The 110361-nt window shown below is 68.9% G+C and carries 117 protein-coding genes, 2 tRNA genes and 1 pseudogene (2 of these 120 cut by a window edge); 69 read left to right on the forward strand and 51 right to left on the reverse strand.

Annotated features, from left to right (window positions below):
* The 4 genes from AB0O28_RS01640 to AB0O28_RS01655 all read right to left on the reverse strand — a co-directional run.
* On the reverse strand, positions 1-200 hold the 5' end (the start) of the coding sequence (locus AB0O28_RS01640) for an SPFH domain-containing protein (RefSeq protein ID WP_363635130.1). Its footprint begins 1309 nt before the window's first position; the window shows 200 of its 1509 coding nt (coding positions 1-200); the start codon lies at positions 198-200; the stop codon falls past the left edge of the window.
* Positions 201-241: 41 nt separating this feature from the next.
* Positions 242-442, reverse strand: coding sequence for a hypothetical protein (locus AB0O28_RS01645; protein WP_285782462.1), 201 nt, complete (start codon positions 440-442; stop codon positions 242-244).
* Between the two features lie 121 nt (positions 443-563).
* Positions 564-1631 (reverse strand): acyltransferase family protein, encoded by a 1068-nt coding sequence (locus tag AB0O28_RS01650; RefSeq protein ID WP_363635133.1) that lies wholly within the window; start codon positions 1629-1631, stop codon positions 564-566.
* A 213-nt stretch (positions 1632-1844) separates the two neighbouring features.
* Positions 1845-2657 carry an SDR family NAD(P)-dependent oxidoreductase gene (locus tag AB0O28_RS01655; RefSeq protein ID WP_363635135.1) on the reverse strand — a complete coding sequence of 271 codons (813 nt, stop codon included), beginning with the start codon at positions 2655-2657 and terminating at the stop codon, positions 1845-1847.
* 186 nt (positions 2658-2843) lie between these two features.
* Here AB0O28_RS01655 and AB0O28_RS01660 point away from each other — a divergent pair, with 186 nt between their 5' ends.
* From AB0O28_RS01660 to AB0O28_RS01675, 4 genes are read left to right on the forward strand one after another with little or no spacing between them, the layout of a single operon-like run.
* Entirely contained in the window at positions 2844-5399 is a 2556-nt protein-coding gene (locus AB0O28_RS01660; RefSeq protein ID WP_363635137.1) for a nitrate- and nitrite sensing domain-containing protein, read from the forward strand.
* Entirely contained in the window at positions 5396-5803 is a 408-nt protein-coding gene (locus tag AB0O28_RS01665; protein WP_363635139.1) for a roadblock/LC7 domain-containing protein, read from the forward strand. The genes AB0O28_RS01660 and AB0O28_RS01665 overlap by 4 nt, the downstream gene beginning before the upstream one ends.
* Before the next feature lie 13 nt (positions 5804-5816).
* Complete coding sequence (locus AB0O28_RS01670; RefSeq protein ID WP_363635141.1) at positions 5817-6182, forward strand: DUF742 domain-containing protein; 366 nt, start codon at positions 5817-5819, stop codon at positions 6180-6182.
* Positions 6163-6738 (forward strand): ATP/GTP-binding protein, encoded by a 576-nt coding sequence (locus AB0O28_RS01675; protein WP_363635143.1) that lies wholly within the window; start codon positions 6163-6165, stop codon positions 6736-6738. Before AB0O28_RS01670 ends, AB0O28_RS01675 begins: the two co-directional genes overlap by 20 nt.
* 70 nt (positions 6739-6808) lie before the next feature.
* Here the strand turns inward: AB0O28_RS01675 and AB0O28_RS01680 are convergent, their stop codons facing one another.
* Positions 6809-7021, reverse strand: a complete 213-nt coding sequence (locus AB0O28_RS01680; RefSeq protein ID WP_363635145.1) for a DUF4287 domain-containing protein — start codon at positions 7019-7021, stop codon at positions 6809-6811.
* Positions 7022-7164: 143 nt separating this feature from the next.
* Here AB0O28_RS01680 and AB0O28_RS01685 point away from each other — a divergent pair, with 143 nt between their 5' ends.
* On the forward strand, positions 7165-8190 hold the full coding sequence (locus AB0O28_RS01685) for a pyridoxal-phosphate dependent enzyme (protein ID WP_363635147.1): 1026 nt from the start codon (positions 7165-7167) through the stop codon (positions 8188-8190).
* A gap of 264 nt (positions 8191-8454) precedes the next feature.
* Entirely contained in the window at positions 8455-8739 is a 285-nt protein-coding gene (locus AB0O28_RS01690) for a hypothetical protein (RefSeq protein ID WP_363635149.1), read from the forward strand.
* Between the two features lie 194 nt (positions 8740-8933).
* On the opposite strand, the gene AB0O28_RS01695 is transcribed toward AB0O28_RS01690, so the two are convergent.
* The 3 genes from AB0O28_RS01695 to xylA all read right to left on the reverse strand — a co-directional run bounded on the left by AB0O28_RS01695 (position 8934) and on the right by xylA (position 12252).
* Positions 8934-9581, reverse strand: coding sequence for a DUF998 domain-containing protein (locus AB0O28_RS01695; protein ID WP_363635151.1), 648 nt, complete (start codon positions 9579-9581; stop codon positions 8934-8936).
* 126 nt (positions 9582-9707) lie between these two features.
* Complete coding sequence (xylB, locus tag AB0O28_RS01700; protein WP_363635153.1) at positions 9708-11078, reverse strand: xylulokinase; 1371 nt, start codon at positions 11076-11078, stop codon at positions 9708-9710.
* A 28-nt stretch (positions 11079-11106) separates the two neighbouring features.
* Positions 11107-12252 (reverse strand): xylose isomerase, encoded by a 1146-nt coding sequence (gene xylA / locus AB0O28_RS01705; protein ID WP_363635155.1) that lies wholly within the window; start codon positions 12250-12252, stop codon positions 11107-11109.
* 200 nt (positions 12253-12452) lie between these two features.
* Here xylA and AB0O28_RS01710 point away from each other — a divergent pair, with 200 nt between their 5' ends.
* Positions 12453-13742 (forward strand): ROK family transcriptional regulator, encoded by a 1290-nt coding sequence (locus AB0O28_RS01710; RefSeq protein ID WP_363635157.1) that lies wholly within the window; start codon positions 12453-12455, stop codon positions 13740-13742.
* Positions 13743-13843: 101 nt separating this feature from the next.
* Here AB0O28_RS01710 and AB0O28_RS01715 read toward each other — a convergent pair whose 3' ends face one another.
* Positions 13844-15082, reverse strand: a complete 1239-nt coding sequence (locus AB0O28_RS01715; RefSeq protein WP_363635159.1) for an MFS transporter — start codon at positions 15080-15082, stop codon at positions 13844-13846.
* A gap of 75 nt (positions 15083-15157) precedes the next feature.
* Here AB0O28_RS01715 and AB0O28_RS01720 point away from each other — a divergent pair, with 75 nt between their 5' ends.
* Entirely contained in the window at positions 15158-15805 is a 648-nt protein-coding gene (locus AB0O28_RS01720) for an FCD domain-containing protein (protein ID WP_363635161.1), read from the forward strand.
* 158 nt (positions 15806-15963) lie between these two features.
* On the opposite strand, the gene AB0O28_RS01725 is transcribed toward AB0O28_RS01720, so the two are convergent.
* On the reverse strand, positions 15964-16176 hold the full coding sequence (locus tag AB0O28_RS01725) for a hypothetical protein (RefSeq protein WP_204048993.1): 213 nt from the start codon (positions 16174-16176) through the stop codon (positions 15964-15966).
* Positions 16177-16373: 197 nt separating this feature from the next.
* Between AB0O28_RS01725 and AB0O28_RS01730 the strand changes: the two genes are divergently transcribed.
* The 4 genes from AB0O28_RS01730 (at position 16374) to AB0O28_RS01745 (ending at position 23254) form a co-directional block, all read left to right on the forward strand.
* A complete protein-coding gene (locus AB0O28_RS01730) occupies positions 16374-16877 on the forward strand; it encodes a VOC family protein (RefSeq protein ID WP_363635164.1) in 504 nt (167 codons plus the stop codon).
* Between the two features lie 149 nt (positions 16878-17026).
* On the forward strand, positions 17027-17884 hold the full coding sequence (locus tag AB0O28_RS01735; protein ID WP_363635166.1) for an SAM-dependent methyltransferase: 858 nt from the start codon (positions 17027-17029) through the stop codon (positions 17882-17884).
* A gap of 167 nt (positions 17885-18051) precedes the next feature.
* Positions 18052-18435 carry an STAS domain-containing protein gene (locus tag AB0O28_RS01740; RefSeq protein WP_363635168.1) on the forward strand — a complete coding sequence of 128 codons (384 nt, stop codon included), beginning with the start codon at positions 18052-18054 and terminating at the stop codon, positions 18433-18435.
* A 394-nt stretch (positions 18436-18829) separates the two neighbouring features.
* Positions 18830-23254, forward strand: a complete 4425-nt coding sequence (locus AB0O28_RS01745; protein WP_363635170.1) for an HAD-IC family P-type ATPase — start codon at positions 18830-18832, stop codon at positions 23252-23254.
* A gap of 96 nt (positions 23255-23350) precedes the next feature.
* Here AB0O28_RS01745 and AB0O28_RS01750 read toward each other — a convergent pair whose 3' ends face one another.
* Positions 23351-24067, reverse strand: coding sequence for an SDR family oxidoreductase (locus AB0O28_RS01750; RefSeq protein WP_363635172.1), 717 nt, complete (start codon positions 24065-24067; stop codon positions 23351-23353).
* Positions 24068-24153: 86 nt separating this feature from the next.
* On the opposite strand from AB0O28_RS01750, the gene AB0O28_RS01755 reads away from it, so the two are divergent.
* A complete protein-coding gene (locus tag AB0O28_RS01755; RefSeq protein WP_363635174.1) occupies positions 24154-24948 on the forward strand; it encodes a helix-turn-helix transcriptional regulator in 795 nt (264 codons plus the stop codon).
* Positions 24949-25016: 68 nt separating this feature from the next.
* Here AB0O28_RS01755 and AB0O28_RS01760 read toward each other — a convergent pair whose 3' ends face one another.
* From AB0O28_RS01760 to AB0O28_RS01770, 3 genes are all read right to left on the reverse strand, one after another.
* The gene (locus AB0O28_RS01760; RefSeq protein WP_363635176.1) at positions 25017-25538 is read right to left on the reverse strand and encodes a hypothetical protein; all 522 of its coding nucleotides are present in this window, start codon (positions 25536-25538) and stop codon (positions 25017-25019) included.
* Positions 25539-25773: 235 nt separating this feature from the next.
* Entirely contained in the window at positions 25774-27204 is a 1431-nt protein-coding gene (locus tag AB0O28_RS01765) for an aldehyde dehydrogenase family protein (RefSeq protein WP_363635178.1), read from the reverse strand.
* A gap of 105 nt (positions 27205-27309) precedes the next feature.
* Positions 27310-27708 carry a MarR family transcriptional regulator gene (locus AB0O28_RS01770; protein WP_363635180.1) on the reverse strand — a complete coding sequence of 133 codons (399 nt, stop codon included), beginning with the start codon at positions 27706-27708 and terminating at the stop codon, positions 27310-27312.
* Positions 27709-27788: 80 nt separating this feature from the next.
* On the opposite strand from AB0O28_RS01770, the pseudogene AB0O28_RS01775 reads away from it, so the two are divergent.
* Together AB0O28_RS01775 and AB0O28_RS01780 are read left to right on the forward strand one after the other, a co-directional pair.
* Positions 27789-28734, forward strand: a pseudogene (locus tag AB0O28_RS01775) (FAD-dependent monooxygenase); the annotation flags it as partial.
* A gap of 281 nt (positions 28735-29015) precedes the next feature.
* The gene (locus tag AB0O28_RS01780) at positions 29016-29087 is read left to right on the forward strand and encodes a hypothetical protein (protein ID WP_363636139.1); all 72 of its coding nucleotides are present in this window, start codon (positions 29016-29018) and stop codon (positions 29085-29087) included.
* 45 nt (positions 29088-29132) lie between these two features.
* On the opposite strand, the gene AB0O28_RS01785 is transcribed toward AB0O28_RS01780, so the two are convergent.
* The gene (locus AB0O28_RS01785; RefSeq protein ID WP_363636141.1) at positions 29133-29741 is read right to left on the reverse strand and encodes a cupin domain-containing protein; all 609 of its coding nucleotides are present in this window, start codon (positions 29739-29741) and stop codon (positions 29133-29135) included.
* A 213-nt stretch (positions 29742-29954) separates the two neighbouring features.
* On the opposite strand from AB0O28_RS01785, the gene AB0O28_RS01790 reads away from it, so the two are divergent.
* Positions 29955-31043: a L,D-transpeptidase gene (locus AB0O28_RS01790; protein ID WP_363635182.1), complete on the forward strand. Its 1089-nt coding sequence runs from the start codon at positions 29955-29957 to the stop codon at positions 31041-31043.
* A gap of 94 nt (positions 31044-31137) precedes the next feature.
* Here the strand turns inward: AB0O28_RS01790 and AB0O28_RS01795 are convergent, their stop codons facing one another.
* Positions 31138-31626, reverse strand: coding sequence for a DUF5946 family protein (locus AB0O28_RS01795; RefSeq protein ID WP_363635184.1), 489 nt, complete (start codon positions 31624-31626; stop codon positions 31138-31140).
* 139 nt (positions 31627-31765) lie between these two features.
* On the opposite strand from AB0O28_RS01795, the gene AB0O28_RS01800 reads away from it, so the two are divergent.
* From AB0O28_RS01800 to AB0O28_RS01810, 3 genes are all read left to right on the forward strand, one after another.
* A complete protein-coding gene (locus tag AB0O28_RS01800) occupies positions 31766-32251 on the forward strand; it encodes an SRPBCC domain-containing protein (protein ID WP_363635186.1) in 486 nt (161 codons plus the stop codon).
* A gap of 453 nt (positions 32252-32704) precedes the next feature.
* A complete protein-coding gene (locus AB0O28_RS01805) occupies positions 32705-33544 on the forward strand; it encodes a CDP-alcohol phosphatidyltransferase family protein (RefSeq protein WP_363635188.1) in 840 nt (279 codons plus the stop codon).
* Between the two features lie 53 nt (positions 33545-33597).
* On the forward strand, positions 33598-34044 hold the full coding sequence (locus tag AB0O28_RS01810) for a hypothetical protein (RefSeq protein WP_363635190.1): 447 nt from the start codon (positions 33598-33600) through the stop codon (positions 34042-34044).
* A 55-nt stretch (positions 34045-34099) separates the two neighbouring features.
* Here the strand turns inward: AB0O28_RS01810 and AB0O28_RS01815 are convergent, their stop codons facing one another.
* Positions 34100-34441, reverse strand: a complete 342-nt coding sequence (locus AB0O28_RS01815; RefSeq protein WP_363635192.1) for a helix-turn-helix domain-containing protein — start codon at positions 34439-34441, stop codon at positions 34100-34102.
* 97 nt (positions 34442-34538) lie between these two features.
* Here AB0O28_RS01815 and AB0O28_RS01820 point away from each other — a divergent pair, with 97 nt between their 5' ends.
* From AB0O28_RS01820 to AB0O28_RS01835, 4 genes are all read left to right on the forward strand, one after another.
* Complete coding sequence (locus tag AB0O28_RS01820; RefSeq protein WP_363635194.1) at positions 34539-35417, forward strand: NAD(P)-binding domain-containing protein; 879 nt, start codon at positions 34539-34541, stop codon at positions 35415-35417.
* A gap of 67 nt (positions 35418-35484) precedes the next feature.
* Complete coding sequence (locus AB0O28_RS01825) at positions 35485-35967, forward strand: DUF1992 domain-containing protein (RefSeq protein WP_363635196.1); 483 nt, start codon at positions 35485-35487, stop codon at positions 35965-35967.
* Between the two features lie 229 nt (positions 35968-36196).
* Entirely contained in the window at positions 36197-36847 is a 651-nt protein-coding gene (locus tag AB0O28_RS01830) for a DUF6461 domain-containing protein (protein WP_363635198.1), read from the forward strand.
* Between the two features lie 83 nt (positions 36848-36930).
* Positions 36931-37326 carry an ACT domain-containing protein gene (locus tag AB0O28_RS01835; RefSeq protein ID WP_363635200.1) on the forward strand — a complete coding sequence of 132 codons (396 nt, stop codon included), beginning with the start codon at positions 36931-36933 and terminating at the stop codon, positions 37324-37326.
* Positions 37327-37352: 26 nt separating this feature from the next.
* Here AB0O28_RS01835 and AB0O28_RS01840 read toward each other — a convergent pair whose 3' ends face one another.
* Positions 37353-37838 (reverse strand): DUF2000 domain-containing protein, encoded by a 486-nt coding sequence (locus AB0O28_RS01840; RefSeq protein WP_363635202.1) that lies wholly within the window; start codon positions 37836-37838, stop codon positions 37353-37355.
* Between the two features lie 111 nt (positions 37839-37949).
* Here AB0O28_RS01840 and AB0O28_RS01845 point away from each other — a divergent pair, with 111 nt between their 5' ends.
* On the forward strand, positions 37950-38402 hold the full coding sequence (locus AB0O28_RS01845; RefSeq protein ID WP_363635204.1) for an Lrp/AsnC family transcriptional regulator: 453 nt from the start codon (positions 37950-37952) through the stop codon (positions 38400-38402).
* A 67-nt stretch (positions 38403-38469) separates the two neighbouring features.
* On the opposite strand, the gene AB0O28_RS01850 is transcribed toward AB0O28_RS01845, so the two are convergent.
* Positions 38470-39633: a sigma-70 family RNA polymerase sigma factor gene (locus AB0O28_RS01850; RefSeq protein WP_363635206.1), complete on the reverse strand. Its 1164-nt coding sequence runs from the start codon at positions 39631-39633 to the stop codon at positions 38470-38472.
* A gap of 149 nt (positions 39634-39782) precedes the next feature.
* The gene (locus tag AB0O28_RS01855) at positions 39783-40121 is read right to left on the reverse strand and encodes a YciI family protein (protein WP_363635208.1); all 339 of its coding nucleotides are present in this window, start codon (positions 40119-40121) and stop codon (positions 39783-39785) included.
* Positions 40122-40358: 237 nt separating this feature from the next.
* Between AB0O28_RS01855 and AB0O28_RS01860 the strand changes: the two genes are divergently transcribed.
* Positions 40359-41054 (forward strand): AraC family transcriptional regulator, encoded by a 696-nt coding sequence (locus AB0O28_RS01860; RefSeq protein WP_363635210.1) that lies wholly within the window; start codon positions 40359-40361, stop codon positions 41052-41054.
* A 17-nt stretch (positions 41055-41071) separates the two neighbouring features.
* Here AB0O28_RS01860 and AB0O28_RS01865 read toward each other — a convergent pair whose 3' ends face one another.
* Complete coding sequence (locus AB0O28_RS01865; protein WP_363635212.1) at positions 41072-41593, reverse strand: hypothetical protein; 522 nt, start codon at positions 41591-41593, stop codon at positions 41072-41074.
* 61 nt (positions 41594-41654) lie between these two features.
* Positions 41655-42734 carry a LacI family DNA-binding transcriptional regulator gene (locus AB0O28_RS01870; RefSeq protein WP_363635214.1) on the reverse strand — a complete coding sequence of 360 codons (1080 nt, stop codon included), beginning with the start codon at positions 42732-42734 and terminating at the stop codon, positions 41655-41657.
* A 395-nt stretch (positions 42735-43129) separates the two neighbouring features.
* Here AB0O28_RS01870 and AB0O28_RS01875 point away from each other — a divergent pair, with 395 nt between their 5' ends.
* Complete coding sequence (locus tag AB0O28_RS01875) at positions 43130-45352, forward strand: cellulase family glycosylhydrolase (RefSeq protein ID WP_363635216.1); 2223 nt, start codon at positions 43130-43132, stop codon at positions 45350-45352.
* A gap of 136 nt (positions 45353-45488) precedes the next feature.
* Here the strand turns inward: AB0O28_RS01875 and AB0O28_RS01880 are convergent, their stop codons facing one another.
* On the reverse strand, positions 45489-45947 hold the full coding sequence (locus tag AB0O28_RS01880; RefSeq protein ID WP_363635218.1) for a nuclear transport factor 2 family protein: 459 nt from the start codon (positions 45945-45947) through the stop codon (positions 45489-45491).
* A 175-nt stretch (positions 45948-46122) separates the two neighbouring features.
* Here AB0O28_RS01880 and AB0O28_RS01885 point away from each other — a divergent pair, with 175 nt between their 5' ends.
* On the forward strand, positions 46123-47169 hold the full coding sequence (locus tag AB0O28_RS01885) for an NBR1-Ig-like domain-containing protein (RefSeq protein ID WP_363636143.1): 1047 nt from the start codon (positions 46123-46125) through the stop codon (positions 47167-47169).
* Positions 47170-47229: 60 nt separating this feature from the next.
* Here the strand turns inward: AB0O28_RS01885 and AB0O28_RS01890 are convergent, their stop codons facing one another.
* The 3 genes from AB0O28_RS01890 to AB0O28_RS01900 are packed head-to-tail and all read right to left on the reverse strand — an operon-like array spanning position 47230 to position 50001.
* Complete coding sequence (locus AB0O28_RS01890) at positions 47230-48180, reverse strand: SpoIID/LytB domain-containing protein (protein ID WP_363635220.1); 951 nt, start codon at positions 48178-48180, stop codon at positions 47230-47232.
* A gap of 34 nt (positions 48181-48214) precedes the next feature.
* Positions 48215-49114, reverse strand: a complete 900-nt coding sequence (locus AB0O28_RS01895; RefSeq protein ID WP_363635222.1) for a peptidase inhibitor family I36 protein — start codon at positions 49112-49114, stop codon at positions 48215-48217.
* A 41-nt stretch (positions 49115-49155) separates the two neighbouring features.
* Positions 49156-50001 (reverse strand): peptidoglycan-binding protein, encoded by an 846-nt coding sequence (locus AB0O28_RS01900; RefSeq protein WP_363635224.1) that lies wholly within the window; start codon positions 49999-50001, stop codon positions 49156-49158.
* A 338-nt stretch (positions 50002-50339) separates the two neighbouring features.
* On the opposite strand from AB0O28_RS01900, the gene AB0O28_RS01905 reads away from it, so the two are divergent.
* Positions 50340-50846: a MarR family transcriptional regulator gene (locus AB0O28_RS01905; protein WP_363635226.1), complete on the forward strand. Its 507-nt coding sequence runs from the start codon at positions 50340-50342 to the stop codon at positions 50844-50846.
* A gap of 136 nt (positions 50847-50982) precedes the next feature.
* Here AB0O28_RS01905 and AB0O28_RS01910 read toward each other — a convergent pair whose 3' ends face one another.
* Complete coding sequence (locus AB0O28_RS01910) at positions 50983-51927, reverse strand: NADP-dependent oxidoreductase (RefSeq protein WP_363635228.1); 945 nt, start codon at positions 51925-51927, stop codon at positions 50983-50985.
* Between the two features lie 615 nt (positions 51928-52542).
* Here AB0O28_RS01910 and AB0O28_RS01915 point away from each other — a divergent pair.
* Positions 52543-54723 (forward strand): SpoIIE family protein phosphatase, encoded by a 2181-nt coding sequence (locus AB0O28_RS01915; RefSeq protein ID WP_363635230.1) that lies wholly within the window; start codon positions 52543-52545, stop codon positions 54721-54723.
* A 301-nt stretch (positions 54724-55024) separates the two neighbouring features.
* Here AB0O28_RS01915 and AB0O28_RS01920 read toward each other — a convergent pair.
* Together AB0O28_RS01920 and AB0O28_RS01925 are read right to left on the reverse strand one after the other, a co-directional pair.
* Positions 55025-55097, reverse strand: a tRNA-Arg gene (locus tag AB0O28_RS01920).
* 168 nt (positions 55098-55265) lie between these two features.
* Positions 55266-55724: a MaoC family dehydratase gene (locus tag AB0O28_RS01925; protein ID WP_363635232.1), complete on the reverse strand. Its 459-nt coding sequence runs from the start codon at positions 55722-55724 to the stop codon at positions 55266-55268.
* Positions 55725-55932: 208 nt separating this feature from the next.
* On the opposite strand from AB0O28_RS01925, the gene AB0O28_RS01930 reads away from it, so the two are divergent.
* Positions 55933-56055 (forward strand): hypothetical protein, encoded by a 123-nt coding sequence (locus AB0O28_RS01930; RefSeq protein ID WP_363635234.1) that lies wholly within the window; start codon positions 55933-55935, stop codon positions 56053-56055.
* A gap of 52 nt (positions 56056-56107) precedes the next feature.
* Here AB0O28_RS01930 and AB0O28_RS01935 read toward each other — a convergent pair whose 3' ends face one another.
* The gene (locus tag AB0O28_RS01935; protein WP_363635236.1) at positions 56108-56647 is read right to left on the reverse strand and encodes a DUF4142 domain-containing protein; all 540 of its coding nucleotides are present in this window, start codon (positions 56645-56647) and stop codon (positions 56108-56110) included.
* Positions 56648-56757: 110 nt separating this feature from the next.
* The gene (locus AB0O28_RS01940; RefSeq protein WP_363635238.1) at positions 56758-57579 is read right to left on the reverse strand and encodes a glycoside hydrolase family 16 protein; all 822 of its coding nucleotides are present in this window, start codon (positions 57577-57579) and stop codon (positions 56758-56760) included.
* Positions 57580-57714: 135 nt separating this feature from the next.
* On the opposite strand from AB0O28_RS01940, the gene AB0O28_RS01945 reads away from it, so the two are divergent.
* The 11 genes from AB0O28_RS01945 to AB0O28_RS01995 all read left to right on the forward strand — a co-directional run bounded on the left by AB0O28_RS01945 (position 57715) and on the right by AB0O28_RS01995 (position 66123).
* Positions 57715-58116 carry a ribonuclease domain-containing protein gene (locus AB0O28_RS01945; RefSeq protein ID WP_363635240.1) on the forward strand — a complete coding sequence of 134 codons (402 nt, stop codon included), beginning with the start codon at positions 57715-57717 and terminating at the stop codon, positions 58114-58116.
* Between the two features lie 8 nt (positions 58117-58124).
* On the forward strand, positions 58125-58493 hold the full coding sequence (locus AB0O28_RS01950; protein ID WP_363635242.1) for a barstar family protein: 369 nt from the start codon (positions 58125-58127) through the stop codon (positions 58491-58493).
* Positions 58494-58833: 340 nt separating this feature from the next.
* Complete coding sequence (gene lanKC, locus AB0O28_RS01955; RefSeq protein WP_363635244.1) at positions 58834-61473, forward strand: class III lanthionine synthetase LanKC; 2640 nt, start codon at positions 58834-58836, stop codon at positions 61471-61473.
* Positions 61474-61516: 43 nt separating this feature from the next.
* Positions 61517-61645, forward strand: a complete 129-nt coding sequence (locus tag AB0O28_RS01960) for a hypothetical protein (protein WP_363635246.1) — start codon at positions 61517-61519, stop codon at positions 61643-61645.
* A gap of 37 nt (positions 61646-61682) precedes the next feature.
* Complete coding sequence (locus AB0O28_RS01965) at positions 61683-61805, forward strand: SapB/AmfS family lanthipeptide (protein ID WP_363635248.1); 123 nt, start codon at positions 61683-61685, stop codon at positions 61803-61805.
* Positions 61806-61953: 148 nt separating this feature from the next.
* On the forward strand, positions 61954-62085 hold the full coding sequence (locus AB0O28_RS01970; RefSeq protein WP_363635250.1) for a hypothetical protein: 132 nt from the start codon (positions 61954-61956) through the stop codon (positions 62083-62085).
* A gap of 16 nt (positions 62086-62101) precedes the next feature.
* The gene (locus tag AB0O28_RS01975; protein ID WP_363635252.1) at positions 62102-62245 is read left to right on the forward strand and encodes a hypothetical protein; all 144 of its coding nucleotides are present in this window, start codon (positions 62102-62104) and stop codon (positions 62243-62245) included.
* Between the two features lie 16 nt (positions 62246-62261).
* The gene (locus tag AB0O28_RS01980) at positions 62262-62384 is read left to right on the forward strand and encodes a SapB/AmfS family lanthipeptide (protein WP_363635254.1); all 123 of its coding nucleotides are present in this window, start codon (positions 62262-62264) and stop codon (positions 62382-62384) included.
* 53 nt (positions 62385-62437) lie between these two features.
* Positions 62438-62605, forward strand: a complete 168-nt coding sequence (locus AB0O28_RS01985) for a hypothetical protein (protein WP_363635256.1) — start codon at positions 62438-62440, stop codon at positions 62603-62605.
* A gap of 73 nt (positions 62606-62678) precedes the next feature.
* Positions 62679-64409, forward strand: coding sequence for an ABC transporter ATP-binding protein (locus AB0O28_RS01990; protein ID WP_363635258.1), 1731 nt, complete (start codon positions 62679-62681; stop codon positions 64407-64409).
* Positions 64402-66123 (forward strand): ABC transporter ATP-binding protein, encoded by a 1722-nt coding sequence (locus tag AB0O28_RS01995; protein WP_363635260.1) that lies wholly within the window; start codon positions 64402-64404, stop codon positions 66121-66123. Before AB0O28_RS01990 ends, AB0O28_RS01995 begins: the two co-directional genes overlap by 8 nt.
* Positions 66124-66176: 53 nt before the next feature.
* Here AB0O28_RS01995 and AB0O28_RS02000 read toward each other — a convergent pair whose 3' ends face one another.
* Together AB0O28_RS02000 and AB0O28_RS02005 are read right to left on the reverse strand one after the other, a co-directional pair.
* Complete coding sequence (locus AB0O28_RS02000; protein WP_363635262.1) at positions 66177-66881, reverse strand: hypothetical protein; 705 nt, start codon at positions 66879-66881, stop codon at positions 66177-66179.
* A complete protein-coding gene (locus AB0O28_RS02005) occupies positions 66878-67255 on the reverse strand; it encodes a metalloregulator ArsR/SmtB family transcription factor (protein ID WP_363635264.1) in 378 nt (125 codons plus the stop codon). Before AB0O28_RS02005 ends, AB0O28_RS02000 begins: the two co-directional genes overlap by 4 nt.
* A gap of 264 nt (positions 67256-67519) precedes the next feature.
* On the opposite strand from AB0O28_RS02005, the gene AB0O28_RS02010 reads away from it, so the two are divergent.
* Together AB0O28_RS02010 and AB0O28_RS02015 are read left to right on the forward strand one after the other, a co-directional pair.
* Positions 67520-68785: a sensor histidine kinase gene (locus tag AB0O28_RS02010; RefSeq protein WP_363635266.1), complete on the forward strand. Its 1266-nt coding sequence runs from the start codon at positions 67520-67522 to the stop codon at positions 68783-68785.
* Positions 68782-69546 carry a response regulator transcription factor gene (locus tag AB0O28_RS02015; RefSeq protein ID WP_363635268.1) on the forward strand — a complete coding sequence of 255 codons (765 nt, stop codon included), beginning with the start codon at positions 68782-68784 and terminating at the stop codon, positions 69544-69546. Before AB0O28_RS02010 ends, AB0O28_RS02015 begins: the two co-directional genes overlap by 4 nt.
* Before the next feature lie 33 nt (positions 69547-69579).
* On the opposite strand, the gene AB0O28_RS02020 is transcribed toward AB0O28_RS02015, so the two are convergent.
* Complete coding sequence (locus tag AB0O28_RS02020) at positions 69580-70275, reverse strand: SDR family NAD(P)-dependent oxidoreductase (protein WP_363635270.1); 696 nt, start codon at positions 70273-70275, stop codon at positions 69580-69582.
* 102 nt (positions 70276-70377) lie between these two features.
* On the opposite strand from AB0O28_RS02020, the gene AB0O28_RS02025 reads away from it, so the two are divergent.
* Positions 70378-71238: a helix-turn-helix transcriptional regulator gene (locus AB0O28_RS02025; RefSeq protein WP_363635271.1), complete on the forward strand. Its 861-nt coding sequence runs from the start codon at positions 70378-70380 to the stop codon at positions 71236-71238.
* An 11-nt stretch (positions 71239-71249) separates the two neighbouring features.
* On the opposite strand, the gene AB0O28_RS02030 is transcribed toward AB0O28_RS02025, so the two are convergent.
* Positions 71250-71879, reverse strand: coding sequence for a hypothetical protein (locus tag AB0O28_RS02030; protein ID WP_363635273.1), 630 nt, complete (start codon positions 71877-71879; stop codon positions 71250-71252).
* Positions 71880-72163: 284 nt separating this feature from the next.
* Here AB0O28_RS02030 and AB0O28_RS02035 point away from each other — a divergent pair, with 284 nt between their 5' ends.
* On the forward strand, positions 72164-74230 hold the full coding sequence (locus AB0O28_RS02035; protein ID WP_363635275.1) for a histidine kinase: 2067 nt from the start codon (positions 72164-72166) through the stop codon (positions 74228-74230).
* Positions 74220-74876 carry a response regulator transcription factor gene (locus AB0O28_RS02040; protein WP_363635278.1) on the forward strand — a complete coding sequence of 219 codons (657 nt, stop codon included), beginning with the start codon at positions 74220-74222 and terminating at the stop codon, positions 74874-74876. The genes AB0O28_RS02035 and AB0O28_RS02040 overlap by 11 nt, the downstream gene beginning before the upstream one ends.
* Before the next feature lie 8 nt (positions 74877-74884).
* Here AB0O28_RS02040 and AB0O28_RS02045 read toward each other — a convergent pair whose 3' ends face one another.
* The gene (locus AB0O28_RS02045; protein WP_363635280.1) at positions 74885-75658 is read right to left on the reverse strand and encodes an SDR family oxidoreductase; all 774 of its coding nucleotides are present in this window, start codon (positions 75656-75658) and stop codon (positions 74885-74887) included.
* Positions 75659-75747: 89 nt separating this feature from the next.
* On the opposite strand from AB0O28_RS02045, the gene AB0O28_RS02050 reads away from it, so the two are divergent.
* Positions 75748-76338, forward strand: coding sequence for a hypothetical protein (locus tag AB0O28_RS02050; protein ID WP_363635282.1), 591 nt, complete (start codon positions 75748-75750; stop codon positions 76336-76338).
* A 173-nt stretch (positions 76339-76511) separates the two neighbouring features.
* On the opposite strand, the gene AB0O28_RS02055 is transcribed toward AB0O28_RS02050, so the two are convergent.
* A complete protein-coding gene (locus tag AB0O28_RS02055; protein WP_363635284.1) occupies positions 76512-77210 on the reverse strand; it encodes a GntR family transcriptional regulator in 699 nt (232 codons plus the stop codon).
* A gap of 140 nt (positions 77211-77350) precedes the next feature.
* On the opposite strand from AB0O28_RS02055, the gene AB0O28_RS02060 reads away from it, so the two are divergent.
* Both AB0O28_RS02060 and AB0O28_RS02065 read left to right on the forward strand, forming a co-directional pair.
* Positions 77351-77884 carry a YbhB/YbcL family Raf kinase inhibitor-like protein gene (locus tag AB0O28_RS02060; protein WP_363635286.1) on the forward strand — a complete coding sequence of 178 codons (534 nt, stop codon included), beginning with the start codon at positions 77351-77353 and terminating at the stop codon, positions 77882-77884.
* Positions 77885-77892: 8 nt separating this feature from the next.
* The gene (locus tag AB0O28_RS02065) at positions 77893-78585 is read left to right on the forward strand and encodes a metal-dependent transcriptional regulator (RefSeq protein ID WP_363635288.1); all 693 of its coding nucleotides are present in this window, start codon (positions 77893-77895) and stop codon (positions 78583-78585) included.
* 55 nt (positions 78586-78640) lie between these two features.
* Here AB0O28_RS02065 and AB0O28_RS02070 read toward each other — a convergent pair whose 3' ends face one another.
* The gene (locus AB0O28_RS02070) at positions 78641-79657 is read right to left on the reverse strand and encodes a helix-turn-helix domain-containing protein (protein ID WP_363635290.1); all 1017 of its coding nucleotides are present in this window, start codon (positions 79655-79657) and stop codon (positions 78641-78643) included.
* Positions 79658-79759: 102 nt separating this feature from the next.
* On the opposite strand from AB0O28_RS02070, the gene AB0O28_RS02075 reads away from it, so the two are divergent.
* Positions 79760-80791, forward strand: coding sequence for a saccharopine dehydrogenase NADP-binding domain-containing protein (locus AB0O28_RS02075; protein ID WP_363635292.1), 1032 nt, complete (start codon positions 79760-79762; stop codon positions 80789-80791).
* A gap of 20 nt (positions 80792-80811) precedes the next feature.
* Here AB0O28_RS02075 and AB0O28_RS02080 read toward each other — a convergent pair whose 3' ends face one another.
* From AB0O28_RS02080 to AB0O28_RS02100, 5 genes are all read right to left on the reverse strand, one after another.
* Positions 80812-81606 (reverse strand): methyltransferase domain-containing protein, encoded by a 795-nt coding sequence (locus AB0O28_RS02080; protein WP_363635294.1) that lies wholly within the window; start codon positions 81604-81606, stop codon positions 80812-80814.
* 77 nt (positions 81607-81683) lie between these two features.
* Positions 81684-81902, reverse strand: coding sequence for a hypothetical protein (locus AB0O28_RS02085; RefSeq protein WP_363635296.1), 219 nt, complete (start codon positions 81900-81902; stop codon positions 81684-81686).
* A 31-nt stretch (positions 81903-81933) separates the two neighbouring features.
* Positions 81934-82392, reverse strand: coding sequence for a hypothetical protein (locus AB0O28_RS02090; protein ID WP_363635298.1), 459 nt, complete (start codon positions 82390-82392; stop codon positions 81934-81936).
* 461 nt (positions 82393-82853) lie between these two features.
* Positions 82854-83558: a hypothetical protein gene (locus AB0O28_RS02095; protein WP_363635300.1), complete on the reverse strand. Its 705-nt coding sequence runs from the start codon at positions 83556-83558 to the stop codon at positions 82854-82856.
* A 440-nt stretch (positions 83559-83998) separates the two neighbouring features.
* Positions 83999-84472, reverse strand: a complete 474-nt coding sequence (locus AB0O28_RS02100; RefSeq protein ID WP_363635302.1) for a hypothetical protein — start codon at positions 84470-84472, stop codon at positions 83999-84001.
* A gap of 183 nt (positions 84473-84655) precedes the next feature.
* Between AB0O28_RS02100 and AB0O28_RS02105 the strand changes: the two genes are divergently transcribed.
* On the forward strand, positions 84656-85105 hold the full coding sequence (locus tag AB0O28_RS02105) for a hypothetical protein (RefSeq protein WP_363635304.1): 450 nt from the start codon (positions 84656-84658) through the stop codon (positions 85103-85105).
* On the opposite strand, the gene AB0O28_RS02110 is transcribed toward AB0O28_RS02105, so the two are convergent.
* Together AB0O28_RS02110 and AB0O28_RS02115 are read right to left on the reverse strand one after the other, a co-directional pair.
* Positions 85106-85828 (reverse strand): hypothetical protein, encoded by a 723-nt coding sequence (locus tag AB0O28_RS02110; protein WP_363635306.1) that lies wholly within the window; start codon positions 85826-85828, stop codon positions 85106-85108. It lies immediately after the preceding gene.
* A 551-nt stretch (positions 85829-86379) separates the two neighbouring features.
* The gene (locus AB0O28_RS02115; protein WP_363635308.1) at positions 86380-86622 is read right to left on the reverse strand and encodes a hypothetical protein; all 243 of its coding nucleotides are present in this window, start codon (positions 86620-86622) and stop codon (positions 86380-86382) included.
* Between the two features lie 302 nt (positions 86623-86924).
* Here AB0O28_RS02115 and AB0O28_RS02120 point away from each other — a divergent pair, with 302 nt between their 5' ends.
* The 8 genes from AB0O28_RS02120 (at position 86925) to AB0O28_RS02155 (ending at position 95240) form a co-directional block, all read left to right on the forward strand.
* Positions 86925-87584, forward strand: coding sequence for a hypothetical protein (locus tag AB0O28_RS02120; protein ID WP_363635310.1), 660 nt, complete (start codon positions 86925-86927; stop codon positions 87582-87584).
* Positions 87581-89608 carry a hypothetical protein gene (locus tag AB0O28_RS02125; RefSeq protein ID WP_363635312.1) on the forward strand — a complete coding sequence of 676 codons (2028 nt, stop codon included), beginning with the start codon at positions 87581-87583 and terminating at the stop codon, positions 89606-89608. Before AB0O28_RS02120 ends, AB0O28_RS02125 begins: the two co-directional genes overlap by 4 nt.
* A 97-nt stretch (positions 89609-89705) precedes the next feature.
* A complete protein-coding gene (locus AB0O28_RS02130; protein WP_363635314.1) occupies positions 89706-91730 on the forward strand; it encodes a hypothetical protein in 2025 nt (674 codons plus the stop codon).
* A 60-nt stretch (positions 91731-91790) separates the two neighbouring features.
* Positions 91791-92633 carry a Scr1 family TA system antitoxin-like transcriptional regulator gene (locus tag AB0O28_RS02135; protein WP_363635316.1) on the forward strand — a complete coding sequence of 281 codons (843 nt, stop codon included), beginning with the start codon at positions 91791-91793 and terminating at the stop codon, positions 92631-92633.
* 96 nt (positions 92634-92729) lie between these two features.
* Positions 92730-93149, forward strand: coding sequence for an ATP-binding protein (locus AB0O28_RS02140; protein WP_363635318.1), 420 nt, complete (start codon positions 92730-92732; stop codon positions 93147-93149).
* An 83-nt stretch (positions 93150-93232) separates the two neighbouring features.
* Positions 93233-93421, forward strand: a complete 189-nt coding sequence (locus tag AB0O28_RS02145; protein ID WP_363635320.1) for a hypothetical protein — start codon at positions 93233-93235, stop codon at positions 93419-93421.
* Between the two features lie 146 nt (positions 93422-93567).
* The gene (locus tag AB0O28_RS02150) at positions 93568-94410 is read left to right on the forward strand and encodes a sigma factor-like helix-turn-helix DNA-binding protein (RefSeq protein WP_363635322.1); all 843 of its coding nucleotides are present in this window, start codon (positions 93568-93570) and stop codon (positions 94408-94410) included.
* Positions 94410-95240, forward strand: a complete 831-nt coding sequence (locus AB0O28_RS02155; protein WP_363635324.1) for an integrase — start codon at positions 94410-94412, stop codon at positions 95238-95240. The genes AB0O28_RS02150 and AB0O28_RS02155 overlap by 1 nt, the downstream gene beginning before the upstream one ends.
* A 239-nt stretch (positions 95241-95479) precedes the next feature.
* Here AB0O28_RS02155 and AB0O28_RS02160 read toward each other — a convergent pair whose 3' ends face one another.
* From AB0O28_RS02160 to AB0O28_RS02175, 4 genes are read right to left on the reverse strand one after another with little or no spacing between them, the layout of a single operon-like run.
* Positions 95480-98704 carry an SAV_2336 N-terminal domain-related protein gene (locus AB0O28_RS02160; protein WP_363635326.1) on the reverse strand — a complete coding sequence of 1075 codons (3225 nt, stop codon included), beginning with the start codon at positions 98702-98704 and terminating at the stop codon, positions 95480-95482.
* Entirely contained in the window at positions 98670-99677 is a 1008-nt protein-coding gene (locus tag AB0O28_RS02165) for a MoxR family ATPase (protein ID WP_363635328.1), read from the reverse strand. Before AB0O28_RS02165 ends, AB0O28_RS02160 begins: the two co-directional genes overlap by 35 nt.
* Positions 99678-99689: 12 nt before the next feature.
* Complete coding sequence (locus tag AB0O28_RS02170; protein WP_363635330.1) at positions 99690-101357, reverse strand: trypsin-like peptidase domain-containing protein; 1668 nt, start codon at positions 101355-101357, stop codon at positions 99690-99692.
* Entirely contained in the window at positions 101357-101680 is a 324-nt protein-coding gene (locus AB0O28_RS02175) for a CU044_2847 family protein (protein WP_363635332.1), read from the reverse strand. The genes AB0O28_RS02170 and AB0O28_RS02175 overlap by 1 nt, the downstream gene beginning before the upstream one ends.
* 628 nt (positions 101681-102308) lie before the next feature.
* On the opposite strand from AB0O28_RS02175, the gene AB0O28_RS02180 reads away from it, so the two are divergent.
* The 8 genes from AB0O28_RS02180 to AB0O28_RS02215 all read left to right on the forward strand — a co-directional run bounded on the left by AB0O28_RS02180 (position 102309) and on the right by AB0O28_RS02215 (position 108137).
* Entirely contained in the window at positions 102309-102719 is a 411-nt protein-coding gene (locus AB0O28_RS02180; protein ID WP_363635334.1) for a plasmid replication, integration and excision activator, read from the forward strand.
* Positions 102719-102988 carry a hypothetical protein gene (locus AB0O28_RS02185; RefSeq protein ID WP_363635336.1) on the forward strand — a complete coding sequence of 90 codons (270 nt, stop codon included), beginning with the start codon at positions 102719-102721 and terminating at the stop codon, positions 102986-102988. The genes AB0O28_RS02180 and AB0O28_RS02185 overlap by 1 nt, the downstream gene beginning before the upstream one ends.
* Positions 102988-103293, forward strand: coding sequence for a hypothetical protein (locus AB0O28_RS02190; RefSeq protein ID WP_363635338.1), 306 nt, complete (start codon positions 102988-102990; stop codon positions 103291-103293). The genes AB0O28_RS02185 and AB0O28_RS02190 overlap by 1 nt, the downstream gene beginning before the upstream one ends.
* Before the next feature lie 87 nt (positions 103294-103380).
* Positions 103381-104805, forward strand: coding sequence for an FtsK/SpoIIIE domain-containing protein (locus AB0O28_RS02195; protein ID WP_363635340.1), 1425 nt, complete (start codon positions 103381-103383; stop codon positions 104803-104805).
* Positions 104802-104957, forward strand: coding sequence for a hypothetical protein (locus AB0O28_RS02200; RefSeq protein ID WP_363635342.1), 156 nt, complete (start codon positions 104802-104804; stop codon positions 104955-104957). Before AB0O28_RS02195 ends, AB0O28_RS02200 begins: the two co-directional genes overlap by 4 nt.
* Positions 104958-105037: 80 nt before the next feature.
* Positions 105038-106612: a replication initiator gene (locus tag AB0O28_RS02205; protein WP_363636145.1), complete on the forward strand. Its 1575-nt coding sequence runs from the start codon at positions 105038-105040 to the stop codon at positions 106610-106612.
* Positions 106612-106788, forward strand: a complete 177-nt coding sequence (locus tag AB0O28_RS02210; protein WP_346228680.1) for a helix-turn-helix domain-containing protein — start codon at positions 106612-106614, stop codon at positions 106786-106788. The genes AB0O28_RS02205 and AB0O28_RS02210 overlap by 1 nt, the downstream gene beginning before the upstream one ends.
* Entirely contained in the window at positions 106788-108137 is a 1350-nt protein-coding gene (locus tag AB0O28_RS02215; protein ID WP_363635344.1) for a site-specific integrase, read from the forward strand. Before AB0O28_RS02210 ends, AB0O28_RS02215 begins: the two co-directional genes overlap by 1 nt.
* 102 nt (positions 108138-108239) lie before the next feature.
* On the opposite strand, the gene AB0O28_RS02220 is transcribed toward AB0O28_RS02215, so the two are convergent.
* Both AB0O28_RS02220 and AB0O28_RS02225 read right to left on the reverse strand, forming a co-directional pair.
* Positions 108240-108329 (reverse strand) — tRNA-Ser (locus tag AB0O28_RS02220).
* A 189-nt stretch (positions 108330-108518) separates the two neighbouring features.
* Positions 108519-109082, reverse strand: a complete 564-nt coding sequence (locus tag AB0O28_RS02225) for a YceI family protein (RefSeq protein WP_363635346.1) — start codon at positions 109080-109082, stop codon at positions 108519-108521.
* A 98-nt stretch (positions 109083-109180) separates the two neighbouring features.
* On the opposite strand from AB0O28_RS02225, the gene AB0O28_RS02230 reads away from it, so the two are divergent.
* Both AB0O28_RS02230 and AB0O28_RS02235 read left to right on the forward strand, forming a co-directional pair.
* On the forward strand, positions 109181-109678 hold the full coding sequence (locus AB0O28_RS02230; RefSeq protein ID WP_363635348.1) for a MarR family transcriptional regulator: 498 nt from the start codon (positions 109181-109183) through the stop codon (positions 109676-109678).
* Positions 109679-109815: 137 nt separating this feature from the next.
* Positions 109816-110361, forward strand: the 5' portion of a protein-coding gene (locus tag AB0O28_RS02235) for an excalibur calcium-binding domain-containing protein (protein WP_363635350.1). 453 nt of this gene lie beyond the right edge of the window; only the first 546 of its 999 coding nucleotides appear in the window; the start codon lies at positions 109816-109818; its stop codon lies off the right edge, out of view.

Genomic DNA, 110361 nt, shown 5'->3' on the forward strand with positions numbered 1-110361 from the left:
GGCAGCACCGCCGTGCCCTTGCCGGTCACGATCTTGAAGCCGAGGCTGTCGGCCAGCTCGTTCTTGGTGTGCGCGCCAAGGCCCGAGATGATGAGCGCCTCGTTGGGCTCGGCCACGCGCCAGATGGCCTTGAACAGGAGGATGAGGACGATGACGGCGACGATGGCCACACCGCCCACGACCACGATCTCCGTTGGCATGGGAGCCTCCGTGTAATGGGGGGAAGGGAGGAGGGAGCGAGTCAGACGACCGCGCGAGCGACGTAGACGGTGCGCGGGGGCGAGTACTCCACGACGACGACGATGGACCCCACCAGGATCTCCTCGTCCGGAATGCTCGGATAGGCGTAGAACGCCTCAACACCCCCGCGGATGGGCACCATCACCTCGCCGACGAGGCCGGGGCCGATCCTGCCCGTGACCCTGCCCTGTCTGCCGACCACCCGCGTCACCCCGTCGTTTCCACCGCTCCTGGCTGCACCGCGAACGCGCACGTTACCCCGTATCACCGTGCCGTGACAGAGCCGTCTTCCGTGCCCTGCCCGGCCGGCCGCGCGATTCGCCCTACTCTGCACCATCACTCAGGAGAACGGAGGCTTTACGCACGAAGTTCCGGTCATGGCGCCGTCTGGTGAACACCCAGGAGACGTCGGGCTCGACCGCCCATCGGAACGCCCCGCGTACCGGGGACGTGCAGAGCAGGGCCGCGAGGACGGCCCCGAAGACCGCCATGGCGGCCACGCCGAGCGGGCTGACGAGAGCGTCGTGGAAGCGCTCTGCCACCTTCACGACGAATCCGTGCAGCAGGTAGGCGTACATCGTGGCGGCGCCCAGGCCGGTGAACCAGGTGCGGCGGCTCGGGGTGACCGCGAGGAACGCCGCGACCAGCAGGGCGCCCACCGCCAGCATGGCGAGCCGGATGAGCGAGCCGGTCAGGTCGTCCACGCCGATCTGGTGGTTGGAGTGACGCCAGCGGATCCACTCCGTCGGCACGAGCGTGTGCACGGCGAACGCCGCGGCGAGCGCCGCCGCCAGGACGGCCCCGCCCGCGATCCTCACCCGGCGCCCGCGCAGCAGGTCGAAGTGCTCCGGTGTGAGCATGAGGCCGAGCACGTAGAACGGCAGCAGGCCGAACGTCCGGTTCATCGACAACTCGTCGGGCAGAGCGCTGGTGCCCGACAGCAGGCACAGCCCGACCGCGATCACCAGGGGCCGGCGCAACTGGTGCCATACGGGCGTGGACAGCCGCCACAGGAACAGCGACATCAGGAACCAGGTCAGATAGTACGGGTCGAGCAGGCTGATCTCGAGCTTGCCGTACAGGAAGAAGCGGGGCAGCGAATAGGCCGTCTCGAAGATGACGTACGGCACCGCGAGACCGCTGATGAGCTTGCGCGCCCTACCCGGGGAAAACGTGAAATTTCGGGACAAATAGCCACTAACGACGATGAAGAGTGGCATATGGAACAGGTAGACGAAGAAGTAGAGCGCGTGCGCCGCGGGGACGTCCCGCAGATCCTCGACGAGGTGCCCGGAGACGACGAGCACGATGGCCAGGAACTTGGCGTTGTCCAGCAACGGGTCACGGGCGACGGCCACACCGGACGGGCGGGCGGGAGCGGTCACGGTCATGCGGCCGGACCCTAGTCACCCGTCCGTGAGCACCGGCGCAACCGCGGGCGAACACTGCCCGAACTTCTCGTACGGCCGCCCCCGGCCCCGCTTCCGCCGTCGTGGATCCGTCCGGCGCCCGAGAATCCGGACGACCGTGTGACCCGGCGCCCGGTCTTCCCGGAGCGTCGCAACGTGCCGCTCCTTCGGGCGGACAGGCTCAGGCGGACAGGCTCAGGCGGACAGGCCGGTGGCGGCGAGGCTCGCCTCCCACAGGGCGGCGGCGAGGGCGGGGTCGGACATCTTCCCCGGCACTCGTGCGGGAGCGTTCTTGACGAAGTACCGCCCCGGATGCGCGACGCCGTCGGGGTGGGTCGCGAGATGGACGAGCCGCTCCGCCCCGGCCTCGACCGGCTCGCCCATACCGGGCAGATGCCACACCACCTTCATGAAGAACGTGCCCTCCGCGAAGCCGGTCTTGAGGACGCCCGGGTGCAGGCACGTGGCGGCCAGGCCGCGCTCGGCGAGCGACACGGTGAACAGCGCGTTGGCCTGCTTGGAGTCGCCGTACTGCAGCCAGCCGTTCCAGCGCCGCCGCTCCCTGGACAGGTCCGCGGGGTCGAGGCCGCCCGTCTTCGCGGCCCGGGACGAGGTGGTGACGACCCGGGCGGACGACGCCGTCAGCCGATCGAGGAGCAGGTTCGTCAGCAGGAACGGCGCCAGGTGATTGACCTGGATCATCCACTCGTTGCCGTCCACGGTGGTCCGGCGGTCGGGCGTCATGACGCCGGCGTTGTTGATCAGCACGTCGATGCGCTCGTACCGCCCCAGCAGCTCGGCCGCCAGGCGGCGCACCTGATCAAGAGAGGAGAAGTCCGCGACGAGCGTGTCCGGGCGGTCGCCGCCCGCCTGCTCCACGCGGTCCGCGACGGCGCGGAGCTTCTCGGGCGTACGGCCCACGAGCACGATTTCATGACCTCGCCGGGCGAGATCAAGGGCAGAAGCTGCACCGATTCCGGCACCAGCCCCAGTGATCACGGTAATCATCGAATCCTCCCACTGCGCCAGAACTGTATCGGTGCTAGCCTTCTGTGCGATCTTCCGGAGGTGCATTTCCCCATAAATGCAGCGCGAGCCTCCAGCAATGCAGGAGTGGCCATGGGTTCCAAAAACCGGTCGATTCGGTTCAAGATCTTTCTGTTGCTGCTCCTACCCTTGCTCATGCTGAGCGCTATGTGGGGCTTTGCCCTGAAGCTCACGGTTGGCGATGGCCTCGTCCTCCTCAACTCCAAGACGCTCTACGACACCATCGGAGCGACCTCCACCGACCTCGGCACCGCGATCCAGACCGAGCGCGCGCTGACCGCCGGCGTGCTGAGCAGTGGTCAGACCACCTCCACCGCGCTCACCGCCCAGCAGGCCAAGACCACCGCCGCCGCGGACAAGTTCAAGAAGTCCGCCGGCGAGGAGGCGACCCGCAACGCCATGAGCGACGAACTCGTGGCGCCCCTGGAGTCCCTGCTGGCCTCCCTCGAACGCCTCCCCTCGATCCGCGAGTCCGTCGCGCTCGGCAAGGCCGACAGGCTGACCGCGATCTCCGCGTACAACACGATCATGGACGATCTGTTCGCGTTGTACGAGCGGCTCGTCTCGGTGCCCGACCTGACCATCTTCCAGCAGGCCAGCGCGATGCAGGGGATGGGCAACGCGCACGAGATGATCACTCGTGAGGACGCGCTCGTACGCGGCGCGCTCGCCAGCGGCGTGATGACGGCCGAGGAGCAGAACGCCTTCAGCGAGTGGGTCGCGACCCGCCGGTTCCTCTACGGCAAGAACCGGCCGGTCCTCGGCGGTGAGATGCGCGCGCCGTACGAGCAGGTGCTCACCTCGCCGCTGTTCGACCGGTTCACCGCGCTGGAGAACCAGATCGTCTCCCAGGTGCGCTCCGGCGGGCCGCTCCCCGCCGAGGCCGAGAGGTGGTCGCCGACCGTCGACCAGCTCGTCATCCGGCTCGACTCGGCCCGGTTGAAGGCCTCGGACGCGCTCAGCGCCTCCGCCACGTCGGTCGCCACCGGGATCATGCTGCGCATCCTGATCGCCGGCGGCCTCGGTCTCGTGGTCATCATCGCGACGATCGTCTTCTCCGTCCGGTTCGGCCGCCGTCTCGCCCGCGACCTCGCCGGCCTGCGCGACGCCGCGCTCGAGCTCGCCGACGTACGGCTGCCACAGGTCGTCGAGAAGCTGCGGCGCGGCGAGGACGTGGACGTCGAGGCCGAGGCGCCTGCGATCAAAGCGACGGGATCCAACGAGGTCGAGGACGTCGCCCACGCGTTCAGCTCCGTCCAGCGCACGGCCGTGGAGGCCGCCGTCGGGCAGGCCGCCCTCCGCCGCGGCGTCAGCCAGGTCTTCCTCAACCTGGCCCGCCGCAAGCAGACCCTGCTGCACCGCCAGCTCACGCTGCTCGACGCGATGCAGCGCCGCGCCGAGGACCCGGAGAGCCTGGAGGACCTGTTCCGGCTCGACCACCTGACCACCCGTATGCGCCGCCACGCCGAGAGCCTGATCATCCTGTCCGGCTCCGCGCCCGGACGGTCGTGGCGCAAGCCGGTGCCGTTCATCGACGTGGTCCGCGCGGCGATCTCCGAGGTCGAGGACTACACCCGCATCTCCATGGCTCCGATGCCGAACGCCGCCGTCGCCGGCGCGACCGTGGCCGACGTGGTGCACCTGATCGCCGAGCTGCTGGAGAACGCCGCGATCTTCTCGCCCCCGCAGACGAAGGTGGAGGTGCGCGGGGAGGTCGTCGCCAACGGACTCGCGGTGGAGATCGAGGACCGCGGTCTCGGCCTGATGCCCGAGGAGTACGCCGAGATCAACGCGCGGCTGGCCGACCCGCCGGAGTTCGACCTGGCCGACAGCGACCGGCTCGGGCTCTTCGTCGTCGGCCAGCTCGCCGCCCGGCACGAGATCAAGGTGGTCCTGCGGGGCTCGCCGTACGGCGGGACGACGGCGATCGTGCTCATCCCCCGGGCGCTGATGGCGGAGGAAGGCTCGCCCGCGGCGCTCGCGGACCCGCCCGCCCGCGGCGCCCATGCCAGGCCCGCACTCGCCACCGCCGGCGGCGGCCACGACACCGACATCTCGCTCAGCGAAACGCTCCACGCCGACCTCGGCCTGGACGGCCCGGTCCCCGCCGGTGGCGCCCGGAGGATCCACACGGTCTCCGGAGAGGTCGCCGAGGAGGTCTCCGTCGACATCCCGGCAGACCTCTCCGGAGAGAGCGCGGAGCCTACGGGCGCGTCCGAGCCGTCTCCGTTCTTCACGCCGGCCGCCCTGCGGATCGAGTCCGTGCCCTCCGCGGCGCGTGACGACCTGTCGCCGCGGCCCCTCGGCTCCGGCTTCGAGAGCCCGCGCCCGGCCGCCGTTCCCTCCGGTCCGGCCCCCGTCTCGCCCTCCTCCGAGCCGGCGTCCCCCAGGGTGGCGGTGAACGGCCTGGCGCAGCGGACGAGCACCAAGCGGGCCGGAGGCTCCGTCTCCAACGGCACGCACGCCGGCCTGCCGCGCAGGGTCCGCCAGGCCAACATCGCCCCGCAACTTCGCGCCCAGCCCCCGCAGGCGCCGCCGCTGTCCGCCCCGCCCGTGGAGGAGCGGTCGCCGGAGGAGGCCAGGGCGACGTTCTCCGCCTTCCAGCGCGGCGCGCTGCGGGGACGGGAGGACTCCGACCAGCCGGGTGGGGCCGCACCCGGCGATCACGTACACAACACGCACGGCGAGAAGGGTGACGAATGACCGGCAAAGCGACGTCGACCGGCGAACTGAACTGGCTGCTCGACGATCTCATCAGCAGGGTCGCCGCCGTCCGCCAGGCGGTGATCCTCTCCACCGACGGCCTCGTGGTCGGCGCGTCCCAGGGGCTGAGCCGGGAGGACGCGGAGCACCTGTCCGCGGTCGCGGCCGGGTTCCAGAGCCTGGCGCGCGGCGCGGGCAGGCACTTCGGCGGTGGCGAGGTCAGGCAGACCGTCGTCGAGATGGAGGCCGCGTACCTGTTCGTCACGGCCGCGGGCCAGGGCACCTGCCTCGCCGTCCTGGCGGTCTCGGACGCCGACGTGGGCCACATCGCGTACGAGATGGCGATGCTGGTCAAGCGCGTGGGCCAGCACATCTCCACCAATCCCCGGCGGATCTCGCCATGAGATGGGCAGCCACATGACGGGACCCCAGTGGATGGACGAAGAGGCCGGGCCGTTGGTCCGGCCCTACGCGCTGACGGGGGGCCGGGCGCGGGTCTCGGGGGCCAAGCTCGACCTGATCACCATGGTGACCGCGACGAGCGCACCGCGGGACGTTCCCGCCGTGGGCCCGGAGCAGCGGAGGATTCTCGAGCTCGCACGCTACGGCGCGTCGGTGGCGGACATCGCGTCCGACATCGACCTGCCGCTGGGCGTGGTCCGCGTCCTGATCGGGGATCTGCACGACCTCGGACTCGTCGACGTACGGGCTCCGGGCACGGTTGCGCCGCTGCCAAGTGAGCGCATTCTCAAGGAAGTGATCAATGGCCTTCGCGCCCTCTGAGGAGCCGGTCGCCCTCAAGATATTGGTGGCCGGCGGCTTCGGCGTCGGCAAGACCACGCTGGTCGGCGCGATCAGCGAGATTCGCCCCCTGCGTACGGAGGAGGTGCTGTCCGACCGCGGCGTCGGTGTCGACGACACCGACGGTGTGGAAGGCAAGACGACCACGACGGTGGCGATGGACTTCGGCCGCATCACCATCAGGGAAGGGCTCGTGGTCTACCTGTTCGGCACCCCCGGGCAGGAGCGCTTCTGGTTCATGTGGGACGAGTTGTCCTACGGAGCACTCGGGGCGGTCGTGCTGGCCGACACCCGGAGGCTGACGGACTGTTTCCCCTCGATCGACTACTTCGAGCAGCGCGGCACGCCGTTCATCGTCGCCGTGAACTGCTTCGAAGGCGCCGATCGGCACGAGGCCGAGGACGTGCGGATCGCGCTCGACCTCGACCCGGAGGTCCCCGTCCTGCTCTGCGACGTACGACGCCGCCCCTCGGCCAAGGTCGTGCTCGTCACGCTCGTGGAGCACGCGCTCAAGATGCTGACGGCCGCCCAGCGCTGATCTGCCCGCGTGGCCGGGGCCGAGCCGGGCCCCGGCCAGGGCCGGACATGTCCCTATGGAGCACCGTCCCCTACGTGGCGCTGTCCTCGGCGAGGGTGTGCGCGACGAGGGCGTTCGCGTGTCCGTGCCCCAGTCCGTGCTCGCTCTTGAGCCAGGAGACGAGGTCCATGTGCTTGGTCAGCGGCGAGCGGCGGATGAGCTCCTTCCACTCGGCGATCGGTCGGCCGTACTTCTCCTCGATCGAGGGGAAATAGCTGGCGGGGCCCTTCACCGGCTCGGTCATGTCGTGTTCTGTCCATCCAAGTCGCAATTGTGGTCAGTTGCGTGCGACAGTGTGCCGCACAGGAGCGCGGAGGGCATCTCCCGTTCGGCGGAGACGATCACCTCTGAGGGGACCGGCCACGCACCGGCGGCTGGAGTACGACCATGATCAGCAGGTGGGCGGCCGAGGCCGTCGCACGCCTGGACCGGGAGCGGGCCCAGGCGGGCACGACACCGCTCCGCGGGTTTCCGCTGCCCCGCGCGTGGGGCGTGCGGCTGCGGCTGAAGGACGAGTCGGCGCAGCCCACCGGGGGTCTCAAGCACCGGCTGGCGCGCGCCCTGTTCGCCCAGGCGATCACCTCGGGGCACATCACCGAGGGGACGACCGTGGTCGACGCCACCGGTGGTCCCATGGCGGTCGCCGAGGCCTGGTTCGCCCGGCTGCTCGGGCTGCCGTACATCGCGGTGATGCCGAAGAAGTCGTCCGGTGCCGGTGTCGAGCGGCTGGGCGGCACCTGCCGGCACGTCGATCCTCCGCTCGCCGTGTACGAGGAGGCCGCCCGCCTGTCCGACGAAGTCGGGGGTCACTACCTCGATCACTACCGCTCGGCCGCCGCGGTCGACTGGCGTGGCGCGAGCCTGGCCGACGAGTTGTTCGGGCAGCTCGACGGCTGCCCCCGCTGGATCGTGGCCGGGGCGGGCACCGGCGCCACGTCCGCCGCCATCGGACGGCACCTGCGGGCCCACGGCCTGCCGGGAGGGCTGGCCGTGGCCGATCCGGAGAACTCCGCCTACTTCCCCGGCTGGGCCACCGGCGCCCCTGACTACGCCACGGGCATGCCCAGCCGCATCGAAGGCGTCGGCCGGCCGCGGATGGAGCCCGCCTTCGACTCCGCGCTCGTCGACCTGGTCGTCCCCGTGCCCGACGCCGCGAGCGTGGCCGCCGCCCGCTACGTCCGGCGGGTGACCGGCCTCGCGGTCGGCCCCGCGACGGGGACGAACCTGTGGGCGGCCCTCGAACTGATCACCAGGATGCGCGACAGGGGCGAGCGGGGCGACGTGGTCAGCGTGATCGGCGACGCGGGCGAGCGCCATCTCGCGACCTGCCACGACGACGCCTGGGCGGCGGCCAGGGGCCTCGACTGGCGGCCGTACGCCGAGCGCCTGCACGACCTGCTCGGCGAAGTTTGATCCCTCGTGGTGCCGGCGCGCTCGTGCTCCCCAATGGGACCTCATGGGAGGCGAGCCCTCAACCAGTGCCCGGCTGCCGGGGTCCCGCCCGGGGCGAAGATCGGCGGGAGGGCACGGGGAACACGCACAAGAGGGCTTGACCTGTCAGACACGACGTGGATTCGTGCGGGAGGAGCGGTGGAGCACGAGCCGGTGAGATCGGCGCGACGGTGGGTCCTCTGGTCCGTGGCCCTGAGCGTCCTCGCCTCCCTTCTCCTCCTTGTCGTGCCGGTTTTCGCGTCGGAAACCCCCGGCGGGACCAGTGTGGAACACGCGATGGACGTCATCGGCCCTCGCGCGCTCCTCGTCCTCGTCCCGTCGGGGATCGCTCTGCTGACGCTGCTGGCCTTCCAGATCGGCGGGACGTCGCGCAGGGCGGTGGCTCTCACCGGAGCGATCCTGCTGGGGGCATGCTGCCTCCTGACCCTGCCCTCGGTGGGGTTGCTCTTCCTGCCGTCCGCGGTATGCATGCTCGTCGCATTCGGACGGTCGCCGGTCACCGGTCGATGACGGCAGCGAACGACGGCGGCCGATGACACCGCACGCCGGGCCACGCGGCGCCCCCGCGCCCGCGCGACCCGGCGTGCCGCCCCTCCGCCCCGCAACCGGTGGACACGGCTCAGCGGCCCACACGGTCCCGGGGTGAACACGGCTCAGCGGTGAACGCTGCTCATCGGTGAACGCTGCTCATCGGTGAACGCTGCTCATCGGTGAACCAGGAAGCCGGCGCGCCGGCCGCTCATCCGCTCGCGCAGCCACGGCCCCCAGGTGAGCTGCGTCAGCCGTACGGCGAGCACTCCGAGGACGGCCACCTCGGCGGTGAGGAGAAGCCGCTCCACCAGGCCGATCATGACGCCATGGCCGGGCAGCGCGACGTACGTGATGACCGCCAGGCCGAGACCGGAGGCGAGCGACGACCACTCCAGCGGCCGGACGGCGGCCTTCCATCGCTCGTCCTGTCCCAGGCGGCCCACCAACTGGATGGCGGCGGCGGGAACGCTCACGAAGGCCGTCACCGACAGGACGCCGTGAAGGTCCCCCTGCCAGGCCGCGCCCGACGGGACCACGGCCGCGCCGATGAGCGAGACACTCCACAGGCCGATCAGGCGGGCGGGCCAGCCGTCCACCGGGGCGTCAAGCGCGCGCATTCCGGCCAGCAGCGCGAGCGAGGCCAGGCCGAGGACGGCCATGGCCGTCTCGATGGCGCCGCCCCCGTCGCGGGCGGCGTACTCGCTGATCGTCATGGAGACGGGGTCCAGGGAGGGATCCCCGCCCACCTGCGCCGCCACCACGGTGACGACCGCGAGCAGGATGCCGCCGCCGGCGAGCAGGGGATAGATCCTCTTGACCATAAGGAGAGAATCCCGCGAACAGCCCGTTCCTAACATCCGGGACAACGCGTAGTTCCCCCCGAGAAGGGGTCAGGGTCGTCTCAGGGTGGGGCCCCCGGGGTCACCCGGGGGCCCCACCCGGAGACGTCACTCCTGCGCGGCTTCGTGGTAGCGCTCGCGCAGGCCCGAGGTGGGGTCGGCCTCGTACCGCTCGGTGGCGCCGGTGTCCCACACCGGCGGTTCCGGCTCCCCGGACAGCAGCCAGGCGGCCTGCTTGGCCGCGCCGTCCGCGACGTACTCCCCCGGAGTGGGGACGAGCACCGGACGCCCGAAGACGGTCGGTGCGATGCGACGCACGGCCTCCGAGCGCGCGCCGCCGCCGATGAGCAGCACGCGCTGCGGCTCGACGCCGAGAGCGTCCAGGGCGTCGGCGAGCCCGCAGAGCATGCCCTCCACCGCGGCCCTGGCCAGGTGCTCCGGCGTGGAGTTGCCCAGCCGCAGGCCGTGCAGCGAACCGGTGGCGTCGGGCAGGTTCGGGGTGCGCTCCCCCTCCAGGTAAGGCACGAGCACCAGCCCGTCCGCGCCCGCGGGGGCCCGCAGAGCCAGGTCGCTCAACTCCTGGGGCGTGACCCGGAGCATCCGGGCCGCCGCGTCCAGCACCCGCGCCGCGTTCAGCGTGCACACCAGCGGGAGGTAGTGCCCGGTGGCGTCGGCGAACCCGGCGACCGCCCCGGAGGGGTCGGCGGACGGGCCCTCGGCGACGGCGAACGCCGTCCCGGAGGTGCCGATGGACACGACCACGTCGCCGGGCCGCATGCCGACGCCGAGCGCCGCCGCCATGTTGTCGCCCGTGCCGGGCGCGAGCAGCGCGCCACCCTGCTCGACCGTTCCCGCCTGTTCCGCGGGACCGAGCACGCGGGGCAGGTCAGGAACCCTGCCCATGGCCAGTTCGAGCAGGTCCGTCCGGTACTCCCCGGTCGCCGGCGACCAGTAACCGGTGCCGGAGGCGTCGCCCCGGTCCGTCGTGATCGCGCCCCGCCGCCCGGCCAGCCGCCAGGTGAGCCAGTCGTGCGGCAGGCACACCGATCGCGTACGGCGCGCGTTGTCCGGCTCATTGCGGGCGAGCCAGCGAAGCTTGGTCACCGTGAAGGAGGCCACCGGAACGCTGCCGACGGCCTCGGCCCACGCCTTCGGGCCGCCGAGTTCGGCGACCAGGTCGGCCGCCGCCCCGGCCGAGCGGGTGTCGTTCCACAGCAGTGCGGGCCGGACCACCTCGCCGTCCTCGTCGAGGCAGACCATGCCGTGCTGCTGCGCGCCCACGCTGACGGCGGCGACGTCCGCCAGACCTCCCGCCTGCTCGATCGCGCTCTGCAGCGCGGTCCACCAGTGCTCGGGATGGACCTCCGTGCCGTCCGGGTGGGGGGCGCGGCCCTCGCGCACGAGGGCCCCGCTCTCCGCGTCCCGGACCACGACCTTGCAGCTCTGGGTCGACGAGTCGACCCCCGCCACGAGCGTCACAGTCGTCTCTCCGCTCTCAATGGACCGTTCAGCCGCGCACGCCGAGGAGGTGCTCGATCGCGAGCTGGTTCAGCCGGGTGAAGTGGAAGCCGCGCGCCGCCACCGCGTCCACGTCGATCGACTCGGCGAGGACGTCGTCGTACGTCTCGCCCGCGGCGAGGGTCGGCTGCGCCAGCTCGTTGTACTTGCTGGCCTCCAGCGCCTCCTGCACCTCGGGGTCGGCGCGGTAGGCCTTCGACTTCTCCTTGAGGATGAGGTAGGTCCGCATGTTGGCCGCGGCCGAGTCCCAGACATCCTGCTTGTCCTCGGTGCGCAGCGGCTTGTAGTCGAAGTGGCGCGGGCCGTCGTAGCCGCCGTTCTCCAGCAGGTCGACGAGGAAGAACGCGTTCTTCACGTCGCCGTGGCCGAAGATGAGGTCCTGGTCGAACCGCGGGCCGTGCTGGCCGTTGAGGTCGATGTGGAACAGCTTGCCGTGCCACAGCGCCTGCGCGATGCCGTGCACGAAGTTCATGCCGGCCATCTGCTCGTGACCGGTCTCGGGGTTGAGGCCCACCATCTCGGGGTGCTCGAGCGAGTTGATGAACGCCAGGGCGTGCCCGATCGTCGGGAGCAGGATGTCGCCGCGCGGCTCGTTCGGCTTGGGCTCGACGGCGAAGCGGATGTCGTAGCCCTTGTCGATCACGTACTGGCACAGGAGGTCGAAGCCCTCCTTGTAGCGGTCGAGCGCGACCCGCACGTCCTTGGCGGCCTCGGACTCGGCGCCCTCACGGCCGCCCCAGCACACGTACGTCTTCGCGCCCAGCTCGGCGGCGAGGTCGATGTTGCGCATGACCTTGCGCAGCGCGTAGCGCCGGACCTCGCGGTCGTTGCTGGTGAACCCGCCGTCCTTGAAGATCGGGTGGGTGAACAGGTTGGTGGTGGCCATCGGCACCTTCATGCCGGTGTCGGCCAGCGCCTTCTTGAAGTTCTCGATCGCCTTGGCCCGGTCCGACTCCACCGCGAGGAGGTCGTCGTCGTGGAAGGTGACACCGTACGCGCCGAGCTCGGCCAGGCGGTGGACGCTCTCGACCGGGTCCAGCGGAGCCCGGGACGCGTCGCCGAACTGGTCGCGCGCCTGCCAGCCGACGGTCCACAGCCCGAACGTGAAGCGGTCCTCGGGAGTGGGGGTGTACATAAGTCGCCTCCGAATTAGTCTACGTTGTGGACTAAATATCGGACGTGATGAGCCGCAGGGTCAAGAGGGTGTGTGCGTATTCTCAACGTCCGCCGGTGGAGGATGTGATGCCCGTCCGCGAGGCGGGCGGCGGGACGACGACGAAGGGGCGCGATGACGCAGGCGTTACGACGTGAGACGGAAGGTGTGTGAAGGGTGCGATGACGCAGGCCGTGCGGCATGACGCGATGCGCGCGCGGAACCTGGCGCTCGTCCTCGGCGCGGTCGGCGCCCGGGGCTCGGTGACGCGCGCCGCGCTCGCCGAGATGACCGGCCTGACCAAGACGACCGTGTCCAAGCTCGTCGGCGACCTCATCGAGGGCGGGCTCGTGGTGGAGACCGGGACCGTGCGCGACGGCGAGCGCGGCAGGCCGGGGGTCGAGATCCGGATCAGCGGGCAGCACGTCGCCGCCCTCGGGCTGGAGATAAACGTCGACTATCTCGCGGCGTGCGTGGTCGACCTCGCCCGGACCGTACGGCTGCGTCGTAGTACACAGGCTGTGGACAACCGGGCCGCATCCCCTGTGGATGTGATCGCGCGACTTGGGGATTTGGCCGCATCGGTTGTGGACGAAGCTGTGGAGAAAGGTCTGCGGGTGGTGGGCGGCGTGCTCGCCGTCCCGGGCCCCGTGGACATGACCAGCGGGGTCGTCCACAACGCGCCGAACCTGGGATGGCGCGACGTGCCGCTGGCCTCGCTCCTGCGGTTCCCCTTTCCCGTGGGCGTGGAGAACGAGGCCAACCTGGCCGCGCTCGGCGAGCTGTGGTTCGGGTCCGGGCTGCCCGATTTCCTGCACGTGTCGGGAGAGATCGGCATCGGGGCGGGCCTCGTGGTCCGCGGCCGGCTCTTCCGGGGCGCGCACGGCTTCGCCGGAGAGCTCGGGCACGTCGTCGTCTCCCCTGACGGTCCGCAGTGCCGCTGTGGCGGCCGGGGGTGCCTCGAGCAGTACGCCGGTCAGGACGCCCTCCAGACCGCCGCCCGCGGCGCCGCCGCCCCGGTCCGCCCCGCCACCGGTACGCGGCCCGCCACGACCTCCGGGGACGCGCCCGCCGTCTCCCCCCGCGAAGGCACGGACGCGCCCGCCGGCGCGCCAGGGACGCTCCTTCCCGCGCAGCAGGGCGTGTCATGGCTGCTCTCCCGGCTGCGGGAGGGCGACCCGGACGCGCGTGCCGCCTGTGAGCGGGCGGCCTGGGCGCTCGGCGTGGCCCTGTCGTCGGCGGTCAACCTCGTGGATCCCGACGCGATCGTCCTCGGCGGGATCTACGCGCCGCTCTTCCCCTGGATCGGCCACATGGTCGCCGACACGCTGAAGGCCCGCCTCGGTCAGATGCGCGGCGCCGTACCACCCGTGGTCGTGTCACGGCTCGGCGCCGAGGCCGCCGCCCTCGGCGCGGCAGGCCAGGTGATCGAGCAGGTCATGGCCGACCCCGCCGCCCTCCTCCAGCATTAGGCCGTGTCCGGACGTCGGCTACCGAATCGCCACTCGGTGGCGTGCGGCCGGTGACACGAATTCCGGATCTGACGCATGACTCTTATCGTCGCGGCTGCCGCTCAGCGTCGCGCGTCGTCGGCCGGTGGCGCGGAGTCCTCCACGAAGCGAGGACGGCAAGCGAACCAGCCGGCGATCACCCCTGGAATGGCGCTCGCGGCGAGCACCAGGAGCGGGATCGACCACGATCCGGTCGCCTCGCGCAGCAGGCCCAAACCGATGGGGCCGAAGCACGCCAGCCCATAGCCGATGCCCTGAACGAAGCCCGACACCGCGGAGGCCGTCTGCGGGCTCTTGGTCCGACGGTTGATGAGGGTCATGCAGAGCGGGAAGGTGCTCACCCCGACTCCCAGTGCGCATGCCCACACCAGCGTGCCGTCGAGCGGGGACAGGAGCATGCCCAGGTATCCCGCCACCAGGAAGATCGCACACCCGACGACCACGATGAACGGGTTCTTCATGCGCGTGGCCAGGTGGGGAACCACCAAGGCCGCGAGCATGCCCCATGCCGAGTAGAGCGCGACCATGGAGCCGCCCAGGGCCGCGCTGCCTCCCGCGTCGGTGAGCACCGCCGGGACCCAGGTGATGATCCCGTAGTTGGACAGCGAGATCATCGCGAAGAGGATCACCAGGCCCCAGACGGTCGACGACCGGCTGATCCTCGGTCTCGCATCGGCCGCCGTAACGGCCGCGGGCGCGTGGTGATCGGCGGGCAGCCTGACCGCCAGGATGAGCCAGACCACGCCGGCCACAGCAGCCGGTCCCGCCCAGATGCCTACCGAGAACCGCCACGTCGTCGCTTCTGCCACCGGGACCGCGAGGAGCGGGGCGATGAACTGGCCCGCCTGCATGAGGATCAGGTAAAGCGAAGTCCCCAGGGCCAGTCGATCGGCGAACCATGCCTTCACCAACGGAACGACCACGACGTTCGCGGCTCCGATTCCGGCCAGTGCCAGGACGGTCGAAAGCACCAGCAACAAGGGCGTCGGAGAGAAGGCGCGCATCAGGATCGACAGAGCCGTCAGGCCCAGCGCCACAGTGGCCGTGCGCTCGAGTCCGAACTTCCTCGTCACCGCCGGGGCGAGGAACCCGAAGACGCCGAAGGACACCGCCGGCACGGTGCCGAGCAGGCCGGCAAGCGTCACCCCGAAGCCGAGATCGGATCCGATGATCTCCAGAAGCGGAGTGAACCCGGTCACGGCCGTGCGCAGGTTGACCGCTGTCAGGGCGATGGCGATCCAGGCCCACAAGGTCAGACGCCCACGATGCAACGGAACGAGCGACGAGGAGAGCGTTGCCACGTTATACTCCATTGTAAGGTTAGCAGATGATGGGGTTATGGGATGAGTTACGGAGAGTCTGGCACGCGCCGGCCCATGCGTCGAGTGGGACTCATCGACCAGGCCGCCGAGCGCTTCCGCGAGGAGGTGGTCTCCGGACGCTGGCCGGTCGGCGAGCAGATACCGACCGAGGCCGCACTGGTCGCGGAGTTCGGGATCGGTCGTAACACGGTGCGCGAGGCGCTGCAGTCGCTGGTGCACGCGGGTCTGCTGCGCCGCGAGCAGGGCCGGGGCACCTTCGTCATCTCCAGCTCCGAGCTGACAGGCACTCTTGAACGTCAGCTCGCCGGTGGCACCCGTCGCCACTACCTGGAACTACGCCTTGCCCTTGACAGCGCCGCGGCGTCACTGGCCGCGTCGAACCGCTCGGACGCCGACATCGAGCTGCTCCGCGAGCTGCGCGACCACCGAGAAGCGAGCTGGTCGACCGATGATCTCGACCTGCGAGCGAGCGCCGACCTCGCCCTGCACCGCGCGATCGTGGCAGCGACGCACAACCCTCTCTACGTCAAGCTGTACTCCAGCATGCTCGACGTCTTCGCCGCCCACATGCGCGACGAGAAGAACGAGGACGAGGACGCGGCACACCGCCACCACCACGAGCTGGTCGAGGCGATCGCGGACGGGGACGCCGACCGCGCCGCCATGAAGGTGGCTTCCATCTTCAAACCCTTCATGTGCTGAACCACGCAATCACCTCCCCGCTCGGGCCAGGCGTCACCGCGCCTGCGGACGTCTGCACGCCGAGCGCGCTCGGATCCCCTCGGCCGTCCCGATGACCGTTGCGGAGGCCGTCCCGGGTGAGCGTGCGGACCCCGTTGTCCCGGGGGCGGCCGGACGGCTCACAGACCCGAGGGATCGCGGCCGAGGCTGATCTCCTCGGCGATGCGCCGCAGCTCGTCGGCGGCCAGCCGGGGCGTGCCGGGCAGGCCGGCGGCCAGCGCCGAGACCACCTGGTGGTACGGCGCACCGGCATGACGGACGGCGACCTCGTGCACCGCCCGGAACAGGACCAGGTTGTCCTCGTGCTCCCGCGTCGCCCTGTCCACGATCATGACGCCCCCTTCGCCGGCCTCGGCGCCGGCACCCGCTACCGGACCGCCCGCGTCCGGCGTCGCGCGAAACGCCGGCGGACGGCTCGCCACCCCCCGGCGGCTATGCCCGTGGGCAACCGTACGGCCTGCCACCGACAGTTTGCGGGGAACCCGGCGAGGTACAATTACTTGAGAGTTCAAGTTTTGGGGAGGGCGTCATGCCGGTCCAGCGACTCAACCACGCCGTGCTGTACGTGCGGGACGTCTCCCGCAGCGTGGCCTTCTACCAGGAGGCCCTCGGGTTCCGCGTCGTGCAGGCGTTCTCCGGGGCGGCGTTCCTGCAGGCCGAGGGATCCTCGAACGACCACGACCTCGGGCTGTTCCAGATCGGGGCGCAGGCGGGGTCGTCGGCCGCCGGGCGCGCGACGGTCGGCCTCTACCACCTCGCGTGGGAGGTGGACACGCTCGCCGAGCTGCACCGGATCGCGACCACGCTGACGGAGATGAACGCCCTGGTCGGGGCGTCCGACCACTCCACCACCAAGGCCCTCTACGCGAAGGACCCGGACGGGCTGGAGTTCGAGGTCTCCTGGCTGGTGCCCGCCGACCTGCTCACCGACGAGATCCTGGAGGGACGGGCCCAGATCAGGCCGCTCGACCTCGCGAAGGAACTGGAGCGGTACGGAGCGCAGACGCGTGGCGGAGTCGGCGTCAGCGTCTGATCCGGCGCTCGCGGGCCGCCGTCGCAGCCGGCCGCGGCCCGTTGGCCGACCTGTTCGTGCCACTTATCGCAAACGCCCTTCTTTCGGCCGCCCGGGAGCCTTACCATGATCACGGTCTGGACCGGTACGGCGAGGGAGCAGGACGGATCGTGGCCGACGACGACAAGTACGTGAGCGGTGCCCCTGCGGAGAACGAGCAGGCGGAAGCCAGGATCGACACGAGCAAGCCGAGCATCGCCCGTGTCTACGACTTCTTCCTCGGGGGGAAGGACAATTTCGCCATCGACCGGCAGGTGGGCGAGGCGACGTTGAAGATCGCACCGGACGCTCCCGCGGCGGGCCGCGCGAACCGCGCCTTCCTCCGGCGCGTCGTCCATCACCTCGCGGCCGAGGCGGGCATCCGGCAGTTCGTCGACATCGGCTCGGGCCTGCCGACCCAGGGCAACGTGCACGAGGTGGCCCAGGAGGTCGCCCCGCAGGCGCGGGTCGTCTACGTCGACAACGACCCGATCGTGCTCGCGCACGGCCGGGCGCTGCTCGCCACGAACGGGAGCACCACGGTCGTCGAGGCCGACATCCGCGACCCGGAGTCGATTCTCAACCACCCCTCGGTAGGGGCGCTCATCGACTTCGACCAGCCGGTGGCCCTGCTGCTGTTCGCCATCCTCCATCACGTCAACGACCACGAGGACCCCTGGGGGATCGCCGCCCGCTTCCGCGAGGCCCTGCCCTCCGGCAGCTATCTGGCGCTGTCCCATTTCCACAACCCGGGCCCGGCCATGCCAGAGGTGTCGGCGCAGGCCACGTCGGCCGAGAAGCTGTTCAACGAGCACCTGGGCACGGGCCGGTGGCGCACCCGCGACGAGATCCTGGCCTACTTCGGCGATCTGCCGCTCCTCGACCCCGGTCTGGTGCCGCTCGCCGAGTGGCGGCCGGACCCCGACGAGTTCGTCGATCGCGGCATCACCTATCACACCTTCGTCGGCGGTGTTGCGCGCAAACCCTGAAACGCTCTTCATGCGTTAAACGTGAGTTACGTCACGGTCTCGCCGCGTGGCCTGCGCACAATCGCCGCAGGCCACAGGGTCCGTGGCCGGTGTGACGGCCGGCGGCCCCCGGTGACCCGGACGGCGGTTCGGTTGACATCGGTCAGCAGCGACGGTGATGCTCGGAGATGGCTGCCCCTCTACAGGAAGGCGGCACCGTCATGATGACCGTCAACGGGTCGTTCGAATCGGCCCTCAGCAAGAAGACCCTGCTCTACCTCGACAAGCAACTGGTCGTACGCGCCTCCCAGGACGGCTCCGTACGGCTGATCGGGCAGATCGATCTCACCAACGGCGACGCCATCGCCGGCGCCCTGCACAGGCAGTGGACGAGGCCGGGGACCGGGACCGTGGACGTCGCCGAGCTCCAGTTCATCGATCTCTACGGCCTGCGCGCCCTGGCCCTGCTGTCCGAGGTCCCCCTGGGCCGGCCGATCCGGCTGCACAACGTCAAGCCCGGGCTGCGCAAGCTGCTCGGCATGCTCGACTGGCCCGCTTTCACCATCGGGTGATCCCGCCACCGGGCGCGGGCCCACGGCCGCGCCGACCGCGGGCGGCCGGGTTTCTCTCTTTCTCGCGCTCTCGCGTTTCTCGCCCTCCGGATGGAGGAAAAGTATCCGAGAACGGTCGTACGACCGTTATGACCAGCGCCTGAGCCTTCATGCGGGTTCAGGCGGAATGCATCCGTGAGTTCCCCCCGACTCTCGCGAGGAGGGGTGATGAGCCATTTCCGGGCACTCCGGCAGCCCGCCGCCGAAGGCGGCCATCCGCCGACGTGGCGCAGCCGCCGCCGCGCGTTCGCGCGGCGGTGACGAGGCGACCTGGCCGGACCGGTTGACACACCGGCACGGCCGCCCGCTCCGGCCCGGACTCCCGCGTCCGGGCTCCCGTCCGCTGGAGAGCCGAATGTTCCTTAACCAGGTGCTCACGACGTCCGCGGCCCTGCTGCGCGGCGTGCTGCCCGAACCGCTCCGGGATCTGTTCCCGAGCCCTCGCGAGGTGCGCCGTTGCCCGGGCGGCCTGCGCGTCGACCTGCGGGGGATCGGCCGGCCCGGCTCCGAGGACGCGGCCGGGCGGCTGGAGGAGCGGCTGCGGGCCGTCCCCGGCGTGGAGCGTGCGGAGGTCAACGGCCGCATCGGCGCCGTCTTCGTCGCCTGCGATCCCGAGCGGACCGACCAGGACCGGTTGCTGGCCGTCGTCACCGAACTCGACGAGCAGGAGGAGCACGCCCACGAGAGCCCCGTCCATCTCGTGGAGGAGCACCTGCGGGCGACCGTGCGGCTGACGGCCGGTGTCGCCGGAATCGGGCTGATATTCCTGGGCAAGGCGATCCGGGCCCCTCAGCTGCCGGCGGCCGTGCCCGCGTTGCTGCACCTGGCCGACGCCACGCCCGCCATCCGCGAGCAGCTCGACCGCCGGCTGGGGCGCCGTCCCACCGACGCCCTGTTCACCACCGCCGGCCTCGTCACCCAGACGCTCACGCTCCGTCCCACGGCGCTGTTCGTGCAGGCCGTCGCCAACGTGGGCCGCTACATCGAGACCAGGGCCAGCCGGTACGCCTGGGAGAGACTGGAGGAACGGCTGGCCACGCGTCCGGGTGCCTACCACCACATCAGGGCCGAGAGCCGGCGACGGCCGGTTCCTCTGCCGCACGGCCCGATCGAGCGGTACGCCGACCTGGTCGCCCCGCTCAGCGCCGCCGCCTACGCGGTGACCCGGGTGTTCACGCGGGGCGAACGGGCCGTGGCCATCCTCGTGTCCACCACCCCGAGGGTCGCCGACCTCAGCCGGGACGCGTTCGCGGGCGCGATCAGCCGCGCGCTCGGAAAACACGACACGGTCGTCTTCGACGCCGAATGCCTGCGTGCGATGGACCGCGTCGACACGATCGTCCTGCACGCCGACGCTCTGACGACCGGCTCGTGGACGATCGACCGCGTCGAGCCGCTGCTGGCGGGACAGGACACCGACGAGCTGTACTCCCGGCTCTACTCCCTCATCGACTTCTCCGACCCCGGCGGCGCCCGGACCGCGGACGGCTGGTCGGTCCGGCCGCTGCCGGACCCGGAAGACCTGCTCGCCGACGCCGCCGTCTGGCGGTCGCGCGGGCTGCGAGCGGTGGAGGTGTCCAGGGGCGGCACCCGGGTCGCCGTCGCCGGTCTCACCCAGGAGATCGACGCCCTGGCCGTGCCCATCGTCGGCGCGGCCAAGGCGGCAGGCACCGTCCTGCTCGCGGGTGGCGACGAGGGCGGCTACGAGGGCTTGGCGCAGCGCCTCGCCATCGGCCGTACGCTGCCGGGCGGCGCCGAGCTCGGCCGGCACGTGCACGACCTGCAGGAGCGAGGCCACTGCGTGGTCGTCGTGTCGCGGGGCGCCTGGCAGTCGCTCGCCCAGGCCGACATCGGCGTCGGGGTGATCGATCCCGCGGCCGTCGAGCCCGGATGCGTCGTGCCATGGGACGCCGACATCGCCGGCGAGCTGCACGGCGCGCACCTGCTCCTGCGCTGCCTGCCCCGGGCGCGCGCCAACAGCGGGAACGCCGTACGGCTCGGCGCGGCCGGCGCGGTCGTCGGCACCCTGCTGGCCGTCGCGGGCCCGGCCTCCACCGCCCTGCGCCGGGCGCAACTCGCCGGCGCCGTCGTCTCGCTGGCCGCCATCGTGCTGGGCGAGTGGAACGGGCAGAGCGCCGGGCGCATCCCCACCCCGCCGCGCGCCGACACCACCCCGTGGCACGCCATGTCGGCCGAAGAGGTGCTCGCCCGGCTCCGTTCCTCCCCCGACGGCATCGGCGAACAGGAGGCGGGCAGGCGCCGTACGGAGGCCGCGCCCGAAGCGGCGGAAGGACCGCACTCGCTGGCCCGTGCCACCGTGGAGGAGCTGGCCAATCCGCTCACGCCCGCCCTCGCCACCGGCGCGGGCATATCCGCCCTCGTCGGCTCGGCCCTCGACGCCGTGCTGATCAGCGGCGTCATGGTCATCAACGCGTTCCTCGGCGGCGTGCAGCGGTTCAAGGCCGACCGGGCGCTGCATCGCCTGACCGAGTCGACCGAGGTCCTCGTACGGCTGCACCGGCCCGAGGGAGTCGTCGAGACGACCAAGGACGAGCTCGCGCCCGGCGACGTCATCGAGCTGCGCGCCGGAGACGCCGTGCCCGCCGACGCCCGCGTCATCAAGGCCGTGGGGCTGGAGGTGGACGAGTCCACGCTGACCGGCGAGTCGCAGCTCGTGGCCAAGACCGCCGCGCCGACCGTGGCGGCGGCCATCGCGGACCGCAGCTCGATGGTCTACCAGGGCACGTCGATCGCGGCGGGCAGCGGGCGTGCGGTTGTCGTCGCGACCGGCGGCATGACCGAGTCGGGGCGCAGCGCCAGGCTGGCTGGCGAGCCGAGCCCGCCCACGGGCGTGGAGCTGCGCCTGCGTGAGCTGAGCCGCCGCATCCTGCCGCTGTCGATCGCCTCCGGAGTGATGCTGCTCGTCACCGACCTCCTGCGCGGACGGCCGCTGGCCGCCGCGCTCACGCCCGCCGTCAGCCTGACGGTCGCCGCCGTGCCCGAGGGGCTTCCGTTCGTCGCCACCGTGGCGGAGCTGGCCGCGGCGCGGCGGCTGTCCAGGCGCGCCGCACTGGTGCGCAACCCCTCCACGATCGAGGCCCTGGGCCGGGTCAACGTGCTGTGTTTCGACAAGACGGGCACGCTGACCGAGGGCCGCATCAGCCTGCGTCACGTGTCGGACGGGCGGGCGGGCCGCCCGGTGGAGGAGATCGCCGAGGAGGCGGACACCACGCTGCGTCGCGTCCTCGCCGCGGCCGTGCGGGCCAGTCCCAAGTCCGGCGGTGGACGGGTGATCGCCCACCCGACCGACCGCGCCGTGCTGGACGGCGCGCACCGGCTGGGCGTCACGCCCCAGGAAGGGTTCGAACGCTGGGAGCGCGTGGACGAGATGCCCTTCGAGCCGGGCCGCGGCTATCACGCCGTGCTCGGCCGCACCGAGGACGGACACCTGCTCAGTGTGAAAGGCGCTCCCGAGATCGTGCTCGACCACTGCGTCACGGTGCACCGCGACACCGGGCCGGTCCCCTGCGACGAGGCCGTACGAACGGAGCTGGGGCGCGAGGTGGAGCGGCTGGCCAGGCAGGGCTACCGCGTGCTCGCGGTCGCGCAGCGGCCCGCCTCCGACCGGAGCGACCTCGACGAGTCACGCATCGAGGAGCTGTGCTTCCTCGGCTTCCTCGGCCTCGCCGACCCGGTCAGGTCCACCGCCGCGGAGAGCGTCAGGCGCCTCACCCGGGCCGGGGTGCGGATCGTCATGGTCACCGGCGACCACCCCAGCACCGCCGAGGCGATCGCGGTCGAGCTGGACGCGCTGAACGGCCAGCGCGTCATGACCGGCCCGGAGCTGGACGAGCTGGACGACGAGACGCTGACCAAGGTGCTGCCCGAGGTAGCGGTCTTCGCCAGGACCACCCCCGCGCACAAGGCCAGGATCGTCACGTGCCTGCGGCGGGCCGGGGAGGTCGTCGCCGTCACCGGAGACGGCGCCAACGACGCGCCCGCCATCCGCACCGCCGACGTGGGGATCGCCCTGGGGTCCCGCGCGACGCCCGCCGCGCGGGCCGCCGCCGACCTCGTCGTCACCGACGACCGCATCGAGACGATCGTGGACGCGATCGTCGAGGGCAGGGCGATGTGGACCTCGGTGCGCGACTCGCTGAGCATCCTTCTCGGCGGCAACGTCGGCGAGATCGCGTTCACCGTGGGAACCAACCTGCTGGCCGGCGGCAGCGCGCTCAACGCCCGGCAGCTGCTGCTGGTCAACCTCCTCACCGACATGGTGCCGGCCATGGCGGTCGCCGTACGGCCGCCCGCGTCGACCGATCCGGACAAGCTGCTCGCCGAGGGCCCCGAGGCGTCGCTCGGCGAGTCGTTGACCCGCGACATCTACCTGCGTGCGGCGGTCACGACGGCGGGGGCGACGGCCGCGTGGATCCTGGGGCGCATGACCGGAACCCGCACGCGGGCGAACACCATCGGCCTGGTCGCGCTCGTGTCCGCGCAGCTCCTGCAGACGCTCTCGGGCGGCGGCAGGGACAGGATCGTCGTGCTCGCGGCGCTGTCGTCCCTGGCCGTCCTGTGGCTCATCGTCACGGTGCCGGGGGTCAGCGCGGTCTTCGGCTGCCGGCCGCTCGGCCCGGCGGGCTGGGTGATCGGGCTGGGCAGCGCGGCCGCCGCCACGCTGGTGGGGATGCTCGTTCAGCGCCCGGTCAGGGAGGCGACGACCCGCGCCGAGGCCGAACGCCGCAGAGCCGCGGCCCACCTGCCCGTCCCGGCCTGACCGGATCGCATCGGCGTTCACCGCGCCGGCCGGCACGGCGCCCGCCCACCGCGGCCGGGCGCGCACCGGAGGAAGGCGCTCAGCGGGAGACGACGCTCACCAGGGGGCGGGGGTCCCGTCCCAGGAGAAGAAGCCGCCGGTGGGCCCGTCGTCCGGCAGGAGGGCCAGCCTGACGGCGCCCGCCGCGCCCTCGGCCGGATCTCCCCCGATGGCGGAGGCGCGCGGGGCGAGATCGGTCGCCCGCGCTCCCGGGGCCAGCGCGTTCACCTTGAACCCCTCGGCCGCGAGGGCCTGGGCGTAGAACAGCGTCAGCGCGTTGAGTGCCGTCTTGGAGGACCGGTACGCCGCGGCGGCGCCGGCCGACACGACGAAGTGATGCTCCGGGTCCGCGCTCCAGGTCAGGGATCCGGTGCCGCTGGAGACGTTCACGATGCGCGGCCGGGCCGAGCGGCGCAGCGCGGGCAGGAAGGCGTTGGTGACCGCGAGGACGCCGAAGAGGTTCGTCTCGAACGTACGGCGGAAGCCGTCGACGTCGGCCTCGGGTGCCGGGCGGCTGTCCACCAGGATGCCGGCGTTGTTGACCAGGATGTCCAGGCTCTCGACCCGCCGAGCGGCCGCGGCGACGCTTTCCGCGTCGGTGACGTCCAGCACCAGCGGCCGGGCGTCGCCGCCGATCTCCTCGACGGCCCTCCGTCCGCGGTCCTCGTCGCGTGAGCCGACGTAGACGGTCAGCCCTTCGGCGGCGAGCTGCCGGGCGATCTCCTTGCCGATGCCCTTGTTGGCGCCGGTGACCAGTGCTGTGGATAGGTTCATGACGTCGACGATTCCGTCGCGGCGGCGACCGATCCAGGGACAACCAATCCCTGGCAGGCAATCCCCGGCAGGGGAAGGAGGCACGCGTGGCACGGCAGGAACTGGCCCGTTTCCTGCGCGGCAGACGGGAGCGCCTGCGCCCGGCCGACGTGGGGTTGCCCGCCGACGAGCGCCGCCGGACCCCCGGCCTGCGCCGGGAGGAGGTCGCCGACCTGGCCCACATGTCGGTGGACTACTACACCCGCCTCGAACAGGCCCGGGGGCCGCGTCCCTCGCCCCGGATCCTCGACGCTCTCGCGGACGCGCTCCGGCTGACGCCGGCCGAGCGGATCCACCTGTTCCAGCTCGCCGGCACCGGCCCGACGCCGCCCGCCGGCCCGGTGCGCCGCGTCCGCCCGCACGTGGCGGGCCTGCTGCACCGCATCCCCGGCACGGCGGCCATCGTGACCGACGCCGCCTACGACGTCGTCGCCTGGAACCCGCTCGCGCACGCTCTGCTCGGCGACCTCGGCACGGAGCCGAACCTGGCCCGCCGGCGCTTCCTCGGCCGCCACTACGAGAGTTCGAGCGCCGAACAGTTCGGCCACATCGTGGTGTCCCGGCTGCGCCGCGCCGCGCACCGTTATCCCCGCGACGAGGCGCTCGGCCGGCTGCTCGCGGACCTGCGCGCGGGCAGCGAGGAGTTCACGCGGATATGGGATGCCGATCCGGTGCACGACCCCGGTCACCGCACCAAGGTCGTCGACCATCCGCGGGCGGGGCGGCTGCACCTGAACTGCGACGTGCTCGCCATCCCCGGCGACGACCAGCAGGTGGTGTTCGTCACCGCGGACCCCGGCACCCCGTCCGAGCGGGCCCTGCGCCACCTGCTCGCCACGTGAGCGAGACGGCCGGTCCCGTCAGACCCGGCGGATGACGGAAAGACGCCGGCGACGGGTCCCCGGCGCCGTCAGCGGTGGCGGCGGTGGGCCTTGCCGCCGTGGCGGTGCTTGTTCCCCCAACCCCGGACAGCGTGGTGCTGCCGCGCCGCGTGGCCGTGGAACTTGTGGGCACGCGGATGGTGGGCGAGCGGCTTGTCCGTCACCTTGAACTTCTGGAATCCGAAGTCGGGCAGCGTGATCGGCTTGGAGGGGTCGTCCGAGATCGGGACGACCACCACGTCGTGGCGCACGCCGTCCTTGCCCTTCAGGTGGTAGACGGCCTGCTTCGGTTCGCTGGGCGGTGCCATGACGGCAGCGGGCCGCGCGGCGACCGGCATGGCCACCGGCGCGTACCCCGAGCCGTAGCCGGGGGCGTAGTCGGGGCCGGTGGGGCCGTAGCCGGGGTTGCCGACCACTGTGTCGGGCGGCGCGGCCGCGAGCGGCGCCGCGCCGCCCGCGGACGTGCCGGCGGACGGCGCGGGGTCGGCGGACACGGCCGGTCCGGCGATCAGGGTCGCGGCGAGGGCGGCGGCGGCCGAGTAGATGATCATGAGTCTCCCCCGAGGTCACGGATCGTATGAGGAAGACGGTAGGCAGGGCGTCACCGCCGATCACGCGGGCCGCGTCCAATGTCAGGTCAAAGCTGAAAACTTGCCCATCATGATCATCGGCCGGCCCGTCCGCCGGCCCGCCACCCGTCCGCCCGAACGTCCGGCAGAGCCGCACGCCACCCCGTGGGTCTCAGCAGAGCAGCGGGCTCAACGCAGGAAACTCAACGCAGGAGGCTCAGCGCAGCGGGCTCAGGTGGACGACCTTGGTGTGGGTCATCTCGTCGAGCAGTTCAGGGCCGTACCCGAAGCCGTGCCCGCTGGCGCGCAGCGGCTGGGCCGCGCCTCCCGGGGCTCCGCCGAAGACGGCGTTGATCTTCACCGTGCCCACCGGCAGCTCGCGCCAGGCGCGCTGGGCGTTGGCCATCGACGGGGTGAGGACGGTGGCCGCCAGGCCGTACCGCGACTCGCGGGCCAGCTCCAGCGCCTCGTCGAACGACTCGACCACCCGCACCGCCGCGACCGGCCCGAACGTCTCCTCGCGCATGACGTCCATGTTCTCCGTGCAGTCGGCCAGGACGGTCGGCGGGTAGAAGGCCCCCGGCCCCTCGGGCACGTACCCGCCGGTCAGCAGCCGTGCGCCCGCCTCGATCGCGCCGCGTACGTGCCGGTCCACGACGTCGCGCTGGGCCCGGTCGACGAGCGGCCCCAGCGTGGTCTCCTCGTTCGTGCCGGGCCCCACGCGCAGCTCCTCGGCCCGCTGCACGAGCGCGGCGAGGAACTCCTCGGCGACGTCGCGGTGCACGTAGACGCGCTCGGTGGAGGTGCAGATCTGCCCGGCGTTGGCGAAGCATCCGGTCGCCGCCTGTCCCGCGGCCCACTTCACGTCCACGCCCGCGTCGACGATGAGCGGGTCCTTGCCGCCGTTCTCCAGCAGGGTCTTCGCGCCGGTGCGCGCGGCCACGGCGGCGATGGCCCGGCCCGCGGCGGTCGAGCCGACGTGCGCGACGAGGTCGACACCCGGGTGCGCGGCCAGGGCCTCACCCGGATGCCTGTCCCCCGGCACCATGGTCAGCACGCCCGGCGGCAGCTCCGCCGCCATCAGCTCGGCGAGCAGCGCCCCGGTGTGCGGCGTACGCTCCGACGGCTTGTGCACGACCGTGTTGCCGGTCACCACGGCCGCGCCGGCGAGCCCGCAGGCGATGGCCACCGGGTCGTTCCAGGGGGTGATCAACGCGACGACACCGCGCGGCTCGTGCACCATGAGGTCGGTGGCGTCCCAGCCGCCCTGCAGGCTCCGGCCACGGTGCAGCGGTCCCAGCTCGGCGTACTGCCGCAGCGTGCCGATCCCCGCCGCCACGCCGCCACGGCTGTCGCCGATCGGCTTGCCCATCTCCCTCGTCACCAGCTCGGCCAGCTCGTCCGCGCGGGCCTCGATCCGGTCGGCCATGCGGTGCAGGCACGCGGCCCGCTCGGCGGGAGCCGTACGGGCCCAGCCGGGCTGGGCGCGGCGGGCCGAGCCGACCGCGCGCTCCACGTCCTCCGCGCACCCGGCGGGGAAGTCGCCCACCGGCTCCCCCGTGGCCGGGTCGGAGATCGTACGGTCTCGCTCGCTCGCGCTCGCCGTCCACTCGCCGTCGGTCAGCACCCAGCGATCCCTGTCCCGCACCCCGGTTCTCCTCCCGCGACTCGCACAGCTGGGATCGCTCTACCCTCCGGCGCGTACGGATATCACCCGGCTTCTTCACTTTCCGTATGCGACGACCGACAGCGGTCAGCGCCGCGGGCGGCCGGTCAGCGCGGCGGTCACCTCGTGCGCCCGCTCGTTCAGCCGGGCGACGAACTCGATGAGCAGGGCGAGCTGCTCGTCGTCGTAGTCGGCGGCGATGGCCCGGAACTCCGACTCGACCAGGGCGAAGATCTCCTCCAGCGCCGTCTCGTGCCGTCCCGTCGAGCGGATCAGCACCTTGCGGCGGTCGAGGCCGTCCCGTCGGCGCTCGACGAAGCCCCCGCGTTCGAGCCGGTCGATCAGAGACGTGACGGCCGACGTGCTCAGGCCGGTGAGCTCGGCCAGCCGCCCCGCGGTCAGCTCCGGCTCGTGGCGGGCCAGGTCGAGGCACTTCAAGTCGGTCGGCCCGAGCCCGAACCGGTCGGCGATGGCCTGATGCAGCACGACCCCGCGGCCGGCGTTCTCGCGCGGAATCCGTACCCGTCCTCGTCGCCGGAGCCGGCCTGGCCGGGCTGTCCACCGCGATGTTCCTCGGCCTCCACGGGGTTCCCGCCCTCGTGGTGGAACGTCACGCGGGCCTGTCCGTCCAGCCCAAGGCCCGGGGGCAGATGCCCGCCACCATGGAGGCTCTCGCCACGGCCGGGGTGGCCGAGCGGTTCGCCGCGGCGGCGCCGCCCGGGAAGAACCTGGGCGTCATCGTCATCGCCGAGAGCGTCACCGGCACCGTGCTGCACGATTTCGTCGAGGCCGCGCCGGACTTCTCTCGCTTGTCCCCGATACCGATGGCCGCGACCAGCCAGGAGCGCGCCGAGCATCCTCGCCGACAGGGCCGCCGAGCTCGGGGCCGAGATCAGGTTCTCCACCGCCCTGGAGTCCTTCCGGCAGGACGGCGACGAGGTCGTCGCGTCGCTCCTGGACACCGCGACCGGGCGGCGGCGGACCGTGACCTCCCGCTACCTCGTCGCCGCGGACGGCCGCAAGGGCACGATCAGGGACGCCGCCGGGATCACCGTGCACGGGCGGACCTCGTCCCGGACCAGCCGATCGGTCTTCCTCCAGTTCGAGGCGGACCTCGACGCGTCGCGCAAGGACGCCGCGTTCGCCCTGTTCTACGTGCAGAATCCCGCGCTGCCCGGCGGGTCGGCGACCGTGGTGACGACCGACCACCCCGGCCGCTACATCTTCAACTCCGTCTTCGCCGTGGGCGAGGAGCCCGGCCAGGACCGGCTCGCCGACATGATCCGCATCGCCTGCGGGGTGCCCGATCTCGACCTACGGATCGTGGGCACCGCCTGGTCGTCCTCCGACAGGTACGTCACCCGGGTGGCCGACACCTTCCAGTCCGGACGGGTCGTCCTCGCGGGGGACGCCGCGCACCTCATGACGCCGAGCGGCGGCCAGGGCGGCGACTCCGCCGTGATGGACGGAAACCACCTCGCCTGGAGAATCGCGTACACGCTGTCGGGCGTGGCGGGCCCCGGCCTGGTCGCCTCCTATGACGCGGAACGCCGGCCGTACGCCGACGTCCTGGCCGAGCAGCAGTACGCGAACATGGTCCAGCGCCACGCTCCTCACCTGCGCGACGACAGCGTGGCCGAGATCATGGATCCCGCGGTGGGACTGTTCGGATACCTCTGCCCCTCGGGCGCGTTCGTCGCCGAACCGGGCGACGGGGACGCGCTCTTCGAGGACCCAGCCTCGCCGTCGGGACGCCCGGGGAGCCGGGCCTGCTCGTACGGCCCGACGGAATCATCGCCTGGCGTTCGTCCGGCCACGCGGACTCCCGGGAGCTGGAGAACGCGCTCCGCACAGTCCTCGGGTGAGCGCCCCGCCGTCCGTACGAAGCCGCCGCGGATCCGGCGAGCGGCTCAGAGGGCGGTGAAGTCGGCGAAGTCGAAGCCGGGGGACACGACGCAGCTCACCAGCACACCCTCCGTCCCGGCCGGACGGGCCGCCTGCCAGGTGCCCGCCGGCACCACCGCCTGAGGGACCTGCCCGTGCTCCACATCCGGGCCCAGGACGATCACGTCCTTGCGGCCGGGGCGCTCACCCGCGCCGCCGAGCACCAGCGTCAGCGGGCCGCCCCGATGCCACAGCCACACCTCGTCGGACCGTACGGCATGCCACACCGATTCCTCGCCCGGCTGCAGCAGGAAGTAGATGCCCGTCGCCGTCGCCCGCTTGCCGTCGTAACCGGGTGGCTCGACGGAGACCGGCGCCCGCCACGTCTCGCGATACCACCCGCCCTCGGGGTGCGGCAGCAGGCCGAGCGCTTCGGCGATCGGGGGACGCGCCTGGACCGCCACGAACGCCCCGGTGACGTCCCGGCGCAGGAAGCGGAGCGGCGCGCACGGGTCGTCCTCGTCCACCGCCACGACGGCGTCCGTACCCGGGAAGGCCGCGGTGGCGAGCCGCAACGCCTCCTCCTCGTCGCGGGCGGACAGCCCGGGGCCGCCGGGGTGGGCGGCCAGCGTCATCAGCAGCACGCGGCCGATCGTACGGCAGGGCGGCGCGGCGGGCCCGCGGGCCGGGTGGCCGGCCACGGGCGCCTCGACGGGAGCGCGTGCGGCGACGGCACCGCCCCGACCAGTGTTACTTGATCGTTACGGAATCAGCCGCACAAAACGGTGGTTTCACACGTTCCAAGTCAGTGCAAATCACTGCGATATACCCCCTATGAGGAGTAGACCGTGAATACCCTCCGGCGGGCGGCCCACGTCACACTCACCGTCGCCGCCATCGCCGTCGCTACGGCCTGCTCGGCGGGAGGCACACCCACCCCCGCCGCATCAGTCACTGGTGCGGCCGGTACGGCCACTCAGGCTCCGGCCACTCAGGCCCCGGGCGCCAAGACGGCGGCACTCGCCCCGCGCGCGGCGTCCAAGACGGCACGCAAGGCGGGAAAGCCGAAGCTCGGCATCGCCGACATCACGCCCATGGGCGAGAAGGTCGAGCGCGTCGGCGTCGGCTTCCCGATCATCGTCACCTTCGACCGGACCGTACGCAACCGGGCGGCCGCGGAAGCGGTGCTGCAGGTCCAGGCGGAAAAGCCGGTCGAGGGCGCCTGGCGATGGGTCTCCGACCGCAAGGTCGTCTATCGCACCAAGACCTACTGGAAGCCGCACCAGAAGGTCCTCTTCTCCGCGCACCTGAGCCAGATCCCCGGCAACGAGGCCGCGAAGGACGTCTCGCGCCGCTTCGCCGTCGGCACCGCCAACATCTCGGTGGTCGACACCAAGCGGCACGTGATGAAGGTCCGTCGTGACGGGAAGATCGCCAAGACCATCCCGATCAGCGCGGGCCGCGGCGGCCTGCCGCGGAACGGCGTCGACGTCTACCTCACGACCACCGGCGTGCACCTCGCGATGGGCAAGAAGCGGGTCGAGACGATGACCTCGTCCTGGCTCGGTGTCACCGACCCCAAGGACCCGCTCTACTACAAGCTGGAGATCCCCTGGGCGGTCCGGATCTCCGACAGCGGCGAGTACGTCCACCAGAGCGCGGGCGACTACCAGTTCCTGGGCAAGTCGAACCAGAGCCACGGATGCGTGCGCGCCACGCCCGCCGGGGCCAAGTGGTTCTACGGCATCAGCCAGCGCGGTGACGTCATCACGGTCACCGGCACCAAGCGCAAGCTCGACTGGCGCAACGGCTGGAGCTACTGGCAGCTGAGCTGGAACCAGTGGAAGCGCGGCAGCGCGCTGCCCGCCGGTGCCGCCTCGGCGACGCCCTCGCCCTCGGCCTCCCCGTCCGCCGACGAGGACGCCCTGCAGGGATAGATCGTCCGCTCTTCACGGCGCTCCCACCCCCGGTCCGTACGACCCGGGTGGGGGCGCCGCTTGCTTTCCGGCGCCTCTTTCGGCAGATCGGGCATCAGGCCGTGAGAGTCCTCCAGGACTCCACCGTCGCTTCGGCGATGGTGTGTATGCGCCGGCCGTAGGCCTGATGCCCGTCGGACACGAAACCGCCGTCCCCGCGCGGCAACCCGGAGAAGCCCGCGCGGAAGGGCCCGGGGGATCCGGGTCCCGGGAGCGGCGCGTAATCCGCGAGCGGCGCCATGTCGTAGCCCGATCGCACCCCGTGCTTGTTCCGCGCCACCTGATGCGCCTGCACACGGAGCAGCGCGTCGAGGCCCTTGTCGAGGTAGAGCTGCAGCAGGCGGAACTGCACGTCGAGGTACTTCTCATGGGCCCGGGCCGGGTGCTGCAGGAGGTACGCGCAGACCACGACCGCGTGCCACCGGTACATCTGGGGGTCGGCCTGCTCCTCGGCCAGGACCGCGTAGAAGTAGTCCGCGCATTCGCCCAGCGGACCGGCGGTGGCGCCGCAGTCGCACCGGCCCGTGGCGGAGCTGTCCGTCATGGCCCGCACCATAGGCGGCCGGCGACAGCCGTGTCGACGGAATTCCCTCGGGTCATGAGAGCACTGCTCTTGACATTCACCGCACACGGCAGAGAGCATCGCTCTCGATAGTGAGCACTACTCTCGCAGGGAGACGTCCATGTCGCTGCTCTACTCGGGTCCGTCCCTGACCGTCCTGCACGAGGAGTACGCCGCGCGGGGACGCGTCGACCCCGACGCCCAGCTGACCTCGTCGTCGCAACTGGTCGCGGACGTGCCCGTGGAGCGGGTCTGGGCGGTCATGGCCGACCTGCGGGCATGGCCGTCGTGGGCCTCCCGCATCCGGATCCTCGAACTCGGCGACGTACGGCCCGGCGCGTCCTTCCGGTGGCGCCTGAACGGCGTGCCCCTGCGGTCGCGGTTCGCCGTGGTCGAGCCCTGGCGGGAACTCACCTGGACGGGCACCTTCCTCGGCCGTTACCGAGCTGTGGACCGGCACGTCCTGGAACCGCTGGAGGGCGGGCGCACGAGGATCACCGTGGAGGAGTCGCTCGCCGGTCCGCTGCTGCCGCTCTTCTACCGGGAGCCCATGCTCCGGGCCAACCACGAGCGATGGCTCGCGGATCTCGCCCGCGCCGCCGCCTGAGCCCGCCCCACCCCGGCATCGGCCCGTGGAGCCGGTACGCCCGGACCGTCTCGCGAACTGAACGCACATATACCGAAAAAGTCGGAATTTGGCTTTTCGGATAATTCCATCGCCCCAGAGCGCCTGTGGAAAAAGTCGACGGGCGATGCCGGGCGATGCTTTGATGAGCAGTAGCGAAAGAAACGCCGGTCAAAGGGCAAACACATGCTTAAGATACTTCTTCAGCAAATGGCGGCGCTGCTCGACCCCGATGACGACCCGCATCTGGGCGACGACGCGCATGCCCTTGACCAGGATGACGACGCGGACGAAACGGAAGATCTGGACGACGACTTCTGACGTTTCCCCCCGAAATCCCTCCACAATTCAGGAAGTCCCCAAATGACGTTCACACTCCATGACGTACGTTCTCGGACATATAAGGCACGCGACGCCTGGTGGACCGTTTTCCTGGTGGACCCTCTGGCGGGCCGGCTGGTGGTGACGACGGCCAACCGCACGTCCATCACCCCGAACCAGATCACCTGGGGCGCCTTCGTGCTTGGCCTGGGCTCGGCCTGGTGCTTCATGCGGGCCGAGTGGCCGTGGCTCGTCGCCGGGGCCGCCCTCTACCACGTGAGCTTCGTCCTCGACTGCATGGATGGGAAGATCGCGCGGCTCAAGGGGTCGGGCACGGTCCTCGGCGGCTGGCTCGACTACGTCTTCGACCGGATCCGCGTGCTGGCCTGCACCGCCGCCCTGATGTGGGGGCAGTACCGCGCGACCGGGCAGGACGTCTATCCGGTCCTCGGAATCGGCGTGGTGTTCCTCGACATGCTGCGCTACGTCGACGCCCTGCAGATCGCGAAGGTCCGCCGTCAGATGCGCCGCGCGCTGCGGCACGCCTACGAGGAGTCGGCGGGCGGCGGCCCCGTCGCGCTGCCGGCGTCTTTGCTGCGCGAGGACCTCGACAACGACCCCGACGACGTCGGAATCCGCCTGACGGAGGCCGTGGACCTGCAGAGGGAGTTCCGCGACCGTTTCTCCTGGTACCCCGGTCTGCGTGAGTGGCTGCGCGAGCACCGGATCCGCACGCACCTGGTCAGCGGCATCGAATTCCAGATGGCGGTGTTCATCGTCGGCCCGCTGGTCGGCGCGGTCGTCCCGGTCACGATCGGCGCGGCCGCCCTGCTGCTCCTTTTCGAGGCCGCCATCATGTACAAGCTGGTGCTGTCGTCACGGGATCTCAGCCGGGCGCTGGCCGCGATCCGCACGTCCGCCGAGCCGTCCGTCTCGGGCACTCCCGCCGGTTGAGCGTCTTGTGTTCGCGCCGATAGAGGCGCCGCCGCGTGGGGTAGCGGTGGGACATGACCGAACGCGAGGAACCCGCCGGCCTGCCCGATCCCGGCCACCGCCGCCCCGAAGGGCTGGACGACGTCACCGTCGACGCGCTGGGCAGGCTCAGTAAGGCGCTGGAGACCATCCACCGGGTCAGAGGCCACCTGTACGCCTTCCACCAGCTCACCGGCACCGCGGACTTCGAACTGGACAACGCCGTACGGCTGCTGCGGCAGGCCGGGCACGACAAGTGGGCCGACCGGATCGAACGCGAGCTGATCGGCCGCAACGTCATCCAGGGCCGCTGGACCTTCCAGATCGTCGAGGAGTACGACGACGGTTACTACGCGACCTTCCAAGAGTTGGAACTCCAGGCTCGCAACGAGCTGGCCGGGGGGATCCGTCACCTCTACGAGGCCGAACTCAAACAGCAGCGGCGCACGCCTGGCCAGCCCGGCCACGAGACCACACCTTGAGGCCCGGGTGCCCGTCCGGCAGTCCACGAACGCTCGTCCGTGACGCCCCCGCCGGTCAATGACCGTCGCGTCCGCCGAGGAGGTGTTCGCGTCCCCACACGCCGAGCGGCGCCAGCGCATCGTTCAGCGTGACGCCGAGCGGGGTCAGCGAGTATTCGACGTGGGGCGGCACCTCGTCGTACACCTCGCGGTGCACGATGCCGTCGGCCTCCATCTCACGCAGGTGCGAGGCGAGCACCTTCTCGGTCACGCCCGGAAGCATCCTGCGCAGCTCGCCGAAACGGCATGCGCGTTCGTTCAGCGCCCAGAGGATCGAGCTCTTCCACTTGCCGCCGATCACCTCCATCGCCGCGTCGAGCCCACATCCGGCCGCTCCCGGGCGCCGCGCGGTCCGCATGCCCCACCCCCTCCTGGCTGCTCGCTCACCCCGAAGTAAGCACCCACTTCAAAGTGCGTACTTGATCGGCTCGAAGCTCGTGACCAGCCTAATCGGCATGACCCACAACACGGAGAAGTCCCCGCTGTCCCTTCTCGGGCTGGGCGCGATGGGCGGCGCGCTCGCCCGCGCCTGGCTCGCCGCCGGGCACCCGCTGACCGTATGGAACCGCACCGCCGGCCGGGCCGAGGCCCTCGCCCGCGAGGGCGCGCGCGTCGCCGCGACCGCCGCCGAGGCGGTGTCCGCGAGCGACCTGGTGATCGTCTGTCTGCTGGACCACGCCTCGATGGACGACGCCCTCGCCGGCGTCGACCTGTCCGGCAAGGACCTGGTCGACCTCACCACCGGCACTCCGGAGGAGGCCCGCGCCCGCGCCCGGTGGGCCGAGCAGCGCGGCGCCCGGTTCCTCGACGGCGGCGTCATGGCGGTCCCGCCCATGATCGGGGCGCCGGGCTCCGGGGCGTACGTCTTCTACAGCGGCTCCCGCGCGGTGTTCGAGGCCCACGCGGGCACGCTGGCCACACCCGCCGCCACCGTCTACACCGGCGAGGACCCCGGGCTCGCCGCCCTCCACGACGTGGCGCTGCTGAGCGCGATGACGGGCATGTTCGCGGGAGTGGCGCACGCCTTCGCGCTCGTCCGCGAGGAGATCCCCCCGAAGGGCTTCGCCGACCTCGTCGTGGACTGGCTGAGGGCGATGGCCCCGTACGCGTACGGCGTCGCCGACCATCTGGACAGCGGCGACTACACGAAGAACATCACGTCCAACCTCGCGATGATGGTCCGGGGCAACGCGACGCTGCTGCGCACGGCCGAGGAGCAGAAGGTCAGCCCCGAACTGCTCACGCCCTTCACGACCCTCATGGAGCGGCGGCTCGCCGACGGTCATGCCGATGAGGGCACCACGGGGGTGGTCGATCTGCTGCGGGTCCCCTGACCCGGGCCGCCCACGCCGGAAAGTTATCCTCACAGAAGGATGCCGACGACGTCGTGCGAGGTGAGCCGTGACCGAACGCAAACCCCTCGGTATGAGCTTCGAGTCGTGGATCGACCGGCAGATCCGCGAGGCCACCGAGCGCGGCGAGTTCGACGACCTGCCGGGCGCGGGCAAGCCCATCCCCGGTCAGGGCAAGCCGTACGACGAGATGTGGTGGATCAAGCAGAAGATGCGCGCGGAGAACCTGTCGTTCCCGCTGCCGGGGACACTGGCGCTGCGCAAGGACGCCGAGGAGGCGAGGGCGGAGGCGCTGGGCGCGCGGACCGAGGCCGAGGCGCGCAGGATCGTCGAGGAGATGAACGTCAGAATTCGCGACAGCCACCGCACGCCCCTGTCCGGCCCGCCCGTCGTGCAGCCGCTCATCGACGTGGACGAGGTGGCCGCCGAATGGCGGGCCCTGCATCCGGTGGCCGAGAGGAAGCCCGCTGCCGCGCCCGCTCCCGCCACGCGCCCGAAGCGCACTTTCCTCCGGTGGTTCGGGCGCCGCTGATCGCCGTCGTCCGGGACTGACGGTCGTCGGGCGAGGACCCTCCGATCGCCCGCGCCGTGACGACGCGGTGCATCAAGCAAGATCCAAGCCGATTGCAGGAGCGTGTCGCGATGCTCCTGATGTCGGCGGCGTCCCGCTGCCGTCGGACGGAAACGCGACGAACGGCCTCGGCTCCGGATTTTGTCGGCGGCGGCTGCCACGATGTCGCGAAACGACCATGGGAGCCCAGGTGCCTGATCCTCTCGCCCCATTCCGGTGGCTGGCGGCCCCGGCCGGAACCTCGCACAACCCGCTGGGCGACGTCTTCAGCGTGTCGTTCTTCCATGGTCTTGAGCCCGCCGATGTCGCGGCCCGTTTCGAGTCCGCCGGAGCACCGTCACGCTCGATGAGCTTCGCCGACCTCGAGGACGAGGTCACGCGGTTCCTCGAAGAGACCGACGGCGGCGACGGCGGCGGACACGTCGGCATCACCAGGATCGGCGAGTGGAGCGTGGCGCTCGAGCCGTGCGGCTGGCACACCGCGCTGGGCGAGAACCTCGCACGCCTCGCGCAGGGATGCGAGGCGGTGGCCGTCGGACGGCACGACTACGCCGAGCACGGCTTCCTGTACGCGGTGGACGGCGAGATCGTCACCGCGTTCACGCCGCACGCGTCGACCAACCGCTGGGGCAGCGACCCCGACCGGCTGAAGGAGCCGATGCGCAGGGTCCGGCTGCCGTTGACCGCCGCGACCGGCAAGGCGGTGTGGAACGCGCGGTGGGACGACGCGCTCCCGAGGGCGTTCGCGCTCGCCGCCACGATCACCGGGGTGACCCTGACCCCGGATTGCTTCGACGGGCCGCTGCTGGTCGCCTCCATCACCGAGTGGTGCCAGGTTTAGGGAAGTCGCGGAGGCTCGCCGCACGATCCTGCCGGAAGGCCGGGCGGCGGCGGCTTGTCGGGGGGTTCTGCTAGACACGATCCATGAGCTCACCCGCAGCCCAGCGGCTCGGCATCGTGCCGTCCGTGTTCGCCGTCCAGCACCTGCCGCAGGCGACGTTTCCCGAAGACGACGACTGGATCGCGCTCGTGCGCGCCCCGGAGGGCCTCACAGTGGTCCGGGAGACCTGGCCGGCCGGGTCAGGTGACCGGTGGATCGGCCTGTACGGCGGGGAGACGCCACACGGCCTCGACGTCCCGGGCATGCTGGCGGCCGTCGTGGGCCCCTTGGCGGAGGCGGCCATCCCGGTGTTCGTCGCCTCGACCTTCCACGGCGACCTGGTCCTCGTGCCCGAGCCGAGGATCACGGACGCGGTCGCCGTCCTGGAGGAGGCGGGACATCGGGTGGACACCCGCCACCTGCGCTCACCCGGCTCCTGATCGCCCCGGCGTCCCGGGACGACGGGTCACGGCAGCAGGGGCAGCCTTCCCACGATCTTGTCCACCCGGTTGCGCGGCCCGACCACGCTGACCGCGTAATACTCGACGTCGTCGGCCGTGGTCTCCTTCATCGCGGCGAGGTAGTCGGCGTAGACCCGCGTGCGCTGCGCGGCGGCGGGCATGCCGGCCACGTAGCACCCGGCCGACGACGCGGCCTTGGCGCGGATCGCGCGCAGCGTGGCGGTGTCCGCGGCCAGCACCGAGCAGCCCGCCCAGGGCAGACCCGGGTGCGCGCCGCCGTCGGCGTCCACCGCGTCGTCGCCGAGAAGCCCCGTCACCGCCGCCGAGGTCGCTGCGGCCACGCAGACGGCGGCGTTCGCGGCGCGGCCGGCGGGAAGATCGCCGTCGACCACGATCACCCACTTGAGGCGGGCCGCCCGGGTCGGGAGGGCCGGGTCGATCTCCTCCGGGGCGAACCCGATCCCCGCGGTCATGCCTTCGTCCGCCGCCATCCGTGTTCTCCTGTCCATACGTCCGGAACTACCCCGTCGATGCTAGGCACTCGTACAATTGAGCTGCAACAACTCCGTACTTAATTTGGAACAGAGAGCACGCGGGCAGGCATGGACGAACTTGATAAGGCGATCCTGGCGGAACTGCAGTCGGATGCACGGAAGACCAACCGTGATGTCGCGGCGGCGGCCGGGGTCTCGCCGACCACGGCTCTCGACCGTACGCGGGCACTCCGTCAACGCGGCGTCATCCGGGGAGCGATCCTCGACGTCGACCTGGCGGCGATCGGGCGCCCGGTCCAGGCCCTCATCGCCATCCGCGTACGTCCCCCCTCGCGGCGCAACATCGAGGGCTTCCGCAACTGGGTCAGCGCGCTCCCCGACACGCTGGGCGTCTACGTGACGGCCGGCACGGAGGATTTCATCGTGCACGTCGCGGTGCCGGACAACGCCAGCCTGTACGCGTTCGTCATCGACAAGCTCACCGAACGGCCCGAAGTCGCCGACGTCCGCACGTCGATCGTCTACGAGCACATCCGCAACACCCGGATCAGCCCCGCATGAGCCCGCCTGCCGGTTCGGCGGGCCCAGGCGGCACCCACTGTGAGCGGGTGCGCCTGCTCGTGCCATATCAGCTCCAGCTCAACCGCTCGCGTAGTAGGGCCTGCTGGGCCGGGTTGGCGGTCAGTGCCAGGGCGTGCTCGTCACACGCCCGCGCGTCGCTCGCGTGACCGAGCTCGCGCAGCAGCTCGGCGCGGGTGGCGTGCAGAAGCGGGTAGCGGGACAGGCTGTCCTCCAGACCGGCGAGCTCCGCCAGCGCCACCGCCGGTCCCCTGACGTACCGCAGGGCGACCGCCCGGTGCAGCCGGACGACCGGCGACGGCGCCACGGCCACGAGCATGTCGTACAGGACCAGGATCTGCGCCCAGTCGGTGCGCTCGAAGCTGGCGGCCTCCGCGTGACAGGCCACGATCGCGGCCTGCAGCTGGTAAGGGCCCGGGCGGCGATGGGCTCTGGCGGTGCGCGTGAGCAACGCGGTCGCCTCGGCGATCGCGGCGTGGTCCCACAGGCCGCGGTCCTGGTCGGCCAGCGGCACCAGACGCCCGTGGGAGTCGAACCGGGCCGCGCCGCGCGCCCGGTGCAGCCGGATGAGCGCGAGCAGGCCGGCCACTTCCGGCTCGCCCGGCATGAGACCGGCCAGGAGTGCGGCCAGCCACTCGGCGTCGTCGGCCAGGTCGCGCGCCTCGGCCCGGTTGCCCGCGCTGGACAGATAGCCCTCGTTGAACAACAGGTAGACGACCATGAGCACGCAGGCCAGCCGCTCGGGGAGTTCCTCGGCGGCCGGGACGCGATAGGGGATGCCCGCTTCGGCGATCTTTCGTTTGGCGCGGGTGAGCCGCTGGGCCACCGTGGTCTCGGGCACGACGAAGGCCGCGGCGATCTGCGCGGGGCTCAGCCCGCACACCACCCGCAGGGTCAGCGCGATCCGGGCGGCCGGCGACAGCGCCGGATGGCAGCAGGTGAAAATCAGCCGGAGCCGGTCGTCCTTGTCCACCGGCTCGGGCCACCGCAGCCGGGCCAGCTTGGCCCGGTAGTTCGTCTCCCGCCGCAGCACGTCCAGGCCGCGGCGACGGGCCACGGTGAACAGCCAGGCGTCCGGCCGGTCCGGTACTCCCTCGACCGGCCAGCGGCGTAGCGCGGTTTCCACGGCGTCCTGGACCAGATCCTCTGCCGCTGAGAAGTCGCCGAGCAGCGACACCAGCCGGGCGGCGAGACAGCCCGCGTGCTCACGCACTACACGGGTGAGCGCCTCCCGGCTCTCCCGGCTTCCGCCGCCCTGACATCCCTCCCGGCCTTCGGCGCTCCCGCCGGGCCGGCCACCGTCTCGGCCCTCACGGCTTCCGGGCCCTTCCACGCGATCGGCACGGTCACCGTGCGGCCCGCTCACGAAACCGGCCGGATCTCCACCACCGGGCACGCGGGCCAGGACGCCACCAGCTTGAGCGCCTCGTCCAGGTCCGCCACATCCACTTCGGCGAAGCCGCTGATCACCTCCTTGCCCTCCGCGAAAGGCCCGTCGGTGACGATGGGCTCCCCACCGTCGAGCCGTACGGTGGTCGCGGTGTGCACCGGCGCCAGATGGGTATGATGGGTGATCTTGTCGGAGTTGTCGGAGAACCAGCGGCCCACCGCCTCGTAGGCGGCCTCGCGCTCCGGCTCGCCCATCGCCTCCAGCCGCTTGGCGAACTTCTCGGTCTCCACGAACATCAGGACATACTTCACTGTTGCTCCTTTTCGCGCTGCCGATCGGCTTCCTGTGCCTGGCGGACCGAATCGGCACGTGCCTCTTCGCGACCGCCTCTCTCATAAAGACGATCGGCGACAGGGCACACACGACATCGACGCGTCACGTCCTCTCCGAACCATGCCGGGGCCCTCGTCGTAAACGACTGGTCTCGCCACGGTCCGCCTCGTAGATTGTGATCCTCGAAAGGATCTTCGGTAGCGAGGGGGACGCGGATGGGGTTGGAGGTCGAGAGCCGGCCGTCCGACTCGCCGTACATCGAGCGGGTGTGGCGGAGCACCAGCGACGACGTCGGCGGGATGACGTCGGTCGCGACGGCGAGCTGGGACCTGGTCTTCTGGGAGCATCTCGGCCGGGTCAACGTGTCCCTCCAGGGTCCGGAGCCGAGGGCCAGCCGGGCCGAGGTTCCCGAACACGCCACGTTCTTCGGGATCGTGTTCTCGCTCGGCACGTCGATGCCGCATATTCCGATCAATCGGCTCGTCCACGGTGGCGCGGAGATTCCCGACGCGACGCGCACGTCGTTCCATCTGAAGGGCTCCACCTGGCGCCTCCCGGACTACGACAACGCCGAGGAGTTCGTACGTCGGCTGGTGCGCGAGGAGATTTTGGCCAGCGACCCGGTCGTCACCGCGACGCCCGACGTGGAGGACCTGTCCGAACGCACCGTCCAGCGGCGCTTCGTGGCGTCGACCGGACTCACCCGCGGCGCCGTGCGGCAGATCAACCGGGCCAGGCAGGCCGCGGTCCTGATCCAGGAGGGCGTGCCTGCCGTCGAGGTGGTTCACCGGCTCGGATACTTCGACCAGCCGCATCTGGCGCGGTCGCTGACCCGTTTCATCGGGCGGACCGCCACCCAGTTGAGCAGGCGGAATCCGCCGGAGCCGCTGTCACTCCTGTACGGGTCCTGACCGCTCGCCCGGCACATTCACAAGTGCGTGGTGACGCCGAACGCCGCGCGCAGGTTCGCCATGTCGTGCAGGTCGCGGTCCCGTGGATCGTAGCCCTGGTGGAAGGCGACCTGCTGACCGACGGACAGGCAGCGCACCCGCACGCCCTCGATCGTGCCCGTGACGAAGGCCTCGGCCGGGTAGTGGAGCACCGCGCCGCGGGCGTCCAGATGCTGCACGGCCGAGCCGTCCTCGGCGACGTGCAGCGGATGGAGATCGAGCTCGTGCCCATGGCCGTCGGCCATGACGAACCTGGCCGGCCGCCCGGGCACCGCGCCGGGCCGCTCGGCATACCCGGACGACTCCAGCTCGCCGATCACCAGCCGCTCCTGTTCGGCTCGGTGGAGCAGGTCGAGGTCATGATGCTCCCGGGTGACGCGTCCGACCAGGACGTCGATCCCCCAGCCTCCGGCGACCCAGACCTCGCACCCGGCGGTCTCCAGCGCTTTCAGCACCCACAGCATCTCGCCTATCGGCAGCACCGGCTCGCAGATCACCACCGCAAAAGCTCGCGTCGTCCCTGGCCGGCCGGTAGCGCCGACCGGCCTTCCACCCAGACGGTCAGGCCGGCGGGCAGGTGCTCTCCCGGACCGTGAGGGTGGTGGCCAGTTCGAGACCCACCTGCGGCGTCTCCTCTCCCCGCCCCAGGGCGAGCGCCAGCTCGGTGGCGGCCGCGGCCATCTCGGTGAGCGGCTGGTGGACGGTGGTCAACGGTGGATCGACGAGGGCGGCGATGGGCAGGTCGTCGAAGCCGACCACGCTCAGGTCCACCGGAATCCGTAATCCCAGCTCGCGGGCGGCCTGGTAGACGCCGAGCGCCTGGAGGTCGTTGCAGGCGAAGATCGCCGTAGGGCGTTCCGCGCGATTCAGCAGACCGATCGCAGCCGTCCACCCGTCCTCCTTGGTGAGGTCGGTGCGGACGACGAGGCCGGGGTCGACAGAAAGGCCGGCGGCCTCCAGAGCTGAGCGATACCCGTCCAGCCTGGCCCGGCAGCACAGGACCCGGTCCGGACCGGCGATCATCGCGATGCGGCGGTGTCCAAGCTCGATCAGGTGACGGGTGGCCGACCGGCCACCCGCCCAGTTCGTCGCGCCGACGAAGGGGACGCCGTCCGGCAGTTCGGTAGTGGGATCGAAGACCACGAACGGAATGTCCTTGGCGCGCAGTTGGTCGCGCTGCTCCTCCGACAGCTGGGCCACCGTCACGACGCAGGCAGGGCGTCGGGCCAGCGTCTCGTCGATCGGATGTTCCCCCGTGTCGCGTCGTGGGCCGAACTCCGTCAGGACGACCCCCACGCGGTGCTCACGGGCCACCCGCTCGACCCCGCGGATGATTTCGATCCCCCACATGTCCTCAAGCTCGCCGAAGACGAGTTCCATCATGTTCCTGCGGTTGCCCTTGCGGTATCCGTACTCGCTGATCAGTGCTTCGACGCGGGCGCGGGTGTCCGGGGACACGCCGGAACGGCCGTTGACGACCTTGGACACCGTGGGGATCGACACCCCGGCGGTCTCAGCGATGTAGGAGATGGTCACGGGCCTGGCCGGGTCGCCTTTCGGGCGCTCGCGGTCGGCAACCGGTCCGTGCGAGTCGGCGTACGACAACTGGCCCCTTTCCTCGCCGGCCCGGCGTCGGCTCACGCCGTGCCGTCCTCCGCCCGGTCAGCCGCCGCGGGCCACTTCACGGCGCAAGAATAACCCGTCGGGCCCCGCATGGAGGTCGCGCTGCTCGTGTGCCGGAACCGATCGCATCAGTGGCGCACATGCCGATACTCGCTCCGATGGTGCCGCCGGTTACCCGTCCGCACGTGGAAGCGTATGTGAAACTTTCAGATTCCCTATTGAGAAAGTTTCTAGTTCCGATTCTCGGACACTGGGAGAAGGGGCTAATGACCTCGGCGAAGGCGCAGCTGAGCGGCATCCAGCTCCTGTGCTGTCGATTTTTAGGTTCGCCCAGCCCAGGTGACGGAGATGGACAGTGGCCACCCCTCGCTTCTGTTGCTATGTTTCCAGGGATTTTCTAGAAACTTTCTCACATGACGATCGGTGCCGCCCATGACTGGCTCGCACAGGGGAGAGTGACCGTGGCTCTGTTCAAACTACGAAGAACCCGTCTGCGCGTCAGCGCGGTCGTCGGAACCTTGATCACACTCCTGTCCGCAGCGACAGTGACGGCCGTCAACGCGCAAGCGGCCGCCGGCTGCCGCGTGGCGTACGAGATCTCAGCCCAGTGGCCGGGCGGTTTCACCGCCAACGTGGGCGTCACCAACCTCGGCGCCCCGATCAACGGCTGGAGATTGGCCTGGACGTTCCCCTCCGGACAGCAGGTCACCCAGGTGTGGAATGCCACGCTCGCCTCGTCGGGCGCGCAGGTCACCGCCGTCAACGCGAGCTGGAACGCGGCCATCGCGACCAACGCGACGGTCTCCTTCGGCTTCAACGGATCGTGGTCGGGCAGCAACGCCGCACCGGCCGCGTTCACGCTCAACGGCGTCGCCTGCACCGGAGATACCGGCGCCTCGCCGTCACCCAGCCCGTCGCCGTCCGCCAGCCCGTCGCGGTCACCGTCGCCGTCACCCAGCCCGTCGCCGTCCGCCAGCCCGTCGCGGTCGCCGTCGCCGTCACCCAGCCCGTCGCCGTCCGCCAGCCCCTCGCCGTCGCCGCAGCCGGGCGACGCGATGGCCACGGTGGCCGCGATGCAACCCGGTTGGAATCTCGGCAACACGTTCGACGCCATCCCCGACGAGACGGCGTGGGGCAACCCGCTCACGACCCGGGCCATGCTGCACTACGTGCGGTCCCAGGGGTACAACAGCATCCGGATCCCGGTGACCTGGAGCAACCACCACGGTGCGGCGCCTGACTACACCATCGACGCCGCCTGGCTGAACCGCGTCCGTCAGGTCGTCGACTGGTCCCTGGCCGAGGGCTTCTACGTGATGATCAACCTGCATCACGATTCCTGGCAGTGGATCAACGGATACCCCGGCGACCGTACGACCGTGATGAACCGGTATACCGCGCTGTGGAGGCAGATCGCCGGCACATTCCGCGGCTACTCCCAGAAGCTGGTGTTCGAGAGCATCAACGAGCCGCAGTTCACGGGCACCTCGGGCGACAGCGAGAGCGATCAGGTGCTTGACGAGCTCAACACCGGGTTCGTCCATCTCGTGCGCGAGTCCGGCGGCGGCAACGCCACCCGGCTGCTCGTGCTGCCCACCCTGTACACCAACGCCGAACAGGCCCGGCTGGACGCGTTGACGACCACCTTCAACCGGCTGCACGACCCCAACCTCGCCGCGACGGTGCACTTCTACGGGTGGTGGCCCTTCAGCGTCAACATCGCCGGCGGCACCCGATACGACAGCAACGTTGAGCAGGACCTGGTCGGCAGCTTCGGCCGGGTGTACAACACGTTCGTGTCCCGCGGGATCCCCGTGATCATCGGAGAGTGGGCGCTGCTCAGCTACGACTACACCCGGCCCGGCATCATCGAACGCGGCGAGTTCCTGAAGTACATCGAGGCCGTGGGCTACCACGCCCGCACCCGGAAGCTCACCACCATGCTCTGGGACGCGGGTTCGTTCCTGGACCGCAACGAGCTGCGATGGCGGGACCAGGGCGTGTACGAGATGATGAAGGCCAGCTGGACCGCGCGATCCGCCACGGCCTCGTCCGATCAGGTGTACGTGCCCCGCAACGGCACGATCACCGGCAAGACGCTCACCCTCAACCTCAACGGCACCTCGTTCCAGGGCCTGCGGCAAAACGGTGTCAACCTCGCCAACGGCGCCGACTACACCGTGTCCGGCAACACCCTGACCCTCACCGCGGCGGCCCTCACCCGGCTGGCCGGGAACCGGGCCTACGGCGTCAACGCCACCATCGAGGCCCGCTTCTCCCAGGGCGCGCCGTGGCAGATCAGCATCATCACCTCCGATCCGCCGACCCAGGCCGCCGCCACCGGCACGACCTCCTCGTTCGCCATCCCCACCCAGTTCCGCGGCGACCAGCTCGCCACCATGGAGGCCAAGTACACCGACGGCAGCCCCGCCGGACCAGCCAACTGGACCCCGTACAAGGGTTTCTGGGACCACTTCCAGCCCGACTACAGCGCCAACACCATCATCCTCAAGCCCGAGTTCTTCAATGAGGTCAACGACGGTCGCGTTGCCCTCACCTTCCATTTCTGGAGCGGGGCGCAAATCACGTACTACATCACCAAGTCCGGCACCACGGTGACCGGCGGCACCGTCTGACGGACCATCCGGCGCATGCCACGGCCCTTACGGCCGCGGCATGCGCCGGCGAGACGACACCGCCCATAAGCGAACGGCCACGGAGCCGTGCCTGTGGGAGCCACCCCGATGCCGGCCGAACCGGCAAAGCGGCTCTTCATGGCGCGGGCTCGGCGTGCACCTGCTCGAAGAGCTGGGTCAGCCGGCCGAGCCCCGCCGCGGTCCGCAGCACGTCGGAGTAGTCGCGCAGATGAACGATACGGCCGCCACGGGCGCGCAGGACGAGCACGAACCGGGAGGTGAACGGCCGCCCGGTCGCGTGGTCGACAGCGTCCATCTCACCCTCGGAGATGACCACTTCGGCGTCGGCCGTCTCGTGAACGCACACCTCGCGCAATCCGGTCAGGGGCGGCTTGGGGACCGACCCCCATGCCGCCCTGAAGCCGGCGCGGATCTCCTCGCGCCCGTCGTACCGCTGCGACGGACCGCGATGCGGCGTCCAGAACACGAACTCGTAGATCGCGTCATCGGCGAACAGATCGGCGAGTCGGTCGGGCGAGAAGTCCAGCATCGCCTGGTGGAAGCGGTCGAGCAGGTCTCGTGGAGTTGCGGGCATTCTGCCTCCCTCATCGGCCTATTTTGGCTCAACAACCGTAGACTGAAGGCGAACCATGGTCAACAAGCGTAGAGCGATCCGATGCCGGTCCCGGACTCCGCACGGACAGGGGCGAGATGCTCCGTAAGCTTGAGGGGATCCCGTGGGCGCTGTTAGCTTCACCCGGGTGGACGACATGCCCGCACGGGCGGAGGCGATCGAGGACTTCGCGGCGGCACTGCGACAACTCCGCGAATCGGTCGGCAATCCACCCTTCCGCGAAATGTCCGGCCGGTCGGGAGCGATCTCGCACACGACGTTGCACGAAGCCACGAAGGCCAACCGGCTCCCGAGTTGGGAGACCACCGTCGAGTTCGTCAAGGCGTGCGGCGCGGACCCGGCCGCGTACCGCGAACGCTGGGAGAGGGCGAACTTAGCGGTCAGATCGGCGAGCGCCGGAGATCCTTCAACCCGCGCGGGCACCCTGGGGACCCGTCCGTCCGACGGACTCGAAGCGTCCGCCACGGGCCTCGCGGAAGGTCGTATCGTGCACAGCACCGCCGCATCGCAGGCCCCACGGTCGGCTGGCGGCACCCCGGTATCTCTGCCTACGCCGCCACCACCGCCCGACGAGATCGCGCACGACGTCCCGCCCGTCCCCTCCCCGGCGGGGGGCCGAGGGCGATTGCGGCCGACCCGCCCGGCCGCGGCCGCGCTCGCGGTAGCGGCCGTGGGCGTGGCGACAGTGGTCCTCGTCATGGTCGCCGTCAATCGTGGCTCCGGAATCGACGAGCACGGCCTGAACCCGTCTGACAGCCTGTCGAAGACCGGGCTGTCAGACGCCGACTGCCCGGTGCAGGCCACCACCCCGCCGTGGATTCCGCCTGTACACGAGGGCGACTCGGCGAAGTTCATCGGGGACATCACGCTGACCGACTGCACGCGCGTAGGCCCCCGCCAGACCGTGACCAAGGTATGGCGGCTCAAGAACGCCGGGACCGTGCCGTGGAAGGGATATTCGTTGCATCGCCTCGACCTCCCGCAGAAACCCGATCAATGTCAAACCGTCTCCGACGTACCGGTCGAGGACACGTCACCCGGAGAGGTGGTCGACATCCGGACCGACATCACCACGCCGGGGAAGCCAGGCCTGTGCTACGTGCGGTTCAAGATGATGGAGGGGTCGGGGCGGGTCGCGTTCCCCGGGGGCCGGCCGCTCAACTTCCAGATCATCGTCGAATGACGCACGATTCCCCGCCGTGCGTCACACGGCGGGGAATCAGGGGCGGACGACCCTTGGGGATCAGGAATTGAGAGCGATCCCGTTGTAGTAGTAGGTGAGGATCCGGGAGTGGCTCCAGCCCGCCTCTGCCTTGTCGCGGGAGCCGGTCTGCGACATCCAGTCGCCGGTCACCCAGTGGCCGCACGCCGTCGTCGTGGAGCAGTACTGAGCCTTGAAGATCTTTCCATCACGCGTCATCCGGGTGCCCCATGTCGCGTCGACCGCGGCGTTCGTCGCCGCCGTCGCGGAGCCGGGCTTGTACACCTGGCTGGACGTGTCGTCGGTGACGTCGTAGCACTGGCCGCTCGGCGTCTTGCTCGCCGACCTCAGCGCCCAGTACCAGCCGAAGTGCTTGACCGCGATCGCCCCGGCCCTGAGAGACTCCGTCGGCCAGTACGACCGCCACTCGTTGGGCAGGACGTTCTTGATGTAGGTCTTGAACTCCACCCGGTCCACGCGATCGAGGGCTTTCCGGTAGACGAGGATCGTCGTGGGCAGCCTGCTGTCCGTGCCGTCGGTCTTGCAGCCGGTCGGCGGTGTGGAGCTGAGGAACTGGTGGGAGGCGTTCTGGTTCTTCAGGCCCGCCTTGAGGTTGCCCTTGGCGCCGGGTGCGAAGTCCTGGTAGACGCTGCTGCCGTAGTTGCTGTTGTAGTAGACCCGGACGGTCTTGCCGCTGCGGTTCCAGACCGAGGCGGCGGAGTTCTTGACGCACGTGCCCTTGCCGTTGCCGGGTCCTTTGAAGTCGTAGCAGGACGGCTGCTCGGTGCCGTAGTCGCCGACCGATCCGGTGAAGTCCGAGACCGACCCCTGGTTGTTGCTGTTGAAGTAGTAGCAGAACTCGCCGCTGTCGCACACACCGTCGCGGGCGGCCGCCGAGGCGGGCGAGGCGGCGGCGAGCACCGCCCCACCGAGCACCATCGCGGCGGCCGGCGCGACGAGCCGCGAGAGCAGTAGTGGAGTTCGTGGAGACACAGTCGTCTTCCTTCTCGTCACAGGCCGCGGTGCGCTAGCGGACGTTGTAGCCCTGGGAGACCCAGAACGAGTTCGGGTTCGGGTTGCTCAGAACCGGGTCGCCCACACTCTTGGCGGCGAGCGTCTGCCGTCCGGGGCGCATCTCGACGTGGGTGTGCGCGGCGCCACTGGACGACACCCCGTGCCACGCCTCGTCGGCGATGACCTGGCCGCGCGCGATCTGCTGGCCCACCGCCAGGGAGGCCCGCGGAGCGGAGTGCAGGTAGATGATCGTCTTGTTCAGCGAGGAGTTGTAGATGGAGATGGTGGACAGCCCCGAGCTGCCGTTGGACCCCCGCGCGAGGTAGATGATCTGACCGCTCACCAGGGCGTGCACATCCGAGCCCACGCCACGGGCGATGTCGATGCCCTCATGCCGGCCGGAGGTGCTGGTGTAACCGTCGAAGCCGCAGCTGATGTGGCCGCCGCCGGTCTTGTACAGCGCGTACGACATGTCGACGCGTGCCGATGACGTCGACGGGTCGAACTGGTGGGAGGCGTTCTGGTTCTTCAGGCCCGCCTTGAGGTTGCCCTTGGCGCCGGGTGCGAAGTCCTGGTAGACGCTGCTGCCGTAGTTGCTGTTGTAGTAGACCCGGACGGTCTTGCCGCTGCGGTTCCAGACCGAGGCGGCGGAGTTCTTGACGCACGTGCCCTTGCCGTTGCCGGGTCCTTTGAAGTCGTAGCAGGACGGCTGCTCGGTGCCGTAGTCGCCGACCGATCCGGTGAAGTCCGAGACCGACCCCTGGTTGTTGCTGTTGAAGTAGTAGCAGAACTCGCCGCTGTCGCACACACCGTCGCGGGCGGCCGCCGAGGCGGGCGAAGCGGTGGCGAGCACCGCCCCGCCGAGCACCATCGCGGCGGCCGTCGTGCTGAGGATCTTGTGAAGCGTTCCCATGGTGTTCTCCTTCGTGTCTGTGCAGCTGGGTTTTCGGATGGTCAGCGGCGCTCGTACTCCTCCCAGGTGCGGATGGGCACCTTCGGGCCGTCGTCCGGGCCGCGGCCGGCGAGCCCGTTCAGGCCGAGGTAGTAGTCACCGATCTGATGCTGAGCCTGGCTGGAGAGGTCGGTGTCGTTGATGGCGGCGGCGTGGATGTGCCATGGCCAGTCGGCTTGGTCGGGGCTGCGCACCCATGCCGCGAAGCCGACACGCCGCAACGCGCGGACGACGGCGGTGCGGGTGGCCGAATCCATTCCGTCGACCGAGATGTCCACGACGCCGCCGCCGTCGTGGGTGCCCGCGGACGTGGGGTCGCCGCCGGGGTTGTACGACCCCTGCAACAGCACGAGGTCGCGGCCGAGTAGCCGCTTCGCCTCGGCCAGCATGCTCCGCGTGCGGGTGTCGACGACGACGTCGCCGGCGGACACCCGAGCGCCCGGTCTGATGATGTGCGTGACCGTGAAACGGCCGGCTCCGAGCTTGGTGAGCGACGTCTCACCCGGGAGGCCGTTGGCGGCGAGCCCGGTGAAGCCGAGCGACTTCTGGAACTTCGCGAAAGCGGCGACCGTCGTGGTGCCGAAGTAACCGTCCACCCACTTCGCGTCGAGCAGGTGCCGGTCGCGCAGCGCCTGCTCCACGAGGAGCACGCTGGCCTTCGCGCCCGGGGTCAGCGTGTCGTCAGCCCGCCGCGGGTCGATCTGGGCCGCCTTGACAGCGGCTTCCATGTTCACGCTCGGAAGGGCACTGGCGTCGGCTGCCTGTGCCGCCGACATGCCGGACGCTCCGGTCACGTAAGCGAGCAGGAAGGCCGCCGCGAGGGCGGCGGCGCATGGAGGCAGCTTCATCGTTTCTCCTGGGGTCGGACACCGGCAGGTGATTCCTGCGGCGGACCCACGGTTTCGGACCGCTCATGCTGTCCACAAGGAGATCGTGTTGTCAGCCTGTCCGTCAGGCTGCCCGTACAGGCGTACGCGCCGTCTGACAGGTAATCCATGGCGAGCGAGACGCACAGCCTGACGTGGGGCGGGCAGCCACGGCGAGGCACTCGGGCTGATGCGGGGCGGCTTCGCCCCCGACGGACTACGGCTTGACGTTCCCGACGGCTACCGGCAGCCCCCTGACTTCGCCGTGTTGGCGGGAGTCACGAAAGGGATTCGAATTCGAAGTAAGTAGGGTGGGCGGTGTGAGTGACCCGACGGCCGGCCTGAACACCGAACAACTTGGCGTGTACTTCGCCTTGATGGAGGTCAGCAGCCTCCTTCAGTACGCGGTGGAGGAGCACCTGCGCGCCGATGGCGACCTCAGTTACGTACAGTTCCAGATCCTGGCCCGGCTGGTCGATGCGCCTGAGGGCAGTCTGCGGATGACCGATCTGGCCGATGGCGTCGTGTACAGCCGCAGCGGGCTCACGTATCAGGCAGGGCTGTTGGACAAGCGTGGTCTGATCACCCGTTCACCGTCGCCGGATGACGAACGCAGTGTGATCGTGACTGTTACGGACGCCGGCCGGGATCTGGTCGCCCGGGTGCTTCCCGGACACGTCGACCGTGTACGGCGGTTGTTGTTCGATCCGATGATCGACGGAGACCTCACCGCGCTCGGTGAAGTTCTGACGCGCGTCCGCGAACATATGCGCGCCACCCCGCCACGGTCCGCCAAGTCCCGCGCCGTACGTAACCGAACCGCCTGACCCGCCGGCGCTGTGGCACGTCGGCTTCACCCCGGGGCGAGGGCAGGGGTAGTCGGTGCAGCCGACGGAGCAATTCCTCCTCGCACCGGGGAAGAACAGGAAGACCAGGCCTTGAGGCCACTTTCAGTGTTGGGGATCAGGCGGCGGGTGCGACGATGACGACCTTGCCGTGCAGCGCGCCTGTGGCGGCCTGGGCGTGGACTGCCGGCAGCTCGGCCAGCGGCACCCGCCGGGCGACGTCCACGCGCAGCTCGCCGGAGTCGATCAGCGCCACCAGCCGCGACAACTGATCGGCGTCACTACGGACGAACAAGTCGATGCCACTCACGCCGCGCTGCTCGTCGGAGGGCGCGGGCATCCACACCGTCGTGTTCACCAGCACTCCGCCGGGACGGATCAGGGTGAGCAGTGCTGCCAGCCGCTCCGGGTCGATCGGAGCAAGGTTGAGCACGATGTCGACCGGCTCGCTCACCGCCGCGGTCACCTCGGTGGCGGTGTGGTCGATGACCTCATCAGCGCCCGAGAGCTTGACCTGCTCGATGCTCCGCGGGCTGGCCGTGGCGATCGCATACGCGCCGGCATGCTTGGTCAGTTGCACGGCGTAGCCACCGACCGCTCCGCCCGCGCCGTTGATCAGCACGCGCTGCCCGCTCGTGAGCTTGGCGTGGTCGAAAAGCGCCTGCTGCGCCGTGAGGCCCACCACTGGCAGCGCGGCGGCATCGGGCAGCGGGATGCTCGTGGGCGCCGCCGTCAGGACCTCGGCCGGCGCGAGAACGTACTCCGCGGCCGCGCCGGTCCCCGCCATCGGCAGGAAACCGACGACCTCGTCACCGACCTCGATGCCGTGCACGCCCTCGCCAAGTGCGTCGACCGTGCCGGAAACGTCGAGACCGGGAGTGTGCGGCAGCGTCACCGGGATGGGACCTTGCATGAAACCCGCGCGGATGTTGCCGTCGACCGAGTTGAACGACGTCGCGGCGACCCGGATCCGCACCTGTCCGGCGTCGGGGACGGGCTGCTCCACATCCTCGTAGCGCAAGACCTCGGGGTCGCCGTACTCGTGGAAACGCACTGCCTTCATTGCGGAGCTCACTTCCCATGGAGAGGTAGTTGCTTCGAACTTGAAGCATCGACTCGACAACCCTAGACCCGCTTCGAATTTGAAGCAACAGGCGGTGTCTGTGCGGCAGGACACACAGGCTTCGAAGTGCAAGGTGATTGCTACGCGCAACTAGAGAGACGACGGAACGTGCCATCGCCAGCCGCCTCCACGATCACGTGGCCGACTGGCTGTGTGAACGGCGCCCACTTGAGAGGGGGTCGGATCTCCTCGTGGGAGTCTTGGGGTTCGCCCTCGCCGCACCTGGTGACCTGTCCCTGTCAGCAGGGGTGTCGGCAAGCCAGCCTGATCCAGGAAGCAAAGAGGCCCGTGCCCAGGTTCAACCTGGTCACGGGCCTTGTTCGATGTGCGCGGCAGAGAGGACTCGAACCCCTAACCTTCTGATCCGTAGGGAAGGGCAGGCCGCCGACCAGCCCTAAGGGGCGCCAGGGTCGTCACCGAGCCGTGTTGCCGAGGGCGCACACGAAGCGGCGGAGTGTGACGGACCCCGAAAATGCCGCGTATGGCAGTGAAAGATACTGTAGAGACACATAAGTGGTGACTTGCCCCATTGTTGCGCTTATGCCGGGAGGTGAAGTGGCGGCCGCGAAAGTTAGGTCCGAGGGCCACGCTGAGCAGCCGCAGGCGGAGCAGCTCGGCGTTGCGCGGGCCTCGGACGAAGGGCAGTGGAGCCGGCAGACGCTGACGCTGGCTCTCCAGCAGGCGATGACGAGCCTGGGCGGCCTGGGCGCCCTCGTGCACAGGTGTGATTCCGCTACCGGTTGCCTGCACCTGGCGGCGGCCAGCGGGCTTCTCCCGGAGACCGCCGAGGCGTGGGCAGATCTTCACACCGTGCAGGATGTGGCGCCCACACGCGCCGTGCGGCGTGGTGGCTACGTCTGGGTGTGCGGGGACAGCTTGGGGGTCGGGGCAGCCGGCACGGCGGCATTGCCCCTCCCGGGTGCCGGCGGGCCGGTCGGGGTGTTGTCCGTGCTTACGGCAGGGCCCGCCGAGCCGGACGACGAGCAGCGTTCCTTTCTCGGTGCGGTAGCGGCATGGGCCGCTGCGCGCCTGGAAGGCTTGCCCGGCACGGCGCCGGGCCTTACTTCGGCGGCAGGGTCCGAGCAGACGGTCCGGATGGGCGAGCTGACCGCGGCGCTCGCCGAAGCCGTCACCAGCCGGGACGTCGTGCAGGCCGTCGCGGACCATGTCCTGCCTCCGTTCTGTGCCGACGGGCTCGTGGTCTGGCTGATCGAAGGCGACCGAGTGAATGTGGTCGGCGCCGCCGGGTACCCACAGGAATTCCTCAATCTTCTCGACCGGGTCCCGCTCACCGAAAGCGCATCGGTGACCGATGTGTTGGAGAGCGGTACTCCCCGGTTCATCGGATCGCGCGCGGAGTATCGCCGGAGCTATCCAACGATGGCGATCGTGGCGGGGGCGTCACCGAAGAACGCCTGGGCGCTCCTGCCCGTGATCGCCTCCGGGCGGGCCATCGGTGTATGTGTGGTGTCCTTCGCGCGGGAGCGTGTCTTCAGCGACGAGGAGCGCACCCTGCTGACGGCGTTGGGCGGTCTGGTCGGCCAGGCGCTGGAACGGGCCCGGTTGTACGACGTGGAACACGCCCGCGCACAGGAACTGCAGCGCGGCCTGCTTCCCCGGGAGCTTCCCCGTCTCCCCATGGTCTGCGCCGCTGCGCGCTATCTGCCCGCGGGCCGGGGCGAGGAGGTGGGCGGCGACTGGTACGACCTGATCCCGCTGTCCGGCGGCCGGGTCGCCATGGTGATCGGCGACGTCATGGGACACGGCATCACCGAAGCGGCCACCATGGGGCGCCTGCGCACCGCTGTACGCACCCTCGCCGACCTCGACCTGCCGCCCGACGAATTGATCGGCCACCTCAACGACCTGGTCAGCGATCTCGGTGACGACTACTACGCCACCTGCCTGTACGCCGTCTTCGATCCCACCACCCGGACCTGTACGCTCTGCCTGGCCGGCCATCCCCCACCGGTCATCGTCAACCCCGACGGCACCGTGCTGTGCCCCCACCTGGCCGCCGACCCGCCGCTGGGCGCCGCGGAACCGCCCTTCGAGATCCACGAATTGCATCTGGCTGAGGAGAGCCTGCTGGTGCTCTGCACCGACGGCCTGGTCGAATCCGCCACCCGCGACGTCGACCAGGGACTAACTCAGCTCTGCCGGATCCTGGCCGAGGCCGTGCCCCGCGTGCCTCACCTCTGGTCAGGAGGCCAGTGCGACGACGTCGGGCACCTGGAGGATCTCTGCGACACGGTCGTTTCGGCGCTGCTGCCCGCCCGTGAACAGACCGACGATGACGCCGCCCTGTTCATCGCTCACACCCGCAGTACCGCCACCGACGATGTCGCCACCTGCGGTCTCCCCGACGATCCCAGGGCAGCCGGAGAGGCCCGCAGATATGTCCGCAAACAATTGGCCATCTGGGGACTGGACGATCTGACGGTCACCACCGAACTTCTGGTCAGCGAGCTCGTCGGCAACGCGATCCGGCACGCGAAGGGCCCCATACGCCTGCGCCTGCTGCGCAGCCACTCTCTGATCTGCGAGGTCTACGACGGTAGCCTCAGTACCCCGCGCATCCGCCACACCTCCTACACCGACGAAGGCGGCCGGGGCCTGCAGTTGGTGGCCGCCCTCTCCCGGCGCTGGGGTGCCCGCTACCTTCATGACGGCAAATGCATTTGGACCGAGCAATCCCTCCCTGCTGACGACAACGCGAAACGGCCCCTCGGGTGAGACGGCCTAGCATCCAAATCAGCCGTTCGTGACACCAGCAACCTGCACAGGCCTGGTCTTGCTTCAGAGCTCAGCGCTCACCAACGAACAGAAGAGGTACGCCCTGCACAGACGGGCTCAGGTTACGAACTACCAGTGCACGCGTCCCTGTCCGGCCGTTCCAGGCAACAGCGCCGGCAAGAAGGAACTCGAAGTACCGGGAACGAATGGGATCGCCAGTAGATGCTGTTGCTGCATCACGCTGCTGTACAGAGATCAAAAAGGCCCATCCCGATGACCGGAATGGGCCTTCAAGCTGCTGCGCGGCCGAGAGGACTCGAACCCCTAACCTTCTGATCCGTAGTCAGATGCTCTATCCATTGAGCTACGGCCGCTTTGCTGTCCGTTCACCTGCGGTGCCCGGCGACGGGTGTAACTCTACCAGACCCTCCACCCCTGCTTGCGCCAATAAGTCGCTCCGCCCCCGGTCACGCCGCCCCTGTACGCTCGGAGCGCGGCGGGCGGGAAGGGCCAAGGGCGGGAAGGGCCAAGGGCGCGAGAGGTCACTCCTGAGGAACGAAGAGCGTGAGCATGTCGGCGACGCAGGCCGGCCTGTCGGTTCCCTCGACCTCGATCGTGACACGGAGGTTCGCGAGGGTGCCCGAGGGAGTGCCCTTGACGTCGGTGATCTCCGCCCCGGCCCGTACGCGGGATCCGACGGGGACCGGCCGGGGGAAGCGCACCTTGTTCAGGCCGTAGTTGATCGCCATGCGCAGGCCGTCGACCCGATACAGCTCGCCGATCAGCGACGGCAGCAGCGCGAGCGTGAGGTACCCGTGCGCGATGGTGCCGCCGAAGGGGCCGTCCTTCGCCCGGTCCGTGTCCACGTGGATCCACTGGTGGTCGTCCGTCGCGTCGGCGAAGAGGTTCACCCTCTCCTGGTCGATCTCCCGCCAGTCGCCGTATCCGAGGTGCTCGCCTTTGGCCGCCTTGAGTTCGGCCAGGTCGGTGAAGATCCGCATGACCGCACCCTACGCGCGTGCGTCCGCATCCGATGGGAAGAGGGGGACTCCGGGCCCGCTGCCACCCACACTGGTCTCATCGGGGAGCGATTGAGCTATGACGTCCAGCAACGAATACGTCTCTCTCAGTGACGAACGGCACGATCCCCGCGGGGGTATCAGCACGACGCGGGGTGCGGGCCGGAACGCACCCCGGCATGGAGGAAACGTGGACGAGCGGCCCGGCCCACGCGGCAAGCGGTATCGGCTCCGCGGGCTCGTCGCGGTCATGGTCGCGGGTCTCGTCTGCTGGGCGCTCGTCATCCTGCTGCTGGTCAAACTGTTCGGGTGAGTCTCGGAAGGGGATGCGCCGGCCGGAGACCCGCCCCGGCCGGCACCGGTCGTCACTCGCCGCTCTGGATGCTCTCGACCAGGTCGAGATGCTCCTTGACCACCGGCTTGGCGGCCTGGGCCAGGTTCTTCACTTCCTGGGAGGACCCGCTGGACACTTCCTCGTCCAGGGCGAGCAGGGTCTTGCGGTGATCCCTGATCTGCGCGTCGACCCAGGCGCGGTCGAACGCGGCGCCGCTCTTGGCGGAGAGCCGGCGTAGTTCGGCCTGCTGCTCCTCGCTCGGCCGGCCCGGCAACTCCACCTTCAGCTTCTCGGCCACCCGCTTGACCTGGTCGTCGAGGGAGGTGTGGTCCTCGACCCACTTCCTGCCGGCGTCTTTGACCGACTGCTTGGCGGCCTGCCTCTCGGCGGTCTGTCCGCCCTGGATCTCCGCGAGGTTGTCCTGATGTGCAGCGACCAGGAACGCCTTGTCCTTGTCGCTGACATCCGGCGGCGCCGCGTATCCCGCGTTCGGCGGCGCCGCATAGCCCGCGGTGACCCCGGACAGCGCCGCGGCCACGGCCGCCACCAGGACGATGAGCCATCTCAGCATCAGATCCCCCGATCCTTCGCCGGACGGCCGAGCACCGGCTGATCGGCCTCGACCATCCGGGCATGACGCTTCACATGCCTCATACCCACCAGCCATGCTCCTTGTGCGGCTCAGCCCGTCTCGGGCCGGTAGCCCCGCACGTAGTCGACGACGAACTCCTTCGGGTACGGCCCCACCCGCTCGGGCCCCTCGGCGTCGGGGAACTCGTAGATCCCGAGCATGAGCTGCATCGGATAGTCCGGGGACTGCCGGATCGTCTTCACGTGCCGGCCGTCCACGAAGAACGTCACCCGGCCCGGGGCCCACTCCGCCGCGTACACGTGGAACTCACGCGCGTCGATGGGGAGGACCTCGGCGGCGAACTCGTCGGTGATCGCCGGGTCGCCGAACGGGTGGACGCCCATGCCGACCGCCGCCGTGTCCGGCCCCACGTCACGCCCGAAGATCTCGCACACGCAGATCTCCGCGGACCGCTCGGGCGCGTCCTCGAAGCCGATCATCCACAGCGCGACCATGGCGCGCGGGTCATCGGTGGCCCTGGCGCGCATCTCGATCAGGCCGTAGTGGGGGGTGTAGAGCCGTGCCTCGTCCTGCGCCTCGCGGACGACGGCCAGGCCGCCCCGCCCGTGCTGGCCGATGCCACTGCCCACCGGCCCGGAGAACACGCCCGTCTGCAGCGAGGACACGCGCAGCCGGCCCTCCATCTCCGGCGACCACGGCGGCTGGTCCTCCTCGATCAGCAGGCGCAGGCACCCGTCGCCCATGCGGTATCGGGCCGCCGAGGCGGCGCGCGTGGTCCACTGGGGCAGATATCGCGGGACCCACCGGCGCTCGTCGAGCACGTCCCCGTCGAAGGTGTCCTCGAACTCAAGCACGTAGCCGGCCTTGGTCACCGGGTCCGGCGCGTACGTACTGTTCCTGGCTTCGTTCATACGTCAATCCTGGATCGATCTGTGAGGGACCGGCGCGCATCCCGGGGCATACGAGAGGAGACAACGTCCTGGCTCGTGCCGGTGTCGAGATGACACCGGCGAGTGCCCGTCCTCTCGCCCTCGCAAGGAGGTCTCGTGCGGACCCCGCGACGCTTCCCGCCGTCCCTCACCGCCGTGATCGCCGCCATCGTGTGCCTCGCCGGTCCGACCGGCACCGTCCCCGCCCACGCGTCGGTCCACGGCTCCTGCACGATCTCCCGCTGCGCCGACGCCCGCTCGGCGAACGCGATCTGGGCCGGGAAGGGGTATCCCACCGGCGGCGGCTGGTACTCCTGGCCCGACGGCCAGTACAACTACACCGGCGGGCGCTTCCACAACCGGGAGGGCCGGCTTCCCGGCGGCGCCGCCTACTACGAGTACGACGTCTACTCCCGCCCACGCGGCGCCTCGCGTGACGCCTACCGGATCGTCGTCGACCGCGGCACCGGCGTCACCTGGTTCTCGCCCGACCACTACACCGACTTCTACCGGCTCTAGGACCTGTCATGGCCTCCGCCGCACGCCCGCTGCCTCCGTGGCTCACGGTGACCGCCGATCCCGCCCCGGCGGTCGCCGACGGGCGGGCCTGCCGGACCCGTGACGCCTTCTTCGACGAGGTGACACGAGTTCTCCGCCTCCCCGCGTACTTCGGCCGCAACTGGGACGCCCTCACCGACTCGCTGCGCGACATCGGGACGGTCGACCTGGTCGTGAACCACGCCGAGCAGCTGCTCGACGCCGAGCCTCCCGGGCAGTTCGCCACGCTGCTGGCCGTCCTGACGGGTGCCGCCGAGGCCGGGCTGACCCTGACCCTTCACACGGACCCCGCCCACGAACCTCTGCTCCGCCGCCGGCTGATCGACGCGCTTCCCTGACCGGCGAAGGCCCGAAGAAACGCCCCGCTCTTACTTTTTCGCTTTCTACCGAAATATCAAAACAAATAATTCGGGCAGAAATTTTTCCCGCAGCCGATCACGCTCCGTTCTCCGGATCACGCCATCCGCTCTTTGTTCGGAAACAGCCGAAGTAGCCAGGACCGCGGACCGGCGCGACGCGACCGGAGACGGAGCGTGTCCTACCCGTTCCCGCCCGGCATCTACAAATGCGGGCACACCCCCCGGAGTTCCGCGAATCCGTCACCCTTCGTGATTGGACATCATTCACGGACTGATTACGGTGGCATTACACGCATCCAGGAGTGAGGACGGCGCGGAAATGAAGATGCATTACTTCGAATACTGCTTCGCCGACCGCCTCTTCTATGACGAGCCGAACAGATGGGCGGCCGAACAGAAGGGGTACAGGCAGGCCACGATGCCGGTGCCGGACGGCTGGCAGACCGGCGCCAAGGGCCCGTGGTTCAACTACATGCGCACCACGTCTCCCCCTCCGAAGCAGGGCTGGAAAATACACGTGTCCGCCACCCGTGAAACGGCCCAGCGTGTGCTCGACATCACGGCCGACTACTGCCTGCGGCAGGAAATCCCGTTCAAGTTCCTGGTCAGCGAGGCGGCCTTCATCGGCCGCAACCTCAAGTACGCCGACCGGAGCGGCAGTGGAAAGTTCATCACCATCTATCCCGCCTCCGACGAGCAGCTCGAGACAATCCTCACGGATCTCGACCCGCTGCTGACCGGACTCGGCGGTCCGTACATCCTGAGCGATCTGCGCTGGAAGGACGGCCCTCTTTATCTGCGTTACGGCGGCTTCGTCGAGCGGTTGATCCGCAACGAACTCGGCGAGCCCGCGATGGCGATCGAGACGCCTGACGGCGATCTGGTCGTCGACCGGCGCGAGCCCGTCTTCTACGTGCCCGACTGGGTGGAGCCGCCGGCGTTCCTCGCCGACCACCTCAGCGACCGCAAGCGGTCGGACCCGCCCGCCGACTTCCCGTACGACATCGAGTCGGCCGTGCACTTCTCCAACGGCGGCGGCATCTACATCGCGTACGAGAAGAAGAGCGGGCGGAAGGTGATCCTCAAGGAGGCCAGGCCGGGCGCGGGCCTGGACCAGGTCGGCCGCGACGCGGTGACCAGGCTCAAGCGGGAGCGCGACTTCCTGATCGAACTGGCGGACGTCGACGCGGTCGTCGACTACTACGACTACTTCGAACTGTGGGAGCACCACTTCCTCGTCCAGGAGTACGTCGAGGGGGTCACCCTCAACAAGCGCCTGGTCCAGGGGACGCCGCTGATCCACGCCGATCCGAGCGATGAGTCGATCCGCGACTTCACCGAGTGGGCTCTGGGCGTCACCGAGCAGATCGACGAGGTGGTGGGCCGGCTGCACGAGCGGGGAATCGCCTTCGGCGACCTCCACCCGAACAACATCATGATCACCGAGGACGGCCAGGTGAAGCTGGTCGACTTCGAGCTCGCCACGTACGTCGACCAGGACAAGCGCATCGGCATGGGCGCGCCGGGCTTCATACCGCCCGACGACCGGGGAAGCCTCGCGGCGGACCGCTTCGCCCTGGGGTGCCTGAAGATAGCGCCGTTCCTCCCGCTCACCGTGCTCCTGACGCTGGACACGACCCGCGCCGAGTTCCTGGTCGGCTTCATCGAGGAGCGGTTCCCCGTTCCGGACGGCTGGGGCGCCAAGGTGCTCGCGCAGCTCGACCTGGGGCCCTCTCCGTGGGCCGGCAGCGAGGAGCAGATGGCCCGCACCGGCGCGCTCATCGCCGGCGCCGGGGACGGCACGATCGACTGGGCGGAGATCGAGGCGTCCGCGGCCCGGTCCGTGTGGGCGAGCGCGACTCCCGACAGGGAGGACCGGCTCTTCCCCGGAGACGTCGAGCAGTTCCTCCTGGACGGCCTCGGCTTCGGCTACGGCACGGCGGGAGTCCTCTACGCCATGGCCAAGAGCGGGCACGGCCGCCGGGAGGAACACGAGGAGTGGCTGCTCGAACGGGTACGCGGCCACAAGGGCGTGCACCGGGTCGGGTTCTACGACGGTCTGCACGGCATCGCGTACGCCTTCGAGGAGATCGGCAACAGGGACGCGGCGATGTCGGTGCTCGACATGATCGCCGGGATCGGCGAGGTGTCGCTGGCCGACGAGCTGCTGACCGGTCTGAGCGGTGTGGCGCTCAACCAGCTCTACTTCGCCGGGCGCCTGGGGGACCAGGGGCTGCGCGACGCGGCGCTGAAGAACGCCCAGAGGCTCGCCGACCGGCTGCTGAACGACCCGCCCAAGCCGGTGGACGAGGACGGCAGGCACCGGCGGGCGGGCCTGTTGTACGGCCTGTCCGGATCCGCCCTCCTCTTCGTCCGGCTCTACGAGGACACCGGCGATCAGGGCTACCTGGACCTGGCCGAGCAGGCGCTGCGCCACGAGCTCGACTGCTGCGTCCGCGACGACGACTCCGGCGCGATGTACGTCGACGAGGGCTGGCGGAGCATGCCCTACATCGGGATCGGCTCGGCCGGCATCGGACTGGTGCTGAGCGAGCTGCTCCGGTATCGCCGTACGGACGAGCTGACGGCGGCGATGAACGGGTTGCGCCGGCCGGCGCACGCCGAGTTCCACATCTGCCCGATGCTGTTCTTCGGCACGGCCGGCCAGATGGGCTTCCTGAACCACATCCGGCCGCTCTACGACGACCGCGAGCAGCTCGACGAGCACATCGCCGTCAAACGCGACCGTCTGCGGCTGCACATGGTCGGCCTGCGAGGGGAGATCGCCTTCCCCGGTGACCAGCTCATGCGCCTGTCGATGGACCTGGGCACGGGCACCGCCGGCATCCTCCACGCGCTCGCCACGCTGCGCGACCCCTCGCTGCCGATCCTCCCCTTCGTCCGGCCCTTCGCCGGTTCCCCGTACGCGAAGGAGGCGCCCACCATCCGACACGACTGACCTTCACGGACATCGATCGACCCGACCGACAAAGGAGAAAGAAATGGCATTCCTGCTTGACCTGCAGGGCCGGAGCCTGCCCTCGGGCAAGAACGGCGACTACGCGCCGGCCGGCCCCAGCTCTCTCAGCACCTCGTTCTGCATCAGCGGCTGGACCCTCGCCGGCTGCTAGTCCCAGATCCCAGGCCACATCAAAAGGAGACCAGAAAATGTCGTTCATCCTCGACCTGCAGGGCATGCGGGACGCGCGGGAGCGCCTCTCCGCGGAGGCCATGCCGAGCACCACCAGCCTGTCCCTCTGCTTCAGCAACCAGAGCTGGATTTTCTGCTGATGCGCGGGGCCTCGGACGGAAACTTCGTGCTCGGTCTGCAGGAGCTGACCCGCACCACCGCGGACACCCGCGAAGGGGCGGCTTCTCCGCTCACGACCCCCTTCAGCATGACGAGCCTCTTCATATGCGACTGGTGAGGTGAGTCGGCATGGGCTTCGTACTCAACCTGCAGGACATCCCCGGCAACGCCTCGGGCAACCGCGAGGGGACGGATCCGACCACCGTCCTCACCACCTTCCCGACGGTCACCAGTTACCTCAGCATCATCGGCTGCTACTGACCTAAGGAGAGTCGACATGGGCTTCGTACTCAACCTGCAGGAGATCTCCAGGAGCGCCTCGGGCAACGGCGAAGGCGCCCGCACCGTCAGCACCAACAGCTGGTTCAACTGCCAGAGCACCGCCAGCCAGGTTTTCTGCATCACCACCATCACGGCCTGAAACAGAGGAAAAGTCGATGAGCTTCGTCCTGGACCTGCAGGTGAAGAGCGTTCACGAAGAGACGAACAAGGGCCCGGCCTCCCTGAGCTTCCTCAGCCCGGTGTCCTGCTGGAGCACCACCAGCGTCGTCCTCTGCTGATCGATCCCCGCCACTCCACATCCCTTCCACTCCGCGCGAAAAGGAAAACGACCATGGGTTACGTACTCAACCTGCAGGCCACCCGCGGCGCCTCCTCCGGTGGTGACGCGCCCGCCTCCATCATCAGCACCGCCAGCGCGGGCGTCGTCTGCGCCGGCAGCACGGTCAGCCTGTCCGCCTGCCTGACCACCAGCACCCTGAGCGTGGCCGTCTGCATGTGACACCTCGCCGGCCGGGGCGCGACTCGCGCCCCGGCCGTTCCATGTCGGCACCAGTGTGAAGGGCAGGAGACGAATGCGATGGTCGAACGCGGATCGACAACTCGCCCGGATGGTCAGGGTCGGCCTGGGATGGAACATCCTGCTGCTGGCGACCAACCTCGCGTCAGCCGTCGGAGCGCTGCTGTTCCCCGCCCTGCTGGCGGCGGCGATCGACGAGAGGCTCGGCGGGGCGGGACACGACGCTCTCCTCCGGCTGGCGGCGCTGATCGCGGCCCTGGTCGCCGCCGAGATCGCCGAGCAGATGATCGCCCCCTGGTGCGTCAGCACGCTCACCCTCGGCCTGCGCCGTGATCTCCTCTCCCGGGCGTTGCGCCTGAAACCCCGTGACCGTACGGCGTTCTCCCCCGGCGACCTGACCAGCCGGCTGCTGACCAACACCACCGAGACCGCCGCGGTCGTCCCCCTGCTCAGCGGCTCGGTGACCTCGCTGCTGGTGTCGGGGGGCGCGCTGGTGGCCCTCGCGATCATCGATATCCGGCTGGCCCTCGCCTTCGCCGCCGGCCTTCCCGCGGCGATGATGGTCACCCGCACGTTCGTGGGCCGTGTCACTCCCCTTCTGAACAGCTACATGAAGATCCAGGGCCGGATCGCGGGACGCCTGGTGGAGGTGCTCGCCGGCATCCGCACGGTGCGCGCCGCCGGCACCGAGCGGCACGAGATCGATCGGATCCTCGCCGACCTCCCCGACCTGCACCGCGCGGGCCGGGAGTCGTGGCGGCTCCAGGGCACGCTCAACCTGCGGGCGGGCCTGCTCATGCCGCTGATGCAGGTGGCGGTCATCGCCACCGCCGGTTACACCCTCATGGACGGGGCCATCACCCCGGGGGAGATGACCGCCGCGGTCGGCTACACCGGCATGGCCATGGGCCTGTTCAGCCAGGCCAACATCTTCATGGCCCTCGCGCAGGCGCGCGCGGGCGCCCGCCGCGTGCAGGAGGTCCTGGATCTGGAGGCCACCCCCCACGGGGACCGCGAGCTCCCGGAGGGGAACGGCGCCGTGTCCCTGCGGCAGGTGACGGTGGCGGGACCGGACGGCCCCGTCCTCGACCGGGTCGATCTGCACGTGCCCGGCGGCAGCGTGATCGCGGTGGTGGGCCGGTCGGGCTCGGGGAAGAGCACGCTCGCGGCGGTGGCCGGACGGCTGACCGACCCGGACGACGGCGACGTCCTGCTCGACGGCGTGCCGATCGCCGCTCTCACGCCCGCCGCCCTCGCCGCCGCCGTCGGGTGGGCGTTCGAGCGCCCTGCCTACCTCACCGGCACGCTGGGAGAGGCCATCGGCCTCGGCGCTCCGGAAGGCGCGAGCGACGGACGGATCCGCCGCGCCGCCGCGGCGGCGCAGGCCGACGAGTTCATCCGCCGGTTTCCCCGCGGCTACGACACCCCCTGCTCCGAGGCGCCGCTGTCCGGAGGGGAACGGCAGCGGCTCGGGCTGGCCCGCGGCATGGCGCACGGCGGCCGCCTTCTGATCCTCGACGACGCCCTCTCCAGCGTGGACAGCGTCACCGAGCTGTACATCGCCGACGCGCTCGCCGACGGGGACACGGCCGGCACGACGCGCATCGTGACCACGCACCGGATCTCGGTCGCGGCCCGCGCCGACCGCGTGGTCTGGCTGGAGAACGGCCGCGTACGGGCCTACGCCCCCCACGACGACCTGTGGAGTTCACCGGACTACCGGAGCCTGTTCACCCCCGGCGAGCAGGACCGGCCCGACGTACGGCAGGAGCTGAGCCATGCGTGAAACCACGGAGCGGCAGTGGCACCGGGAACCGGGGTGGCCGCTGATCCGGCGCTCGCTGCTGCGGGCGAGGGCGTCCCTGGCCGCGCTGGGCGCCTGGTCGCTCCTGGAGGCCGTTCCGGCGATGGCGTCCGGCGTGCTGGTGGCCAAAGCCGTCGACGAGGGCTTCCTGCGGCTCGATCTCGTGACGGGGCTGTCCTGGCTGGCCGCGCTGCTGGCGGCCTACGCGATCGGGGCGGTCGGCACCCGCTTCACCTTCCCGATCATCGGCCGGATCGTGGAGCCGCTGCGTGACGAGCTGACCCGGGCCGTGGTGGCGGGCATCGTGCACGCCGACGGGCCGGCGACCCCCGACGGCTCGATGATCGCCCGCGTCACCCAGCAGGTCGAAGCGGTCCGCCGATCGATCGCCACGCTGCTCAACGGGCTGCGCAGGTTCGTGTTCACGCTCTCGGCGACCGCGGCGGGGCTGGCCGCGCTCGGGCCCGGGATCCTGTCGGTCGCCATGCCTCCCGTCATCGTGTCGACGGTGCTCTTCGTGCTGCTGCTCCGGCGCCTGTCCCGCCGCCAGCGCGCCGCGATGGAGGCGAACGAACGGGTGGCCCTCGAAGTGAGCGAGGCGTTCGCCGGCAGCCGCGACATCGCCGCCTTCCGCGGACAGGATCGCGTGGTCGCCGGCGTCGGGCGCTGCCTCGCCGCCGAGCGTACGGCGCAGCGCCGCCTCGGGCAGGCGACCGCCGCGCGCAGCGCCGTCACGGCCGTCGGGGCGTACCTGCCGCTGTTGTGCCTGCTCCTCGCGGCTCCCTGGCTCATCGGCCGCGGCGTCACCATCGGGGCCATGCTGGGGGCGGCCACCTATCTGAGCACGCATGTCGAGGCGGCGATGCGCATGCTGACCGAGGTCATCGGCGGCTCCGGGCTACAGCTCGCGGTGACGGTCCGCCGCCTGGCCGACGCCCACCGCGGCGTACGGCCTCCTCAGGAGGGCACGGCGACGCCGCCCGCGGGTGGCGAGATCGTCGCCGACGGCGTCGGCTTCGCCTATCACGCGGACGCGGCACCGGTCATCGACCGCCTGGGCTTCGCCCTCCCCGAGAACGGTCATCTGGCCGTCGTCGGCCCCAGCGGCACCGGGAAGTCGACCCTCGCCGCGCTCATCGCCGGCCTGGCCGTACCCGGCAGCGGCCGGATCAGCGTCGGCGGGACCGCGCCGCACCGCCTCGACCCCGAGGGCAGGCCCTCGCACATCGTCCTGGTGCCGCAGGAGTCGTACGTCTTCTCCGGCACCCTGGGCCAGAACCTGCGTTACCTGCGGCGGGACGCGAGCGATCGGCTGCTCGCGGCGGCGGCGGGGGCCGTGGGGGCCGAGGACCTGTGCGCACGCCTCGGCGGGTGGGACGCCCCGATCGAACCGGCCCGGCTGTCGGCCGGTGAGAGACAACTGATCGGCGTCGCGCGGGCGTATCTCAGCCGGGCTCGTGTCGTCATCCTCGACGAGGCGACGTGTCACCTCGACCATCTGGCCGAAGCGCGGGTGGAACGGGCCTTCCGCGACCGTCCCGGCACCCTCGTCGTGATCGCCCACCGCGCGGCGTCGGCCATGCGCGCGGACCACATCCTGCTCCTGGACGGGGTGCGGACCTACTGGGGCGACCACGAGCAGCTCACCCGCACGTGCGGCCTCTACGCCGAGCTGACCGGCCGGCCGGGGCGGTGAAGGCCCGCCCCGGCCGGCGTACGGGTACGGCGGCCCTCCGGGGCCGCCCGGGCTCACCGCAGCCGCTGCCCGGTGAGCACCCCCATCAGCACATAGACCGCCGCGACCAGCATGACGGCCGACACGGCCACCACGAGGGGAGGCAGGAAGAAGGCGGCGACGACGCACGCCACGCCCAGGAGCATCATGGCGAGGCCGCCGGGACGCTGCGCCCGCTGCCAGGCCAGCACCACCCGCTCCGACGACCCCTCGGGCACGCGCGACGGGCCGATCTTCGGCAGGACGTTGCCCAGCGCGATCAGCAGCAGGCCGATGCCGACCGCCATGGCCCGGTCCAGGGGCACCTCGTGGCCCGCGGCCCGCAGCAGCAGGCCGCTGTGGAGGGCGAGAAGGAACAGGGGAAGGACGACGAACACGACGTTCATCGCCTTCGTCTGCGACTGCGGCCGCACGACGAGAGCGGGGTCCACCCGGCGCCGCAGCCGGCCGCCCGCCATCAGGGTGCTCGTCATGACCGCCCCGACGATGAGCAGTGTCACGGGAACCGCCGCGACGATCACGAAGCGCGGCACCTGGACGCCCGCCCGTTCGGCGGTGGCCTCCCTGGTGACGACGACGTCCGGCAGCGAGTCCCACAGCATCCACGAGACGGCGACCATGGCCAGCAGGCACAGGACGTAGACGACGATGCCGGCCCAGGGCGGCCGGGCGGCGGGCACATCGGTCTGACCGGAATGGATCGGGTCGGATGGTCTCATACAGCCTTCCTCAGCAGGACCCCGGTTTCCGGGGCGATCGATGACGGCACGACATCCGCGGACGGCACCGCGGAGAGACCGTCCTGACGCCGGGCCCGCGCCTCGCTGACACCCCCGAGCAGCGAGAACACGGCTTCCAAGGCCTCCTCGACAACGGTCAGGTTGAGGCGGTACCAGATGGTCGTTCCCTTGCGGTCCCCGACGATGAGGTCCGCGCACTTCAGCACGTTGAGATGGCCGGACAGGGTCGGGCGGGGGACGTCGAGCCGCTCCGCGAGCTGACCCGCCGTCAATCGGTCGCAGTCTTTGAGCAGGCGCAGCACCCGGCGTCGCTGAGCGTGCGCCAAGGCTTCGAACGTACGATTAGTCGCCATCACTGTGCCCCCTGTTCGATGAACGGATGCGGGGGCGCCTGGGATCTCTGGAGAATCGAGCGGCCGGCTCCCCGTCGTCGCGATGTAATGGACTGCTCCGTTCTAAACTTTAGATTCGGATGCATCCGTCATGAATCCCACCTTCGGCACAGGAGGTCATGCTCGCAGGCCAGGAGCCATGACCTCGGTCATGTCGTAATGCGGGTGTCATATGTGACCTGCGTCAGGCTGTGTAGGGCGAATCCGCGGAGATATCCTCGGGACATGCGCTCCACCATTTCGTCCATACCCGATGTGAGCGACTGGGTGGAGTTCGGCGAAGACCGCCCTCCCAAGGTGTTCAACATCTTCTTCTGGGCTTCCGCCGCCATCAATGCCCTGATTTATATGGCGGCATTCAGGGCGGGCCGGTACGGCACGGAGGGGTGGGCGCTGGGCGACGTCTTCTTCTTCGTCAGCGTGTTCGCGCTGGTGCCGGGATGCCTCCTGTGGCCTTTCCTGGCCTGGGGACCCTGCGCCTCCCTCTGGCGGAGAACCGCCTCGGCGGCGTTCCTCGCGACGAGCCTGCTTCTGATGCTCGCGGGCGGAGTCGCCGCCCTGCTGATCGCGGGTCTGGCGGTGGCCAACGCGCTCGCCGTCTTCGGGCCGCGCGGCGGCATCTTCTACGCGGTCGCCGTCGGGCTGTTCCACTTCACACTCGGTGTGATCAACCCCGGGCAACCTCTGGTGTCCGCGATCGTCAACGGCGCGGTCGTGCTCCTCCTGTGCCTGGTCATCCTCGTCGTGCTCACCGCCCTGGCCGGGGCGAGCCGCCGGGCGGACCGGACCCGCCGGTTGCTGGCCGACCTCGAACAGGCGCACGCCGAGTTGCGGCGCTACGCCGCGCAGACCCGGGACCTGACGGTGGCGGAGGAGCGCGCCCGCATCGCCAGGGACATGCACGACTCCATCGGCCACTACCTCACCGTGATCAACATGGGCCTGGCCAACGCGCAGCGCTACCGTGAGACCCGTCCCGAAGAGGCGTGGGACGAGGTGAGGCAGGCCAAGGAGCTCACCCTGGAGGCGCTGGCCGACACCCGCCGCTGGGTTCGGGCGCTCAAACCCCTGCGGATGGAGGGCCGCACCGGCGTGTCGGCGCTTCGCGCCCTGGCCGACTCCTTCGGCTCGGCGGATCCCCGCGTCGCCTTCACCATGACCGGCGCGTGGCCCGACGTCCACGAGAGCACGGAACTGGTCCTTTACCGCGTGCTGCAGGAGGGGCTGACCAACGCGCTGCGTCACTCACGGGCGTACCGCATCGAAGTGCTGCTCGAGTGTTCGCCCGAGAGGGTGGTCATGACCGTCTCCGATGACGGCGAGGGCGCGGACCCGGAGTCCGTGTCGCACGGTTACGGCCTGCGCAGCCTGCGGGAGCGCCTGGACACGGTCGGAGGAGAGCTGTTTACGACGAGCGAGCCCGGGCAGGGCTTCCGTCTGTGTGCGGCGCTCCCGGTGCACAGACCGGCCCCCCAGGCGGTGATCAGGTGATCTTCCGAGAGCCACGCGCCGCGGGCGTCATCAGGGTGCTGCTGGTGGACGACCAGGTGCTCATGCGCGAGGGCCTGCGCAAGCTCCTGGAGTTCGAGGAGGGCATCGAGATCGTGGGCTCGGCGGCGCACGGCGTCGAGGCCCTCGAGGTCCTGGCCGCGCTGCCCCCGCAGCGGCGGCCGCACGTGGCGCTCGTCGACGCCCACATGCCGCGCATGAACGGGGTGGAGCTCATCAAACGGCTCAGCACGGAGTTCTCCACCGTCGCGGCCGTCATGCTCACGACCTTCGACGACGACGACTACATCTTCGGCGGCCTGCGCGGCGGCGCCAGGGGCTACCTGTTGAAGGACACGCCGCCGGACGAGCTGGTCTCGGCCATCAACCGGGCCGCACGAGGTGAGACCGTCCTCGGCGGGCGGGCCGCCGAGCGGCTCGTGGCCGCCCTGCGCGAGCAGGAGACGACACCCGCCGCCGACGCCGGGGACCCGGGACACGACCGGCCCTGCGCGGAGCCGCCGGGCGGCCTGTCCGACCGCGAGTACGAGATCGCCCTGCTCGTCGGCGCCGGCGCGTCCAACCGCGAGATCGCCCGGCAACTGCACATCACCGAGGGGACCACCAAGAACCACATCTCCAGCTGCCTGCGCAAGCTCTCTTTGCGCGACCGCACCCAGCTGGCCGTCTGGGTCTCCTCGCTGTCCGTCGGCACGCCCGGTGATCCGCACCTGGCGCGGGGTCACGTCGGCGGGCCGGGCTGAAGCGCCCCGGCGTCCGGGCGGTGCGCTCGCGGCTCACCAGGGCACGGTGCCGGAGCGGTCGATGAACCGGCCCGTTCCGCCGCCGGCGCCCTCGGTCGCGAGCGTCACGATCGCGTCGGTTCCCTCCGTCACGGTCTGGTGGCCGCTGTGCCCGTTGAGGTCGGTCGCGGTGTAGCCGGGGTCGGCGGCGTTGACCCGGATGCCGGGCAGCGCCTTCGCGTACTGCGTCGTGAGCATGGTCACGGCGGCCTTGGAGGAGGTGTACAGCGGCCCGATGACCTTCGACTCCACGCGGGCCGGGTCGTGGGTCAGCGCGAACGACCCCGTGCCGCTGCTCACGTTGACGATCGAAGGGTGCTCCGACCGCCGGAGAAGCGGCAGGAAGGCGTTCGTCACGCGGACGACGCCCACGACGTTGGTCTGGTAGACCTCGAGGGCGTGGTCCGCGGTCAGCTCGTCGGCGGGCACGTGCGGGCCGATGATCCCGGCGTTGTTGATCAGGACGTCGACGCGGCCCTCGTGGGCGGCGACGTCGGCCGCCGCGGCGGCGACGGACCCGTCGTCGGCGACGTCGATCCGCACGAAGCGCGCGCCGAGCTCGTCGGCCGCCGCCTGTCCGCGCTCTGAGTCCCGGGCGCCGACGATGACGGTGTGGCCGAGGTCGATGAGGCGGCGGGCGGTCTCGAACCCGAGGCCCTTGTTGGCCCCGGTGATGAAGGTGATCGTCATGGCTCCAAGCATCGGCGGGCCGGGCGCGGACAACCAGGGAGAGCGCTCCGGTAGGACAGGCAGTACCACCCTGGCCTCCCGCGACCGGCGCAGAATGGGGACATGACCACAGACGAGACGAGCCTGGGCGCGACGATCCGCGCGTGGCGTGACCGGCTCTCCCCCGCGGCGGTCGGCCTGCCCGCCGGCCGCGTACGCCGTGCCGCCGGGCTGCGCCGCGAGGAGCTCGCCGACCTCGCGGGCGTCTCGGTGGACTACGTCGTACGGCTGGAGCAGGGCCGGGCGACCACGCCGTCGGCGCAAGTGGCCGCCGCGCTGGCGCGGGCGCTCCAGCTCAGCCGCGCCGAGCGCGACCACCTCTACCGGCTCGCCGGGCTGCAGCCGCCCCTGGACGGCGTGATCAGCGATCACATCCCGCCCGGGATGCAGCGGGTGCTCACCCGGCTGGGCGACGCGCCGGTCGCCGTGTTCGCCGCCGACTGGCGGCTGCTGTGGTGGAACCGCGGTTGGGCGGCGCTCCTCGGCGACCCCTCCGTGCTCGCGCCGGAGGAGCGCAATCTTGTGCGCTCGCGTTTTCCCGTTCCGTCCGATCGGGCGCGCCTCGCGGCCTGGCCCGTCGTCTCGGAGAACGCGGAGGCGACCGACCGGGCCATCGTCGCCGACCTGCGCCGCGCGTCCGGCCGCTACCCCGAGGACGCGCGCCTCAGCGGGCTGATCCGCCGGACGCTGGACGGCAACCCGCAGTTCGCCCGGCTGTGGCACTCGGGCGCCGTCGGCAGCCACGCGGAGGACCGCAAGACGATCAGGCACCCGGCGATCGGGGACATCACCGTCGACTGCGACGTGCTGTCCGACTCCGACACCGACCTGAAGATCGTGATCTACACGACCGTCCCCGGCAGCGAGGACGAGACCAAGCTCGACCTCGCCCGCGTCGCCGGTGTCACGGCTCGCGCGTTCTGAGGGCTCGTCGTTCAGTCCCTGCCGCGCACGAGCTCGGGACGGAACGCGATGATGAGGCCGAGCGTGGTGTAGCCCACGAGCAGGTGGGCCGCACCGACGACGTCCGACACGGAAGAGCCGAGGATCGCCATGGTCGGAAGGGTCACGACCACCCAGCTTTCGGCGACGAGCGGCCAGAGGCGGGCCGCCCCGCGCCACCGCCCGGCGACGGCGACCTTGACGCCGATCACGAACATGCCCAGCATCGACAGCGGCCAGAACGCGTCGAGGATCCCCATCCAGACGCTGTCGCGCGCGGCGGGCAGGAACGCGTGGAAGACGCTCCACGCCATGGCGAGGGCCAGCAGAACCCGCTCGACCCGCAGCATGGCGCGCGCCACGCGGCTCACGCCGGTCGCGCCGGTACGGCCCATGATCGCGAGGAGGCACAGGGCGCCGGACTGGAACGCCAGGCCGCCCAGGTCCGTGATCTTGACTCCCGCCTCGGTCGCGGGGTTGAAGCCATAGAGGAAGCTGACGGCGGACCAGGTCAGTGCGCCGGTGGACAGGCCCAGCGCCAGCCGGCGTACGGTCGTCTCGGCGAGCGGCGCGGACGAGGACGCGTCGGCGGCGTGGGCGTTGCGCTGGGTGTGAACGGTCATCGGTGTTCCTTCGGCTGATGAGGCGTGTCGTGGGGGCGGCGGTCGCCGCGCCGACGAGGACGATCCTCATGAACCACCGGCCCAGGCCGTCAGGGCGTCGCGTCCCGATTGCCGGCATCCTTCGTGTCCCAGGCCGGATGGGACGCGCGTCCCAGCAGTGCACGGCGAGTCATGCGGACGGCGTTCGTCCGACACTCCGTAGGGACATTCCGCACCTGCTACGGCACACTTTCCTGGTGCAGTTTGTGACGGTTCGCTGGCTTTCGCGGCTGAGTGTCGGGCCTGTGCTCCTCGCAATCGCCGTGACCGCCACACCGGTGGCAGCGCTCATCGATCTGCGGGTGCCCCAGGCCCACCGTGCCGTGCTCGAACTGCAGCCGGGCGGAGTCGACGCGATCGCGGGTGTCGCACTCGCCGCGGCCGGCATGGTCGTGCTCCGCCGTTGTCCGCGTCATCCCCTCGGCCGCCTGATGTCGGGCTTCGGCGCCTGGTGGGCGCTGGACGGCGTGGCGTCGTCGTGGATCGCCTACGCCACCCTGCACGAGCCCGCGCTCGCGGGCGCGTCCGCCGCCTTCGTCGTCTACCAGCGGCTCGGCGCGGGGCTGGTGCTGCTGCTCCCCCTGGTGCTGCTGCTGTTCCCGGACGGGCAGCTGCCCTCCGGGCGGTGGCGGATCGCCTCGCTGTTCAGCCTCGCGCTGACGAGCCTGCTCCCGCTCGCCCTGCTCGCGGCGCCGTCCGCCATCGCCCAGGCGACCGCGGAATCCACTCCGCTGCCCGCGCCGCTGCGGGGGCTTAACCTCGAGGCGCTCTATCTCCCGCTGCCGGACGCCGTCTGGACCGGTGTGTTGCGGGTGGCGCAACTGTGCCTCCCGCTGAGCCTGGTCACTCCGTTCGCCGTCGTGGTGCGGCGCTACCGCACCATGACCGGCATGGACCGCGCCCGGATGCGCTGGCTGGTGTGGGCGGCCGTGGTCGACCTCCTGGTCATGCTGACGTTCCGGCTGCTGCCCAACTGGTTCGGCGCCGTCGGCCTGACCACCGCCGTGATCCTCACCTCCGGGTCGGTCGCGATCGGGATCGTGCGCCCGGATCTCGTCGACGTCGACCGGTTGCTCGGCGGGACGCTGGTGTACGGCCTTCTGCTCGCCCTGACGTTCGTCCTCGACCTGCTGGTCCTGGGCGGCGCCGGCCGGTTGCTCGGGCCGCGCCTGAACGAGGGGGAGCGGCTGGTCATCGCCGTTTTCGCGGTGGCCATCCTCTATGCCCAGCTGCGGCACCGGTTGTGGCGTCTGGTGCGGCGCTGGATCATCGGGGATCGGGACGATCCCTACCACGTGATGTCCGGGCTCGCCGAGCGCCTGGAGCGTACCGACGACTCGGAGGCGCAGCTCGTCACGCTGGCGCGTACGGTCGCGCAGGCCTTCCGCACGCCCTACGTCGGTGTGGAGATCATCCAGGTCAGCGGCGAGGTGCTGCTCGTCGAGGACGGCGAGCGCCCCACCGGGACGCAGGCGCTCCCCATCACCTATCGGGGGGAGCGGATCGGGCGGCTGGTGCTGCCGCACCGGGCCGCCCGCCGCAGGCTCACCGCCGGCGACGAACGGCTGCTGGCCGACCTGATCCGCCAGGCCGCCGCGGCGGCCCGTGCCGTACGCCTCGCGGAGGAGCTGCAACGCAGCCGCGAGGGCATCGTCTCCGCCGTGGAGGACGAGCGCCGCCGCCTGCGGCGCGAGCTCCACGACGGCCTCGGCCCGGCCCTGGCGGCGGTCGCGTCCCGGATCGACACCGCCCGGATCACCGCGCGCCGGTCGCACGAGGACGCGGACCGGATCCTCGGCCTGGCCCGTCAGGAGCTCACCGGGATGCTCACCGAGGTGAGGCGGCTGGTGCACGGCCTGCGCCCGCCCGCGCTCGACGACGTCGGCCTGGTCGGGGCGATCCGCCAGCAGGCGGAGCGGCTGCGGACCCCGGGGCTGGCCGTCCGGGTCGAGGAGTCAGGCGACCTCACCGGTCTGCCGGCCGCCGTGGAGGTCGCCGCGTACCGGATCGCGTCGGAGGCGATCACCAACGTGGTCAGGCACGCGAGGGCCGGCGAGTGCGTGGTGTCGCTCGTCCACGACGTCGCGGGCGGGCACCTCGACGTCGTGGTCGCCGACGACGGCGTCGGCCTCGCGACCGAGGCGGCGACCGGCGTGGGACTGGTGTCGTTGCGCGAGCGGGCCGCCGAACTCGGCGGATCGTGCACCGTCACCCCGGGGGAACCGGCCGGCACACGGGTCTGGGCGCGGCTGCCCGTCACGCCGCGGACGCCCGCGCCGGCGGCGGCAGGAGAGGTGGGAGATGACCGGTAAGCGACCGGTGCGGGTCCTCGTGGTGGACGACCATCCGGTGTTCCGCGAAGGATTCGCGGCACTGCTGAGCAGCATCGACGAGGTCGAGGTGGCCGGGACCGCCTCGACCGGCGCCGAGGCCGTCGAGCAGGCCGCCGAGCGGGAACCCGACGTGGTGGTCATGGACGTGCAGATGCCCGGCATGGACGGCATCGAGGCCACCCGTCGAATCCTCCGGGCGCACCCGGAGATCGGCGTCGTGGTGCTGACGATGTCGGAGGAGGACGGCACGATCTTCGACGCGCTGCGTGCCGGCGCCCGCGGCTACCTGCTCAAAGGCGCCGAGCCCGACGAGGTCGTCCGGGCGATCACCACCGTCGCGGGCGGCGGTGTCGTGTTCGGCGCGGTCCTGGCCTCGCGCATCGCCGACTTCCTGGCCCCGAGGCCGGAGACCGGCGGCACGCCGTTCCCGGCCCTGACCGCCCGGGAACACGAGGTGCTCGACCTGGTGGCCGCCGGCCTGTCGAACGGCCAGATCGCCGCGCGGCTGTTCCTGTCGCAGAAGACCGTACGCAACCACGTGCACGCGGTGCTCACCAAGCTCCAGGCCGCCGATCGGGCGGAGGCGATCATCCGCGCCCGCGACGCCGGCATGGGCCGCGCGTAACCGGCTCTTCAGGCCTCTTCTGGGTCGCGTCCGAGCACCGACCGGCCTCCGTCGACGGGCACGGTCGCGCCGTTGACGAAGCTCGCCTCATCGGACAGCAGGTAGGCGACGACGGCGGCCACTTCCTCCGGGCGTCCCACCCTGCCGACCGGATGCAGCAGGCTCATCTCGTTCTCGACGCGGGTGGCCGCCGCGGGCTCCTGGCCGCGCAGGAACGCCTCATAGCGTTCGGTGATGATCGAGCCGAGGGCGACGGCGTTGACCCGGACGCCGCGCGGACCGTAGTCGACGGCGAGCGCCCGGGTGAGCCCTTCGACGGCGGCCTTGGCCGTCGCGTATGTCAGGGAGCCCCGCACCGGCCGCTGCGCCTGGTGGGAGGAGACGTTGACGATCGCCCCGCCCGCACCGGCGTCGAGGAATCGGCGGATCGCGGTCATGCATCCGACGACCGCGGGGTTGAGGTTCGCCCCGATGAGATCCAGGACCTCGCGCCCCGACGGGGCGTCCAGCGAGGCCGCGCGGAACACGGCCGCGTTGTTGACCCAGCCGGTCAGAGGGCCGGCGGCCTGCGCCAGATCGGCGGCCTGCTCCGTGACCGTCTCGTCGGCGGCGTCGCCGACCACCGGGATGACCCGGGAACCCGCCGGATGGGTGCGGGTCCACTCCAGCGCCGAGGAGTCGAACTCGATCACGACGACGCTGTTCGCGTCTCCGAGGAGCCGTTCGACGAGCGCGCGCCCGACGCCACGGCCACCCCCGGTGACAACGTACGAAGAGCTCACATCCGCCCCTTCAGTGCATCGATAGCTACTCGGCCGACGATCCACATACCCCGATGACCCATATATTGATCATCACTACTATTTGCGCCGTGATGAGAAAATTGATCTCCCTGGGCGCCGTCGCCGTCGCCGTCATCGGGGCCGTCGCCGTGACCGGCGCCGGCAGCGCCTCGGCCTCCTCCACCACATTCCTGCGGCTGCCCGGCGGGCCGACCCTGGAGATCCCCCGCGCCTGGCGGGTCCACCGGAGCGCCGACCAGGTGCACGTGGTGACCGGCGCCTGCGCCAAGCCCACGGGGCACTACTTCGAGCCCGGGTGCCGCGGATTCTGGGTGATGGGCGCGAAGACGCTCAAGACCGGCGGCGAGGGCTTCCGGCGCTACAACCCTGTCAATGGGCCGTTCTATCCCGCCGTCGACGTGGCTCCCTGTCCGGCGAACCCCAAGCTCGGCCACGTCCTCGGCAAGGCGATCGCGGTCGGTTACCGCAACATCGGGCAGGGCCACAAGGCGCACTACCGCGTATGGCCGGGCCGCTGTGTCACCTATGACGACGCGACGGAGAAGTCGACGTTCACCCAGCGCGAGTGGTACCTGCCGAAGGAGAGGCTCCTCATCGTCGACCAGTGGGCCACCCCCGGCCTCGCCACCGTGCTGAAGAACGCCACCTGGGCGAGTTAGGCCTTTTCACCCCCTTCACGGAAGGGCCGGAGCGCCGGCCACGGCCCCGGCCCGCGGCGCCCTTCGGCCATAGATCCTCTGTCGGTCCGGGGCCGAACCCGCCACCTTGCGTCCGCGACGTCGGCAACTCCGGTGATCGGGTGTACTCGTGGGCCAGGTCGGTGAGGCACGGATCAGGCATCCTTCGCCTGGTGGGGGCAGCCCGTCAATGCGGCCGCGGTCAGAGTGAGGTGCTGGGCCAGAACCTCGGCCGCGGTGTCGGCGTCGCGGGCCAGCGCCGCCTCCTCCAGGCGGCGGTGCTCGCCGAGGGCGTCCCGGTCCGGAGTGCGCTGCGCCGCCCAGCGGCGAGCCAGCTCGCTCGCGGTCCACATCCGGTCGAAGGTCTCCAGCAGGACGGGGTTGCCGCAGCCCTCCAGCAGGGTGCGGTGGAAGACCCGGTGGGCCTCGGACCATGCGCTGCTGTAGTACTCGCCCTCCTCAGGCACGTACGCCGGGGTGCGCGCCAGACGGTGGTGAGCGGCTCGGACGCGGGCCTCCCAATCGACGTCGCCACGCTCGATGGACATGCGCAGCACGACCGGTTCGATGGTCCGGCGGGCCTCCGCGATCTCCTGCCAGCGGCGGTCGGAGAAGGCCGGGACGGCGAAGCCGCGGTTTGGCAGCCGGTCGGCGAGGCCCTCGCCGACCAGCCGCACGAGCGCCTCGCGCACGACGGCCAGGCTCACGCCGTGTTCCTTGGCGAGATCCTGGGGTTTGAGAGCGTCAGCGGGGGCGTGGTCCCCGCGCATAATCGCATTTCGCAGGTGCGCGTAGACCTGCTCGGAGAGCATCTGCTTCCCCGGTGAGTTCGAGGCGTGGGCCGTCTGGGTCATGCGGCCATCATAGACGATTGGACAAATAATCGATTATTCGTGATATGGTCGATCATGACGGAAGACGCCGGCGGTGCCTGTACGCGAACCGCCGGCCGCATCACGGCCAGTCCGCAGCACGGCCTGAAAGGAACGACGCGATGAGCGCCAACGACCCCTTCGCCCGCCTCCCCGAGGCGGCCTCCTTCACCGTCACCAGCACCACCGTCAGCGACGGCGCCCCCTGGCCGCCCGAGCAGTTCTCCTCGGGAGTTCCCGGCGGGAAGGACATCTCCCCGCAGCTGTCCTGGAGCGGCGCGCCGGAAGGCACCAAGAGCTACGCCGTCACCGTCTACGACCCCGACGCTCCCACCGGCTCCGGGTTCTGGCACTGGGCGGTCGCCGACATTCCCGCCACCGTCACCGAGCTGCCCGAGGGCGCCGGCGACGACACGGGTTCGGGCCTGCCCGAGGGCGCCTTCCAACTGCCCAACGACGTCCGCGCGGCCCGCTTCATCGGCGCCGCCCCGCCGGCCGGCCACGGCCCGCACCGCTACTTCATCGTGGTGCACGCCCTCGACGTCGAGCACATCGGCGTCCCGGCCGACGCCACCCCGGCCCTCCTCGGCTTCACCATGTCCGGCCACACCCTCGGCCGCGCCGTCCTGACCGCCACCGCCGAAACCCCCGCCTGACCACCAGCATGTCCGGACTCATCGACACCACAGAGATGTACCTGCGCACCATCCTGGAGTTCGAGGAGGAAGGCGTGGTTCCCATGCGTGCCCGCATCGCCGAGCGCCTGAACCAGCGTGGCCCCACCGTCAGCCAGACCGTCGCCCGCATGGAGCGTGACGGTCTGCTGCAGGTCGCCGGCGACAGGCACCTGGAGCTGACGGAGGAGGGCCGGCGGATCGCCACGCGCGTGATGCGCAAGCACCGGCTCGCGGAGTGCCTGCTCGTCGACGTGATCGGGCTGGAGTGGGAGCAGGTCCACGCCGAAGCCTGCCGCTGGGAGCACGTCATGAGCGAGGCCGTCGAACGCCGCGTCCTGGACCTGCTGCGGCACCCGAGGGAGTCGCCCTACGGCAACCCGATCCCGGGCCTGGAGGAGCTCGGCGAGGAGGGCGTCGCGGATCCGTTCCTCGACGAGGGCATCGTCAGCCTCAGCGATCTGGAGCCTGGACCGAACGGCGCGAGCGCGGTCGTGCGGCGCATCGGGGAGCCGATCCAGACCGACCCGCAGCTGATGCACACCCTGCGGCACGCCGGGGTCCGGCCCGGCGCGGCCGTGAACGTGACGTCGTCACCCGGCCGCGTGATGGTCGGCAGCGGCGGGGAGTCCGCCGTACTCCCCACGCGGACCGCCGCGCACGTCTTCGTGGCCAAGCGCTGAATCCAGCCGGACGCCGGCCCTTTCGCCCTGGTCCGTGGATGGCCCTCGACCACGATCACTGCCGAGGGCCGGGCTGGGCTACGTGCTCGTCCCCCGGCCCGCAGAACGGGGCGTCAACGGTGGCCGGCAGGGCCCGCGACGAGCGGAAGGTGCGGCGGTAGGTGTCCGGAGGCACGCCGACCGTGCGGTTGAAGTGCCGGCGCAGTGTCGTGGCGGTGCCCATGCCGGTGGCCGCCGCGATGGCGTCGACGCTGTCGTCGGTGGTCTCCAGCAACTCCTGGGCGTGTCGGATGCGCTGAGTCAGCAGCCATTGCAGCGGGGTGGTGCCGGTCACCGACCTGAAGTGACGGCTGAGATTGCGTGCGCTCATCCGCGCCTGACGGGCCAGGTCCTCCACGGTCAGCGGCAGGTCCAGCCGTTCGATCACCCAGGGGAACAGTTCGGCGAGCGGATGGTTGTCCGGGGCGGGCACCGGGGTGGTGACGAACTGGGCCTGGCCGCCGTCCCGGTGCGGCGGCACGACCAGGCGGCGGGCGACCGTGTTGGCGATCGAGGAGCCGTGGTCGAGGCGGACGAGGTGCAGGCACAGGTCCATGGCCGCGGCCTTGCCCGCGGAGGTGAGCACGCTGCCGTTGTCCACGTACAGGACGTCCGGGTCCACCCGCACCTTCGGGTAACGGGCGGCCAGGTCCTCGGTGTGCGCCCAGTGCGTGGTCGCACGCTTCCCGTCGAGGAGCCCCGCGGCGGCCAGCACGAACGCGCCCGTGCAGAGGGAGGCCACGCGCGCGCCCGCCTCGTGGGCCGCGCGCACCGCGTCGACCAGGCCGGCGGGCGGGTCGACGTCGACGTCGGCCCAGCCCGGGACGATCACGGTGTCGGCACGCCGGAGACGGTCGAGGCCGTGGTCGGGCTCCAGCCGGAACCGGCCGGCCCGCACTGCTCCCGGCCCGCAGACGACGAGGTCGTACCAGGGCCCGGCCACGCCGGCCGGGTGCGCCCCGAAGACCTCGTACGCCAATGACAGCTCGAAATGCAGCATTCCGTCGGTGACGGCCAGCGCGACAGTGCCCATGTCCGGAATTGTACGGGTATTGGCGTTCCGGACACTCGCGGCGCGACACCCGCCATCGCCAGGATGTTCACGACACAGATCGTTGACGGCAGGAGAGAACCGATGGGATCGGGGCTCACGGTGGTGGTTTTCGGCGCGTACGGGCACACGGGACGCTTCGTGGTGGCGCAGCTGCGGGATCGCGGGTTCGTTCCGGTTCTGTCCGGACGCGACGCCGGCAGGCTGGCGACGCTGGCGGCGTCCGAAGGCGGGCTGGAGGCCCGCCCGGCGTCAGTTGATGACCCGGCCTCGCTCGACCGCGCGCTCGCCGGCGCGGCGGCCGTGGTCAACTGTGCCGGGCCCTTCGCCACGACGGCCGCCCCCGTGATCGAGGCGGCGCTGCGCGCCGGCATCCCCTATGTCGATGTGGCGGCGGAGATCGAGGCCAACGTCGACACGTTCACCCACTTCGCGGACCGTGCCCGCGCCGCGGGAGCGGTGGTCGTCCCCGCGATGGCCTTCTACGGCGGCTTCGGCGACCTGCTGGCCACCGCCGCGATGGGCGACTGGACGTCGGCCGACGAGGCGCACGTCGCGTACGGCCTGAGCAGCTGGCACCCCACCGCCGGGACGCGCGCCTCGGGCGTGATCTCCGGGCAGCGGCGGGGCGGCCGGCGCGTCCGTTACGCGAACGGCCGGCTGGAGTATCACCATGACGACCTGCCGACCCTGGAGTGGCCCTTCCCCGGCCCGATGGGGCCCCGGGCCGTCATCGGGGAGTTCAGCATGGCCGACATCGTCACCATTCCCAGCCACCTGTCCGTCCCCAGCGTGCGTACGTACATGACGGTCGAGGCGGCCAGGGACCTGTCGGCCCCGGACACACCGGCGCCGGCCCCGGTCGACGCGAGCGGGCGGTCCGCGCAGACGTTCCTCGTCGACGTCGTCGTGCGCTCCGACGGGCGCGAACGGCGCGCCGTGGCGAGCGGTCAGGACATCTACGCCGTCACCGCGCCGCTCGCGGTGGAAGCGGTCGACCGCATCCTCACCGGAAGGACCAGGACGTTCGGCGTCGCCTCGGCCGGCGAGATCTTCGACGCCCTCGGCTTCCTCCGCGCGCTGTCCCCGCACGTGTCCCTGGAACTGCTTACCTGACGCGCTCCCCGGCGACTCGTCTAGCCGGGCTTGCGGGCGTAGACGTACATGACCGGCAGATCGAAGGCGTCCGGCTCTGTCAGCAGCTCGGCGACCCGAGCGAGATAGCTCGCCCTGAAGGCGGCCGACTCCTCCGGGGAGAGCGACGCGACTTCGGGATAATTCGGGTTCACCACGTGGCCCCGCCACAGATCCGCCGCGGTTCTGGGCGGGAGCGCGATCACATCCGGCACGGCCCGTTCGTAGACGAACCCCGCCTCGGCCACCGCCGCACGGCTCCTCTCCTCCGTGCCCACCTCCGCCATCGGGTCGATGAGGGCGAGGCCGAAGTCCCCGGCGCACTCACGGAACACCCGGGCCGCGTGGGGGAAGCCCGCCCGCATCGCGGAATAGCAGAGAAGACCGCCCGGCCTCAGCACCCGGTGCCAGGCGGCGAACGCCGTCGAGGCCGACAGGTAGAGCATCCCCGCGCAGCACAGGACCACGTCGAACGCCTCGTCGTCGAATTCGTCGAGAGCGGTGGCGTCCGCCTTCACATAGCTCACGTTGGTCAGCCCGGACGCGGCGAGCAGCCGGTCGGCCTCCCGCAGCATCCCGGCCGAGATGTCCACGCCGATCACCTGACCGGTGGGACCGACCGCCCGTGCCGCGGCCAGCGCCGCCAGCCCCGTGCCCGTGGCAGCGTCCAGCACCCGCAAGCCGGGCGTCAGGCCCGCGAGCTCCACCAGCCGCTCGGCGTAGCCGGCGTGCCAGCGCAGATGCCCGTAACCGGCGGCTCGCCCGTCGAAGTACGACTCCATTCGCCTGTGATCCATAAGCCCATCATGTCCGCCCGCCGGGAGGCGGGCTTCCCTCCCGCCACTGTCCCGGCCGCGTATCAGTCGCCGCTGACCTACGCCGCAGGGTCGGGCCTCGCCGTGTAGCCGGCGTCGAGCCATACGGCCTGCGTGTGCTTGGGATCGCTCGCCCACCAGGCTGAGTGCTTGTAGGCGCTGGGAGGCAGCTCCGCACCGATGACGCGTGCGACCTGGGCGAAGGTCATGCCGACGTGCTCGCGTCCGTCCTGCCGGAGATGGCGTGCCAGGCGTTCGTACTGTTCTCGGGCGACCACGCCGTCAGTGTGAAGGTCGACTCGGCGCTTGTCACGAGCGGAGGATCTGCGAGATGCGCTGGTGGGACAGGCGTGTCGCGCTGCCCACGTCGCGGGTGGTCCACCCTTGGGCGGTGAGGAGGCGAGCGGCGTGCCGGACGGCGTCGCGCTCGGCCTGCTCGGCGAGGGCGCGCGCCTGGCGTGCCTCGATGACAGCCGCGAGGGCGGCCTTGGCCTCGGGGTCGGCGGGCTCGACGTGGACGCCGATCGCTTCGGGCTTGTCCTGAAGGGCGTCGAAGATGAGCTGGGCGACGTTGCTCCTGACGTCTGCCCAGCTCGCGCCCTGGGCCTGGACCGTGCGCCCGCCAGGGATCTCGACCGTGGCGGTCCACTGCTTTCCGGTGCGCGCGACGGTCGCGAAGTATGTGACAGTTTCGACGGCGACGTCGTCGTCGCCCGGGGGGACGAGGTCGGGCTGGTCGAAGATCAAGTCGTGGTTCATCAGCTTCATGGCCTCACAACCTAGAGACCACAGCGCGCCATGTCTAGGCCGCTAGCCAAAATCCGTCTAGCAGAGTAGCCAGGCGTCACCATCTCCGGCATGATGGCCCGATGCCCGCACATCGACATCGAGCCTCACGGGACCCACACGGAGCTGCCCGCCCTCGTTCATCCCGGCCGCGTCGTGACACCCAGGAGGGACCGTTTCCTCGCAACGCTCCTGGTGGCGGGTGAGCGAATCAGGGGTTGTGCTGCGGTTCGATGAGGATGGCCTCCTGGAGGCTATCCATGCTTCGGATAAACAGCTCTCTATCCGGCTCTGACGGCGATATGCCGAAGATCGCCCGTATAGGTCCCCAGGAGATCGACAAAGCCTGTGGCTCCTACCTCAGCCGGTTACGGTCCGCGTTCTCCATCTCGGCGACGTCGCGGAGCCGAAGCGCCCCCGCTGGAGGCGCTTTGAGTTGAGGTTCAGTGTCGGCTCCAGATGCGGTGGGTCTCAAGTGCGTCGGAGAGTTCCCGAGCCACTTCCGGCGAGCCGGCGGAGAAGAACGCGCGCTCCAGGATCGCCGCAGGGGCCGGTCCTCTGATCCAGTTGTCCAGGAGCACGTACCATTCGGCGCCGTGAGCGACGCTGACGGTGAAGTCGTGCACGAGCCACGCCATTTGACGGGCCGCCGCCTCGGTGGTGTTGGACTCCCACTCGGAAAGGTAGGGGGCCAGATCCAGCTCCAGACTGTCGGCGATGATTTCGATCATCTTCATGACGTCGACGTCGCGCGGATAGTGGTTCAGGGTGTGCCGCCACCAGGCACCGATGGTGCCGATGACGGCTTCCTGCTCCGGTTGCCTCCAACTTCTCCAACTGGCGCTGACCCGGCTGATCAGAGACTCGGCGTGAAAGAAGCCGTCGCGCTCTTCGAGGATGAGCAGTTCGAGCAGCCGGGGGAGAAAGTGCTTGAATTCGTCGAGGTCACCCCAGGTGGACAAGGCATGGCCCGCGTAGGGCCCCAATGCGGATGCGGTGAGCATGCGGAGGGGTGCTGCGCGCGTCGCGCGAACCTGTTCATCGGACACGCAGTGGTCACACGCGTTGGTCTCGGCCGGAAGCGGATACCGGGAGAAGGCCGAGTAGAGAGTCTCCAACGCGCGGCCGAGATCAGACGGCGTGTCCATGCTCGGATGCTAGCGCGCGGCTGCTCGGGCAGCGGAAGTCGGTTTTCCGCTTGAGTCGAGCGGATTGCGCGTGGTCGTACGCGCCGCAGGAATCGTCGCTTCGGGTACAGGCGGCCCGAGCTGCCGGCGGCCGGCGGGACGCGGCCCCAGGCGCATGCCCGGCCGCGTGGGGGCGTAGGGCCGCGAGGTGGCGAGCAGCGCCACCGGCCGATGGAGCGCAGAGAGGACTACAAGATGTGGAAGGCACTCCTGAAGCAGGCCAGGGTCAGGGAAGCCCGTTTGCACGACGCTCGCCACACCGCAGCCCCCCGCCGAAGCCCGGCGCGAGTACGTCGAAACCCTCGGTCAGTACCGCAACCGCGACGGAGGCTTCTGGGGCGCTTCCGCTGATCCCCTCGCCACAGACCAAACCCTCGCGGCCTACTGTCACATCATTTGATCTACTCCACCCACCACCAGCCGTTGCCAAGGTCGCGGACCGGATAGCCGACATCACCTGCCGCGGTCTGCACCACCCTCTGACTGCCCTTTGGCAGGTAAGCGATCCCCACCCCGGTCTCCCCACGCCACTGATCAATGAATACGGGCAGGTAGAGCGCGTTACCTTGCCGCTCGACCTTGCCGTTCACCGACAGGTGCTCCATCCATGAGGGCACCGTCATCGAGCGGCCGCTGTCATAGGCGTTGGCCAGTGCGGCGAAGGTGTCGCGATGGAGCCAGAACATCCCATCCACATAGAGGGCATTCCAGTCCGTCACGCGGACACCGACCCAAATGATCAGCATGACAACGGTCGTCACGACACATCGGCCGTACGCCCTGCCCGCCAGATAGGCCAACGCAGTCTTCGTTGACCAGACGATCGCCCAGCCCCATGCCATCGAAATCACGAGCCAACTGAGCCACAGGCTCATCCGGAAAAGCGGAATCCACAGGACTTCGAGGCCGACAAGGGCAAGCCAACCGGAGCACGCAAACACGAGAAGCCGCGGAAGGCGTCTCCGCGATCCCGTCCGGACACAAGCTGCCACAGAGACAGTCTGATCAGTGGGCTACGCGGCAGCCATCGGTGCGCGAGATATCTGCATGCCCTTCACATGCGCCGCACAATTGTGTCCCTTCCCGACATCAGCCATCTCGCCGGTGCGGGCGAAGGCTCGTGGCTGTGGTCGACCATCCGCGGCCTGCTCCCCGCGATGCGGGCAGGCCTCGTCCAGATGTCGAAACCCTCGGCCAACACCGCAACCGCGACGGAGGCTTCTGGGGCGCTTCCACTGATCCCCTCGCCGCAGACCAAGCCCTCACCGGCACCATCCCCGTCAACCGACCAAGTAAGCGCCGCGGCCCTGCTCACCGACGGAGCCGCCGGCGCCGTTGACCGCTACGGCCTCATGACTCGGCGGCTTCTCCTCGACGTCCTGGCGCAGAACGGACCGTCCAAGCTCATCAGTCGGGTACGCGAAACCGAGCGCTCCGACCCCCACGGCGAACGCTGGCCACGCAGCAAGGCCCACGAGCATGCGAGCGCCGTCTTCTGCCTCGTCTGACTACTCGACCCACCACCAGCCGTGGCCGAACGGTCGGACTGGCCTGCCAAGGTCCCCCGCCGCGGTCATGAACACAGTCTCGAGATCGGGCGGAAACGGCACGTAGGCGATGCCCGCGCCCGTCTCGGCCCTCCAGCCCTCGTACACCGGGAGATACACGCCGTCTTCCTGAACCTGCACGCTTCCGTCAATTGAGAGGAGACCCATCCACCACGGCACCGGCAGAGGTTCCCCCTGTCGGTAGGCGGCACCGATAGCGTCGAACCGGTCCCGCTGTAGAAGGAAGAGGCTGTCGATGAAGGCGTTCTCCCAGTTCGGAATGGCAAGCGCGGCAGCAACGATCACACCCACGAACAGAGGCACCGTTGCCCGGAGATAAGCTTTACGCGACAGATTTGCCATCACCGCAAGGAACGTCCACCACGCGGACCAGGCCAGCAACGCCATGATCAGCAGCCAGTACCACAACGAGAGCGCTCGGCCCAGTGGGAGGCGTAGATAGCAAGCGGCTACAAGCAGGAGCCAGCCCAGCAGAGCCACAGCCGACAGCGCTCGATGCCATCGAGAGCTCTTCCTTAGAGTCACCCGCGCAGTCTCGCCGTAGGAAAGAGCACCGACCAGGCTTCTACAGGTACTTTCACCGGCTCTGCACACATCCTCCACGGGCAGGCAACACAGCAAGTCTGTGACCGGCTCGTGGAGAAAGATCCATCCCTGGACCATCCAGCTGCAGCAGGGGTCGGGAGATCGAAAAGCCCCCCTCGCCGAAGACCGGCGAGAGGGGCTTTGAACTGCGGAGGCTCGGGGATTTGAACCCCGGATGGGCTTAAGACCCAAACCGCATTAGCAGCTCGGCTCTCGCCTGTCCCAATCCATTCCACCTGGACCAACACCGCTCGGCGGTCCACCTGGAACGACTTGGTACGGCGGGGAACTGCAACTAAAACTGCAACTAGAGCGGGCTCGTGGCCTGCGCGGACGCGCACGCCTCACCCTCCGCGCATCCCGTATGCCGTCGACCCACCGCGAAGCGGCAGCGGGCCGGCGACGGAGGGGCAAGCCCGTCTTTGCGTGTACCTTAGCCGGTCGCCGTTCCTCGGCCTTGGGACGCCAAGGGTCACAGACGGGCTTGAGCCGGAGGAGTCGGACTGCTGGGCTCTGCCTGGGTCGATGGCAGGAGGGATGCGCGGCTCCTACCTCAGCCATCTACGGCCTGCGGTCTCCAGCTCGGCGCCATGCCGGAGCCGGAGGCCCCCGCCGGAGGCATGTCTTGGTCAGCCGCGGATGAATGTCACCTGTCGTGCCTTGAGGTCGGGCCTCGCCATGTAGCCGACGTCGAGCCATACGGCCTGCGTGTGCTTGGGGTCGCTGGCCCACCAGGCTGAGTGATTGTAGGCGCTGGCAGGTAGCTCCTCGCCGATGATGCGAGCGACCTGGGCGAAGGTCATTTCGACGTGCTCGCATCCGTCTTGTTGGAGATGGCGGGCCAGGCGTTCGTACTGTTCTCGGGCGACCACGCCGACAGTGTGAAGGTCAATTGGGCGCTTGTCACGAGCGGTCGGAGCTGCTGCCGGCCGGGACCGGCCCCCAGGCCGCATGCCCGGCCGGCGAGCGGGCGACGGCCCGCGAGGCGGCGCGCAGCGCCGCCTCCTTGAACTCTTATGAGGACAATTCGGCAACACAAACACCTGAGAGCCGACAGGACCAACTCTCCAGGTCCACCCGCTAGACGTAACTAATCTGCCAGATTACTCTAAAGGCTGTCCGTGCTGTAGCGCAGATATCAGTTTCGCAACGGCTGAAGCAGCGGAAGGGGCAAGTGACCGTGATTGAGCCCACGAGCGAACAATCCGCCGTGCGGGTGTTGTTCATTCTCGACAGACTGGGCGATGAGTGCGGTCATGGTGACGTGCCAGCGTCAGCAGTAAAAGTTATACGAGCACAGCGGCGCCTACAGAAGCTAGACTTCCTCGTGCGAAACCCGGACTATCTGGCGGACGCTTTCATTACAGGTGTTGAAAGAAAACGCTTGCCAGTCTCCTGCCTCGCGGACGCGAAAGACGTTCTCGATCGACGCGAACCCGACTTGCACACCTATCGCATGCTGCGGAACAAACATGGCGCCTATGAGCCACTTGATGATGCCTTGTCGGTTCTAAGACATTTAGGTCTTATTAAAATCCAACGAGCGGGACGCACTTCAGACACACGAGTCCGGCGAAGGGACTACTACTTATTAGAGTCCGGGCGCGACGCCGCCGATCAGCTAAGACGCTATATACCGTTACTCGCCTGGTACGACGAGCAAGCGGCCTACGTAGGCCGCATGGCGAACGGCCTGAGTGCCGAGGAGCTGAAGAATCTGCAATACGAAAACGACGAGTATTCGGGGACGCCGATTGGCCAACTAATCGGGGGAATTGAAGAGCGAGTACGGTCGCGACTTGATGAGGCGTTAGCACGGGAAGGACTGGCGTGATCGTGGCGAGTAACATGACAGCTGACGGTCAGGTTGCCAGGTGGCTGCAGGAGATAGCAGACAAATCAGGAGAGCCGCTTGATGTCGTGCAGCGTGTATTGACTGAACACGGCGTCCGCGCACAAACCGCGTCTCCGAGGCCACACCGGCTTCTTATTACCCATGTTTCCTTCAACGGGCTTCGGCCTGTCTTCGGGGAGGGTGGCAGGGAGACCGGAGAGGCCACCCACTTCGACTTCTCTTGGAATCTCGGGCCAGGCTTATGGGGACTAGCCTCCTCAGGAAAGAACGAAGCGGGCAAATCAAGCATCCTTAAGATTATCATGTGGTGCTTGACGGGGCGATGCGATCTGCAAAGGGACGTTCGCGATTGGCTGCGGCACGTCGAGGTCGGCTTTAAGCTTGACGACGAGGCTCTAGTGGTTGCGTTTACCGTTAGTAACGGTATCCCTTCAGGACGAGTAGTCACAGCGGATAACAGTCGGGTCCTGATCACGTTCTCCGGGGTAGGAGATTTTGAGCAGGCCATGGACGCGTTCATGATGGATCGCCTTGGCCTTGAGCCATTACGCACAGTTCAGAGAGCTCCGCACGGCGCCGACGCCCCGCCCGTAACGGGACAACTCTCTTGGCCGTCATACGCCAGCGCATTACTTATAGATCGTGCCGGACTTGGAGCACTCCTGGGCGGCGGTAGCACAATGCACGCCCTGCCAACGCGGCTACTGGAGCTATTTCTAGGTGCTCCGTGGGCCTCAACGATGGTAGCGGCCGACGTGGCCGGCAAGATCGTGGCTGCAGATCTGTCCGCTGCACGCAAGCGAGCTGAAAGCGACGCTACAGCTCGTAAGACGCACCTAGACCTTCTTGTGAACAGACTCGAAGAAGCCAAAACTCGGCTTGCAAGGCTGCCCGAGATAACTGGTTCTGCCGAGGATCTGCAATCACTGTACAGTCAATTGGCTGCGGCAACGCAAGAGACAATGCAGTCTCAGGAAAAGCTTCTCCAAATACGTTCGACCCATAGTGCACTTAGCTCAAAGCGTAAGACGATAGCCGCCGCACTACGTGCTGTCGAGGAAGCAGCGCTTGCACGGGCCTTCTTCCATACCCTGACGCCCACAGTCTGTCCCCGCTGCGACACAGCAGTGGGCAGAGACCGGCTGGAGCAGGAGAAAGAAGGGAGCTGCTCCCTGTGCTCCGCGGAATTGAGCATAAACGATAACGACGATGAGGCATACACTGCCGATCAGGAGGCTGGGCTAGAAGAACTTCGAGCCATGCTTGCGGACGTACAGGTCGAATTAGATGCTGCAGCTATTTCCTTGGAGTCAGCGCAACGCGACTTTGACGAAGCCACGAGACGCCGGGAAGACGCAGCTGCAGCCCTCCGTCGCGCAACCAGTGATACACGAGCGGCGCAACGGCGAGAAGCTGAACTTGAGGTCGCCCGTCTTGAAGGGGCGGTTGAAGAACGTCGTGGCCGCTTCGACAATCTAAGCAATATGTCAGATGTTGCGTCGTTGCAACGAGCCGTCGCCATCCTGAAGGCAGCAAAAGACGCCGCCCATATGCGTCGGACCGCAGCAGTAAAGGATGTGCTCGACAAGGTTAATATCGATGTAACAGCTATGGGCAGGTTGCTGGGATTAGAAATGCTACATAGAGTAGAGCTCGGCACATCTGCCACCTTGAAGGTCTGGAAGGGGGGTCAGACTCAGAATTACGGTTCACTGACCGAAGGTGAACAGCTGCGTATAAAAATTATAACTACGATCGCGCTACTTCGGCACGGTCATCAAAGCGGCGTCGGCCGGCATCCAGGAATCCTTCTTGTAGATTCCCCAGGAGCAGAAGAAGTAGCAAGCGGAGATTTACGACTGATGCTTCAGGATCTCGCGACTCTCGCTGAACTAGTTCCTCAGCTTCAGATCATCGTTGCGACAGCTCGGGGGTCCGAGGTAGCGGACGTCATTCCAGCTGATCATCTGCGCCTGGCTACTGCTGGAGAGCGCCTCTGGTGACGCCCATTCAGCCCATCTAGGTGCAGATGGCCCAAGAGAGGGAAGTGAACAAGCAGAGGCCGGCGGCAGAAAGCGAGAAGAGAGCGGCGGTGAGGAAGTGCAGGTAGATCCCCTAGAGCAACTTGTGACGGCGCTGGACGCCGGTACCGCTCGCCCTTCCCTAGCTGACCTTGGTGGTACCTCACTCCTAGAAGATCACGATGCTCTCCTGAGGCGTGAAGAACTTCCTGAGTTGGTCGCCCTCGTAATAGACGACACTGACGCGCTCACCAGCGATACAGGGCGAGACTTCCTTCTGAGTGCTGCAACTGCTCCACGTAACCCTATTGTGCTAGAGGGGGTTATTAAGACTTTCCTCAGCCATCCTCAGGCGATCCTAGAATTGGGCCAAGACTTAGTTGATGCATGGCTGTACGCTAGTCGCCAGAGTCCTGATTTATTGGGGGGAATGGCTTTGGAAGCGAGTGCGCGCTTAGTTTTAGCGTCACAAGCTTTATCCCCCTACGCCTTACTTGATCGACTCACTCGACTACAGCGGGATCTGAATCGACTGAATGACGACTATGTGGCGCGAGCGATTCGAGTAGCAGGTGCTGTGGCAGAACACTTTGCAGCACCGGAGGTTCAACTCCTCTTGGAGGCGCTTCTTGATAGAGATGATGTAGCCGATGATGCTGCGTTCGAGCTTGGAATGTTAACGATACGCCAAGCTTTGGCAGCCAGTGATCCCACGGAGGCGCGAAACTTACTCATTTCAGCTCGCCAGTGGCTAGCTGATGCCGTTACTGAAGAAGAGCGAGCTGATGCATCTGCTTTTGCTGCAACCATCGACGTATTGCTCGCATACATTGACGGGGCCGCAGTTACACAAGAGATGAGTCACCGCCTAGCCTCGGCCGTGTCAGAATTCCGCCTCAACATGCTGCGCATGCCTCCAGGATGGCGTACGCCTCGCTTCGATACTCTGGCATCTTGGCAACATCTCGTGAATCGCTTAGAGCGCGCGCAAGCGGCGACCAATCCCAAAGCTTGGCTTCATGCTGCTGATCTAATTGATGATCTGGTCTCTGTCTACGGTGCTCATCGAACATTGTCGTTAATCCCTACCTCAAACCGCTTCCTTGGTTCGGCGGGACAGGGCATTACAGATGGCCAAGCCCCTGGCTTACATGCTCTCCTTGCGCCTCAGGTGGAAAGGGTGTTTTTGGCCCACGAAAGTAGGCGGGCCTTGCTAGAGGGATGGCTTGAGGAGTTCCAGGAGTCACGAGAGGAAGACCCGGACCTTGCCGCAGTGATCTGCGAGCAAGCGAGGGCTCTTCAAGCAGCGTTAGAAGCTAGAGATAGTAAACCTGCAAACCCAAAAGGCAGTGGCCCGGCGACGGTAAGTCTAGCCGGGCTCCTACTGGACGAGGAAACGACTCAAGCCCTTGAGGATTTATTAGAGTCTCGGCCTGAGATTGCTACTCGCATAGCAGCACGCATTGAGGCTCTTGAAGCAAGCCGTTCGGTCCACGAGATCCCGATAATAGCCACGGTATACCGCAGGATTCGTGAACAGCTTCGCCAGCAATGCAGGCAGGGTTACGTGGGGCGCTTTGCAGCCGACGTAGATATGCTCATACTTTATCTCCTCAGCTTTCTACACTTACGACTTAATGAAACACAGAAGTTTCGAGGCGAATGGTCAGCGTACCTACGCAAATTGCAGCCAGGTGAAGAAAAGCCGCTAGAGAAAGAGTTAGGCAAGGATCTGGCCAGCTTTCTTGGCGGCCTTGGCTTACGCGTGGAATTGGAAGTTAGCAACGTTGGCGCTGGTCGCGTCGATGTCGCGTGGCGCCCACATGACGAACTTATAACAATCGAGTTGAAGCGAGATTGGAAGAACATCACCTGGAACGGGCTCTCGAAACGCTACCTACCACAAGCGATCTCCTATCAGCTCAGTGGCCCCCCTTTGAGCTTTTTCATGGTCCTTGATCTGACCGACAAGCCTGATGGTCTTGCAGCCTTTGAGTCTTGTGTTCACGTCCAAACGATCGCTGGGCCAGCCAGTGACCCTCGCCCTCGTACAGTTGTGATGTTTCGCATCCAAGGAAATAAGCGCGACCCTCACTCTCTCTGAGTCCATCCCCAAAGCACACTTGGTACCAAGGTGCTCAGCTTTCCGTGATAGAACGCTCAGGTGGAGGATCGTCAGGGTCGGCTACGGGAACTGGGAGAGCTGCTGCGGCGACTGCGCAAGGATGCGGGGCTGACCGGCAAGGAGTTGGCTCGGCGAGCGGGGGTGGCGCAGCCGACGATCTCCCGTATGGAGACCGGGCGTCTCCTGCCCACGCCGGAGACGGTTGAGCGGGTGTCTATAGCTCTCGACCTCAAGCAGGACGCGCGGCGGGAGTTGGACACGCTGTTCGTACGGCTGCGTGATGAGGTGTCCCGCCTAAAGGGTGGGCTCGCTGGCCGGGAGGCGGCGAACGCCGCGCGGGTACGCTCGTCGAAGTGGATGGCCGTGTTCTCGTCGGCGATGATTCCGGCGCTGTTACAGACCGCCGAGTATGCGCGGCTGGCGGTGGCGATCGGCCGAGATGTGGACGAGGATGATGCAGCCAAGGCTGCGGCTGTACGGATCGATGCTCAAGCGGTGCTGTTTGAGGAGGGCCGGCGGTTCGCGTTCGTGCTGACCGAGGGTGCGGTGCGTACGTGGCCGGGGTCGCCGTCGTTGATGCTGGCTCAGCTTGACCGGTTGGTCCAGGTGTCGACGCTGCCGCATGTCCGGTTCGGCGTCGTTCCTTGGAAGGTGGAGGCTCCGGCCTTCCCGCTGCACGGGTTCACCGTCTTCGACGGGGCGGTGGGTGTGGTGGAGAGCCTGACTGGTGATCTCACACTGACCGAGGCGGCCGAGGTCGGCGCTCATGAAGAGGCGTTCGAGGCGTTCGCGGGTGCAGCGGTGTACGGGGACGAGCTGCGGGTGCTGCTGGGCGAGATCGCAGCGGACTTCCGGGACCTGGCGAAGCAGCTCGCTCACTGACGCATTTATACGTCGTATTCCTTGAGAACCTTCTAGCGTTGGTCATACGCTCCAGTCGAAGGCATGTCTAGCCCCCTATACGACGGAGCGTGTCCCATGCCCCCATGGCGCCTGTCCCGGCACTTCCTCGGCCGTCCCGCCTCGGTCACCGAAGCCCGCCGCTTCATCACCGCCTCCCTCGGCAACTGGCCCGTCGTCGAATCGGCCGAACTCATCGTGAGCGAACTGGCGACCAACGCCGTCCGGCACACCGCCTCGGCCCGGTTCGGCGGCAAGTTCATCGTCAGCATCCAAGCCGAACCCGATCAGGTCTGGCTCGGCGTAACCGACGAGGGCGGCCCCGGCCTCCCCCGGCTCGTACGGCCAAGCGACGATGAGGGCGGCCGCGGCCTGCTGCTGGTCGCCTCGCTGGCCGACAACTGGGGCGTGTACGGCAACCCGGCCGGCCGTACCGTCTGGGCGCTGCTCAAGGTCGACCCCATCGCAGCCGCCGCACAGGCCACGTCCCGGTCATGAGCTGCGTGAGCCCGCACGTCCCCGATCGCCGGCAACCCGGCTGCAAGAAACTGGCATGGTTCGAGCCCTCGGACGGAGCGCGGGTGCGAGTGCTCGCCTGGACCTGCGACTGCCTGGCCATTGTCTATGAGTTGTGCCAGGCGGGCGGCCAGGGATTCGTCCGGCGCACCCTGCAGAACGAGGACGCGCCCGAGATCCGCGAGACCCACCGCTGGCCTATCGCCGAGGCGCGTGACGTCTGGGCGGCCCTGCTGACGGGAATGGCGCGGTGAGCCCGCGCGGTGTCCCCAACCGGCGCTCGGCGATCCGGGCCGTGGACCCAACCACCGGCAAACCCGTCAAAACCGTACTGTCAAGAGGGATAGACGGCATTTCGTCTAGGGGCCTAGACTCGGGTGCGCAGAACCGAGGAGGAACCGTGCCACCGAGCGACCTGGACAAAATCGCCGCAATCGACGATCCCTATCTGCTGCTCCGGGTCGCCACCGAACGACTCAACACCGCCCAGCAAGAAGTCACCGAACTGGCCCGGCTCCGCCGCCGCGTCATCCAAGAACTCCACGCCCAGGGCATGTCGTATGCCCAGATCGCCGAGAAGGCCGGCCTGTCCCGCGGGCGTATCCACCAGATCCGCCACACCGGCCCCGCACCTGAGGGCGCCTTCCTCGGCGTCGGCACCGTGACCGTCGTGACCCCGCTGCGGCATGACGCCGCGAGCGGCCGCTCCATGGTCGCCCTGGACGACATGCGCGCCGGCAAGCGCCTGGAAGACCTCGCCCGCACCTTCGGCCTGGCCGTCGCCACCGACAACGTCACCGTCGACGGGGAGATCGACCTCAACAGGCCCGGCCTGCTCGTCATCTGCGGCCCCCGCATGTCCCTGGCCATGCGGACCGCGTACGACGCCGACCCGGTCATCCACTGGGACCGCGACGACAAAGGCTGGAAGCTCCTCGACACCCGCACCGGCCGCGAGTACCGCTCCGGCTCCCAGTTCGACCCCGCCCAGCCGACCGACTCAGCCTTTCTCGGCCGGTTGCCCCGCCCGGACGGCAACGGCTCATTCCTGGTCATCGCCGGCATCCACCCCAACGGCTCCCTCGGCGTCATCCACCTCCTCGCCAGCGAGATCGCCACGTTGTGGGGGCAGGTCGGCGACCGCCGCTTCTCCTGCGTGGTCGGCGTCGAATACGACCCGCAAACCGGGGAACCAGTGCGGACGGAACTGGCCAGCCCGCTCTACCGGCACGAGGACACCTGATGCGCGTCGCCTTCGCCAGCGAAACCGCCTACCCCGACCGGCCCAACGAAGACTTCATCGGCGCCACCGCCGACGCCGTCGTCCTGCTCGACGGCGCGAGCATCCCCCCAGGTGTCACCTCGGCCTGCTCGCACAGTGTGCGGTGGTACTCCCACACCCTCGGCTCCACCCTGCTCGCCGAGATGACTCAAAGCGCCGGCCCCCTGCCCGAACTCCTCGCCCAGGGCATCAAGCACGTCACCTCACTGCACGACTTCACCTGCGACCTCACCCACGGCGGCTCCCCCTCCGCAACCGTCATCATGCTCCGCCACACCGCCGACCACCTCGACTGGCTCGTCCTCGGCGACAGCACCCTCATCCTCGACACCGGCACGCCCGAGCCGATGGTGATCTGCGACGACCGGCTAGAACAGGTCGCCGCACCCCACCGCACACGCCTCGACAACCTGCCCGGCGGCACACCCGAACACGCCGAAGCCCGCCGCCAGTACGTCGAAACCCTCGGCCAATACCGCAACCGCGACGGCGGTTTCTGGGTCGCCTCCACTGACCCCCTCGCCGCCGACCAGGCCCTCACCGGCACCATCCCCACCGACCAAGTACACGCCGCGGCCCTGCTGACCGATGGTGCCGCCGACGCCGTCACCCGCTACCGCCTCGCAAGTTGGCGGCAGCTCATCAACGTCCTGGCTCACGATGGTCCGGCTGAGCTGATCCGTCAGGTCCGCGAGGCCGAGCGATCCGACGCCCACAGTGAACGCTGGCCACGCAGCAAGACCCACGACGACGCAAGCGCTGTTCACTGCATGCTCCAGCAGCTCATCTGATTGAGGGCGAAAATTCTTCCGAAGTCCTGTTGCATATTGTGTGCCACCACCGTCAACGGCTGATGGCCGGGATTGCGATGCTAGAGCTTGCATCTGATTGCAACGCGCCGAGCGGGGAGCAGATTTCTAGGCAACAAGGAGTTCCCGGTTGAGGCATTGAGGTTTATCAACTGCTGCCTCAACGGCAGCCTCACCTTTCCCCGCATCTGGCCCTATTCCGATGAAGAAGCTCAGCCTTCTTATGCCGGATCATCTCCCGCAGAAGAAGGAACATGAATGGCGAGCACAGTGACATCGTCATCTTGCTCATACCCCGACAACATCCGATCCACTAGGAAATCAAGTAGCAAATGTGGACTGCTCAGGACCTCCGGGGGCGCTTCGGCCACGACAGACGAAAGCTCCCTGAGTCCGGCGTCCAGCCCGCGCTTGCGGTTCTCCACCAGACCGTCCGAGTACAGGACAGCGGTGTGACCCGGCGGCACGCAGAACCGGAACTGCTTACGGCTCGTGGCCCAGCCGAGCGGCGTGCCCGGATCGGTCTCGTGCAGCAGCCCGACGCCCTGCGGCGAGACCAGCAGCGGCGGCGGGTGACCGGCCAGGGCCAGCGTACCCTCCCCGGTCCCGGGCTCCACGACCATGTACGCCAGGGTCGTGACCTGCTCCTCCTCCTCGGTCGCCTCGAAGACGCGGTCGAGCCCCGTCAGCACCGCCGCCGGCGGCGGGTTCGTCAGCGCGAGCGCCCGCATGGCGTTGCGGATCCGGCCCATGCCCGCGGCGGCCTTGACGCCCTTGCCCATGACGTCGCCCACCACGGCCGCCACCCGGCCGTCCTGCAGGACGAACGCGTCGTACCAGTCGCCGCCCACCTGCACGTGGCGTGAGCCGGAGCGGAAGCGGTAGGCGAGGGTCAGCCCCCGCACCACCGGCAGGCGGTCCGGCAGCAGGCTGCGCTGCAGGGTCTCGGCCGTCTTGTGCTCGCGCTCGAAGAGCGTGGCCCGCTCGACCGCGAGGGCGCACTGCCCGGCCAGCGCCTCCAGGAAGACGCCGTCCGCCTGGGAGATCTTCTGGGTCCGTTCGAACGAGAACCGTAGCGCGCCGAGCGCCCGCCCGGCCGCGACCAGCGGCAGGCCCACCCAGGCCCGCTCATCCGTCTGCGCCAGGAAGCCGGAGATCTGCGCCTCGTCGGCGCCAGCGTCGACCAGTTGGGCGCGCAGCATGTCGGGGGACTCGGCGAAGACCGGGCGGCGGCTGTTGACCGCCATCGTCATCACGTTAGGGTTCGCGAGGTCGATCTCCTCGCCCCGGTTGTCCGTGGTGCCGCCGCTGTTAATCACCTTCAGCGTGGCCCGGTCCGGGTCGAGCAGCGCGACGGACGAGTGGTCGGCGGCGAGGGCCGTACGGCCGATGTCGATGATGACCTGCACCACCTGCTCGACGGTGAGCGCCTCGGCGAGCTGGGCGGTCGCGCCCTGGAGACGGGCGGTGCGCAGCGCGGCCGCGCCGAGCTCGTCGGTGAGGCGGCCGCGCATCTCCTCGGCCTCACGCCGCGGCGTGACGTCGGTGTTGGCCCCAACCCACTCCACCACGCGGCCGTGCCTGACGATCGGCACGGCCCGGACCTCAAAGTGCCGGTAGCCGCTGGCCCGGGTGCGCACCCGGTAGCTCCACTCGAACATCGTCCGGCCGCGCAGCGCCTCGCGCCACGCCCCCTCGGCGGCGGCGCGATCGTCGGGGTGCACCGCGTCCAGCCAGCCGTGCGCAAGGTACTCCTCCAGACCCTGACCCGTGAGCACCCTCCACTGGGGTGCATCCTCGGTGACCGCGCCGGTGGGCGAGGTGATCCAGAGAATCTGCGACTGAGCAGTCACCAGGGTTGTCAGGCGCTCATACAGTTGCTCGGTGGAACTCCTATCAGGCTCGCGAGGCCTTATCGGGGATGCCGGAGGGGTGAGACCGAAGACATCCGAATCGATCAATGCGAATGGATCACCTGCTGTGCTGATGCCCCCGTTGCTATCCGGTGGCACATCTGGCACGTAACTTCGGAACGTATTTATCCCCATTCCCGCCCTTGCAGCAAGTTCACGCGAGACTGCCTGAAGGACACGGATAGCGGTCTGCCGAGAGGTGCGCGACATTGATCTCAGGAGGAGATTTCTGCCCCCGGGAACAAAGGTATAGAATCCCGGCTCTTGCTCGACTGGTTGTAGAAGTCCGCTGAGGATTACCTCTGCAAGGTGCTCTGGAGAAGAGTTGGGCAAAAGCGCTCTCTGCATGAGTCGCATCAAGGACAACGACGGAAATGAAGCGGTTGCCAGGTACCCGGCCAGCGAGTAAGCCTGGGATGAGGCCACAGCTCGAAAGCGCAATATCCTTTTTTCGATTGGTTGGCTATGCTCATCTTGAAGCCAAGCCTCAAGAGCATTTGGCTGATCCTCTAGATGTGTCACTCCAATCGGCCTAACGTTGCCGGCCATCACATGTGCCCAATTCGCGAACCAGGAAGCCGACAATCCAACCACTGGAACTGGAACCGCCTGATCCGTCATCTCCTTATGCAGTACTCTCGGCTGCAGCCTTAGAGATGTGTTAGCAGCGAACGGCCGAGCCAGGGACGCTTCGTGGACCGTCACACTGGTCGCTGTTCTATGCCACATGCGTTCTGGCAGCGGTTGCAGAATGGCTGTGGGCGAACTCGATGCCCACCTACGAATAGTATGAGCCATCCTGCCGGTCCACCAATGCGTTCCTGAACAATCGCTCAAAAGGAGCACGAGTCGACGGCCTGACGGATCGGTCAGAGCGCCCGGCGCGCCCGCTGAACCGACTGTGATTCCTTGGGGCCCATCTTTAAGGCGTACGAGTTGCACATTTCGGAAGGCACCCACACTTATATAAAGCTGTCGAAGCTCCTCGCCCAGCGGTTGCCATAGATCCATCGATGATCCAAAATCGATCACCAGGGTCAGTTCTAAGCGACGTTCCATAGCAGGAATCAGAACTGGTATCCAGGGCGACCGGTGATGCGGAAACTGCCCTGCGATACTGTCGGCGGTCGCTCGTTCGTCTACGATCCATCGGCGTTGGGCCGGTACTCTATGACGTAGCGGTCGCAGCGCTCGATTGAGCCGTAGACCGTTGGAGAGCATCGGGCCGGTGGAAACTTGAACCGGAACCGCGCTTTCACCGGTCGAGTCTGACGTTGCACGGGAGTAGATCTCGACTTGATTTTTCGCGACCGGCTGCGTTTCCCGGTCTAGTAATTCCGGTATTGCAGTACTCTTTCCGATCGGCTCTCTATCAGCGGGTGAAGTGTCTTCCCGGACCCGGTCGCGCCCATGAAGAAACTGAGCGAGCCAGAGGCACTCCGCCAGTTCTACAGCGGTTAGTGGTGGCCCAACTGCACTGAGGGCGAGGCGTAGCCGATCAATACCTGTCGTCACCGTGCGCTTCCGTTTCATCGGTGTCGCGATCGAGGTATGGCATCAGCCGGTCAGCCAAGCTCAATCGATCATCCGAGCTGGCATGGTGAAGGAGATAAACCGCGTTGAGCAGTTGGTCCGTCGCCAGAGCGCCACCGCTCTTCTTGGCTAGAAAACGTTCAATGATGTCATGACTATCAGCCATCAAGTCGGGGCCTAGATGCGCCGCAACGATCCGTTGCAATTTTTCGCCGGTGGGCTGATGCAGGCGAAGCGTTACGCACCGGCGCAGAAAGGCGGGTGGGAACTCGCGTTCGCCGTTGCTCGTCATAATTACCAAGGGAAATGCCCGGCAGCGCACCACACCTCCGGTGACGGTCACCGGTCTCCCGTCGGCTGTCATGACCTCTGCTGACTGCGAGGTATGACGTTGCAGCTCGGGGATCTCAAAATAGCCTTTCTCGAAAATTGTCAACAAGTCGTTGGGAAGATCCATGTCGCTCTTGTCGATTTCATCGATCAGCAGTACGCGCGGACGCTCGAAGGGAAGAAGAGCCGTGCCCAGCGGGCCCAGTCGTATGTAGCGGCCAATCTCCTCGTCGCTCGCCGTTTGGCCAGTGACTTCCTCTCTGCTAGCTGCGTATAGCCTGGTCAGAGGGTCGTACTGATAGAGGCCATCCGACAGGGTTACGCGACTGGTGATGGGCCAGTGCAGCACGGGCCCGAGGCGTAGTTCGTACGCCACTGCGTTCGCGAGGGTGGACTTGCCAGTGCCAGGTGGGCCAGTCACAAGGAGGGGGCGGCGCAGGAACAGAGCTGCGTTCACTTGCTCCACCGCCTGTGGGTCAGGCTGGTAGCTCGTCGCGTCGTGATCTCCGGCCTTCTCCGTCCACGCCGGCTGGGGCAGGGCAGGCTCACCGTTGAATACTCTCCACGGAGGCGGGGCCGGGAGATTTGTCTCGATCCTGTCGTGGGGAGTACCTGATCCCGTATAAATGAACCAATCGGACATATATTGTTTCTTTCACGAGGATGCCGCGAGCGGCGGGTCGGGCATACGGGTCGGATCGTCCCAGAAAAGCGCGATCCTCTGGACAGGTTTGGAATCCATCCCAGCTATACGCAGTTGCTTGACATGAAAAGGAAGCTGATCTGGCGTCGCCTTTTCAACGATCGCGGAAACTGCGGAGAGGAAGTTGCGGCCCGGACAGTCATCGTGAGCACCGGACCCGCACGGCGTACGCGGCCACATCATGATGGGAATGCCGAACTTGAGCGCCTTTCTGATCTCCGCCAGTGTTGGCGAAGCAGCATGAAGGATGGTCGTTCGAGCTTCATCAGCAAGCCAGCCGAGCGTGGCCTTTTCGCGGCAGCTGACCAGGCTTGGCGGCTCGTATCCGATTTCACGCAGTCTGCGCCAACGCCTGATGGCCTGATCCCACCGCTGGCTGCCACCTCGCCGGCGCGCCACGTCGCGCATAACAACCGGATATAGGAGGCCGAGTTGAATTTGATCGCCCGGGTCATCATTGGTAAACCAGTCTTCGACCCCAATTCTTCGGGTGAACCAGTCATCGGGCATCATAAATTCTATAATGAAATCTTCGCCTGCAACCTCCGCTAATAGCCGGGGCATCTCACGTTCTACGCTCGCTCTTACTTGTTCTTGCTCGACAGGATCGGGCAAAACATACGTCCATCCACTCCCATCGGCTCGCCAGATAGAGAATTCCAGGCGGTAACCACCAAGCCCGCTGGGTGTTATGCGGATAATGATCGCGACCGAATTGGGCGTGCCCGTCACATTCTGTGACGCTCCCAGGTGCCGGCTAAACCATCGCCGCACTTCAGCAGCCCTGGACGCATCGTCCAAGTTGAGGATTACTCGCGACAGAAAACGAGCCAATGCATCAGGTTCCTCGATCTCCTCTGCAGCCAGAGCGACGGCCCTCCAGAGAGACGGTTCACCTTGATCGGCAAGGTGTGGAAACACCTGTGCCAACAACCCTTTAGGAGAACTCCTCATCTCTGCATCAGCAAGACAACGGCGTAATTGCCCTCGAGGACCTGGACCGAGCGTTCCTAGCCACGAGTGAGGAAGCAGGTCATCAAGGGGCTCCCAGTACTTCCGCAGAGTGGAGATGGGGAGCATGCGTCCGACCCGCTGTCCCGAAGCCAAATCAGCATCCGTGATCATACCAATCACGTGATCGGTGTCCGGCAGATACACGGCGGCACCACTGAAACCCTTGGCGAGAAACTGACCGTGCCCGTCCCATGCGTTGACCTGACACCACTCGCCAGCCAAGATCTGACGGTCATCGATCCGGAGCTCAGCGAAGGCGCCAGATACCGTTTTTCCCGCCGCGAAACCATAGGCGAATAGCTTCTTGTCTCTCCAGGCGTCCGTATCGGTTGGATCGGCAAACTGTGCGGGTGACACTGGGGCAGGTTGCGAGAGTTTAAGCAGCGCAAAATCGCCTCGGGAGTCCGCCCTTTCCCATAGTCCTGTTTTAACCACACTGGCGGGATAGCGTTGCTGAGGATGGGTAGCTGGAAAAACCACAGTTGGGTCCTGCACATTGTGAACAACATGAGCGCAGGTCAGCACGTGGTAATCATCGATCAGAAATCCAGAACCCGCGGTGATGCCGACCGATCGATCGATGCGAGCATGCCACGAATTTCCCACTACTTCTCCTGGCGAGCCCAGGTAAGCTTGACAACGAAATGGCCCTCGGTCGAAGCCTTGGCGACGACTGCACCTGCAGCCGCGTTAAATTTCACGCCGAACTCGAGCTCGACTTCGTCAGGGTTCAACTGCTGGCTGCGGAAGGTATCAAGTACCCGTACCGCTGCGTCTCGCACGTTGCGCAGGGAATCCTCGAAACGGGTTTTCGCTTCTATTATTGTGAACTCACCGATCCCAACCGCTTGAAATCCTTCCGCGTCCTGGTCGGCGACCTCCATGACGATTGGCTCGCCATCCACTTCCCAACGCACCAACTCGGTCATACGTCTCCATTATCTCGCGTTGCGGCATATTGAGATCTGTGCCCTATGCAGCGTTATCTATAGCCGCGACGACACCTTCATCGCTGCAACCACTGCAGCCCAAACCAAGCTTATTGTGCTCTATCCACACCCACCCACCGATCATTCACGGGGTGTTTGTGAACATCTTCTTATAATGCCAGGCTGTAGGCATGTCAGCTCCGGAATGTTTCCCGATTGCAACACATCGTCATTTTGGTCGGCTACTATTTATGAAAATGTATGGGCCATATAGGTCGAACCCATCGACGCTAGAGACTCTTGCTCACGTATGCGAGTGCGTCAGCAAGGGCAGTCGACATGAGTTGCACTGCCCGTGCGGGACGGGGATGGGATGCGTCCTTCACGCCGCCGATGTCACAGAACTTCAAGGCTGGAGCACCACGTATCGAGCCGAGTTGAAGGCGCCAGGGCCGCGGTCGACAGCTCGCACCGAACTCGCTATCTACCCAGGGCCCTATGGCTAGTCTTGTCGATTCCCCTAGACGGCTCCCCAACCTCCTTGCTATCGTCTTGCCTAGCCCCCTAGACAGTCCGTAAGCGGATCAGCCGCTTCCGTCTAGGGGGGTGGACAAGGAGGTGGTGAACGATGGCACTGCAAGGACCCATCCCGATCAGCTTCGAGCTGCTGTTCCCGCACGGCTGCTACGTCGTCGGCGAGGTGACCGCCGCGAAGGACTTCGACGCCAAGCGGGACACCCAGGCCAAGGACAAGACGACAGGGCTTCCGGTCTGGCAGGTCCCGGTGATGGACGCCGACCCCTCGCTCAAGGCCGCGCAGAAGACGGTGACCGTGAAGATCCTCTCGGAGGTTCAGCCGGTCGTCCCGCCCGCACTGCCGGGTGTGCCGCTGGCCCCGGCCGAGTTCGAGGGGTTGGAGGTCAAGCCGTACGTGCATCAGGCGACGGGGCGGCTGGCCTACTCGATTTCGGCTCGGGTGATGCGGGCTCCGCGCACGGGGGTCGGCAAGTCCTCCAACGCTGCGAAGGACGCGGCGTGATGGGGCGGCGGACGGTGCGGCCCTCGGCCGTGATCAGCCTCAACATCGGGGGCGGGGCCTCGGTCAAGACCCTGCCGTACCCGGCCCGGTCGCCGGTGCTGGCGCTGGACTTCGGCTCGACCTCGGTCCTCGTGAGCACCTCGGACAGCGACCAGGTCAGCCCGGCCGATGTCGAGTTCGCCCGTCAGCTCGCACGTGAGGCGGCCTCGTTCGCCCGGTCGGTCGAGCGACGGTTTCACGGCCTGGCCAACGGTCGCGGGGTGGCCTGATGGCACACGGTCCCTACACCCACGTGTCGATGTCGATCGACCCCGGCCAGCGTCCCCGCATCGGCATCTCGTTCTACGCCTCCATCAACCGGGCGCGGGCTCGGGTGCTGGAGTCCGGGCGGCCGTACCTGGTCCTGGAGTCCGACGAGGCGGACGTGACGGTCTCGACCACCGGGGCGGCCGGGCCGGTCACCGCCGACGACCTGGACATCGCGCGGCAGATCTTCAACGCCGCCGCCCGGTACCTGGCCGACTGCGAACGCCTGCACGCCGAACACACCCAGGCCACCGAGACGGCGGCCTGACACACGAGCGGGGCCGCTGGAAGCGGCAACTTCCGGCGGCCCCTCGGTCTCTCCCTGACTGCGCATCACAAGAGAGGAGTTCAGCTTATGCTCAAGCGCCTTCCCGGTGGCGAGGTGCGCAACCTCGTGTCCACCACTCCAGACACGGCGGTCGTGTTCAAACCGGCCGTCGTCCAGACCCCGGCGATCCTGACCGTCCTGGTCTTCCTCGGCCGCCTGGTCGCCGGTCTCGTCCGTACCCTCCTCGTCCACCCCATCGCCGTGGCGGTGCTCGCCGTACCGGGTGTGATCTGGGTTCGGTACGGCTGGCCCACAGCGGTCGCCGCCGTCACCATCCCCGTCTCGTTGTTGTTCGGCTGGGTGCTGGCCGACCGGGCATCGTTCGCCCGCTGGGTCGGCTGGCGGCTGCTGGCCTTCTGGCGCCGCATCTGGATCTACCGGCGGCACTGGCAACCGGTAATGATCGTGTCCGGACTCGGCCGTCACCTCCAGGGCCGCGACTACCTGCCCCGCCTGCTCCAGGTCGAGTGCGACGGCTGGGCCGACCGCGTCACCATGCGCATGCTGTCCGGGCAGGCCGTGAAGGACTGGGCCGACCGCACCGACCACCTCGCCCACGGCTTCGGCGCCCCCTCTTGCCGGGTCGCCGTTGCCAAGGCCGGGCGGCTCGTGCTCACCTTCCCCCGGCGCGACCCCCTCGCCGAACCCCTACCTGCCGTACCCATTCCCGGGTCGGCGACGGTCGGGGCGGTGGAGATTGGGCGGTGCGAGGACGGCACGCCGTACCGGCTCAAGGTCCACGGCACGCACGTCCTCATCGCGGGCGCGACCGGGGCCGGTAAGGGCTCGTGGCTGTGGTCGACCATCCGCGGCCTGCTCCCCGCGATGCGGGCGGGCCTGGTGCAGGTCTGGGCGCTCGACCCCAAGCGGATGGAGCTGTCCTTCGGCCGGGCGCTGTTCGGAACTCGGTACGCGGCCGATCCGAAGGAGTGCGCCGACCTGCTCGACGAGGCCGTGAGCGTGATGCAGGAGCGGGCCGACCGGTTCGCCGGCCTCCAACGCTCACACGTCCCCACTGTCGATGACCCGTTCGTCCTGGTGCTCGTCGACGAGGTGGCGTTCCTGACCGCGTACCAGTCGGATAAGGGCCTTCGTCAGCGGATTACGGCGGCCCTGGCCACCCTGACCACGCAGGGACGCGCGGTCGGTGTCGGGGTCATGGCCGCGCTTCAGGACCCGCGCAAGGAGGTCATGAACATCCGCAACCTGTTCCCCGACAAGATCGCCCTCCGTCTGGACGAGAGCGAACAGGTGGACATGGTCCTCGGCGACGGTGCCCGCGACCGAGGAGCCCTCGCCGATCACATCTCACCGGTCCCCGAGCTTGGCGCGGGCGTCGGCTACGTCCGGCTGGAGACCTCTCCCGAGCCCGTGCGGGTCCGGGCGGCCTACGTCTCCGACGCCGACATTCGCCAGATGGCCGCCGAGCACGGCGGAAGCGAGGCCGCATGAACCACCTGGCGCACTTCCTCGACGGGCTGCGCTGCTCCATCTGCGGCGCGCTCAACGTCTTGTGGCTCGACCCCATCCGCGGCCTGGTCGAGTGCCACGAATGCGGCCAGACCGCCCTCACCATCCCCGAGACCACAAAGGAGGACAGTTGATCGACACCCACCAGGCCGGGGGAGACCAGCCGACCTCCCCCGTTCGGCTTAACGACCGGTCCACACCGCGCGCCGTGCGGATGGCTCAACCGCTGGCCCGTGAGGTCGTGGAAGAGATCGCCAAGCAGTACGGGGTGTGCATCCGGCCGGTTCCGCTCAGGCGGCAGGACATCCTCACCGGTCAGGTTGAGGTCATCGACGTGCCATGCGGGGCCACCTTGGAGAGCAAGTGCCCGCCGTGTGCCAAGCGCAACCGGCAACTCCGGCGGGCGCAGTGCCGGGAGGGCTGGCACCTCGACCACGAGCCGGTCAACCTGCCCGACAACGCCGACGACTACCAGCGTCACCTCGTCGAGCTGCGGGCCGACGCCCAGGCCTGGCGGGACGAGGTCGAAAAGGCCGGCGGCGACACAACCGACCTGGACGCCGCGATCGAGGACCTGGACGAGGAGATCAACCGGGCGGGCATGCGCGGCAACGTCCTCGGCCGCACCTCCGGCAAGCGGTCCCGCTCGACCAAGCGGCGGCAGGACGCCCCGGACCTGCCCAAGCGGCAGATGACCAAGACCACCCTTGGGCGGACCTTCACCGGCTCGGACGGCAAGACCTACCGGCCCTCGATGTTCGTCACCCTCACCCTGCCCTCCTACGGGCGGGTGCTCGACGGGGCACCCCTGGACCCGGACCGGTACGACTACACGCGGGCGGCCCGTGACGCCCTGCACTTCTCCAAGCTCGTGGACCGCTTCGTGCAGAACCTCCGCCGGGTCGCGGGCTATGACGTGCAGTACTTCGCCACCGTCGAGCCTCAGAAGCGGCTCGCCCCGCATCTGCACATGGCGATCCGCGGCACGCTTCCCCGTGCGGAGCTGCGGCAGATCATCGCGGCCACGTATCACCAGGTGTGGTGGCCCTCGACCGACGAAATCCGCTTCGAGGGAGATCACTTGCCGGTCTGGGAGGACGGGGCCGGCTACCTCGATCCCGACACCGGGGAGGTCCTGCCGACCTGGGAACAGGCCCTCGACCGGCTCGACCAGGACGAGGAGGCCGAACCCCTGCACGTGCTCCGCTTCGGCGACCAGCTCGACATACAGAGCGTCCTCGCCGGGACCCCGGACGCCGACCAGCTCATCCAGTACCTGTCCAAGTACCTGACCAAGTCCCTCGGCGACGCCCTCGGCACCGACGACCCACGCCGCAAGGCACACGCCGAACGACTCCTCAACGCCCTGCGGTTCGAGCCGTGCGCGCCGACCTGCCCGAACTGGCTCCGCTACGGCGTCCAGCCCAAGGGCGCCAAGCCCGGCATGGCTCCCGGCCGGTGCAAGGGCAAGGCCCACAAGCCCGATCACCTCGGCTACGCGGGCCGCCGTGTCCTCGTCTCCCGGAAGTGGTCCAACAAGACCCTCACCGAGCACAAGCAGGACCGGCGTACCTGGGTCCTGGAAGCCCTCGGCGTCGAAGACGAGCCGGTCGACCCCCACCGCTACATCTGGCGACCGGTCAAGCCCGGTGATCCCGAGTTGGCCCCCATCGGCGTGCGGCTCCTCCGCTCGGTCCACGAACGCCAACGCTGGCGCAACCACATGAACCAACTCGAAGCCCAGGCAGACGGACAAGGTTTTTCGGCAACTGAAGGGAGGGCAGCGTGATGGACAGACTCTTCTACCGGCCCAAAGACGCGGCGGTCGTCCTCGGCATGAGCCGTACCGCGGTCTTCCGGCTGATCAAGAGCGGCGAGCTTCGCTCGGTCAAGTACGACGGATACCGTCTCGTTCCGGCCGACGCCCTTCAGGAGTTCGCCCGGCGTCTGAGCGAGGCGGCGTGATGGCCGACCGGAAACCGAACGGGCGATCGTCCATCTACTTCGGTCAGGACGGCTACTGGCACGGCTGGGTGACCGTAGGAATCAAGCCAGACGGGTCCCCCGATCGCCGTCACCGGATGGGGAAGACGGAGGCGGAGGTCACGCGCAAGGTCCAAGAGCTGGAGGGCAAGCGCGAGACCGGGCACGTCGCCAAGCCGGGCAAGGTCCCAACCGTCGCCGAGTGGATGACCGAATACCTCGACGTGATCTGCGAACGGCTCGTCGCGTCCGGCAAGATGGCCCCTCGGACCCTCGACGACTACCGGTCCAAGACCCGCCACTGGATCATTCCGCTCCTCGGCCGTCACCGCCTCGACCGGCTCGCCCCTGAGCACCTGGACAAGGCGTACGCGACGATGCTGGAGCAGGGCCGCTCGTCCAGCACGGTCCTCAAGGTGCATCGCATCCTGTCCCGCGCCCTGACAATCGCCGTACGCCGGAACAAGGTCACCAGGAACGTCGCCACGCTCATTGACGCACCGGTCGCCGCTGACCCCGACCTGGAGCCGCTGACGCGGAACGAGGCACGCAAGATCCTGGAGGCGGCCAAGTCGCGCCGGAACGCGGCCCGCTGGTCGGTGGCCCTTGCCCTCGGCATCCGCCAAGGCGAAGCGCTCGGCCTCCGCTGGTCCTTCGTCGACCTCGAAACCGGCGTGATCAAAGCCTGGTACCAGGCACAGCGATCACCGTGGAAGCACGGCTGCGACGACCCGCACGCGTGCGGCAAGGAGTGGCACCGATGGCCGTGCAAGCCGCGGTGCAAGGTCCACAAGCACGACCCCGGCTGTCCACAGGACTGCACGAAGCGCGGCCACGTCTGCCCGACACGCGCATGCGCGAAGGACTGCACCGGCCACGCCGACCGGTGCCCGAAGCGCACGGGCGGCGGCATCGTCTTTCGGCAACGCAAGGGCCGCAGCCGACTGACCCTCCAGTGCCCGCCAGAGCTGCTTCCGATCCTTAAAGAGCACAAGAAGCGCCAGGACGCCGAACGAGCGGAGGCCGGTGAGCTCTGGGAGGATCACGACCTTCTCTTCCCGACCCGCCGGGGCCGGCCGATGGAGCGCAGCGAGGACTACAAGATGTGGAAGGCGCTCCTCAAGCAGGCTGGCGTCAGGGAAGCCCGCCTCCACGACGCCCGCCACACCGCCGGGACGCTCCTCGTCGAGCAAGGCGTCCACATCCGCGTCGTGCAAGAGATCCTCGGCCACGCCCGCGTCACGACGACAGAGCGTTACACCCACATCGCCAGTCCCCAGGTGAAGGACGCCAGCGAGCGCATGGGCGCCGCCCTGTGGGGCGAGGACTGAAACAAGGGACTGAAGGCAACTGCAACTAGAACTGCAACTAGAGGCCCTGCGGAGATCAAAAAGCCCCTCTCGCCGAAGACCGGCGAGAGGGGCTTTGAACTGCGGAGGCTCGGGGATTTGAACCCCGGATGGGCTTAAGACCCAAACCGCATTAGCAGTGCGGCGCCATAGACCTGACTAGGCGAAGCCTCCTGGTAGCGCGTTGCTCAGCACAGCGTACCGGCGATCGTCCAAGGCGGCAAAGCGGATTGCCGAGTGAAGCTCGCCACCGTCGCGGATCTCACGCGACGGGGCGTTTTGGATCGATGCACAGCCCTTGTCCACAGGTTGTGGACAAGGGCTGTGCACAGGGTGTGGATATCCGCCTCCGCCCCGCACAGGCTACGCCTGGCGGATGGCCTCGCCCTCGATCTCGATTTTGACCTTCTTGCCGACGAGGACGCCACCGGTCTCCAGGGCCTGGTTCCAGGTCAGGCCGTACTCCTCGCGGTCGATCTCGGTCTCCGCGCCGAACCCGAAGATCTCCTGACCCCACGGGTTGTTGGCGGCGCCGTTGAACTCGACCTTGAGCTCGACCTCCTTGGTCACGTCGCGGATCGTGAGGTCGCCGACGAGCGTGAACTCGTCGCCCGACAGGCCGGTCACCCGCTTGCTGCGGAAGGTGATCTCGGGGAACTTGTCGGCGCCCAGGAAGTCGTCGCTCCGCAGGTGGCCGTCGCGGTCGGCCGCACCGGTCTCGATCGTGCCCGCCTTGATGACGACGTCCACGCTGGACTCGAGCGGGTTCTCGGCGATGACGATCTTGCCCTCGTAGTCGGCGAAGTGGCCGCGGACCTTGCTGACCATCATGTGCTTGACGACGAAACCGACACGCGTGTGGGCCTTGTCCAGCGCGAACTCGCCGGCCGTCGGGACCTTCAGGCCCTCCCACTCACGGATGCTCATGACTGCTCCCCTGATCGTTGCTGTGCGGATGTCTTACTCAGCAAATGTCTACCGGAGAAATATTCCTCTCGTCAACTATCGTGCCGTAGACTTGGGCCATGGACCCATTCGACGACCCACGGCTCACGGCGATGGGCCTGTTGGCGGAGGTCTGCACCGGGCTGTCCGACAAGACCAGCCCCACGTTGGCCGCCGCCGGACTGTCCGAGGTCGACTTCGAGACCCTGATCCGGCTGGCCCGTTCGCCGGAACGACGCCTGCGGATGAGCGATCTCGCGGCCCAGACGTCGCTTTCCACGAGCGGGATCACCCGGGTGGTCGACCGCCTGGAACGCGACGGGCTCGTCGAACGGCACGCCTGCGCCAGCGACCGCCGCGCCTCGTACGCCGTACTGAGCGAGACGGGAGCGGAGCGACTGCGGGCCGTGCTCCCCCGGCACCTCGAGGACATCGAGACCTGGTTCACCGGGCTGCTGACCGAAAACCAGCTCGCCGAGTTTCTGCAGGCACTGCGGGTGATCCGCGACGTCGTACGGCCCTGCGCGACCGCCGGCGCACGGGAGGCAGGCAGGGCTCCGCAGGCCAAGACGGGCTGAGTCCCTCGAAATCAGGATTAGAGGGAACTGATCGGACGGACTGGCGTAAACGATCGTTTTCTGGTGGACTCCGTAATTCAGGAAACGGCTCCACGACAGCCGACGTAGTCCCCCGTACCCGAGCCCATGGAGCGCCCGTGCGTTTCCCCTCACGCGCACTCGCCGTCCTCGCCGCCGCGGCCCTCGCAGTCCCCGCCGCCGCTTCCACCTCCGCGTTCGCGGCGGCCACGGTGACCCCGAGCCCGAGCCCGACCCCGAGCCCGACGCCTTCTCAGACGCAGACGCCCGCCGCGGCGACCCCGAGCCCCCGCGCCACCTCGAATGCGACCCCCAAGCCCACCACCACGACGAAGACCACGCGGCCGAAGAGCGTGCCGAAGGACGCCGTCGAGGTGACCGTCAAGAAGATCCTGACCGGTGACACCGCGGATGTCGTCACCGTGAGCGGCAGGACCGTACGGATCGGCCTGCTGGAGGCGGAGGCCCCCGCCAAGGGCGCCTGCTGGTTCCCGGAGGCGACCGCCCGGCTGAAGGCCCTGCTGCCGCCCGGCAAGCCGGCGTATGTCCGGGCCGCCGAGCAGGTGCCCGAGAAGAACCGCATTCTGATCTACCTGTGGTCGTCCACCGGCGTCTACGTCAACGGCGACATGGTCAGGAGCGGCCTGGCCCAGACCGTGAACTCC

Origin of the sequence: Microbispora sp. NPDC088329 (assembly GCF_040685655.1) — a bacterium.
Classification (GTDB): Bacteria; Actinomycetota; Actinomycetes; order Streptosporangiales; family Streptosporangiaceae; genus Microbispora.

What these genes read in the sequence shown, in the direction of transcription:
- AB0O28_RS02105 (WP_363635304.1), top strand. Translation starts at nt 84,656, where the DNA reads ATGCGCCGCACAATTGTGTCCCTTCCCGACATCAGCCATCTCGCCGGT.
- AB0O28_RS02025 (WP_363635271.1), top strand. Translation starts at nt 70,378, where the DNA reads ATGACCACAGACGAGACGAGCCTGGGCGCGACGATCCGCGCGTGGCGT.
- AB0O28_RS02230 (WP_363635348.1), top strand. Translation starts at nt 109,181, where the DNA reads ATGGACCCATTCGACGACCCACGGCTCACGGCGATGGGCCTGTTGGCG.
- AB0O28_RS02075 (WP_363635292.1), top strand. Translation starts at nt 79,760, where the DNA reads ATGGGATCGGGGCTCACGGTGGTGGTTTTCGGCGCGTACGGGCACACG.
- AB0O28_RS01725 (WP_204048993.1), bottom strand. Translation starts at nt 16,176, where the DNA reads ATGATCGTGGACAGGGCGACGCGGGAGCACGAGGACAACCTGGTCCTG.
- AB0O28_RS01720 (WP_363635161.1), top strand. Translation starts at nt 15,158, where the DNA reads ATGCGTCGAGTGGGACTCATCGACCAGGCCGCCGAGCGCTTCCGCGAG.
- AB0O28_RS01940 (WP_363635238.1), bottom strand. Translation starts at nt 57,579, where the DNA reads ATGAACGAAGCCAGGAACAGTACGTACGCGCCGGACCCGGTGACCAAG.
- AB0O28_RS02200 (WP_363635342.1), top strand. Translation starts at nt 104,802, where the DNA reads ATGAACCACCTGGCGCACTTCCTCGACGGGCTGCGCTGCTCCATCTGC.
- AB0O28_RS01925 (WP_363635232.1), bottom strand. Translation starts at nt 55,724, where the DNA reads ATGCGGATCTTCACCGACCTGGCCGAACTCAAGGCGGCCAAAGGCGAG.
- AB0O28_RS02110 (WP_363635306.1), bottom strand. Translation starts at nt 85,828, where the DNA reads ATGGTCCAGGGATGGATCTTTCTCCACGAGCCGGTCACAGACTTGCTG.
- AB0O28_RS01730 (WP_363635164.1), top strand. Translation starts at nt 16,374, where the DNA reads ATGCCGGTCCAGCGACTCAACCACGCCGTGCTGTACGTGCGGGACGTC.
- AB0O28_RS01875 (WP_363635216.1), top strand. Translation starts at nt 43,130, where the DNA reads ATGACGATCGGTGCCGCCCATGACTGGCTCGCACAGGGGAGAGTGACC.
- AB0O28_RS01900 (WP_363635224.1), bottom strand. Translation starts at nt 50,001, where the DNA reads ATGAAGCTGCCTCCATGCGCCGCCGCCCTCGCGGCGGCCTTCCTGCTC.
- AB0O28_RS02100 (WP_363635302.1), bottom strand. Translation starts at nt 84,472, where the DNA reads ATGAGCCTGTGGCTCAGTTGGCTCGTGATTTCGATGGCATGGGGCTGG.
- AB0O28_RS01935 (WP_363635236.1), bottom strand. Translation starts at nt 56,647, where the DNA reads ATGCTGAGATGGCTCATCGTCCTGGTGGCGGCCGTGGCCGCGGCGCTG.
- AB0O28_RS02195 (WP_363635340.1), top strand. Translation starts at nt 103,381, where the DNA reads ATGCTCAAGCGCCTTCCCGGTGGCGAGGTGCGCAACCTCGTGTCCACC.
- AB0O28_RS02160 (WP_363635326.1), bottom strand. Translation starts at nt 98,704, where the DNA reads ATGAAACGGAAGCGCACGGTGACGACAGGTATTGATCGGCTACGCCTC.
- AB0O28_RS02175 (WP_363635332.1), bottom strand. Translation starts at nt 101,680, where the DNA reads ATGACCGAGTTGGTGCGTTGGGAAGTGGATGGCGAGCCAATCGTCATG.
- AB0O28_RS02060 (WP_363635286.1), top strand. Translation starts at nt 77,351, where the DNA reads ATGAGCGCCAACGACCCCTTCGCCCGCCTCCCCGAGGCGGCCTCCTTC.
- AB0O28_RS02010 (WP_363635266.1), top strand. Translation starts at nt 67,520, where the DNA reads ATGCGCTCCACCATTTCGTCCATACCCGATGTGAGCGACTGGGTGGAG.
- AB0O28_RS01950 (WP_363635242.1), top strand. Translation starts at nt 58,125, where the DNA reads ATGGCCTCCGCCGCACGCCCGCTGCCTCCGTGGCTCACGGTGACCGCC.
- AB0O28_RS01980 (WP_363635254.1), top strand. Translation starts at nt 62,262, where the DNA reads ATGAGCTTCGTCCTGGACCTGCAGGTGAAGAGCGTTCACGAAGAGACG.
- AB0O28_RS02180 (WP_363635334.1), top strand. Translation starts at nt 102,309, where the DNA reads ATGGCACTGCAAGGACCCATCCCGATCAGCTTCGAGCTGCTGTTCCCG.
- AB0O28_RS01760 (WP_363635176.1), bottom strand. Translation starts at nt 25,538, where the DNA reads ATGATCATCTACTCGGCCGCCGCCGCCCTCGCCGCGACCCTGATCGCC.
- xylA (WP_363635155.1), bottom strand. Translation starts at nt 12,252, where the DNA reads ATGTACACCCCCACTCCCGAGGACCGCTTCACGTTCGGGCTGTGGACC.
- AB0O28_RS02080 (WP_363635294.1), bottom strand. Translation starts at nt 81,606, where the DNA reads ATGGATCACAGGCGAATGGAGTCGTACTTCGACGGGCGAGCCGCCGGT.
- AB0O28_RS02055 (WP_363635284.1), bottom strand. Translation starts at nt 77,210, where the DNA reads ATGACCCAGACGGCCCACGCCTCGAACTCACCGGGGAAGCAGATGCTC.
- AB0O28_RS02095 (WP_363635300.1), bottom strand. Translation starts at nt 83,558, where the DNA reads ATGGACACGCCGTCTGATCTCGGCCGCGCGTTGGAGACTCTCTACTCG.
- AB0O28_RS02185 (WP_363635336.1), top strand. Translation starts at nt 102,719, where the DNA reads ATGGGGCGGCGGACGGTGCGGCCCTCGGCCGTGATCAGCCTCAACATC.
- AB0O28_RS02205 (WP_363636145.1), top strand. Translation starts at nt 105,038, where the DNA reads ATGGCTCAACCGCTGGCCCGTGAGGTCGTGGAAGAGATCGCCAAGCAG.
- AB0O28_RS01885 (WP_363636143.1), top strand. Translation starts at nt 46,123, where the DNA reads ATGCCCGCACGGGCGGAGGCGATCGAGGACTTCGCGGCGGCACTGCGA.
- AB0O28_RS01970 (WP_363635250.1), top strand. Translation starts at nt 61,954, where the DNA reads ATGGGCTTCGTACTCAACCTGCAGGACATCCCCGGCAACGCCTCGGGC.
- AB0O28_RS01910 (WP_363635228.1), bottom strand. Translation starts at nt 51,927, where the DNA reads ATGAAGGCAGTGCGTTTCCACGAGTACGGCGACCCCGAGGTCTTGCGC.
- AB0O28_RS02065 (WP_363635288.1), top strand. Translation starts at nt 77,893, where the DNA reads ATGTCCGGACTCATCGACACCACAGAGATGTACCTGCGCACCATCCTG.
- AB0O28_RS02225 (WP_363635346.1), bottom strand. Translation starts at nt 109,082, where the DNA reads ATGAGCATCCGTGAGTGGGAGGGCCTGAAGGTCCCGACGGCCGGCGAG.
- AB0O28_RS02030 (WP_363635273.1), bottom strand. Translation starts at nt 71,879, where the DNA reads ATGACCGTTCACACCCAGCGCAACGCCCACGCCGCCGACGCGTCCTCG.
- AB0O28_RS02190 (WP_363635338.1), top strand. Translation starts at nt 102,988, where the DNA reads ATGGCACACGGTCCCTACACCCACGTGTCGATGTCGATCGACCCCGGC.
- AB0O28_RS01745 (WP_363635170.1), top strand. Translation starts at nt 18,830, where the DNA reads ATGTTCCTTAACCAGGTGCTCACGACGTCCGCGGCCCTGCTGCGCGGC.
- AB0O28_RS01975 (WP_363635252.1), top strand. Translation starts at nt 62,102, where the DNA reads ATGGGCTTCGTACTCAACCTGCAGGAGATCTCCAGGAGCGCCTCGGGC.
- AB0O28_RS01750 (WP_363635172.1), bottom strand. Translation starts at nt 24,067, where the DNA reads ATGAACCTATCCACAGCACTGGTCACCGGCGCCAACAAGGGCATCGGC.
- AB0O28_RS01990 (WP_363635258.1), top strand. Translation starts at nt 62,679, where the DNA reads ATGCGATGGTCGAACGCGGATCGACAACTCGCCCGGATGGTCAGGGTC.
- AB0O28_RS01670 (WP_363635141.1), top strand. Translation starts at nt 5,817, where the DNA reads ATGACGGGACCCCAGTGGATGGACGAAGAGGCCGGGCCGTTGGTCCGG.
- AB0O28_RS01965 (WP_363635248.1), top strand. Translation starts at nt 61,683, where the DNA reads ATGTCGTTCATCCTCGACCTGCAGGGCATGCGGGACGCGCGGGAGCGC.
- AB0O28_RS01660 (WP_363635137.1), top strand. Translation starts at nt 2,844, where the DNA reads ATGTGGGGCTTTGCCCTGAAGCTCACGGTTGGCGATGGCCTCGTCCTC.
- AB0O28_RS02005 (WP_363635264.1), bottom strand. Translation starts at nt 67,255, where the DNA reads ATGGCGACTAATCGTACGTTCGAAGCCTTGGCGCACGCTCAGCGACGC.
- AB0O28_RS01665 (WP_363635139.1), top strand. Translation starts at nt 5,396, where the DNA reads ATGACCGGCAAAGCGACGTCGACCGGCGAACTGAACTGGCTGCTCGAC.
- AB0O28_RS01650 (WP_363635133.1), bottom strand. Translation starts at nt 1,631, where the DNA reads ATGACCGTGACCGCTCCCGCCCGCCCGTCCGGTGTGGCCGTCGCCCGT.
- AB0O28_RS02070 (WP_363635290.1), bottom strand. Translation starts at nt 79,657, where the DNA reads ATGGGCACTGTCGCGCTGGCCGTCACCGACGGAATGCTGCATTTCGAG.
- AB0O28_RS02000 (WP_363635262.1), bottom strand. Translation starts at nt 66,881, where the DNA reads ATGAGACCATCCGACCCGATCCATTCCGGTCAGACCGATGTGCCCGCC.
- AB0O28_RS02020 (WP_363635270.1), bottom strand. Translation starts at nt 70,275, where the DNA reads ATGACGATCACCTTCATCACCGGGGCCAACAAGGGCCTCGGGTTCGAG.
- AB0O28_RS01655 (WP_363635135.1), bottom strand. Translation starts at nt 2,657, where the DNA reads ATGATTACCGTGATCACTGGGGCTGGTGCCGGAATCGGTGCAGCTTCT.
- AB0O28_RS02215 (WP_363635344.1), top strand. Translation starts at nt 106,788, where the DNA reads ATGGCCGACCGGAAACCGAACGGGCGATCGTCCATCTACTTCGGTCAG.
- AB0O28_RS01675 (WP_363635143.1), top strand. Translation starts at nt 6,163, where the DNA reads ATGGCCTTCGCGCCCTCTGAGGAGCCGGTCGCCCTCAAGATATTGGTG.
- AB0O28_RS02210 (WP_346228680.1), top strand. Translation starts at nt 106,612, where the DNA reads ATGGACAGACTCTTCTACCGGCCCAAAGACGCGGCGGTCGTCCTCGGC.
- AB0O28_RS01860 (WP_363635210.1), top strand. Translation starts at nt 40,359, where the DNA reads ATGGGGTTGGAGGTCGAGAGCCGGCCGTCCGACTCGCCGTACATCGAG.
- AB0O28_RS01680 (WP_363635145.1), bottom strand. Translation starts at nt 7,021, where the DNA reads ATGACCGAGCCGGTGAAGGGCCCCGCCAGCTATTTCCCCTCGATCGAG.
- AB0O28_RS01880 (WP_363635218.1), bottom strand. Translation starts at nt 45,947, where the DNA reads ATGCCCGCAACTCCACGAGACCTGCTCGACCGCTTCCACCAGGCGATG.
- AB0O28_RS01985 (WP_363635256.1), top strand. Translation starts at nt 62,438, where the DNA reads ATGGGTTACGTACTCAACCTGCAGGCCACCCGCGGCGCCTCCTCCGGT.
- AB0O28_RS01835 (WP_363635200.1), top strand. Translation starts at nt 36,931, where the DNA reads ATGAGCTCACCCGCAGCCCAGCGGCTCGGCATCGTGCCGTCCGTGTTC.
- AB0O28_RS01840 (WP_363635202.1), bottom strand. Translation starts at nt 37,838, where the DNA reads ATGGCGGCGGACGAAGGCATGACCGCGGGGATCGGGTTCGCCCCGGAG.
- AB0O28_RS01710 (WP_363635157.1), top strand. Translation starts at nt 12,453, where the DNA reads ATGACGCAGGCCGTGCGGCATGACGCGATGCGCGCGCGGAACCTGGCG.
- AB0O28_RS01685 (WP_363635147.1), top strand. Translation starts at nt 7,165, where the DNA reads ATGATCAGCAGGTGGGCGGCCGAGGCCGTCGCACGCCTGGACCGGGAG.
- AB0O28_RS01845 (WP_363635204.1), top strand. Translation starts at nt 37,950, where the DNA reads ATGGACGAACTTGATAAGGCGATCCTGGCGGAACTGCAGTCGGATGCA.
- AB0O28_RS01960 (WP_363635246.1), top strand. Translation starts at nt 61,517, where the DNA reads ATGGCATTCCTGCTTGACCTGCAGGGCCGGAGCCTGCCCTCGGGCAAG.
- lanKC (WP_363635244.1), top strand. Translation starts at nt 58,834, where the DNA reads ATGAAGATGCATTACTTCGAATACTGCTTCGCCGACCGCCTCTTCTAT.
- AB0O28_RS02165 (WP_363635328.1), bottom strand. Translation starts at nt 99,677, where the DNA reads ATGTCCGATTGGTTCATTTATACGGGATCAGGTACTCCCCACGACAGG.
- AB0O28_RS01740 (WP_363635168.1), top strand. Translation starts at nt 18,052, where the DNA reads ATGGCTGCCCCTCTACAGGAAGGCGGCACCGTCATGATGACCGTCAAC.
- AB0O28_RS02090 (WP_363635298.1), bottom strand. Translation starts at nt 82,392, where the DNA reads ATGAAGCTGATGAACCACGACTTGATCTTCGACCAGCCCGACCTCGTC.
- AB0O28_RS01695 (WP_363635151.1), bottom strand. Translation starts at nt 9,581, where the DNA reads ATGGTCAAGAGGATCTATCCCCTGCTCGCCGGCGGCGGCATCCTGCTC.
- AB0O28_RS01815 (WP_363635192.1), bottom strand. Translation starts at nt 34,441, where the DNA reads ATGCGGACCGCGCGGCGCCCGGGAGCGGCCGGATGTGGGCTCGACGCG.
- AB0O28_RS01795 (WP_363635184.1), bottom strand. Translation starts at nt 31,626, where the DNA reads ATGACGGACAGCTCCGCCACGGGCCGGTGCGACTGCGGCGCCACCGCC.
- AB0O28_RS01785 (WP_363636141.1), bottom strand. Translation starts at nt 29,741, where the DNA reads ATGACGCTGGCCGCCCACCCCGGCGGCCCCGGGCTGTCCGCCCGCGAC.
- AB0O28_RS01820 (WP_363635194.1), top strand. Translation starts at nt 34,539, where the DNA reads ATGACCCACAACACGGAGAAGTCCCCGCTGTCCCTTCTCGGGCTGGGC.
- AB0O28_RS02155 (WP_363635324.1), top strand. Translation starts at nt 94,410, where the DNA reads ATGCGCGTCGCCTTCGCCAGCGAAACCGCCTACCCCGACCGGCCCAAC.
- AB0O28_RS01895 (WP_363635222.1), bottom strand. Translation starts at nt 49,114, where the DNA reads ATGGGAACGCTTCACAAGATCCTCAGCACGACGGCCGCCGCGATGGTG.
- AB0O28_RS01995 (WP_363635260.1), top strand. Translation starts at nt 64,402, where the DNA reads ATGCGTGAAACCACGGAGCGGCAGTGGCACCGGGAACCGGGGTGGCCG.
- AB0O28_RS01800 (WP_363635186.1), top strand. Translation starts at nt 31,766, where the DNA reads ATGTCGCTGCTCTACTCGGGTCCGTCCCTGACCGTCCTGCACGAGGAG.
- AB0O28_RS02140 (WP_363635318.1), top strand. Translation starts at nt 92,730, where the DNA reads ATGCCCCCATGGCGCCTGTCCCGGCACTTCCTCGGCCGTCCCGCCTCG.
- AB0O28_RS01810 (WP_363635190.1), top strand. Translation starts at nt 33,598, where the DNA reads ATGACCGAACGCGAGGAACCCGCCGGCCTGCCCGATCCCGGCCACCGC.
- AB0O28_RS02040 (WP_363635278.1), top strand. Translation starts at nt 74,220, where the DNA reads ATGACCGGTAAGCGACCGGTGCGGGTCCTCGTGGTGGACGACCATCCG.